General features: G+C 49.6%; 78 protein-coding genes, 1 pseudogene and 1 riboswitch (1 of these 80 only partly in view). Of the genes and pseudogenes, 53 read left to right on the top strand and 26 right to left on the bottom strand.

Annotated elements, in window-relative coordinates:
* Positions 1–3 carry the start of a glycine cleavage system protein R gene (locus tag C2M17_RS07055; RefSeq protein WP_105200130.1) on the bottom strand. It extends 498 nt beyond the left edge of the window, so the window shows 3 of its 501 coding nt (coding positions 1–3); the start codon lies at positions 1–3; its stop codon lies off the left edge, out of view.
* A 313-nt stretch (positions 4–316) separates the two neighbouring features.
* Between C2M17_RS07055 and C2M17_RS07060 the strand changes: the two genes are divergently transcribed.
* The 10 genes from C2M17_RS07060 to C2M17_RS07105 all read left to right on the top strand — a co-directional run bounded on the left by C2M17_RS07060 (position 317) and on the right by C2M17_RS07105 (position 11,265).
* Positions 317–2,548: an ABC transporter permease subunit gene (locus C2M17_RS07060; protein ID WP_105200131.1), complete on the top strand. Its 2,232-nt coding sequence runs from the start codon at positions 317–319 to the stop codon at positions 2,546–2,548.
* Between the two features lie 16 nt (positions 2,549–2,564).
* The gene (gene pstA, locus C2M17_RS07065) at positions 2,565–4,214 is read left to right on the top strand and encodes a phosphate ABC transporter permease PstA (RefSeq protein ID WP_105200132.1); all 1,650 of its coding nucleotides are present in this window, start codon (positions 2,565–2,567) and stop codon (positions 4,212–4,214) included.
* Positions 4,215–4,243: 29 nt separating this feature from the next.
* Positions 4,244–5,068: a phosphate ABC transporter ATP-binding protein PstB gene (gene pstB / locus C2M17_RS07070; protein WP_105200133.1), complete on the top strand. Its 825-nt coding sequence runs from the start codon at positions 4,244–4,246 to the stop codon at positions 5,066–5,068.
* A 59-nt stretch (positions 5,069–5,127) separates the two neighbouring features.
* A complete protein-coding gene (gene phoU, locus C2M17_RS07075; protein ID WP_105200134.1) occupies positions 5,128–5,829 on the top strand; it encodes a phosphate signaling complex protein PhoU in 702 nt (233 codons plus the stop codon).
* A gap of 264 nt (positions 5,830–6,093) precedes the next feature.
* On the top strand, positions 6,094–6,771 hold the full coding sequence (locus C2M17_RS07080) for a TIGR00153 family protein (RefSeq protein WP_105200135.1): 678 nt from the start codon (positions 6,094–6,096) through the stop codon (positions 6,769–6,771).
* Positions 6,772–6,843: 72 nt separating this feature from the next.
* Positions 6,844–8,112, top strand: a complete 1,269-nt coding sequence (locus C2M17_RS07085; RefSeq protein ID WP_105200136.1) for an inorganic phosphate transporter — start codon at positions 6,844–6,846, stop codon at positions 8,110–8,112.
* Between the two features lie 99 nt (positions 8,113–8,211).
* Positions 8,212–9,126: a hydrogen peroxide-inducible genes activator gene (locus tag C2M17_RS07090; RefSeq protein WP_105200299.1), complete on the top strand. Its 915-nt coding sequence runs from the start codon at positions 8,212–8,214 to the stop codon at positions 9,124–9,126.
* 117 nt (positions 9,127–9,243) lie between these two features.
* On the top strand, positions 9,244–9,795 hold the full coding sequence (locus C2M17_RS07095) for an RNA polymerase sigma factor (protein ID WP_105200300.1): 552 nt from the start codon (positions 9,244–9,246) through the stop codon (positions 9,793–9,795).
* Positions 9,776–10,384: a hypothetical protein gene (locus C2M17_RS07100; RefSeq protein ID WP_158683992.1), complete on the top strand. Its 609-nt coding sequence runs from the start codon at positions 9,776–9,778 to the stop codon at positions 10,382–10,384. The genes C2M17_RS07095 and C2M17_RS07100 overlap by 20 nt, the downstream gene beginning before the upstream one ends.
* Positions 10,381–11,265, top strand: coding sequence for a hypothetical protein (locus C2M17_RS07105; RefSeq protein ID WP_233997930.1), 885 nt, complete (start codon positions 10,381–10,383; stop codon positions 11,263–11,265). Before C2M17_RS07100 ends, C2M17_RS07105 begins: the two co-directional genes overlap by 4 nt.
* Before the next feature lie 158 nt (positions 11,266–11,423).
* Here the strand turns inward: C2M17_RS07105 and C2M17_RS07110 are convergent, their stop codons facing one another.
* Positions 11,424–11,627: a hypothetical protein gene (locus C2M17_RS07110; protein ID WP_105200139.1), complete on the bottom strand. Its 204-nt coding sequence runs from the start codon at positions 11,625–11,627 to the stop codon at positions 11,424–11,426.
* Between the two features lie 468 nt (positions 11,628–12,095).
* On the opposite strand from C2M17_RS07110, the gene queA reads away from it, so the two are divergent.
* The 7 genes from queA (at position 12,096) to C2M17_RS07145 (ending at position 20,763) form a co-directional block, all read left to right on the top strand.
* Complete coding sequence (queA, locus tag C2M17_RS07115; RefSeq protein ID WP_105200140.1) at positions 12,096–13,133, top strand: tRNA preQ1(34) S-adenosylmethionine ribosyltransferase-isomerase QueA; 1,038 nt, start codon at positions 12,096–12,098, stop codon at positions 13,131–13,133.
* A 346-nt stretch (positions 13,134–13,479) separates the two neighbouring features.
* The gene (gene tgt / locus C2M17_RS07120) at positions 13,480–14,604 is read left to right on the top strand and encodes a tRNA guanosine(34) transglycosylase Tgt (protein WP_105200141.1); all 1,125 of its coding nucleotides are present in this window, start codon (positions 13,480–13,482) and stop codon (positions 14,602–14,604) included.
* Positions 14,605–14,683: 79 nt separating this feature from the next.
* The gene (yajC, locus tag C2M17_RS07125) at positions 14,684–15,022 is read left to right on the top strand and encodes a preprotein translocase subunit YajC (RefSeq protein WP_105200142.1); all 339 of its coding nucleotides are present in this window, start codon (positions 14,684–14,686) and stop codon (positions 15,020–15,022) included.
* A gap of 13 nt (positions 15,023–15,035) precedes the next feature.
* Positions 15,036–16,895: a protein translocase subunit SecD gene (secD, locus tag C2M17_RS07130; protein WP_105200143.1), complete on the top strand. Its 1,860-nt coding sequence runs from the start codon at positions 15,036–15,038 to the stop codon at positions 16,893–16,895.
* 12 nt (positions 16,896–16,907) lie between these two features.
* A complete protein-coding gene (gene secF, locus C2M17_RS07135; protein ID WP_105200144.1) occupies positions 16,908–17,852 on the top strand; it encodes a protein translocase subunit SecF in 945 nt (314 codons plus the stop codon).
* 217 nt (positions 17,853–18,069) lie between these two features.
* A complete protein-coding gene (locus C2M17_RS07140) occupies positions 18,070–19,869 on the top strand; it encodes a bifunctional diguanylate cyclase/phosphodiesterase (protein ID WP_105200301.1) in 1,800 nt (599 codons plus the stop codon).
* Between the two features lie 129 nt (positions 19,870–19,998).
* Positions 19,999–20,763 carry a DUF2884 family protein gene (locus C2M17_RS07145; protein WP_105200145.1) on the top strand — a complete coding sequence of 255 codons (765 nt, stop codon included), beginning with the start codon at positions 19,999–20,001 and terminating at the stop codon, positions 20,761–20,763.
* A 179-nt stretch (positions 20,764–20,942) separates the two neighbouring features.
* Here C2M17_RS07145 and yacG read toward each other — a convergent pair whose 3' ends face one another.
* The 10 genes from yacG to trmL all read right to left on the bottom strand — a co-directional run bounded on the left by yacG (position 20,943) and on the right by trmL (position 30,707).
* Positions 20,943–21,182 (bottom strand): DNA gyrase inhibitor YacG, encoded by a 240-nt coding sequence (gene yacG, locus C2M17_RS07150; protein WP_105200146.1) that lies wholly within the window; start codon positions 21,180–21,182, stop codon positions 20,943–20,945.
* An 84-nt stretch (positions 21,183–21,266) separates the two neighbouring features.
* Positions 21,267–22,943: a type IV-A pilus assembly ATPase PilB gene (gene pilB, locus C2M17_RS07155; RefSeq protein WP_105200147.1), complete on the bottom strand. Its 1,677-nt coding sequence runs from the start codon at positions 22,941–22,943 to the stop codon at positions 21,267–21,269.
* Between the two features lie 74 nt (positions 22,944–23,017).
* Positions 23,018–23,653, bottom strand: coding sequence for a dephospho-CoA kinase (gene coaE / locus C2M17_RS07160; RefSeq protein ID WP_105200148.1), 636 nt, complete (start codon positions 23,651–23,653; stop codon positions 23,018–23,020).
* Complete coding sequence (locus tag C2M17_RS07165) at positions 23,646–24,536, bottom strand: prepilin peptidase (RefSeq protein WP_199776001.1); 891 nt, start codon at positions 24,534–24,536, stop codon at positions 23,646–23,648. Before C2M17_RS07165 ends, coaE begins: the two co-directional genes overlap by 8 nt.
* 10 nt (positions 24,537–24,546) lie before the next feature.
* Positions 24,547–25,560, bottom strand: coding sequence for a type II secretion system F family protein (locus tag C2M17_RS07170; protein WP_442792599.1), 1,014 nt, complete (start codon positions 25,558–25,560; stop codon positions 24,547–24,549).
* 309 nt (positions 25,561–25,869) lie between these two features.
* Positions 25,870–27,564 (bottom strand): type IV-A pilus assembly ATPase PilB, encoded by a 1,695-nt coding sequence (gene pilB, locus C2M17_RS07175; RefSeq protein WP_105200149.1) that lies wholly within the window; start codon positions 27,562–27,564, stop codon positions 25,870–25,872.
* A gap of 41 nt (positions 27,565–27,605) precedes the next feature.
* Positions 27,606–28,454, bottom strand: a complete 849-nt coding sequence (locus C2M17_RS07180; RefSeq protein WP_105200150.1) for a sterol desaturase family protein — start codon at positions 28,452–28,454, stop codon at positions 27,606–27,608.
* Positions 28,455–28,534: 80 nt separating this feature from the next.
* Positions 28,535–29,005, bottom strand: coding sequence for a pilin (locus C2M17_RS07185; RefSeq protein ID WP_105200151.1), 471 nt, complete (start codon positions 29,003–29,005; stop codon positions 28,535–28,537).
* Between the two features lie 372 nt (positions 29,006–29,377).
* Positions 29,378–30,220, bottom strand: a complete 843-nt coding sequence (gene nadC, locus C2M17_RS07190) for a carboxylating nicotinate-nucleotide diphosphorylase (protein WP_105200152.1) — start codon at positions 30,218–30,220, stop codon at positions 29,378–29,380.
* A gap of 22 nt (positions 30,221–30,242) precedes the next feature.
* Complete coding sequence (gene trmL / locus C2M17_RS07195; RefSeq protein ID WP_105200153.1) at positions 30,243–30,707, bottom strand: tRNA (uridine(34)/cytosine(34)/5-carboxymethylaminomethyluridine(34)-2'-O)-methyltransferase TrmL; 465 nt, start codon at positions 30,705–30,707, stop codon at positions 30,243–30,245.
* 294 nt (positions 30,708–31,001) lie between these two features.
* Between trmL and C2M17_RS07200 the strand changes: the two genes are divergently transcribed.
* Complete coding sequence (locus tag C2M17_RS07200; RefSeq protein ID WP_105200154.1) at positions 31,002–31,448, top strand: REP-associated tyrosine transposase; 447 nt, start codon at positions 31,002–31,004, stop codon at positions 31,446–31,448.
* Between the two features lie 334 nt (positions 31,449–31,782).
* The gene (locus C2M17_RS07205; RefSeq protein ID WP_105200303.1) at positions 31,783–32,640 is read left to right on the top strand and encodes a cation diffusion facilitator family transporter; all 858 of its coding nucleotides are present in this window, start codon (positions 31,783–31,785) and stop codon (positions 32,638–32,640) included.
* Between the two features lie 49 nt (positions 32,641–32,689).
* Here C2M17_RS07205 and C2M17_RS07210 read toward each other — a convergent pair whose 3' ends face one another.
* Positions 32,690–33,529: a 23S rRNA (adenine(2030)-N(6))-methyltransferase RlmJ gene (locus C2M17_RS07210; protein WP_105200155.1), complete on the bottom strand. Its 840-nt coding sequence runs from the start codon at positions 33,527–33,529 to the stop codon at positions 32,690–32,692.
* A 265-nt stretch (positions 33,530–33,794) separates the two neighbouring features.
* On the opposite strand from C2M17_RS07210, the gene zapB reads away from it, so the two are divergent.
* From zapB to C2M17_RS07225, 3 genes are read left to right on the top strand one after another with little or no spacing between them, the layout of a single operon-like run.
* Positions 33,795–34,016 carry a cell division protein ZapB gene (gene zapB / locus C2M17_RS07215; protein ID WP_105200156.1) on the top strand — a complete coding sequence of 74 codons (222 nt, stop codon included), beginning with the start codon at positions 33,795–33,797 and terminating at the stop codon, positions 34,014–34,016.
* Positions 34,016–34,306, top strand: coding sequence for a cell division protein ZapA (locus tag C2M17_RS07220; protein ID WP_105200157.1), 291 nt, complete (start codon positions 34,016–34,018; stop codon positions 34,304–34,306). Before zapB ends, C2M17_RS07220 begins: the two co-directional genes overlap by 1 nt.
* Positions 34,307–34,342: 36 nt before the next feature.
* On the top strand, positions 34,343–35,320 hold the full coding sequence (locus C2M17_RS07225) for an MBL fold metallo-hydrolase (RefSeq protein WP_105200158.1): 978 nt from the start codon (positions 34,343–34,345) through the stop codon (positions 35,318–35,320).
* 223 nt (positions 35,321–35,543) lie between these two features.
* Here C2M17_RS07225 and C2M17_RS07230 read toward each other — a convergent pair whose 3' ends face one another.
* Positions 35,544–38,330: a S9 family peptidase gene (locus C2M17_RS07230; RefSeq protein WP_105200159.1), complete on the bottom strand. Its 2,787-nt coding sequence runs from the start codon at positions 38,328–38,330 to the stop codon at positions 35,544–35,546.
* Between the two features lie 165 nt (positions 38,331–38,495).
* Here C2M17_RS07230 and C2M17_RS07235 point away from each other — a divergent pair, with 165 nt between their 5' ends.
* The 7 genes from C2M17_RS07235 (at position 38,496) to C2M17_RS07265 (ending at position 45,462) form a co-directional block, all read left to right on the top strand.
* On the top strand, positions 38,496–38,939 hold the full coding sequence (locus tag C2M17_RS07235; protein ID WP_105187885.1) for a YaiI/YqxD family protein: 444 nt from the start codon (positions 38,496–38,498) through the stop codon (positions 38,937–38,939).
* 23 nt (positions 38,940–38,962) lie between these two features.
* A riboswitch (TPP riboswitch) is annotated at positions 38,963–39,080 on the top strand.
* Between the two features lie 129 nt (positions 39,081–39,209).
* On the top strand, positions 39,210–41,159 hold the full coding sequence (gene thiC, locus C2M17_RS07240; RefSeq protein ID WP_199776002.1) for a phosphomethylpyrimidine synthase ThiC: 1,950 nt from the start codon (positions 39,210–39,212) through the stop codon (positions 41,157–41,159).
* Entirely contained in the window at positions 41,159–42,163 is a 1,005-nt protein-coding gene (locus C2M17_RS07245; protein ID WP_105200161.1) for an FAD-dependent oxidoreductase, read from the top strand. Before thiC ends, C2M17_RS07245 begins: the two co-directional genes overlap by 1 nt.
* Positions 42,164–42,174: 11 nt before the next feature.
* Complete coding sequence (gene thiS, locus C2M17_RS07250) at positions 42,175–42,372, top strand: sulfur carrier protein ThiS (RefSeq protein WP_105200162.1); 198 nt, start codon at positions 42,175–42,177, stop codon at positions 42,370–42,372.
* Entirely contained in the window at positions 42,373–43,164 is a 792-nt protein-coding gene (locus tag C2M17_RS07255; protein ID WP_105200163.1) for a thiazole synthase, read from the top strand.
* A 7-nt stretch (positions 43,165–43,171) separates the two neighbouring features.
* Positions 43,172–44,710, top strand: coding sequence for a thiamine phosphate synthase (thiE, locus tag C2M17_RS07260; RefSeq protein ID WP_105200164.1), 1,539 nt, complete (start codon positions 43,172–43,174; stop codon positions 44,708–44,710).
* A complete protein-coding gene (locus C2M17_RS07265; RefSeq protein WP_267894411.1) occupies positions 44,707–45,462 on the top strand; it encodes a HesA/MoeB/ThiF family protein in 756 nt (251 codons plus the stop codon). The genes thiE and C2M17_RS07265 overlap by 4 nt, the downstream gene beginning before the upstream one ends.
* A 44-nt stretch (positions 45,463–45,506) precedes the next feature.
* Here C2M17_RS07265 and C2M17_RS07270 read toward each other — a convergent pair whose 3' ends face one another.
* Positions 45,507–46,430 (bottom strand): manganese-dependent inorganic pyrophosphatase, encoded by a 924-nt coding sequence (locus C2M17_RS07270; protein ID WP_105200165.1) that lies wholly within the window; start codon positions 46,428–46,430, stop codon positions 45,507–45,509.
* Positions 46,431–46,617: 187 nt separating this feature from the next.
* Between C2M17_RS07270 and mutM the strand changes: the two genes are divergently transcribed.
* Positions 46,618–47,427, top strand: a complete 810-nt coding sequence (gene mutM, locus C2M17_RS07275) for a bifunctional DNA-formamidopyrimidine glycosylase/DNA-(apurinic or apyrimidinic site) lyase (protein WP_105200166.1) — start codon at positions 46,618–46,620, stop codon at positions 47,425–47,427.
* Between the two features lie 193 nt (positions 47,428–47,620).
* Here mutM and C2M17_RS07280 read toward each other — a convergent pair whose 3' ends face one another.
* The 4 genes from C2M17_RS07280 to C2M17_RS07295 form a co-directional block, all read right to left on the bottom strand.
* Positions 47,621–48,112 carry a DUF3299 domain-containing protein gene (locus C2M17_RS07280; protein WP_105200167.1) on the bottom strand — a complete coding sequence of 164 codons (492 nt, stop codon included), beginning with the start codon at positions 48,110–48,112 and terminating at the stop codon, positions 47,621–47,623.
* Positions 48,113–48,119: 7 nt separating this feature from the next.
* Positions 48,120–49,379, bottom strand: a complete 1,260-nt coding sequence (locus C2M17_RS07285) for an ABC transporter permease (RefSeq protein WP_105200168.1) — start codon at positions 49,377–49,379, stop codon at positions 48,120–48,122.
* Positions 49,366–50,064, bottom strand: coding sequence for an ABC transporter ATP-binding protein (locus tag C2M17_RS07290; RefSeq protein WP_105200169.1), 699 nt, complete (start codon positions 50,062–50,064; stop codon positions 49,366–49,368). Before C2M17_RS07290 ends, C2M17_RS07285 begins: the two co-directional genes overlap by 14 nt.
* A gap of 82 nt (positions 50,065–50,146) precedes the next feature.
* Positions 50,147–51,184, bottom strand: coding sequence for a CDP-glycerol glycerophosphotransferase family protein (locus C2M17_RS07295; protein WP_105200305.1), 1,038 nt, complete (start codon positions 51,182–51,184; stop codon positions 50,147–50,149).
* A gap of 276 nt (positions 51,185–51,460) precedes the next feature.
* Between C2M17_RS07295 and C2M17_RS07300 the strand changes: the two genes are divergently transcribed.
* The 4 genes from C2M17_RS07300 (at position 51,461) to C2M17_RS07315 (ending at position 55,138) form a co-directional block, all read left to right on the top strand.
* Entirely contained in the window at positions 51,461–52,561 is a 1,101-nt protein-coding gene (locus C2M17_RS07300) for a phosphoribosylaminoimidazolesuccinocarboxamide synthase (RefSeq protein WP_105200170.1), read from the top strand.
* A 230-nt stretch (positions 52,562–52,791) separates the two neighbouring features.
* Positions 52,792–53,871 (top strand): CDP-glycerol glycerophosphotransferase family protein, encoded by a 1,080-nt coding sequence (locus tag C2M17_RS07305; protein WP_105200171.1) that lies wholly within the window; start codon positions 52,792–52,794, stop codon positions 53,869–53,871.
* Entirely contained in the window at positions 53,861–54,265 is a 405-nt protein-coding gene (locus C2M17_RS07310; RefSeq protein WP_105200172.1) for an adenylyltransferase/cytidyltransferase family protein, read from the top strand. The genes C2M17_RS07305 and C2M17_RS07310 overlap by 11 nt, the downstream gene beginning before the upstream one ends.
* A 45-nt stretch (positions 54,266–54,310) precedes the next feature.
* Positions 54,311–55,138 carry a sulfurtransferase gene (locus tag C2M17_RS07315; RefSeq protein ID WP_105200173.1) on the top strand — a complete coding sequence of 276 codons (828 nt, stop codon included), beginning with the start codon at positions 54,311–54,313 and terminating at the stop codon, positions 55,136–55,138.
* 61 nt (positions 55,139–55,199) lie between these two features.
* Here the strand turns inward: C2M17_RS07315 and C2M17_RS07320 are convergent, their stop codons facing one another.
* Positions 55,200–56,168, bottom strand: a complete 969-nt coding sequence (locus C2M17_RS07320) for a class 1 fructose-bisphosphatase (protein ID WP_105200174.1) — start codon at positions 56,166–56,168, stop codon at positions 55,200–55,202.
* Between the two features lie 177 nt (positions 56,169–56,345).
* Here C2M17_RS07320 and C2M17_RS07325 point away from each other — a divergent pair.
* The 7 genes and pseudogenes from C2M17_RS07325 to panP all read left to right on the top strand — a co-directional run bounded on the left by C2M17_RS07325 (position 56,346) and on the right by panP (position 65,062).
* Positions 56,346–58,774 (top strand): annotated as a pseudogene (locus tag C2M17_RS07325) (zinc-dependent metalloprotease).
* A 95-nt stretch (positions 58,775–58,869) separates the two neighbouring features.
* Positions 58,870–60,225: a UDP-N-acetylmuramate:L-alanyl-gamma-D-glutamyl-meso-diaminopimelate ligase gene (gene mpl, locus C2M17_RS07330; protein ID WP_105200175.1), complete on the top strand. Its 1,356-nt coding sequence runs from the start codon at positions 58,870–58,872 to the stop codon at positions 60,223–60,225.
* On the top strand, positions 60,222–60,845 hold the full coding sequence (locus C2M17_RS07335) for a flavin prenyltransferase UbiX (protein ID WP_105200176.1): 624 nt from the start codon (positions 60,222–60,224) through the stop codon (positions 60,843–60,845). Before mpl ends, C2M17_RS07335 begins: the two co-directional genes overlap by 4 nt.
* Positions 60,846–61,766 carry an ABC transporter ATP-binding protein gene (locus C2M17_RS07340; RefSeq protein ID WP_105200177.1) on the top strand — a complete coding sequence of 307 codons (921 nt, stop codon included), beginning with the start codon at positions 60,846–60,848 and terminating at the stop codon, positions 61,764–61,766. It begins immediately after the preceding gene.
* 2 nt (positions 61,767–61,768) lie between these two features.
* Entirely contained in the window at positions 61,769–62,536 is a 768-nt protein-coding gene (locus C2M17_RS07345) for an ABC transporter permease (RefSeq protein WP_105200178.1), read from the top strand.
* The gene (gene trmB / locus C2M17_RS07350; RefSeq protein ID WP_105200179.1) at positions 62,536–63,201 is read left to right on the top strand and encodes a tRNA (guanine(46)-N(7))-methyltransferase TrmB; all 666 of its coding nucleotides are present in this window, start codon (positions 62,536–62,538) and stop codon (positions 63,199–63,201) included. Before C2M17_RS07345 ends, trmB begins: the two co-directional genes overlap by 1 nt.
* Positions 63,202–63,433: 232 nt before the next feature.
* Positions 63,434–65,062 (top strand): pyridoxal-dependent aspartate 1-decarboxylase PanP, encoded by a 1,629-nt coding sequence (gene panP / locus C2M17_RS07355; RefSeq protein ID WP_105200180.1) that lies wholly within the window; start codon positions 63,434–63,436, stop codon positions 65,060–65,062.
* 356 nt (positions 65,063–65,418) lie between these two features.
* Here panP and C2M17_RS07360 read toward each other — a convergent pair whose 3' ends face one another.
* The 3 genes from C2M17_RS07360 to C2M17_RS07370 are packed head-to-tail and all read right to left on the bottom strand — an operon-like array spanning position 65,419 to position 68,418.
* Entirely contained in the window at positions 65,419–66,360 is a 942-nt protein-coding gene (locus tag C2M17_RS07360; protein WP_105200181.1) for an alpha/beta fold hydrolase, read from the bottom strand.
* A 6-nt stretch (positions 66,361–66,366) separates the two neighbouring features.
* Positions 66,367–67,734 (bottom strand): ATP-binding protein, encoded by a 1,368-nt coding sequence (locus C2M17_RS07365; protein ID WP_105200182.1) that lies wholly within the window; start codon positions 67,732–67,734, stop codon positions 66,367–66,369.
* Positions 67,735–68,418 carry a response regulator transcription factor gene (locus C2M17_RS07370; protein ID WP_105200183.1) on the bottom strand — a complete coding sequence of 228 codons (684 nt, stop codon included), beginning with the start codon at positions 68,416–68,418 and terminating at the stop codon, positions 67,735–67,737.
* Positions 68,419–68,583: 165 nt separating this feature from the next.
* Here C2M17_RS07370 and C2M17_RS07375 point away from each other — a divergent pair, with 165 nt between their 5' ends.
* The 5 genes from C2M17_RS07375 (at position 68,584) to C2M17_RS07400 (ending at position 74,551) form a co-directional block, all read left to right on the top strand.
* Positions 68,584–69,036 carry a Spy/CpxP family protein refolding chaperone gene (locus C2M17_RS07375; protein WP_105200184.1) on the top strand — a complete coding sequence of 151 codons (453 nt, stop codon included), beginning with the start codon at positions 68,584–68,586 and terminating at the stop codon, positions 69,034–69,036.
* An 856-nt stretch (positions 69,037–69,892) separates the two neighbouring features.
* The gene (locus tag C2M17_RS07385) at positions 69,893–70,909 is read left to right on the top strand and encodes a Fe(3+) ABC transporter substrate-binding protein (RefSeq protein WP_105200186.1); all 1,017 of its coding nucleotides are present in this window, start codon (positions 69,893–69,895) and stop codon (positions 70,907–70,909) included.
* Positions 70,910–70,922: 13 nt separating this feature from the next.
* Entirely contained in the window at positions 70,923–72,554 is a 1,632-nt protein-coding gene (locus C2M17_RS07390; protein ID WP_105200187.1) for an ABC transporter permease, read from the top strand.
* A complete protein-coding gene (locus tag C2M17_RS07395) occupies positions 72,554–73,594 on the top strand; it encodes an ABC transporter ATP-binding protein (RefSeq protein WP_105200188.1) in 1,041 nt (346 codons plus the stop codon). Before C2M17_RS07390 ends, C2M17_RS07395 begins: the two co-directional genes overlap by 1 nt.
* Before the next feature lie 60 nt (positions 73,595–73,654).
* Entirely contained in the window at positions 73,655–74,551 is an 897-nt protein-coding gene (locus C2M17_RS07400; RefSeq protein ID WP_105200189.1) for a Dyp-type peroxidase, read from the top strand.
* A 38-nt stretch (positions 74,552–74,589) separates the two neighbouring features.
* Here the strand turns inward: C2M17_RS07400 and argR are convergent, their stop codons facing one another.
* The gene (argR, locus tag C2M17_RS07405) at positions 74,590–75,057 is read right to left on the bottom strand and encodes a transcriptional regulator ArgR (protein ID WP_105200190.1); all 468 of its coding nucleotides are present in this window, start codon (positions 75,055–75,057) and stop codon (positions 74,590–74,592) included.
* Positions 75,058–75,550: 493 nt separating this feature from the next.
* Between argR and mdh the strand changes: the two genes are divergently transcribed.
* The 5 genes from mdh to lpdA all read left to right on the top strand — a co-directional run bounded on the left by mdh (position 75,551) and on the right by lpdA (position 83,763).
* Positions 75,551–76,486 carry a malate dehydrogenase gene (gene mdh / locus C2M17_RS07410; RefSeq protein WP_105200191.1) on the top strand — a complete coding sequence of 312 codons (936 nt, stop codon included), beginning with the start codon at positions 75,551–75,553 and terminating at the stop codon, positions 76,484–76,486.
* Positions 76,487–76,768: 282 nt separating this feature from the next.
* Complete coding sequence (gene pdhR, locus C2M17_RS07415; RefSeq protein ID WP_105200192.1) at positions 76,769–77,518, top strand: pyruvate dehydrogenase complex transcriptional repressor PdhR; 750 nt, start codon at positions 76,769–76,771, stop codon at positions 77,516–77,518.
* Positions 77,519–77,606: 88 nt separating this feature from the next.
* The gene (aceE, locus tag C2M17_RS07420) at positions 77,607–80,273 is read left to right on the top strand and encodes a pyruvate dehydrogenase (acetyl-transferring), homodimeric type (RefSeq protein WP_105200193.1); all 2,667 of its coding nucleotides are present in this window, start codon (positions 77,607–77,609) and stop codon (positions 80,271–80,273) included.
* Positions 80,274–80,283: 10 nt separating this feature from the next.
* Positions 80,284–82,197, top strand: coding sequence for a pyruvate dehydrogenase complex dihydrolipoyllysine-residue acetyltransferase (aceF, locus tag C2M17_RS07425; RefSeq protein WP_105200194.1), 1,914 nt, complete (start codon positions 80,284–80,286; stop codon positions 82,195–82,197).
* A 153-nt stretch (positions 82,198–82,350) separates the two neighbouring features.
* Positions 82,351–83,763 carry a dihydrolipoyl dehydrogenase gene (gene lpdA, locus C2M17_RS07430; protein WP_105200195.1) on the top strand — a complete coding sequence of 471 codons (1,413 nt, stop codon included), beginning with the start codon at positions 82,351–82,353 and terminating at the stop codon, positions 83,761–83,763.
* A 100-nt stretch (positions 83,764–83,863) separates the two neighbouring features.
* Here the strand turns inward: lpdA and C2M17_RS07435 are convergent, their stop codons facing one another.
* Both C2M17_RS07435 and C2M17_RS07440 read right to left on the bottom strand, forming a co-directional pair.
* Positions 83,864–84,187, bottom strand: coding sequence for a hypothetical protein (locus tag C2M17_RS07435; RefSeq protein WP_158677911.1), 324 nt, complete (start codon positions 84,185–84,187; stop codon positions 83,864–83,866).
* A gap of 329 nt (positions 84,188–84,516) precedes the next feature.
* Positions 84,517–85,059, bottom strand: coding sequence for a GNAT family N-acetyltransferase (locus C2M17_RS07440; RefSeq protein WP_325034815.1), 543 nt, complete (start codon positions 85,057–85,059; stop codon positions 84,517–84,519).
* Positions 85,060–85,129: 70 nt separating this feature from the next.
* Here C2M17_RS07440 and C2M17_RS07445 point away from each other — a divergent pair, with 70 nt between their 5' ends.
* A complete protein-coding gene (locus C2M17_RS07445) occupies positions 85,130–85,801 on the top strand; it encodes a tRNA-uridine aminocarboxypropyltransferase (protein WP_105200197.1) in 672 nt (223 codons plus the stop codon).
* Between the two features lie 134 nt (positions 85,802–85,935).
* Positions 85,936–88,032 carry a TonB-dependent receptor gene (locus C2M17_RS07450; RefSeq protein WP_105200198.1) on the top strand — a complete coding sequence of 699 codons (2,097 nt, stop codon included), beginning with the start codon at positions 85,936–85,938 and terminating at the stop codon, positions 88,030–88,032.
* Positions 88,033–88,160: the final 128 nt, after the last annotated feature.

Consider the following 88,160-nt stretch of genomic DNA (forward strand, 5'->3'; position numbering starts at 1 on the left):
CATAGGTTACTGTCTCTTTATTATTGTGAGTGAAAAGCCCGTTTAAGGGAGCATATATAAACCCCAGAGAATTCGTTAAGGCAATGTTAATTATAAGGTTTTAAATAGGTTTGAATATTTATTCAAATCTTTCATCAGCAAGTATTGACCCCTTTTTTAAGTTTGTCCAATTGTTGCAGTGAGGATTTTAACTCCCGGGTCTGCTCGGCTAAGAAGATTAAAATTCAGCTTTTCGTAGCAGTTTTAGAGCCATGTAACAAAACTGTCATTTTGATGAAATATAATCCGCACATCGTCAAGATCTAAGGGTAAGTTGATGACTTCCAATCCGCAAAACCTGTCATTTAGCACGGATAGAAGCCGTCTGTTTAAAGACAAAATAGCTCAGTTTAGTATTACCTCAGGTGGGGTAATGGTACTCGTGGCGCTGTTGCTGATATTTTTCTATCTCCTCTATGTAGTACAGCCAATTTTTGAATCGGCTGAAGTTCAAGAGCGCGCACATTTCACCGTAGACCAGCAAGAAGTAGTAGGTCTAGGCCTTGAAGAGCAAACCGAGGTCGCTTACTTGCTTAAGCGCAGTGGTGCCGTTGATTTCTATAATATCCAGGGGACTGATTTCGGTAAGCAGATCACCGAACTGACGGCAGAGTTGCCGGCGGCAGTGTCCAGCTTTGCAACCAGCGCGCCGCACCAGGGCTTGTACGCCTATGGTTTGGATAGCGGTGAAGTGGTTATCGTAAAGCCCAGCTTTCAGGTTACCTTCCCTAACAACCAGCGTAAGATGACGCCTGTCCTTAATTACCCCTTAGGCAGTGAGCCGTTAACGGTTGACCAGCAGGGCGCCGCCATAAAGCGCTTCGCCTTTGCTCAAACTGAAGGCAAGCTTGTTGTGGTTGCTTTGACCGCCGATAAGCGCGTGGTATTTAGCGCCTATGTGGGTGAAGAAAACTTTATGACTGGCGAAACCGAATGGGTTGCGGAGCAAACCGAGCTGGATATCGACGGTCGTATTGATGAGCTGTTGATCTCTCCCGATGGCAGTCGCGTTTTTGTGCGCTCGGCCAACCAGATTTATATCTTCGACAGCCGTTATGCCGATGATGTGCAACTGACACAGATTTTGGCGGCGAATGAAGAAAACGCCAATATTGTTTCTGCGCAACTACTTGCCGGCGCCAACTCGCTAATGTTGGCCAATGACAATGGTGAAGTGTCGCAGTGGTTTGAGGTGAATACAGATGAGGGGAAGGAATTTAAGAAAATTCGTGCCTTTGAAACCTCAAAGCAAAAAGCCATTAATATTTACTCTGAATTCTACCGTCGCACCTTCTTTACTACCGGTGCCAACGGTGAGCTAGGCCTGTATTACACCACCAGTGAAGCCAAGCTATGGCAGGGCAAGGTGGCCGAAGGAGCCATTAAGAACTTTGCCGTTGCTCCGCGTGCTAATGCTGCGTTAATTCTTGCCGACAACAAGGTGAGCGTGCTGGAAATTGAAAACGAGCACCCAGAAGTAACCTGGTCTGGTTTATGGCAAGAAGTTTGGTATGAAGGCTACCCTGAGCCGGATTACATCTGGCAGTCAACGTCGGCCAGTGATGACTTTGAATCTAAATTCTCTTTGGTGCCTATTTCATTCGGTACCTTAAAAGCGGCCATGTACGCCATGCTGTTTGCCGTGCCTATCGCTCTGTCTGCGGCCATTTACACCGCCTACTTTATGTCGAGCGAGCTCCGTAAGGTGGTTAAGCCAACGGTTGAAATTATGGAAGCCTTACCAACGGTTATCTTAGGTTTCTTGGCCGGTCTCTGGTTGGCGCCGTTAATTGAGGAAAACCTCCCGGCCATTGTCGCTCTCTTGGTACTGTTGCCTATAGGTATCTTAGCTACTGCTTTGGCATGGACTAAGCTGCCGGAGCATATTCGTCACCGTATTCCAGAGGGCGCACACTCGATTATTCTTATTCCTGTGGTGTTGTTTATCGGCTGGTTGTCATTTGCCATGAGCGGTAACCTCGAAGCCTGGTTCTTTGGTGGCAACGTGCGTCAGTACATCACCAACGAGTTAGGCATGACCTTCGACCAACGTAACTCTTTGGTTGTGGGTATCGCCATGGGCTTTGCGGTTATTCCGACTATTTTCTCGATTGCCGAAGATGCGGTATTCAGCGTGCCTAAGCACCTGTCGAACGGCTCTCTGGCGCTGGGCGCCACCCAATGGCAAACCCTGGTGCGCGTAGTATTACTTACCGCCAGCCCGGGTATCTTCTCGGCTATTATGATGGGCCTAGGTCGCGCCGTGGGTGAAACTATGATCGTACTGATGGCGACAGGTAACACGCCAATTATGGATTGGAGCATTTTCCAAGGTATGCGTACTCTGGCGGCCAACATAGCGGTAGAAATGCCGGAGTCAGAAGTAGGTAGTTCGCACTACCGTATTCTTTTCCTTGCCGCCTTTGTGCTGTTTATTTTCACCTTTGTCTTTAACACGCTTGCTGAGTTTGTTCGTCAGCGCCTGCGTGAAAAGTACAGCTCACTGTAATTAGAGGAGAAACGACATGATAAGACAGTGGTTTAAGTCTGGTTCTCCTTGGATTTGGATGACCGGTGGTGCGGTAAGCATCAGTTTGATTTCGGTAATCGGCCTGCTGGCCTTGATCGCATGGCGTGGTCTGGGCTTCTTCTGGGCCTCACCGGTACACGAGTTTCATATTCAGGGCTCGGTAGAGCAGCACACGGTAATAGGTGAAATCTATGACCACGAAGTTGTGCCGGCCAGCCGCGTACGCCAAGCGGGCGTAGACTTGGGTGACTTCCAGGGGGAAGAACTAACCCGTTACCTGATCAAAACCGGTAACCGTGAATATGTGGAGTTGGATTTCCGTTGGATTTTGGAAACCGACATCCAAAGCCAATCGACGCCCCATAACCTGGCCGTGTTCGAACGTTCTAAAAACGGTAACTTCTATGGTTATATCGAACAGGTGATCGAAAACGGTCAGCCGGTTCAAGGCGACCTGGAAGAAAAACTGGAAGAGCTGGTAGAGCGTGCGGTAGACCTGAATGAACAGGCACTGGACCTGCAAAATGGCGACATTGGCCATATTAACTACGAGCTTGAGCGCCTGCGTTTAAAAGAGCGTGGCTATGAGCTTGATAACGAGTTGACTCACGAGCGTGCCGCTGAGCTTGAAGCCCAACGTAAGGCCTTGCGTGAACAGTATAAAGAGCTGGAAAAAACACTTTTCCAACTGCGTGATGACGCCAAGCGCGATCAGGTTGTAGTAAAAGACATGCGCGGTGAGCTGGTAACCCTGCCACTGTATCAGGTGCTGGATTTCTGGTTGCCGAACGACATGGGCTTCTTCGCCAAGGTGGGTCATTACTTCGGCCAGTTGGGCAAGTTTATTTCTGACGACCCTCGCGAAGCGAACACTGAGGGCGGGGTATTCCCAGCCATCTTCGGTACCGTATTTATGGTTATGCTAATGGCAGTGATTGTGACTCCATTTGGTGTGGTTGCAGCCATTTACCTGCACGAATATGCGGCGAAGAATGCGGTAACCAAGATGATCCGTATCGCGGTAATCAACCTGGCCGGTGTACCTTCGATTGTATACGGTGTATTCGGTCTTGGTTTCTTCGTTTACATGCTCGGTGGCAGCATCGACCAATTGTTCTACCCGGAAGCGTCGCCAAGCCCGGTATTTGGTACTCCTGGTGTGATCTGGTCGGCATTGACACTGGCTATTTTGACTCTGCCTGTGGTTATCGTATCAACCGAAGAAGGTTTATCACGTATTCCAAGTCAGGTGCGTCAGGGCTCATTGGCTCTGGGTGCCACCAAGGCTGAAACCCTGTGGCGCATCGTGGTGCCTATGGCCAGCCCGGCCATTATGACGGGTCTGATCCTAGCGGTGGCCCGTGCGGCCGGTGAGGTTGCACCTCTGATGCTGGTGGGTGTAGTGAAAATGGCACCAACTCTGCCACTGGATGGTAACTTCCCTTATGTGCACTTAGATCGTAAATTTATGCACTTGGGTTTCCATATTTATGATGTAGGCTTCCAAAGCCCGAACGTAGAAGCTGCGCGCCCACTGGTCTATGCAACTGCATTCCTGCTGGTCACAGTGATTATTGCTCTGAACATCACGGCAATTGGTATTCGTAACCATTTGCGTGAGAAGTTCCGCGCGCTAGACAACTAATGTAAAGAATTGAGATAGGTAAAAACGTTATGATTACAGTTGCAACCGAAGTAAACGCAGCAAACACGCACAAGTTGGATCTAACCAATCTGACCCCAGAGCAAACAGCGTTACAGATTAAAAACCTCGATCTTTACTACGGCGAGAAGCAAGCACTGGCAAATGTCAGCATGGATATCCCCAAAGGTCAGGTAACCGCATTTATCGGTCCATCTGGCTGTGGTAAGTCGACGCTATTGCGTTGTATTAACCGCATGAATGATCTGGTTGATACCTGTCGTATCGAAGGTCAAATCCTGCTGCACGGCGAAAATATTTACGACAAGCGTGTCGATGTTGCGGCCCTGCGCCGTAACGTCGGCATGGTGTTCCAGCGTCCTAACCCCTTCCCTAAGTCGATTTATGAGAACGTGGTTTATGGCCTGCGCCTACAGGGCATTAAAGACAAGCGTAAGCTTGATGAAGTGGTGGAAAAATCCCTGCGCGGTGCGGCCTTGTGGGATGAAGTTAAAGACCGACTGCACGACAGTGCCTTTGGTCTGTCAGGTGGTCAGCAGCAGCGTCTGGTGATTGCCCGTTCAATCGCGATTGAACCTGAAGTTTTGCTTCTGGATGAGCCGACCTCGGCACTTGACCCAATTTCAACCTTGGTTATCGAAGAGCTGATCAGCGATCTAAAAGATAAATACACTGTGGTAATAGTTACACACAACATGCAACAGGCAGCCCGTGTGTCAGACCAAACCGCATTTATGTATATGGGTGAGCTAATTGAGTATGCAGATACCAATACCTTGTTCACCACGCCAAGTAAAAAGAAAACCGAAGACTATATCACTGGTCGTTACGGTTAAGCTGTGATGGGCGTAGCAATGCTTGCTATCATTATTAGGTAAGAATTAAGAAGGCCATTATGGAACACAATATTAATAAGCATATCTCCGGTAAATTTAACGAAGAGCTGGAAAATGTGCGCAATCATGTACTAAGCATGGGTGGTTTGGTTGAGCAGCAACTAAACAGTGCCTTAGACGCCGTAGCCAAAGGCGACGGCGAACTGGCGAAGAAGGTAAAAGAAAACGATTACCGTGTTAACGCCATGGAAGTGAACATAGATGAAGAGTGCACGCGCATCATCGCCAAGCGTCAGCCGGCGGCGAGCGATTTACGCCTGGTTGTTGCCATCGCCAAAACCATTGCCGATCTAGAGCGTATCGGCGATGAAGCCGAGCGTATCGCCAAAGTAGCCTTGGATTCTTTCACCAAGGATCAGCAGGGCTTGCTGGCGAACATGGAAAACATGGGTCGCCTGGTGTCAAAAATGCTGCACGATGTGCTTGATGCTTTTGCCCGTATGGATGCACAAAAAGCGTTTGAAGTGCACAAGGCCGATGAAAAGGTCGACCGTGAATACGAAGCCCTGACGCGTCAGATCATGACCTACATGATGGAAGATCCGCGTTCAATTCCGCGTGTAATGGAGCTGATCTGGTCGGTACGTTCACTGGAGCGCATTGGTGATCGTTGTCAGAATATTTCTGAGTACGTAATCTACTTTGTTAAGGGTAAAGATATTCGCCACGTATCACAGGATATGATTGCGAAGACCATCTAACCGGTAGCAAGATGTAAGGGCAAAAGGACTTTTGCCCTTTTTTATGTTCATATTTTTCGCCGTCTTGGAGTTGGCAAAACATTGATGAATTGAGCATGAAAATTCATGCGTTCGGGTGATTAATAAGGTAAAATCACGCCCGAAGCATAAAGATGCAAATCGAAAATAAATTGACACTGGTAGCGATTATAGGAGCCATCCTAAGACGTTTCCGTGACTTATTTATGACGATTTTATTGCAAACTAAGATTCAAAGGGTCAATTATGCCTAGTAATGCGTTTTTAGGGGTTTTTGCAAAATCACCTATTAAACCAATCGAAGATCATATAAAAAAGGTGCACAAAGCCAGCGCCATGCTTATTCCATTTTTTGAACATGTGTTTAAAAAAGAGTGGCATGAAGCGGAAGAGTTACGCCTTAAAATTCGCTCACTTGAACGTGAAGCGGACGAGTTAAAACGTGAAATCCGTCTTAACTTGCCTCGTGGTTTGTTCCTTCCAGTTGAGCGTACCGACCTACTTGAGCTGATCACTCATCAGGATAAGATTGCTAATAAGGCAAAAGATATTGCCGGTCGTGTTGTTGGTCGTGAGATGACAATCCCAGAGACCATTCAAAAAGACTTTTTGCAATATTTATCCCGCTGCGTGGATGCAACTAAACAAGCATCAAAGGCAATTAACGAGCTAGACGAGTTATTGGAAACCGGTTTTCGCGGTCGCGAAGTTGTGCTGGTGGAAAAAATGCTGGTTGAGCTTGATGCCATTGAGCAAGACACGGACGACATGCAAATCAGATTGCGTCATGAATTACGTCGCATCGAAGACACGATGAACCCAGTTGATGTGATGTTCTTATACAAGATCATCGAATGGGTGGGTGATTTAGCAGATATCGCTGAACGAGTTGGTGCTCGTTTAGAAGTGCTGTTAGCCCGTTAACATTGCCCGGATTTAACTCAGTGAAAGGTACAGAGTTAAATCACACAAAGTTAAAAAAATAAGGTTTTTCTGATGGATATTATTTCGTCCTACGGTACCCTGTTAGTGCTTGTTGCCGCAGCGGTAGGTTTCTTCATGGCTTATGGTATCGGTGCAAACGATGTAGCCAACGCCATGGGTACTTCTGTGGGCTCTAAAGCCCTAACGATCAAACAAGCAATCGTCATTGCGATGATTTTCGAATTTGCCGGTGCCTACTTGGCTGGCGGTGAAGTAACATCAACGATCCGTAAAGGTATTATTGATGCCGCCCCATTTGCTGATATCCCTGAACTTATGGTTCTGGGTATGATTGCCGCGCTCTTTGCCGCGGGTAGCTGGTTATTAATTGCCTCTTTCCTGGGCTGGCCTGTTTCAACAACTCACTCAATCATTGGCGCCATCATAGGTTTTGCCCTGGTTGCCGTGGGTAGTGAAGCGATTCAGTGGACTAAGGTTGCAGGCATAGTCGGTAGCTGGATTGTCACCCCGGCGATCTCTGGTTTTATCGCTTATCTTATCTTTATGAGCGCGCAAAAGCTGATTTTCGATACCGAAAAGCCGCTTGAGAATGCCAAGCGTTTCGTGCCTATGTATATGGGTCTTGCCGGTTTCGTAATGTCTCTTGTGACTATCAAAAAAGGCTTAAAGCACATAGGCATTAACTTGGGTGCAGTGGAAGGTTATATGCTTTCTATCGGTATCGCCGTTGTTATTGCCATTATCGGTAAAATCGTTATTCAACGTATGAAGATGGACCCTAAAGCCGACAAGAAAATGCAGTTCAACAACGTTGAAAAAGTGTTTGCGGTATTAATGGTTCTGACCGCCTGTTGTATGGCCTTTGCCCACGGCTCAAACGATGTAGCTAACGCCATCGGTCCACTTGCTGCGGTAGTAAATATTGTTGAAAACAATGGTGAAATCGCTAAGAAAGCGGCGCTGGCCTGGTGGATTCTGCCTCTTGGTGGTATTGGTATTGTTGTTGGTCTTGCGCTACTAGGTAAGAAAGTAATTAAAACTATCGGTGAAGGTATCACTCACCTAACGCCTAGCCGTGGTTTTGCTGCCGAGCTTGCCGCTGCTTCTACCGTTGTTATCGCCTCAGGTACAGGTCTGCCTATCTCTACCACGCAAACCCTGGTTGGTGCGGTATTGGGTGTAGGTATGGCCCGAGGTATTGCCGCGCTGAATATGGGCGTAATAAGAAATATCGTTGTTTCTTGGGTAATTACGTTGCCTGTTGGTGCCGCACTTGCTATTGTAATCTTCTACGTATTACGAACAGCATTTGGCGTATAAAGCGTAGGCGCTGAGCGCCTGCCACGACTAAACAGTCTTTTAGCTTGAAAAGATCTCAACGCCCCAGGTGTTGGGGTCTTTTTATTTATGGGCATAAATATGACGAACCTACCCAGTATTAAGCAGCTTCAGTATCTCTTAGCCGTACACCAGCATCAGCATTTCGGCCGCGCCGCCAGCGCCTGTTATATAGGTCAGTCGACCTTAAGTAGCGCCATTCAGAACCTTGAGGAAAACCTTGGGGTGCAGCTCATCGAGCGGGAAAATCGCAGCCTGATGTTTACCGCCATCGGCGAGGAGGTGGTGGAAAAGGCGAAGAAGATCATCGACGACACCATGAGTGTTAAAGAGCTTACTCGCAGTCACTTGCATCCACTTAGTGGCTCGCTCACTATTGGCATTATTCCTACTATTGCCAGTTTTGTGGCTGCGCCGCTGCATTGCTATTGTAAGGCCACCTTTAAAGAGCTGGATCTGGTGCTGGTAGAAGACACCAGTGATAAGTTGCTCGATAAACTCGAGCATGGCCATATAGATATTGCCCTGCTGGCCTTACCTTATGAAACCAGCCGTTTTCATACCCAGATCCTCGCTAAAGATAAGTTTTATCTGGTGCATCATAAGGATTACCAGATTGACTCTGAGGTCGATTACAACCTGCTACCGGAGCACAGTGTCTTCTTGCTTGAGCGAGAGCACTGTATGACGGGGCATGCCCTGAGTGCCTGTAACCTAGAGCGAGCTAGCTGTATTAACCCTTTTGAGGCCAGTAACCTACATACCCTGCTTTCCATGGTGGAGTACAAGCTGGGCGTTACCTTCTTACCGCAAATGGCGCTCAATGCCGGGATTTTAGACTCCAAGCCCTTGCTGGCGGTGAGCTCGGACTCGGATGCCCATCGTGATGTCGGCTTAGTTTGGCGTAAAACCACGGGGCGTATCGGCGACTTCCGTTTGTTCAGTGAAAAGGTCGGCGAATTCCTTCGCACCTGCTGCACGGTTGGCAGTGAATAAATGTCTTGTTGAAAGCGGCTTAGGCCGCTTTTTTTATAAATAAATTTAATTTTTCCAAACTTTTTCCCACTGCCTTGCAACTAACCTAATAACACAATCAATTGATTGCTTAATTACGTGATTTTTAACTCAGAACAACGGCTAATAACAAAAGCACAAAGCGGCAGCAATAAAGCCTGGCTGACCCTGGTGAAACGCCATGAGAAAAGGCTGTATAACCAGTGTCTAAGGTTGCTTCAGCACCCGGACGATGCCCTGGATGTGATGCAGGAAACCTTTATCAGTGCCTATCAAGGTTTGGGTCAATTTAATGGCCAAAGTCAGTTGTATACCTGGTTGTTTCGTATCGCCTATAACAAGTCGGCGGAGCATTTTCGCCGCCACCGCCAGCATCAGAGCCTGGATGAGGTGGCAGAGCCAAGCAGTAATGTCTTGCATATGGAGCGCCCCTTAATGCAGGCGCAACAAAATCAGCGGCTGCTAGCCGAGCTTGCCAGGTTACCCTTTGAGCAAAGGGTGGTGGTGGAGATGAAATTCTTCCAACACTGCACCTTTGAAGAAATTGCGCAGCAGCTGGAGGTATCGGCCAATACGGTTAAAACACGTTTGTATGCGGCTTTGGGTCGATTAAAACCGCAATTGGAGGTTCATGATGGCCAAACAAAATAATCTTGAAGCGCTTTTTGACAGAGCCTTAGATGGCGAGCAGTTGAGTGCGGATGAAATGGCGGCGTTGAGCGGCGATCCTGTGTTTGGCCCCATGCTTAAACAGGCCGAATATTGGCAAGGGGCTACTGAGCAGTTTGCTGCCCAGGATGTTCCTCAAAGCTGGCAAGCTGAGCGGTTATTTCCATTAACGCCGACCTCAAGCCAGTATTTTCCCTGGGTAGCTGCAAGCATTATGAGTTTTGCCATGCTCTTTGGCGGTTACCAGGTGTATGGCACTAATCAGCAGCTGGTGGCGCAAATTCAACAGCAAGAGCAAACCTTAGCCGAGCAAAAACAGCAGATGCAGCAATTGAGCGAGGCCCTGGTGGCACAGTCGCAGTGGCAAAAGGAAGCCTTAGCGGATATAGCCACACAAACTGTGGATATCGCCCGCAGTGAGCGCCAGGATGCGATGGCGACTCTGGTCGATTACATCAATACCCAGCGCGCCCAGGATAATGCTTATTTGCGCATGCAGCTCAATGATATTGCTGAACAAATTGAACAACAGCCGCCTTATAGCACGGCTTACAACACAGAGAGTCAATGATGAAAAAGTACTTTATAGCAAGCGCTGTGGCGCTAGGTGTGGCTTCCTTTACTAATGTTGCGCAGGCCGGTGAGTTTGACCAGGTGCAGCGCCAAATTGGCATAGTGGAAAATATTCTGAGCACGGCGTTAAAGCAGGATCTAGAGCGTCAATCGGTGCAGGTTTCCAGTACCTATTTGGCCGACCAGGGGGTGCTGTATCGAATTCGTCTGGATAATCATTTTGTCTTTGTAACCGAATTTGATGATATGCCCTTGCCGCCGCTGCCGCCTGAGGCCGTGATCACCGCAGATTCGGTGACCATGAATGATGGCCATATGGAATTTGTAAATGGTGAGGTCGTAGGTACAGAGTCCAAGGAAATCATTATTGAGTTGGAAGATATTCGTGAGCAATCGGAGCAAATGCGTGCCAGCGCTGAGCAGCAGAGGGAATTGCGGCATCGTCTTCGCGAGCTTAACCGCGAGCAAAGGGAAGTGAGAATCCAATCCAAGCTTCAGGATGACAATAAGGACCTCACCGAGCAATTGCAGAAAATAGAGCGTGAAATCGTCAAGTTGCGCGAGGAAAAAGATACGCTTGATGCCAAAAACAAGATGCTGGTCAAAGAAGTAAAGGTGAAACGTTTAAAGCAAAAGGAAAAGCAACAACAAGAGCAGCAGGAGCAATTGCAAAAAGCACTCACCAGTGTAGCCCGCAGTCTCTGTGATTATGGTGTCGGGATGCGTGATATCAGCGACGAACAATTTGTAAATGTGCAGTTTAGCCAGGCCCGTAACCAGCATATGGCGGTGTTTAAAAAATCGGATATCAACCGTTGCGTAAGTGGCAAGCTGGATCATAAAAAGCTGCTTAGTAAAGCAAAACAATACGCTTTGTAGACCAGCCTTTGCCGCCATGGATGGCGGTAGTAGAGCAAAGCAGGAGCAATTGTCGATAATCCCGGCAATAGAGCATCACTCTCCCTTTGTCGTTGTAGGTCGGGCTTTTAGCCCGACAAATATGCGGATTCGTTGAAATGTCGGCGCGAAGCACCGACCTAAGGAGTTGTTTTTGAGCCAAACTGATGTTTTTCCAACGCCGGTAGAAACAGCAGGTACACCCAGATCACTAAGTTGAAGTAGGGCACCAGACCCAAGGCCAGAAAGAGCTTAACCGGATAGCCTTTACGTTTGGCATGCATATAACATTGCCCAGCTATAAAGAGGTTGACGCACAAAAGTAGAGTAACTAAAAAAAACATGCCGATTTCCTTTATTTGTAGTCTTCCACACCCCTGAACACAGGCGGTGACGCGGAGTTCCTGAACCAGTAACCTGGTTTGCCACATTCCATTGTTGGGCCATTATTAGTTTTTTTGTTGTGCCACCTTAGTTGGCACGGGTAGCGCATTTACACCAATTGGTATTGGCCGTCTTGCTTGTATCTTTGGCAAATGCACAGATAAGCTCAGACAGACCATGAACTATTCAGTATAGCCAAGCAGTTGCAGAGCAAAAGTAACGCTAGTTAAAAAACAATCAACTTGTGGTTAGTTTGATGTTTTTGCAGCAAATATTTTTTGATTTTCTTCGGGGTATGAAGCGGTCACCCTTTTATGGCAGAACTCTAGCCTGTGGCGAATCCAAAGCTCGGGCTGGTTAGTGTGCTTGATTTCGGATTGGGGAATCACTAGACTTGGCGCGATTTTCAGCACCCTGGAGAGCCCGACATGCGTGTGGCCGATTTTAGTTTTGATTTACCCGAAGAGTTAATTGCCCGTTTTCCACAAAAGGAGCGCAGCCAAAGCCGCTTGCTTAAGGTGGATGGTAACAGCGGTGCGACCTCTCATCATATTTTCAAAGACATTATCGACTTTATCGAGCCTGGCGATCTTTTGGTGTTTAACAATACCAAGGTGATCCCGGCGCGCATGCACGGCAATAAGGCTTCCGGCGGTAAGGTGGAAGTGCTGGTTGAGCGCGTATTGGATGATAAGCGGGTTTTAGCTCATGTGCGCTCGAGCAAGTCACCTAAGCCTGGCACCATGCTGCTGCTTGAAGGCAAAGCAGAAATGGAAATGCTTGGCCGTCAGGGTGAGTTATTCGAACTGGAATTAAAAGGCGAGGGTTCGGTGCTGGAGACCCTGGAACAAATTGGTCATATGCCTTTGCCGCCTTATATCGACCGTCCGGATAACGACGAAGATAAACAGCGTTATCAGACCGTTTACGGTGAAAAACCCGGTGCCGTGGCGGCGCCAACCGCTGGCTTGCACTTTGATGAAGCCCTGATGCAGCAGCTAAAAGACAAGAATGTTGAGATGGCCTTTGTCACCCTGCATGTGGGAGCCGGCACCTTTCAGCCGGTGCGCGTAGAGAGCGTTACCGATCACCATATGCACTCGGAATACATTGAAGTGCCAGAAGAGGTGGTGGCCGCAGTGCAGGCCGCTAAAGCGCGTGGCGGTCGAGTTATCGCCGTGGGTACAACCTCGGTGCGTTCTTTGGAGTCGGCGGCGAAAATCGGTGGCGGCGAGCTTAAAAGCTACTTTGGCGACACGGATATCTTTATCTTCCCCGGCTACCATTTCAATGTGGTCGATGCCATGATCACCAACTTTCACTTGCCAGAGTCCACCCTGATCATGCTGGTCAGCGCCTTCTCGGGGCAAACGCATATTATGGATGCCTACCACGAGGCCATCAAAGAGCGTTATCGCTTTTTCAGTTATGGCGATGCCATGTTCTTAACCAAGCAAACAAGTTAGCTCTAGGTCTTTCATTCCTTGCAGGTCGGGCTTTTAGCCCGACAAGTATGCAAAACTGTCACCTTGTCGGCCTAAAGGCCGACCTACAAACATACACCCCTTGCTGCCTGTAGGTCGGGCTTTCAGCCCGACAAATATGCACAACTGCCACCATGTCGGCCTAAAGGCCAACCTACAAAACGCGAAGCTGCGAGCATAACCTAACCCACCCCCCTTTTATTTTTTCGATTTGCCCCAATTCATAGTATTGCCGTGCCAAAAAAGGTAGAATCGGACGGTTAAATTGCGCCTAAGTTCGCAACAGTTAAGTAGAGTTGGACTGTTTTTCCGACCGATTGAGGTTCATATGAAATTTGAATTAGATACAACCGATGGCAAAGCCCGTCGTGGTCGCTTGATTTTTGACCGTGGTGTAGTGGAAACTCCGGCATTTATGCCCGTGGGTACTTACGGCACGGTAAAAGGCATGACTCCTGAAGAGCTAAAAGGCACGGGAGCGCATATTTGTCTGGGTAATACTTTCCACCTGATGTTGCGCCCGGGCACTGAGATCATCAAACAGCACGGTGATCTGCACGACTTTATGGGCTGGGATAAGCCTATCCTGACCGATTCAGGCGGCTTCCAGGTATTTAGCCTGGGTGCTATGCGTAAAATCTCCGAAGAGGGTGTGTTGTTTAGCTCACCGGTGAACGGCGAGAAAATCATGCTAAGCCCGGAAAAGGCGATGCAAGTGCAGCGCGATCTAGGTTCAGATATTGTGATGATCTTCGATGAATGTACGCCGTATCCTGCAACCGAAAAGCAGGCTAAAGATTCTATGGAGCTGTCGCTGCGCTGGGCAAAACGTTCTAAAGAAGGTCATGGCGACAACCCGTCGGCCTTATTCGGTATTATCCAGGGCGGCATGTATCCAGAGCTGCGTGCGCAATCGCAAGCAGGGTTGGAAGAAATTGGTTTCGACGGTTATGCCCTAGGTGGTTTGTCCGTAGGTGAACCAAAAGAAGACATGATCAACATCCTGGATCACTGTGCCTACAAGATGCCGGAGCAAAAGCCACGTTACCTTATGGGGGTGGGTAAACCGGAAGATATCGTCGAGGCGGTGCGCCGTGGTATCGATATGTTTGACTGTGTTATGCCGACGCGAAATGCCCGTAATGGTCACCTGTTTATTACCGATGGCGTGGTGAAAATCCGCAACGCCGTGCATAAAAAAGATACAGCACCACTTGATAGCGAATGTGATTGCCATACCTGTACTAACTTCTCACGCGCGTATCTGCATCATTTGGATAAGTGTAATGAGATCTTAGGTGCGCGCCTTAACACTATCCATAATTTGCGTTATTACCAACGCCTTATGGAAGGGTTGCGTGAAGCCATTGCCGCAGGAGAGCTTGACGCATTCGTGGCGGACTTTTATGCTCGCCGTAATCTGCCGGTTCCTGAACTTGCTGAAACAGAATAACTGCTGGCCCGCCTTGTGCGGGCTTGCGTATAAATTAAGACATTAAAATTAATAGTTACATACTGAAGGGGAACACCTGATGAGTTTATTTATTGCTAACGCTCATGCCAGCACAGCTGGTGCCGCACCTGCTGGTGGCGGTTATGAAATGCTAATCATGCTGGCCATTTTCGGCTTGGTATTTTATTTCCTGATCTACCGTCCACAGGCTAAGCGTGTAAAAGAGCATAAGAGCCTGATGAGCGCCCTAGCCAAGGGTGATGAAGTCCTTACTCAAGGCGGCCTAGTGGGCAAAATCACTAAGGTAACCGAAGACAAAGACTTCGTAACCATCGCCTTAAACGACCAAGCTGAAGTGACTGTACAGAAAGCCTCAATTTCTGCAGTGCTACCTAAAGGCACCATGAAGTCACTATAAAAAGGAAAGATACGTGTTAAATAAGTATCCTTTATGGAAGTATTTACTCGTGCTTTTAGTGCTTGCGGTAGGGGTGCTATATGCCACCCCTAACATCTATGGTCGCGACCCTGCCATTCAGGTAACGGGCGCCAAAGGTGCCGACGCAGACCTAAGCGCACTAGATACGGTAAATACCATCCTTAGCGAAAATAAAATTGAATCCAAATCGAGCAAGCTCGAAGACGGGCAGATCCTGGTTCGCTTTAAGAACGTAGAAGAACAACTAAAAGCTCAGGACATCTTGCGCGACAACTTAAGTGAAGACTACATCTCAGCCATTAATATGGCGCCGGCACAGCCCGAGTGGTTGAAGTCGATTGGTGGTAATCCAATGAAGCTGGGTCTTGACTTAAGTGGTGGTGTGCATTTCACCATGGAAGTTGACATGGTGACCGCTATGGACAATGCACTGAACCAGATGGAACAGGACTTCCGCTCGGATTTACGTGAAGAAAAGTTACGTTATCGTACCATACGCCGAGTTGCTGGCAGCGACTCGGTGCAGGTAGTTATGCGCAGCGAAGAAGATAAAGGCGCGGCGGAGAAATTCCTGCAAGGCCGTTATCAGGGCTATATGTTTAGCGACGATAGCAACAACGACAGCGGTTTTGTGGTAACCATGAGCGAGCTGCGCATCAAAGAGTTGCGCGATTACGCCATCAAGCAAAACGAAACCATTATTCGTAACCGTATTAACCAAATCGGTGTGGCCGAGCCAAACGTACAGCGCCAAGGTGCTGAGCGTATTATCGTCCAGCTTCCGGGCGTACAAGACACGGCGCGAGCCAAAGAAATCCTGGGTGCTACGGCTACCCTTGAGTTCCGCGAAGTGGATCAAGATGCCGATCCAGGCCTTGCCATGCAGGGTCGTGTGCCGCCGGGCACAGAGATCATCATGGATCGTACGGGTCGTCCCGTGGTGCTTAAAAAGCGCGTGATCTTAGAAGGTAGCCATATTACCGGTGCACAATCGAGCCTGGATGAATACCAGCGTCCGCAGGTAAACATCTCGCTTGACTCCAAAGGCGGCGCCAAGATGGATGCCTTTACTAAACGCGCTATTGGCAAACCTATGGCCACGGTATTTATTGAGTACAAGCCATCCGGTGAAGTGGATGCCAATGGTAAAGCCCTGCCGCCGATCAAGGTGGAAGAGGTTATCAACGTGGCTACCATCCAGGCGCGTTTAAACCGCAGCTTCCGTATTACCGGTCTTGATAGCCCGGCTGAAGCTCATAACCTAAGCTTGCTGCTTCGCGCTGGTGCCCTGGTTGCACCGATTCAAATCGTTGAAGAGCGTACCGTGGGTCCAAGCCTGGGTCAGGAAAACATCGAAGCGGGTATGACAGCGGTTGTGCTTGGTTTTGCCTTTGTGCTTGCCTTTATGTTGCTGTACTACAAGGGTTTCGGCATGGTTGCCAACCTGGCGCTTGCTGCCAACCTGATTATGATTGTCGGTGTTATGTCGATGATCCCTGGCGCCGCTCTAACCTTACCTGGTATTGCCGGTATCGTACTGACAGTAGGTATGGCGGTTGATGCCAACGTACTTATTTTTGAGCGTATCCGTGAAGAGCTGGCCGATGGCCGCAGCCCACAGCAGGCGATTCACTTCGGTTACGACAGCGCCTTTAGCACCATATTTGATGCCAACATCACCACCCTGATTGCCGCGGTTATTCTGTTTGCAGTGGGTACAGGCCCGATTGCCGGCTTCGCGGTAACTCTAGCCATTGGTATTTTGACATCAATGTTTACAGCCATTGTCGGTACCCGTGCGGTGATCAACCTGATCGTTGGCGGCAAACGCATTGAAAAGCTGTCGATATAGGAGCAACTAAGCATGCAATTATTAAAAGTAAAAGGCACCTTGCCATTTATGAAAGCACGCAAATTGGCAATGGGTTTCTCCATCTTGCTGATCTTTGCTTCTGTCGCGTCGTTTTTCGTTAAAGGCCTTAACTTTGGTTTGGATTTCACCGGCGGTACCGCCGTTGAGGTAGGTTTTTCACAACCGGCCGATCTAAGCAATGTGCGTAAAGTACTTGCCGAAAATGGCTTTGCTGAAGCGTCGGTACAGCTATTTGGCTCCAGTAAAGACGTCTTGGTGCGCTTGCCACCTCAGGGTGAAGGCGTAAAGGCCGAGGTGATTGGTAACCAGGTGATGACGGCAATGAAACAAGCGGATGCCGATGCGCAAATGCGTCGTATCGAGTTTGTTGGCCCAAGTGTGGGGGAAGACCTTAAAGAGCAGGGCGGTTTGGCCATGTTAACGGCGCTTATCTGTATCTTGCTTTATGTGGCGATGCGCTTTGAGTGGCGCTTCGCACTGGGTGCGGTATTCGCGCTTTTCCACGATGTGGTGTTAACCATGGGCTTGTTCTCATTACTCGGTCTTGAGTTTGACTTAACCATCTTAGCGGCCATCTTGGCGGTAATAGGTTACTCACTCAACGATACCATAGTTGTATCCGACCGTATTCGTGAGAACTTCCGTAAAGTGCGTACCGATGACACCTTAGAGATCATCGATATTTCATTGACGCAAACTCTGAACCGTACCTTGGTAACCTCAATCACCACCATCTTGGTATTGATTGCCTTGTTCGTATGGGGTGGACAGACCATTCACGGTTTTGCTACGGCATTGCTATTTGGTGTGTTCATCGGTACTTACTCTTCAGTGTACGTTGCCAGTTCGGTAGCCGTGGCGCTAGGTGTGAGTAAAGAGGATTTGATCCCGGTAGAGGTGGAAAAAGAAGGTGCGGACTTAGACGCCATGCCTTAATCGCCTTTCTTGCATTTGTAGTGCGATATAGAGAAAATGCCGCTTTTCAGCGGCATTTTTTTCGCCTGTCGGTCGGCCTATCAGAGCGACAATAGAGCACTAACCCACACTTAAATAAAAAAGGAGAAAAATAAACCTTTTCATATACTTGTCATATTCAAGTGCTACCCTGCGCCACCGTTTGTGCTTTTAGTGTAGTAGGCCGGTGAATACGGACTTGATAGCAGAATTAACCTTGATATTGCGGCAGCGGTCGATCACAACCCTATTTCAGCCTATTTTCGATGTTACGCAGCAGCAAATAATTGGCTATGAGGCCTTGAGCCGAGGCCCTGAAGGCAGTCCCTTGCACGCTCCGGCCGTGTTGTTTCAATGTGCGCAACAGGCGCGTCGGCTCTCCGAATTAGAATTATTATGCCGCGAAACGGCCATTGCCACCTTTGCCAAGCTGGGACTGACAGGTAAGCTGTTTTTAAATGTCAGCCCTAATACTTTGCTTGATCCCGCCCACCCAAAGGGGCAAACGCTACACTTGTTGCGTAAATATGGCCTGGGACCTGAGCAGGTGGTTATTGAGCTCACCGAGCAGGATAAGGTTGAGGATGCTAGGCTATTACGAATAGCGGTGGAACATTATCGCGAGCTTGGTTTTCAAATCGCCATTGATGATTTGGGGGCTGGTTACTCCGGATTAAAGCAATGGTCTGAAATCCGCCCCGAGCTAGTCAAAATAGACAGGTATTTTATCGACCATTGTGATTTTAGTCCCGTCAAACGGGAGTTCTTAAAATCCATTATCGACTTGGCTAAGGCCACCAATACTCGATTGATCGCCGAAGGAATAGAGCGCTTTGAGGAATTTCAACTGCTGACCAGGCTGGGCATAGACAATGTTCAGGGCTACTTGCTGGCCTGCCCAAGCGCACAACCCGAGTGTCACTATCGGCATCATCATATGCCTGAGTCGACATGGAGAGCGGGCCCAGCTCGCCGTGAGCAGGGTTTAAATATAGGTTACTTAGCGCAGGCCAAACAGGCGTTGTGCCAGCAGACCAGCTGCAGTGAGGCGCAAAAAGTATTTGCCGAGGACAATAATGCTTCGTGTGTGGTGGTGTTAGACAGCGAGCGTCGCCCCGTGGGTCTGCTTTATAAAGAGCGGCTTAGTGAGCTGTTTTCGACTCCAGGTGAGCATGCATTTTATGATAGACAAGCTATCAGCGCGGTAATGGAACGCTCGCTTCTTGTGGTTGATGAAAATGATACCTTGGATAGCGTTAGTCATCAGATCACCGATGGCGACCTTGATATTCGTCGTCATATCATTGTCACTCGCGCCCAGCAATACCTGGGAGTGGTGCCACTGCGAATTATCCTCAAGCATATAACCGAGGAAAAGGTGCGTCATGCCCAACATGCCAATCCGCTGACCATGTTGCCCGGGAATATTGCCATCAATGAAGCCATTGAGCAGCGTCTGCATACAGGCAGCTCCTTTACCCTGGCTTATTTTGACCTCAACCATTTTAAGCCCTTTAACGACCTCTATGGTTATGACAATGGCGATGGGGTGATCAAGCTGGTGGCCGAGCTTATTCGTCGCCATACTCAGACAGTTCCCTGTTTTGTTGGTCATATAGGTGGCGATGACTTTATGGTTGTCTTCGACGACCTTCAGGCGCAGGCTATTTGTGCTGCGGTTATCGCTGATTTTGATCGCCTGATCGAGGGCTATTTCAGCACCGAGCATATCAAGGCCAAAGGCTATTGGAGTTGCGACAGGCAGGGAAGGCGTCAGTTTATCCCTTTACTGTCTTTAGCCGTTGGTTTGGTCTCCCCTGATATCAATTGCTGCCATAACGGCCATCAGGTTGCGGCTCTGGCTGCCGATGCGATAAAAGAAGCCAAGTGCCAACTGGGCAGTTATGTATTTTGTTGCCAGCGTCGCAAGCCCGCGGCGCCCTTGTATCGTTTGCATCAGCAAGATGTGAGCGTCCACCGTCATAGTTTGAGAAATTAAAGTGCTCACCTGTCCCTAGTACATAAATTTAGCTGTTTGCTTATGAGCCGCCGTTTGATAATCTGTGCCGCAGTTGAGTCGAGGGTTGTTATGAAGCTGCGCTTTTTAGGGTTTACAGTTGGGTTAATAATGGCATCCATGGATGTGAGTGCACAGGTGTCAGACGAGCACAGCGCGGCACGTGGGCACTGTGATGTAGAGCTGACCCATGGCCTGATCATCACTCAGGACACCATTCGCATTGTTGATAATAACCAAACCCGGGTGCAGATTAACCAGGGCAATCAGCTGCTGGTGCGAGGTCAGTGGATTGAACTCGATGCCAAGGAAACGGAAATTCTTGAGCAATACAATCAAATGATCCGCGATACAGTTCCCGAATTGGTGGAGTTGGCTACCGATGGGGTCAATATCAGCCTGAGCGCCATTGAGAATGTGGTCACAGGCCTTTCCGATAAAGAGCCCGAAGTGCTTAAGGCGCAACTCCTGTATGTGGAGCAGGCGCTGCGCAATAAATTCAAACGAGGCGATGATTTCTTTTATATCGCTCCTCAGTCTCTCTCCAAGCTTGATGACTTCTTTGCTGAGGAAGTATCGAAAAAGATTCATACCGCAATTCAGGGCTCGCTGGGAGCCATGTTGATAGCACTCGGAGATGCCCTCGAATCCCGTGAGGGGAATATTGAGGAACGCATCAGTGATGTGGGCACCCGGATGGAAATTATTACCGCAGAAATCGACAAATCCCTGCAAAAGAAAGCCGAGCAGCTAGCACTGAAATCGGAAGAGTACTGCAACTGCTTGAATATGCTTGATAACACAGAGTCCAAGCTGCAAAAGCTGGTTCCCGAATTAGCCGACTTTGATCTGGTAAAAATTAAATCTGAAATGTAGGTCGGGGTTTGCCGCCATACTTGTAGGTCAGGCTTTAGCCTGACAAGAGAGCAATGCAGGGGCACATTGCCGAAAGCCCGACAATGGAACACCGCTCTTTATTATCGCCTGTAGGTCGGGCTTTCAGCTCGACAATAGAGCATCAATCTTCCTTTGTCGGCGCAGAGCACCGACCTACACTAATCTTTAAAAAAGCTATCTTCGCTTTTTGCCAGCATGGCCTCAATTTCTTCGATAAAGGCACTGGCATCTGCGCTTTGCGGCTCATTGCTCAGGGGCGTGGAAATACTATTTGATTCCGATGACCATTCGCCTAAATCAATAAGTTGGCAGCGTTTGCTGCAAAATGGTCGGTAAGGGCTTTGGGGGCCCCACTCAACGCCTTGCTCACAGGTAGGGCAGTTTACTTTCGCAGGCATCTACACTCGCTCCGCATATTCTTAGATGCGGGCAAGTGTATCTAAGCAGGACGCTAATTGAAAGTTATATACCCTCAGCTCGGGCTACATCAGGGTAACCCGGTTGATTTCGGTGAGAGAGGTAATGCCAGCCGCCGCTTTGCGCAGGCCCGCGCCTCTTAGGGTGGTGAAGCCATCTTGTTTGGCTATGGCGGCGATCTCTATAGAGGTGGCGCCATTCATAATTGCCTGAGAGATCTTCGGACTAATCGGTAACATTTCATAAAGGCCGATACGACCCTTATAACCTTCGGTGCATTCATCGCAGCCAACGGCCCTATACAGGGTCAAGTTAGAGGCTTCCGCTTCGCTGTAGCCTTGCTTTAGTAGCTCGTCCACAGGTAACTGCTCAGGTACTTTGCAGTGCTTGCAAAGTTTTCTGGCCAGGCGCTGTGCTATTACCAAGGTCACCGAGCTGGCGACGTTATAGGCAGGCACGCCCATGTTCATCAGTCGGGTAATGGTTTCCGGCGCTGAATTGGTATGCAGGGTAGAAAGTACCAAGTGGCCTGTTTGTGACGCCTTAATGGCGATTTCCGCGGTTTCCAGGTCACGTATCTCACCTACCATGACCACATCCGGGTCCTGACGCAGGAAGGCGCGCAGGGCGTTGGCAAAGGTCAGGTCGGCTTTGGGGTTAATCTGTACCTGGTTAATACCCTTAACGTTGATTTCCACCGGATCTTCGGCGGTGGAAATATTGCGCTCGGCGGTATTTAAAATACTGAGGCCGGTATACAAGGACACGGTTTTACCCGAGCCGGTAGGGCCGGTGACCAGTATCATGCCCTGAGGTTGGGCTAATGCGTCTAAATAGAGAAGCTTCTGCTCTGGCTCATAGCCCAACACATCAATGCCGAGCAGGGTAGTGGAGCCATCGAGAATACGCATAACGATTTTCTCCCCCCACAATGTCGGCAAGGTGCTGACACGGAAGTCGATTTTCCTATGCTGTGACAGGCTCATTTTAATACGCCCGTCCTGAGGCTTACGCTTTTCGGAAATATCCAGCTTGGCCATCACCTTAATACGGGCGGCGAGGCGGTTTGCTAAATTAAACGGCGGGTGGGCCATTTCATGCAAAACGCCATCGATACGAAAGCGAATACGGTATTCACCATCATAGGGCTCAAAATGTAGATCGGATGCCTCGCGATGAATGGCATCGCGGAGGATTTTATTGATATAGACAATAATGGGGGCATCGTCGTCACTGGTTTCATGATCATCGGCCACATGGCCTTCATCATGTTGAATTTGGCCCAGATCCTTAACGTCCTGCTCGGAGATTTTTAAGGCATGGGTGGCATCGAAAAGGCATTCAATAAGCTTATCTATATGCTGATAATCGCAAAGCACCACATCACATTGCAAACCGGTACTGAACTCGTAGTTTTCAAGTGCGCCGTAATCCGTGGGGTCGGACACCGCCAACATAAGTCTGTTGCCTTTTTTCGCCAGCGGCAGCACGTGGTGACGGCGGATCAAGCGCTCTTTTAGCAGGTTTGTATCTATGCTTTGTTCATCAAACTGACTGAGATCAAAATAGGGGACACGAAAGAGTTCGACACACTGACTTAATAGCTCGTTTTGACTCATATTGCTGCAGCGCACAATCAGTTCGGCGGCGCTGCGACAACGGTCCTGCTCAAGTCTTACCTTGTCATTATCAAGGCGACCCAAGGTTATAAACTTTCGGATCAGAGGAGAGTTGATGTTCATAAAATACCGATATAACGCAAGCTAGATGTAATTATAATAAGCTTAAACAAACTAAGTTATTACAGGTTATATGGTTATTGTTGCTTATCTGCACAAGAATGCAACTTAACTCGCTTTAAATAACTGTAATGGTAGCGCTGCACCTTGCTCTTAAGTGCAGCTAATGTGCCGGAATTACTAATAATATCATCGGCTGTTTTCACTTTATTGCCACGGCTCATTTGTGCGGCAACTATAGCTCGTGCCGCGTCCAATGACAGTTTATCACGTTCGCAGGTGCGCGTTAATTGTAGCTCTAATTGCACATCAATCAATAATGTGCGCTGACAGTGTGTTTCCAGTCCGTTTTCAAACAGCAGCGGCGCTTCTAAAATCACATAGGGGCTTTGCGCTCTTGCCAATTGGTTGAGCATCTCGGTGCGGATAAGCGGATGAAGGAGGTTATTAAGCCAGAGCTTCTCGCTATTATCGCTAAATACGATTTTTCTTAGCTTAGCTCTGTTGAGGGCGCCATTGGTATCGAGTATGCTTTCCCCGTGGCGCTTAACTATGGCATTTAAGGCCGGGCTGCCCGGCTCTACAACCTGGCGGGCAACCAAGTCGGCATCGACAACTTCGATGCCGAGCTCGGCAAAAAATTTGCTGGCGCTGGACTTACCGCTGCCAATGCCACCGGTTAAACCCAAGACCCAGGGATGCGCCTTAACCAAGGATTAAACTCATATAGCTTGCCTGCAACTGCTCGCCCCAAAGCATGGCTATCCAGCCGGCGATGGCAATATAAGGGCCAAAGGGAATAGGGGCTGCTTTATCCCGTCCTTGAATTGTTAGCAGGATAATGCCGAGCACAGCCCCAACCACACTGGAAAGCAGGATAATCATGGGCAGGGCCTGCCAACCAAGCAAGGCGCCAAATACTGCCATTAGCTTAAAGTCGCCATAACCCATGCCTTCCTTGCCGGTTACCAGTTTGAATAACCAGTAAACGCTCCAAAGACTTAAATACCCTGCCGCAGCACCTATAATTGCCTCGCCTGGGGGAATTGTGATGCCCACAACACTGACAATAAGAGCTAACCAGAGTAATGGCAAGGTAATTTGATCCGGCAGCAGCATATGGTCGATATCGATAAAGGTCAGCGCCACTAAACACCAGGTTACGGCAATGTATAAGAGTGCCAGTTCGCTGGCACCCAGTTGCCAGGCAACCACTGTACCTAACAGTGCTGTAATTAGTTCAATGGCGGGATAACGCACCGAAATCGGGTTTTTACAATTGGCACATTTACCGCCGAGCAACAGCCAACTCAGGACGGGAATATTCTGCCAGGGCTTTATCTTGCTCTTACATTTGGGACAGGTAGAACTGGGAGTGAGCAGGTTAAAGGTGCATTGGGGCTCCTGTGTATCGCTCTTCGCTAGTTCATCCGCCAGTAAAAGTCGACATTCACTCTGCCACTGGGTTTGCATCATTTTCGGCAGGCGATAGATGACCACATTTAAAAAACTGCCAATGGCCAGGGACACGAAAAAAGCCGTGGTATAAAAAAACCACGGCTGTGCTTGCATTAAGCTTTGTACTTCTGAAAACATATATTTTCTGTTAACCTACAACATTACCTAGCTGGAAGATAGGTAGATACATTGCAACAATTAAGCCACCCACAAGTATACCAAGCACAACCATAATCATGGGCTCAAGCAGGCTGGAAAGTCCGTCCACCGCATCATCTACTTCCTGCTCATAGATAGTTGCTACCTTGGCAAGCATATCGTCTAATGCACCTGATTCTTCACCTATGGCCACCATTTGAATCACCATGTCGGGGAAAATGTTAGAGTTACGCATAGCCCAGTTCATTGGGTTACCCGAACTCACCTCTGCTTTGATCTCTAGAATGGCATCGCGATAGACCGCATTACCCGAAGCGCCAGCGGCGGAGTCTAGCGCGTCGACTAGTGGCACACCGGCGGCAAAGGTGGTCGATAGGGTGCGGGCATAACGAGCCACCGCCGCCTTATTTAAAATCATACCGATAACGGGGATTTTTAAAATGGCTTTATCTACCTTATCGCTAAAATTCTTATTGTGCATTCGCGCTTGAGAAAAAGCATATCCGCCAACCCCTAACGCTAATAATATTATCCACCAATAGGCCTGCATAAACTCGGAAATACCTATGACCATAAGCGTAAAGGCCGGCAATTCGGCACCGAAGCCATCAAAAATACTCTTAAACTGAGGGACAACAAATACGAGCAATATAGATGTAACTATAATAGCAACGAGTATAACTGCTACTGGGTAAAAAAGTGCCTTTTTAATCTTAGACTTAAGCGCCTCTGCCTTTTCTTTATAAAGAGCAATTCGGTCGAAAATTCTATCCAGGGCACCGGATTGTTCACCTGAAGCAACCAGGTCACAATAAAGGTCATCAAAGTATTTGGGGTGCTTACGCAATGCCAAACTCAGTGGGTGGCCGGCCTTAACCTCTTCCCCTATGTTATTAAGCAAGCTTTTAACGCTATGGTTTTCCGAACCATCGGCAATCATGTCAATGGCTTGCACTAGGGAGACGCCGGCCAAAAGCATTGTCGCTAATTGGCGTGTAAGCACGGCGATATCTTTTGGTGTGATCCGCTTTTGGCCACTCCCGAACAGCGATTTGGGTTTACGCTTAACCTTGGATGGGGTGATCCCTTGCTTGCGCAGCTGCGCTTTAACCAGAGCTATACTTGTGCTGCTAAGCTCCCCTCAAGCTTTTTACCCCGGGAGCTAACCCCCACCCATTGGAAGGTGTCTTGCTGACTTTTTAATTGTTTTGCCATTCTTTTATCCACAATCCTGTTGAACTAGACTAATAGTAACACGATGATTACGTTTCGCTTACTTTTAGTGTAGAGCATAAAGGTTTCAGTTTGTTACCTAGGCATTGGTAACGCGATTTACTTCTACCAAACTGGTTACCCCTTGGGCGACCTTTTTTAAGCCGGATGCGCGCAGGTTATTTACTCCTTCGCTGGCTGCAACTTCGGCGATTTCTAGGGAGTTGCCACCGCGCATAATAATTTCAGCTATTTTCGGGGTAATGGGCATAACCTCATAAATACCTACCCGGCCTTTATAGCCCTCGGTGCATTCATCACAGCCTTTTGCCTTGAAAATAGTAAGTTCAGCTAATTGCTCATAGTTAAAGCCCTGCTTTAGAAGCTCTTCCTGGGGTAATTGTTCCGGTTCTTTACAGTGATTACAAAGGCGTCGCGCTAGGCGCTGGGCGATTATCAGGCTCACCGAGCTAGCTATATTGTATGAGGGCACACCCATATTCATTAATCGGGTCAGAGTTTCCGGCGCCGAGTTGGTATGCAGGGTTGAAAGCACCAGGTGGCCCGTTTGTGCTGCTTTAATGGCGATTTCCGCTGTTTCTAAGTCTCGGATCTCACCCACCATGACCACATCCGGGTCTTGACGCAAGAAGGCGCGCAGGGCATTGGCAAAGGTCATATCTGCACGCATATTAATTTGCACTTGGTTAATGCCTTCCAGGTTGATTTCTACCGGGTCTTCGGCGGTGGAAATATTACGTTCTGCGGTATTGAGTATATTTAAGCCGGTATATAGGGATACGGTTTTACCCGAGCCGGTAGGGCCGGTCACTAAAATCATGCCCTGGGGTTGGGCTAGCGCATCGAGATACAGTTTTTTCTGCTCCGGCTCGTAACCCAGTACATCGATACCCAACATGGCGCTAGAGCTGTCGAGAATACGCATTACGATTTTTTCGCCCCATAGGGTGGGTAGGGTACTGACCCGGAAGTCGATGCTTTTTTTCGCGTTTATTTTTAGCTTAATACGGCCATCCTGAGGCTTACGTTTTTCCGCCAAGTCCATATGAGACATAACCTTAATACGGGCGGCAATACGGCTTTCCAGGTTTACCGGTGGCGATGCGATTTCATGGAGCACGCCATCGACGCGAAAGCGAATACGGTAGCGCTTCTCATAAGGCTCAAAATGTAAGTCCGAAGCACCGCGCTTAATGGCATCCATCAATATCTTATTGATATAAACGATAATGGGGGCGTCGTCTTCTTTGCTGTTGACATCCGTGGTCAGGCTTTTCTTATTGTTACTCTCATCGGATTCAACGCCCTCCAGCTCTTGCATATCCCCATCGCTAAGGCCTAATCCAGAAGTGCTGTCAAAAAGAGTATCAATGGCTTTATCTAGAAGATCATAACGAGCGACTACGGCTTCAGTTTGCATACCGGTATTAAATTCATAGTCTTCAAAGGCGTTAAAATCTGTGGGATCGGCGGTAGCTAAATAGAGGGTTTTCCCCTTAACTGCGATAGGGAGCAGTTTGTGTTTTTTTATGAGTTTTTCATTTAAATATTCTGGTTCAGGAAACGAAGAAGGATCAAATTGTGAGATGTCAATTTGACATACATGGAACATCTGGCTTGCCCTAGCTTGAAGTTGCTCTGGCTTCATATTAGCTATTTTGCAAATTACTTCAGCTAAACTAGAGCCTTGATCACGTTCAAAAGTAGAAAGTGAGGACAAGTCGAAAGCACCTAAATTTGCTAGACGTCTTACTAAGGGGGAATTGGTGTTCATAGCATTATTATTGTCTAATAAGTTTATTTACGTAATGGTATTTATTGGGTGTTACCAGGCTCATTAAAGAGATAGGTGCTACTCATTTTTCTCACATATTTGAAAAATACCTTGAAGGGGTAACCTAGCTGTGAGAGAAAATTGTTAGGTGTATCGTTAAAAGCACCTGTCTTGCTGCATTGATGTTCGGGGCTGTAAAACGTTTTAAAAAGTCTGTCATAGAAAGAAAATACTGAAGCAAAGTTCACGTTAATTGCATTTTTATCTAGAGCATGATGCCAACGATGCATCACAGGTGACACAAAAATCAAACCTAACTTTCCATATGTCCAAGGCAAATTAGCATGTATCAATAATCCGTAAAAGTACCTGAATGTGAAATTTGCAAATATAGCCCAAAAGGGCAGGCCAATAAGAGTAAGTAATAAAGAGTCTATGGCATATGTTGTTAGCCTGTTGAAAGGATGAATTCTCTCTAAAGAAAACCAAGTCATACAGGTATCTGAATGGTGAATAAGATGGAATGGCCAAAACACCTTTGAGTGCTCAAGCCGGTGTCGCCAGTAACCGATAAAATCCCCAAAGACTAAGGCCGCAATTAGTATTAAAATATCAGGCAATTGAGCCCATAATTCAGTTAGCAAAGTTGAACCTTTTAAGCTTGGATCACTAAATATTAATGGGCTTAAGTAGGTAGCAACAGGGAGCATGATAAAAACATTGATTACAAAGAAGCAAAAATTGACAAAAGTATTTTGCATTAAAAGAGCAGGTTTTTTTGGTGAAAAAGACTTATTGATAAGTCTGTGTAGTAGGGCAAAAAAGATGAAAAGAAGAAACAGTTGGGGAATTTGTCTAAGTAAGTGCTCTAAAGAATAATTCAATAACACAAGATACAACCAAATGTTGGGAGGGAGTTACACCCCTAGCTCTTCTTAAGAAGGGCTAGGGGAATATTTTAAATTATGGATTAAAGCGCTGGCGCTGGTGGAGCTGCTGCTGGGCCGCAGTTTTTAGGCTCGTAAGTGGCTTTCCAACCAGTAGCTGAACCAGCTGCTGACGTGCATGACCACATGCCACCAGTAGAACGAGTTAGGGTAATAGTTGCACCATTCACAGCTGCTGAACCGCCTTTAACTGTACATAAAAGTACGTTGGCAGTATCGATGTTTAGTGTGCAGTAGGTGCCACCATCTGCTGTTTGACCGATAAAACCAATATCAGTTTCAGTAAGTGATACGGTTTTGCCTTCATTCATCATCACTTCATATTGAGTTTTAACAGAGGTTACTTCAGCGTGAGCCGAGCCAACTTGAGATTTTGCAGTGTAATCTTGATACGCTGGCAACGCGATGGCTGCAAGAATACCGATGATCGCAACTACGATCATTAATTCGATAAGGGTGAAACCCTGTTGTTTGTTGTGAGTCATTTTTTCCATTTTCCTCTCCTAAAGGATTTTTTGGGCAAAGTTAAGGTAACCAGAGCTACTGCTTTAATCTAGTTTAGCGCCGGTTGGTTTTCAATGTTAATAGCTTTAAATAATTTTAAAAGTCATTAACACAAAAAATGTCGGCACCGCTAATGTTCGGTTAAATTGTAGCCTAATTTTAAGGAGCTACGAACTTAACCCGCATTTTTTAAAAGTGTACGCTGCCGATGTTACAGTTTCATTGATTTATAACAAAGTATTACTTTATTTTATAAACCTCATTCTTTGAAACTAGATGCTATCACGCAGATTTTATTTTGGGTAGCCCTTTTTATAACATTGTGTAACATTTGTATCGGCGTCAAATTGCTTGGTTCTATTTTAGAAACGCATTGATAAATCAATAGCTTTGATATGCTTGGTGAGGGCGCCGCTGGATACAAAGTCAACGCCGACGTTAGCATATTGTTGCAAAGTTTCGAAGGTGATATTCCCGGACACTTCCAGCTTGGCACGGCCAGATGTGCGCTCTACCGCAGTGCGTACATCTTCTAAAGAGAAGTTGTCGAGCATAATGATATCGCTGCCCGCCGCCAGCGCTTCTTCCAATTCGCTGAGGTTTTCAACTTCCACTTCCACCGCTTTATCTGGGTGGTTTTTACGTGCTTGAGCTATTGCAGCACTGATACCGCCACAGGCGCTGATATGGTTTTCTTTAATTAGAAAGGCATCGAACAGACCGATACGGTGATTGCGCCCGCCACCACATTTTACCGCGTACTTCTGCAATGCGCGCAAGCCTGGGATGGTTTTACGGGTATCGAGGATTTCGGTGTTAGAACCGGCCAGTACTTGAGCATAGCTGTGCGCCGCAGTGGCGGTGGCACTAAGGGTTTGCACAAAGTTTAGAGCGGTGCGCTCGGCGGTCAGTATGGCTCTGGCATTGCCTTTGGCGGTGAATAGAAGCTGATCCGGACTCATTTGTTCACCGTCGGCGATATAAAAGGTCAGCTCTACACTTGGGTCAACCTGTTGAAATACTTCGATTACCAGGTCTTTACCACAGAATACACCAGCTTCACGGGTGATCACCTTGGCATCGGCCTGTTGCTCGGCGGGGATCAGTTGCGCGGTGATATCGCCCTCAAGGGCGCTTTGTCCGTCTAAATCTTCCGCAAGTGCTTGCGCCACCAGGCGGGTGATAAGTTCTGGAGTTGGGGTCATAAATTATTACCTATGGGAAGAGTTAAACGGCACCGGCGAAATCGAGCTGGCGCCAGGATTCAAACACAAACACCGCGACCGCGTTGGACAGATTCATGCTGCGGCTATTGGCCTGCATGGGGATGCGCACGCGCTGCTGCTCTGGTAGAGCGGCAATAATGTCATCCGGTAAGCCTCGGGTTTCAGGGCCAAAGAGCAGGGCATCGCCGGCCTGATAGTTCACCTCGTGGTGATACTTCTTGCCCTTGGTGGTGCAGGCAAAGATCCGCTTTGGTTGCTGTGAGTCGATATAGCTTTGCAAATCAGCATGGCGCTGCACCTGAGAAAATTCATGGTAATCCAAACCGGCGCGTTTAATACGTTTGTCATCCCATTCAAAGCCCAAGGGCTCGATTAAATGCAGGCGATACCCGGTATTGGCGCAGAGGCGAATAATATTGCCGGTATTGGGTGGAATTTCCGGTTGAAATAAGATGATGTCTAGCATGGTGTTTATCGACAATCTAAGGTGCTAAGCCAAAATTGGCGCAAGTATATCAAACTTGGTATTAAGAACGCATCTTTTGTAGGCCAGCCTTTGCCGCATAGGTTGTAGGTCGGGCTTTTAGCCCGACAAAAATGCCCACATGTTGAATTGTCGTTGTAGGTCAGGCTTTGCCGCAAGGGTTGTAGGTCGGCCTTTCAGGCCGACAATGGAGCACCACTTTCCCTTTATCGGTGCAAAATACCTAACTTAGGAATCTAAACTATAATCAAATTTTAGCCTTCCAAGGATCTGGACATGAGCTTAAATGATTTACGAAAAGGACGTTTTAGTCAGGCTAATGGTGAATACTTCATCACTTTTACTTGTTACCAACGCATTCCATTTTTTCAACGCTTTGAACTGGCAACATTATTCTGCTGGCATTTGCACCAACATGAGCTTGTTTGTCGCTGCACTTGGCTGACTTGGGTGCTGATGCCAGATCATTTCCATGGTTTATTACGTTTAAGGAAGGATAATCTGCACGAGGCGGTGGGACGTTTAAAGGGAGCCACCGCGGCCGACATCAACACGCTTTTAGCGCGTAAAGGTAAGGTGTGGCAACCCGGCTACTTTGAACGTCAATTAAGGGCCGAAGATGACAGGTTGCAAATTGCTCGCTATATTGCCGCAAACCCGCTACGTAAACATCTGGCTTCCAACCTTGGACAATACCCGTTTTGGAATTCCCGCTATTTGTAATCTAGGTCGGTGCTCTGCGCCGACAAAGAAAGAATGATGCTCTATTGTCGGGGTGAACCCCGACCTACAACGACAAAGGGAGATTGGTGCTCCATTATCGGCCTTTCGGCAATGTGCTCCTGCATTGCTCTACTACCGCCATCCCTGGCGGCAAACCCCGACCTACAAGGGCGAAGCCAAAATTAGCCTAAGCATGGCAAACTTGGTTACAATAACGCCCATATAAGTAAATGAATCATAGCGAGTATAATTAGTGGCCAACGCAGCACCAAAACCAAAGACAGGGAAGGGGTATGATTTTTGGGTGCGCTTTGCCAGCGTCAGCACTCTGATTATGGTTAGCGTAATGATTTTCGCTAAGGCCTGGGCCTGGTTGGCATCGGGGTCGGCGGCTATGTTGGGCTCCCTTACCGACTCCTTACTGGATATCAGTGCCACCCTGATGAACTTCTTTGTCCTTAGTTATGCACTAAAGCCCGCCGATGATGACCATAGATTTGGTCATGGTAAGGCAGAAGCCCTGGCTGGCCTTGGCCAATCTGCTTTTATTGCCGGCAGTGGCTGTTTGCTCGCTTTTCATGCCATAGAGCGCATGTTTAATCCGGTCGCCATCACGCATTCTTTGCTTGGTGTCTGGGTGAGTGTGTTTGCAATCTTCTGTACCCTGGTTGTGGTGTTTGTGCAATATCAGGCGCTAAAGCGCACCGAATCTGTGGCTCTTAAGGCAGACTCTTTGCATTACAAGGGTGACTTGTTCCTTAACCTAGCTGTGATGTTGGCATTGTTATTGGCATATTACGGGATAAGTGGCGCCGACCCTTATTTCGCCATTTTGGTTGCCGCCTATTTATTGTATAACGCCTGGCAAATTGCCACTGAAAGTGCGGGGCATCTTATGGATAAGGAGCTGCCCGATGAAGAAAAAGCTCATATAGTGGCGGTCGCCTGCGCTCATGAGGCTGTGCACGGGGTGCATGCCCTACGTACCCGCCAAGGCGGTAAGGTGCGTTTTGTCGAGTTTCACTTAGAGTTGGATGACCATATTCCCTTAGTACAAGCCCATCGCATCGCCGATGAGGTTGAGCTTATGGTAAAGGACGCCTTTAGCCTGCAAAAACATCCCGAGTTCGGCGGGGAGGTGGATGTGTTAATACACCAAGATCCTGTCTCTGCGACGCGCAAGCACCTTTAGCTTTGCTTAAATGTCGGCGCGAAGCACCGACCTACGACAAAAGCCTAACTTATTCTTCCACCAATTGTATGGCGCGGTAAAAGCCGCTGCTGTCGCTTAATAAGGTGACCAGCTCGGGCAGCACTTGCTCCATGGTCTGCATCAGGGTGTAAGGCGGGTTGATGGCTATCATGCCGGAGGCGGTCATGCCATGGGTGTCGGTGTCGGCACTGGTGGCCAGTTCGAACAGCTGAATATTCTTAATGCCGCTTTGGGTAAGGCGTTGTTCGATACGGTCGATGCGCTCGCGATCCACCACAGGGTACCAAAGCAAATAGGTGCCGCTGCTAAAGCGCTTATGAGCTTTAATAAGGCTGTCGACGGCTTTGTCATAATCGCTTTTAATTTCGTAAGGCGGGTCCATCAGTACGCAGGCGCGACGAGATAAAGGCGGCACCAAGCCGAGTAAACCGCTAAAGCCGTTTTCACCTTTTACTCGCAATGAGCGCTTGCCGGCCATGTTTTTCTCAAGCAAGGCCAAATCCTGCGGGTGCAACTCAAAAAACCAACCCTTGTCTTGCTTGCGCAGGTAATGCTCGGCCACCTTAGGCGAGCCGGGGTAATGGGCTAACGCCGCGCCATTATTCATGCTCTTAATTAAAGCTACATATTCGCTTAATGCCTCAACATCACCCTGGTAATCCCAAAGCTTGGCAATACCATCGGCATACTCCTTGGTCTTTTGCATATCGGCGTTGTCGAGGGCAAAAAAGCCCGCACCCGAATGGGTATCGATATAATCAAAAGGCTTGTCTTTTTTCACCATGTGCTTAAGCGACTGAGCCAATACCAGGTGTTTGACGACATCCGCCGGGTTGCCGGCGTGGAAGGAGTGACGATAACTGAGCATAAATAATCCAGACCAAAAAGTTGCGCCGCCATTTTACTCTTTATTGTCAGCGATAAACAGCCGACGATGGCCAATAGCATGCCCAAGACTTGTTTGTATAAAAAGCGCGCTGATAAGTTAAACGCTTGCTGAACCTTGGTCGGTTGAAAATGAACCCGCTGTTAATACTGGAAAAATTTACAGGAATTCGCTTGTAACCCCTAGCATCCCTAGGCAGATTGCTTTACATTTGCACACTCTAATCAACAGTTTAAAGAGCGCATTTATGAATCAAGAAACCCTTTCCCAACTCGAACAACTGGTCGATAAACTAATTGCCCGCAATGCAGAGCTAGGCCAAGAAGTATCGGCGCTGCGTGAAAGCAATGCCAAGTTACAAGACGAAAACGAAACCTTGCAACTTGAAGTGCTTGAAAGCGAAGAAAAGCAAAAAGAAACCAGCACCACATTGAGCTCATTACTTGAGAAGCTGCAAGCGGCGAGCTAATGAGTGACAAAGGGCACAGCGTTAAGGTAAACCTGCTTGGTAAAGAGCATCAGTTTGCTTGTCCCAAGGGGCAAGAGCAGGCACTGCTCGCTGCGGCCGAAAACTTAAATGCTAATGTAGAGCAAATGCGTACGCGCTCGGCAATTCGCAATGATGACAAGGCCTTGCTGTTAGCAGCGCTGACCTTGTCTCATGAGCTGCTAGAGGCCAAGGCGCAGTTGCATCAATTGTCGGCACAGCAACATGCTTTGTGTGACAAGCTAGAAGCTGCTTTGCAGCAAGAAGATTAAGGCGCCCTTGAGCGCCTTTTTTATGGAGAGTCGTTTATGCGTCAATACGTCAGCGCCCTTATGTTATCTGTGGTCGCGACCGGTACCCAGGCCCAGCAAAATTGGCAAACGCTCAGTGACCATGTTGAATTTATTGAGCAGCCCGCTAAGTTGCGCTTTTATGATTCCAACCAGACGCTGATCCAAGGAGAGCAGTGTGCGCTGCTGGTGGACGCCCCAGGGGAGTTTACGCAAACGGAAGCGTTTATTGGTGAGCTGAAAAAGCAACTGCGCGTGCCCCTGTGTTATGTGCTCGCTTCCCATGCCCATGATGATCACCTGCTTGGGTTAGCCTTGGTACAAAAGCATTTTCCCGATGCGCAGCTTATAGTGCATCACTCCCTTGGCGAGAATTTTCACCTCGCCCATGAGCAGTTAAACGAGCGTTTGGATGGCTTTGTTAAAAGTATCGCTTTGAGTCAGCAGCGTATGGAAAAGCTGCCGGAGCAGGAGCAACAAGTTTGGCGGGAAAAAATAGCCCGGGCCCAGGCGCGGTTTAAGCAGTGGCAATCGCTGCGCTTTTCAACGCCCGATAAGGTGATATCCCAGGCCACCGAGCTTGATTTGGGCAAGTTAAATGTCGAGCTATTGCCTTTTGCTGCGCACACCCAAGGTGATATTGCCGTTCTGGTAAAGGCCGACAAGCTGCTGATTGGCGCCGATATGGTTGATACTTTGCCGTACCCGGGTGAGGCCAACTATCAGGCCTGGCTGATGGCCTTGGATGAGTTATCACACTTGCCCGTGACTCAGGTGCTGCCGGGTCATGGCGGTGTCCTTGCAACGCCTGACCTAACAAAGCCCAAGGCCTGGCTTGAGGCCATAGTGGCTCATGTTAAGGCCAACCAAAGCACCGATGTTGCCACCTTGGTTGAAACCTTTCCCAAGCGGTATCAGCCTCAGGATGATGAGCTGGCACAACGAGCTTATGCCATGTTTTTGGAAGCCGGCATTAAACGCGCGAAACAGCTGTAGGCCGGCCTTCAGGCCGACAATAGGACGCGATTCTTACCATGTCGTTGTAGGTCGGCCTTCAGGTCGACAAAAATGCAAAATTGCTTAGATGTCGGCGCAGAGCACCGACCTACAAATGTGCACGATTCTTACCATGTCGTTGTAGGTCGGCCTTCAGGCCGACAAAAATGCAAAATTGTTTAGATGTCGGCGTGAAGCACCGACCTACAATGTTTTGTCGTTCTTATTCCTCGTAAAAGGGAATGCCTTCTTGCATCCACTGTGGTGCGGCTTTGCCTTTAAGGTGGTGGTCAAAGTACTGCATCATGCGAATCGAGAAGTCGACCTGATTCGGGAATTGCTTGAGGTGATGAGGTTCGCCTTCGTATTCCAATAAGATCACATCCTTACCGGCACGGCGCAGCGCCAGGTAATATTGAATGCCTTCTTGCCAAGGCACGGCACCGTCTTCATTGCCAAACATCACCATAATAGGGGTGTTCACCTTGTCGGCGAAAAACACTGGTGAGTTTTCAATGTAGAGCTCAGGAGCCTCATACAAGGGCTTACCGATACGGCTTTGACCCGTTTCGTACTGGAACTGGCGAGCCAGACCCGATTTCAAACGTATGCCGCTGTAGGCCGAGGTCATGTTCGATACCGGGGCGCCAGATACCACGGCCTTAAACATATCCGTTTGCGTAACCATAAAGGCACTTTGATAACCCGCCCATGAGTGGCCCTGCAAGCCGATGGCATCAGGGTCGGCAACGCCCATATCAATGAGCTTTTGCGCCGCGTTGATCATGGTTTTAGTCGACGAGGGTCCCGGGTGACCTACTTCAAAGCGAATATCCGGCAAGAAGATGGCATAACCGTTAGAGGTAAACATGGGGAAGTTGGGTCTGTGATTCAGCTCCATCTTCGGGAAATCGTAGCGACGCTGACTCATATAGCGATAGAAGTAGATGACTACCGGTACTTTTTTGCCCTCGACATAGTCGGCCGGCTTGATCAGTACACCCTGAAGATCTTCACCATCATAGCCTTTATAGCTGACTAGCTCGGGTTTTTTGCCCCATTTAAACTGATCGATTTGCGGGTTTAGGTCAGTGACCTGCTTGGCATTGGCCATGTCTTTATCGGCTTGCCAAAAATCCGGAAATTGCGAGTAGCTTTGTTGGGTAAACAAATACTTCTCCGCGTGTTTGGCTTTTTTCACCAGATCAAACCGAGCGTCGCCGTCGAGCAAGGTTACTAAAGACTTATCCGCCAGCTTGAGCTGGGCCACTCCCGCTTGCTTGTCTTTTAAATCAAATACGCGCAGCAGCAGAGTTTCATCCGGATTAAACCCGAGCTTGTCACTGTCGAGGTTAATTACGCGATATTGTTTGTTGTTGGCCTTGCCCTGGGTCAGTGCCTGGGCTTCCCCGCTGCGGGTATCAAACGCCCAAATATCATGCTTGGAGTTAATTAACACCTTGGAGCCGTCTCGGTACCAGCCGGCGACACCATAATCGCTGACAGGAGACGGGTAGTCGTGTTGATCATCGGCAAAGATGGCATTAATGGCCTTGCTTAGGGGGCGGACCTTGTTGCTGCCTAAGTCTTTTAATTGCCAAACGCCCTTATCAAAGAAGACCGCATGCTTGCCCGTGGGCGACAGGCTGGGGCGATGGGGATGCTCGGCCACAATCAGTTGCTTGTTACCCGTTAGTACATCGATCGCATAGTAGTCGCTATAGAAGCCCTTGTAGGTGATTTGTGCCAGGTAATCCTGATTGTTGTAACCAAGCAGGTGATCGGCCTTTTTATTCAGGTTGAGCTCGGGAACCTGGGCATCCGCGAGCTGCACCACCTTATTGCCATCAAGGTGATATACCGCCTGATAATGACGGTGCTTATTCTCTTCACCCCATTGTTGCTCTTCGCGAGGTTTGATCTCAGCGTCTTGATGGTGCCATAGATTAAGCTTGGCCTGGGCCATAATGGTGTCGTAATCATGTAGTGACTCGGCGTCTTGATACTTTAGCTCTTTGGGCTTGGCGGCAAGGGTAGGACGGGCGGTGAAATACAAGCGCTCGCCGTCTTCTGACCAGCTTAGCGTGCCCTTTTTACCTGCCTGCCATTGGCTATCCAGGTCCTGTAATTTGTTTTGCTCAACATGCCAAAGCATGGTGCGGTAGTCGCGGCGACGCTGGTCATCATTCACATAGTTGCCGACATTAAAGGCCACTAGGTTTTGCATTGGATGCCAGTCGATGGTGCTTAAGGTCACACCCGGCTCATCGATAAGTACATGGCGTTGGCCGCTGTTTAAGTCCAGGTAACTGATCTCGTTTTCGCTGCCGTCTTTACTTTGCGTATTGAACAGCAAGCCAGCGCCAGTGTGGCTAAAGGCGAATTTGAGCACTGCGTCCTGGCTGCTGCTGACACCCGAGTTCAAGTCCACGACAACCAGCTCTAAGACCTTGTCTTTTTTATCGGCCTTAATGGCGTCTTCGGTTTTGCCTGAGCTTTCTGCACCGTTTGCTGGTGCATCAGTTTCTTCGCCTTTATCGTTCGCTTTGTTTTCTTCTTGCTCATGGCGATAGGCAAGCCAGCGACCATCGTCGGAGATTTGATAGTCTTTCACCGCAGCAAACTCTTGTTGCTCACCGCTTTGGGTATTGACCAATACGAGTGTGTTTTTTAGTTTTTTCTTGGCTTTTTTATCGGCGGTTTCTTTCTCTAACAGGGAAGGAACTTGCAAAAATGCCGCCCACTGGCTGTTTTTATTGATGCTGGCCTGGGTACCGCGCTCAACGCTGGCAAGCAAGGTGTTGCTCTCAAGGTCATACACCAGACCCTGGGCGTCACCGCGATAGGGGGCGGCACTAAAGGCCAGTACCTTGCCTTGCTCACCCAGCACGGTGGCTTTGGGGTATTTAAAGTCAAAGACATCGCTAAACTCGAGTGCCTCTTGGGCATGGACTTGGGTGCCAAGGTTCGCAATCAGCGCCGCGCTAAGTACCGTCAGTGCAGGTTTCATAACAATTCATTCCTGTATCGTTTTTTTGCCCATTGTAAGCGCTTAAATTTGCAGCGCGACTAAATTCGATAAGCCGTCCGTTATTGCCGTTGAATCGCACCTTAGCGGTTTTTCTTCGGTCTAACCCCGCGTATACTGGTGTTTTCACTTTCTAGATTGAAGACTATGAGTATTTGGGTTGATGCCGATGCCTGCCCGGTGGCCATTCGCGAGATAATCTGCCGCGCCGCTATGCGCACCAAAACCAAGACGGTATTTGTTGCTAATCAGTATATTCGCCTACCGGCTTCGGAATATTTACGCATGCAGCAGGTGATGCCGGGCTTTGATGTGGCCGATAACGAAATTGTGAAGCAGGTGCAAAGCGGTGAGTTGGTGATCACCAGTGATATTCCCCTCGCTTCGGAAGTGATCGATAAGGGCGCACTGGCACTGAATACCCGCGGCGAGCTCTATACCAAGGAAAACATCAAGTCACGCCTGAATATGCGCGACTTTATGGATACCCTGCGCAGCAGCGGCATTCAAACCGGTGGCCAGGCGCCGCTGAGCGCCCAGGATAAACAACAATTTGCCAATCATCTCGACCGCTGGCTTGCGCAGCAGTGAGTTTCTAGGCTAGACTGCGCCACGAACACTTGTCGGAGTGCCCTAACTTACCATTAGGTATCAAGGGGCTGAGATCGCAATTGCGGGATCCGTTAACCTGATCAGGCTCATACCTGCGTAGGGAACAAGCTTGCCTCGGCACGCTTGTGCTAACTTGGCACAAGTTCGGCCCAGCCTAAGCGGCGCGTACGCGCACGGACCAAAGGCACAGACCAGCAAGGTCTTTGCACCTCCAGACAAGACACACTCAACCAATTAATGAGAAGCGTCATGTCAGAATCGAACAAACCTAGCCGTCGTCAAAACCGCGAAGCGGCGTCGCACTATATTCATAACCTTACCGGTCAACCCTTTCCTAATTCGCAAAAAGTCTATGTTGAAGGTACCTTGCCCGGCGTGCGCGTGGGCATGCGGGAAATAGCCTTAAGCGACAGCTTTGTCGGTGGCACCGAAGATAGCCCCATCTATGAAAAAAATGCCCCTATTCGCGTCTACGACACCTCGGGCCCATACACGGATCCCGACTTTGAGCTCAATGTACGCAAGGGTCTACCTAAGTTTCGTCAGGCCTGGATAGAAGGGCGTGACGACACCGAGTTGCTAGAGAGCAAAAGTTCACAGTTTGCCCAGCAACGTATGGCCGATGAAGGCCTGGATCATATTCGCTTTGAGCACTTGCCCCAGATCCGCCGTGCCAAAGCGGGTCAAAACGTGACGCAAATGCATTATGCGCGTCAGGGCATAATTACCCCTGAAATGGAATACATCGCCATTCGCGAAAACATGGGTCGTGCCGAGGTACGTGAGCAGTTACTTAAGGATCAGCACCCGGGCCAGTCTTTTGGTGCCAGCATCCCTGATTTTATTACGCCTGAGTTTGTTCGCGACGAGGTTGCCCGTGGCCGCGCGGTGATCCCTAACAATATAAACCACCCAGAATCCGAGCCGATGATCATCGGCCGTAACTTCCTGGTCAAGGTCAACGCCAATATAGGTAACTCCTCGGTGACTTCGTCCATCGAGGAAGAGGTAGAAAAAACCGTATGGTCGACGCGCTGGGGCGCCGACACCATAATGGATCTATCAACCGGCCGTTATATTCACGAAACCCGTGAATGGGTGATTCGTAACTCACCGGTACCTGTGGGCACAGTGCCCATTTATCAGGCGCTGGAGAAGGTCAACGGCGTGGCCGAGGACCTGACCTGGGAAATCTTTCGCGATACCCTAATTGAGCAAGCGGAGCAGGGGGTGGATTACTTCACTATTCATGCCGGTGTGCTGCTGCGTTATGTGCCCATGACCGCCAAGCGGGTAACCGGCATCGTCTCGCGCGGTGGCTCTATTATGGCTAAATGGTGTCTGGCGCATCATAAGGAAAACTTCCTCTACACCCACTTCGAAGAGATCTGTGAAATCCTCAAGCAGTACGATATTTGCTTCTCCCTGGGCGATGGTCTGCGTCCAGGCTCGATCGCTGATGCCAATGACGAAGCTCAATTTAGCGAGTTGCGCACTCTGGGCGAGCTGACAAAAATTGCCTGGAAGCACGATGTGCAGGTGTTTATTGAGGGCCCGGGTCATGTACCCATGCATATGATCAAGGCCAATATGGACGAGCAGCTGGAACATTGTGGCGAGGCGCCATTCTATACTTTGGGGCCGCTGACCACGGATATCGCCCCAGGTTATGACCATTTCACCTCGGGTATCGGTGCGGCGCAAATCGCCTGGTACGGCTGTGCCATGCTTTGCTACGTGACGCCAAAAGAGCATCTGGGCCTGCCCAATAAGGAAGACGTAAAAGAAGGTTTGATCACTTACAAGATAGCCGCCCACGCGGCGGACTTGGCCAAGGGGCATCCTGGCGCCCAAGAACGCGATAACGCCTTGTCTAAGGCGCGCTTTGAGTTCCGCTGGTTGGATCAATTCAACCTGGGCCTAGACCCGGATCGTGCCCGTGAATATCACGATGAAACCCTGCCGCAGGAATCCGGCAAGGTGGCGCACTTTTGCTCCATGTGCGGACCAAAATTCTGCTCCATGAAGATCACCCAGGAAGTGCGTGACTATGCCAAGGACTTAGAAGCCAAGGGCATAGACCCGAATAATTTGGGCGAGGAGATCAGCATTCGCATGGTCGATGTGGAGTCTGAAATGAAGGCTAAGTCGGCGGAGTTTAAGGCCGCCGGCAGCGAGCTGTATCACAAGGCCTACTAATGGGTAAAAAAATAGCCATAGTGGGCTTTGGCTTGTGCGGTCGGGTGGCCGCACTCTTGCTGGCCAAGCATTACCGGCTCGAAGTCTTCGACAGTGGCGACGCCGAAGGAAGCGGCAGTGCCGGTCCGGTGGCCGCTGCCATGCTGGCGCCCTTGGCAGAGTCGGTGCTGTGCGAGCAGGATTTGGCCGAGCTGGGGCTGGAGTCTCTGGCGATATGGCCGCAATTGCTGGCGCTGCTCGACACTCAGGTGCATTTTCAGCGGCAAGGCACTGTGGTTGTCGCCCACCCGCAGGATCAAGGGGCCATGGCGCATTTTCAAAAGCAGCTTAAGCCCTTGGCTGGTTATGCGCCGGAGCAGTTAAGCGCGGCGCGCCTGCGTCAATTAGAGCCGGAGCTGGCCGGGCGTTTTGGCGGCGGGCTTTACCTGCCCAGTGAGGGACAGCTGGATAACCTCGGATTTTTCCACCATAGCTATGCGCGCTTAAAAAATGCCGGGGTGCGATTTCACTTTCACACCCAGGTACAGCCTCAGGAGTTGGCCCAGCAGGACTATCTGGCGGTGCTTGATTGTCGCGGTATGGGCGCCAAGGGCGAGCTGCCCTTGCGTGGTGTGCGCGGCGAGGTGGCTCGGGTAGTGGCTCCCGAGGTTTTCCTGCAGCGCCCGGTGCGCCTGATGCATCCGCGCTACCCCATTTATATTGCTCCGAAACCGGGCAATCGCTATGTCATAGGTGCCACGGAAATCGAGTCTCAGGATCAGCGCCCAGTCACGGTGCGCAGTGGTTTGGAGCTATTGAGTGCCGCCTTTAGCGTACACAGTGGTTTTGCCGAGGCCCATATTGAGGCCTTGCAGGTGGGCTTACGCCCGGCATTGATGGATAACCGCCCCAGCGTCAGTCGTCAGGGTAGGGTGATCAGTATCAATGGCCTGTACCGTCATGGTTATATGCTGGCTCCCGCCGTGGTGCGCTCGGCCCTGACCGAGTTTAATACCGCATTTTAAGGTAATGAATTATGCAGATTTTTATTAATGACAGCGCCTTTGAGGTGCCAGAGCAGGCCAGCGCAGAGCAGGTCCTGGCTAGCTTTGGTGCCACGCCTCCCTTTGCCTTGGCCGTCAACGGCCAATTTGTGGCTCAGGGGCAATATCCGCAGCTGGTGCTGCAAGACGGCGACCGGCTCGACATCCTCGCGCCAATACAAGGGGGTTAGATGAGGGATACACTTAGTATTTACGGTCAGGAATTTAACAGTCGCCTGCTGATCGGTTCGGCGCTTTATCCATCGCCCAAGTGTATGCAGGAGGCGATCCTCGCCAGTGAGAGCGAAATCGTCACCGTATCCCTTAGACGACAAAATTCTCAGGCCGCAGGCGATGATTTTTGGCAGCTTATTAAAGACACTGGCTTGACCGTGCTGCCCAATACCGCCGGCTGTCACAGTGTGCAGGAGGTTATGACCCTGGCGCAGATGTGCCGTGAGGTCTTCGCCACCGATTGGATCAAGCTTGAACTTATAGGCGATGACTATAACCTGCAGCCGGATCCTGTGGCCTTGCTTGAGGCCGCCGAGCAATTGCTGGCCCATGGCTTTAAGGTCTTACCCTATTGCACCGACGACCTGGTGATTTGCCAGCGCCTGGCCGCTTTGGGTTGTGAGGTGATCATGCCCTGGGCGGCGCCCATAGGCACAGGCAAGGGCATTCTTAACCCTTATGCGTTGCAAAGTATTCGCGAGCGCCTGCCCCATGTCACCTTGATTGTCGATGCCGGGCTGGGTGTGCCGTCCCATGCCTGTCAGGCCATGGAGCTGGGTGCCGATGCGGTGCTGTTAAACTCAGCCATCGCCGGTGCCAATGCTCCGGTCTTGATGGCTAAGGCCTTTGCCAATGCCACCTTGGCCGGTCGACAAAGCTATTTGGCCGGACCTATGGCGGTAAAATCCACCGCCGTGCCTTCAACACCGACCCTGGGTATGCCAGTATGGCACCAGTTTAACGAGTGAGAGCAGTATGAGCGAAATAGTTTGGACAATTGCCGGCTCGGATAGTGGTGGCGGCGCCGGTATTCAAGCGGATTTACAGGCCATGCGCAGCTTTGGCGTACATGGTTGCAGCGTAATCACGGCGCTGACGGCGCAAAATAGCCTTGCCGTTGAGGCATTGAATCCGGTGGATTTGACGGTTATCGAATCCCAGTTGCAGGCCCTGGCCCATGACCTGAGACCCCAAGCGATAAAAATAGGCATGCTTGCCAATGTCCAGCAAATTCAGTTGGTTGCCGAGCACTTACAGTATTATCGCGACAACTGGGAAACACCGCCTCAGGTTGTTTACGACCCGGTGGCCATTGCCAGCAGCGGCGATAGCCTGATAGAGGAAGACGCGCAAAGCGAGATTGCCGACGCCATTAAAACGCATTTGTTGCCGCTGGTGGATGTGATCACCCCCAATGTGTACGAAACGCAATTGCTTACCGGGGTGTACCTGATAGGTCCGGATGCCCTGCGTGACGCCGCCAAGCGCCTGCAGCAGTGGGGCGCCAAAGCTGTGATTATTAAAGGTGGCCACTGGGATTATCCGCAAGGTTACTGCGTTGATTTTTGCCGCCATGGCGAGCAGGAATACTGGCTGGGAAATGAGAGCGTGGCTACGCCTCATACCCATGGCACCGGCTGTACTCTGTCCTCGGTGCTGGCATCCTGTCTGGCCAAGGGCTACCCCCTAAAAGATGCCTTTATTCTTGGCAAGGCCTATATCAATGCCGGGTTAAAGGAAGCAAAACGTTATGGCGAGGGTGTGGGCCCGGTTGCGCACACCCAGTTCCCGGAAAATTTGGCCGACTTTCCCCAGGTAATTGAACCGGGCACCTGGCTGGGCGATGCCCTGGATTTTGATTGTGTCAGCGATTTTAATTATGCCGCCGGCTTTGCCCCTTGTCCCGAGCGTCTTGGTCTGTATGCCGTGGTTGATTCCCTGGATTGGTTAGCGCTGTGTTTGCAAAACGGCATGAAAACAGTGCAGCTACGCATTAAAGACGCCGAGGCCAGCAATTTGGAGCAGGATATTCTCCGCGCCATTGAGTTAGGAAAAACCCATAAGGCTCAGGTGTTTATTAATGACCACTGGCAGCTGGCGCTGAAGCACGGTGCCTATGGGGTACACCTGGGCCAGGAAGACCTACACACCGCCAACCTTAAGGCCATTCAGGATGCCGGCATGCGGTTGGGCTTATCCACCCATGGGTTTTATGAAATGCTGCTGGCGCACAATTATCGTCCCAGCTATATGGCCTTTGGCGCCATCTATCCGACGACTACTAAGGACATGAGCGGACAAATCCAAGGCCTGGAAAAGCTGCGCCATTTTGTGCCCTTGATGCAGCCGCATTATCCCTGCGTGGCCATTGGTGGTATTGATCTGATGCGCATGGACGAGGTGGTGGAAACCGGAGTGGGCGGCATTGCCGTGGTGCGCGCCATTACCGAAGCGGCCGACCCGCAAGCGGCCATTGCCGAGTTACAGCAAGCGATCGCCGGAGAGCGTGAGTGAGCACAAAAGAGTTAAGTGCCAAGGAGCAAATCCGCTACTCTCGGCAATTAATGCTGGATGGTTTTGGTATTGATGCCCAGTTGCGTCTGAAAAACGCCACCGTGCTGGTGGTCGGCTGTGGCGGTTTGGGCAGCCCGGCGCTGATGTATCTGGCCAGCAGCGGTGTGGGGCGGCTGCGATTGATGGATGATGATCTGGTGGAACTCAGTAATCTGCAGCGTCAGGTGCTGTTTAAGGTTAACCACCTGGGGCAGCCCAAGGCTAAGGCCGCGGCCAAGGTACTGGCGAGTCTAAACAATGAGATTGCCATCGAGGCGCTGGTTAAGCGCGCCGATGCCGACAATCTCGCCGAGCATATTCGTGACTGCGATCTGGTGCTGGACTGCAGCGATAATTTTGCCACCCGTTATGCGCTTAACCGCGCTTGTTACGCCCTTGATAAGCCATTGGTGAGTGCAGCGGCGACGGGCTTTAGCGCCCATCTGGCCTATTTTGATCTTCGCTCTTCGTCATCGCCTTGCTATGAATGCGTGTTTCCCGAGCGTCTTGATAACCCCAGCGCTAATTGCGCTACCCAAGGAGTGATAGCGCCCTTGCTTGGCATTATTGGCGCACAGCAGGCCTTGTTGGCCATTCAGGCTATCTTGGGCTCCGGTGAGGCGGGGACGCTGCACAGTTATAATGCCCAGACTTTGGGGCAAAAAACCTTTAAACTGGTTAAAAATCCGGATTGCGCTTGTTGTGGGAAATAAAAAAGCCAAGCGAGGTGCTTGGCTTTTTATGTTAGTAGGTCGCTTTAGCCTGCGAATGCGTCTTGCAGTGGCGGTACAACCTGCTTTTTACGGCTCAGTACGCCATCAAGCCATACCTTCGAGTCTGCAATCTCAGCGCCATAGGCTTTGGCTACTATGCCTTCATCATCAGAGGCGATCAGCATTTGCGAACCTTCCTTCATGATGTCGGTTAACAGTAGTAATACGCTGTGGCGGTTGCCTTCTTCTTTCAGCTTGGCGATATCTGCTTCCAAGTCGGCCTTGATATCGTCAAATACAGACAGGTCGATCACTTCCAGTTGGCCGATGCCAACCAGGTTACCGTTCATGTTGAAGTCTTTGAAGTCACGCATAACCAGGTCGCGTGCCGGCGTGCCTTCAACGGCAGATTTTACCTTGAACATTTCCATGCCCAGCTCTTTCGGGTCGTCGATGCCAGCGATTTCTGCCAGGGCTTCAACGCATTTGATATCGGCCGTAGTACAGGTTGGTGATTTGAAAATGACGGTGTCGCTCAGGATGGCGCACATCATCAAGCCAGCGATGCCCTGAGGGATTTCCACATTGTAGAAGTCATACATCATTTTGATAATGGTGTTTGAACAACCTACCGGGCGGATCCAGCACTCAAGCGGAGTTGAGGTAGTCAGATCGCCAAGTTTATGGTGGTCGACTACGCCTACTACGCGGGCCTGATCGATATCATCGGGAGCCTGAGTTTTTTCGGTGTGGTCAACGATATACACATCTTCACCGGCATAGCTCATTTTAAGCTCTGGGGCTTCGAAGCCGAAACGGTCAAGGATAAATTGCGTTTCTGGTGATAACTCGCCTAAACGGGTTGGGATCGCTTCTTCACCGATCTGGTTTTTAAGGTATGCCAGTGCAATTGCACCGCAGATAGAATCAGAATCAGGGATCTTGTGTCCCACTACATACATGGCCATTGTGACTCTCCAAAATACTTTGCCCCTATTGTAACAATAATTAACCGCTCTGGGGTAGCGGCAAATGGGCTGATTGAGGGCGACTTTTTGGTTACACTGGGCTCATTATTTTTGCTGGATGCACCATAAGCTTGGCAGTTAGGTCCAAGCGCAACAGCTATTTTTACCATTAGAAGGATAAGTTTGTATGCCTGAACTTCCAGAGGTCGAGGTTAGCCGTTTAGGCATAGCTCCCCATGTTGAAGGGCGCACCATCACTAAAGTGAGTATTCACCAAAACCAATTGCGTTGGCCTGTAAGTGAGCAAGTCTATGAACTAGGTGGAAAAATCATTGAGTCCGTGAGCAGGCGGGCCAAGTACCTGTTGCTGCATACCGACGAAGGAGCGGTGATCCTGCACTTAGGCATGTCCGGTCATTTACGTGTGGTGCCTATTAATGAGCCGCTTAAAAAGCATGACCATGTGGTATTTGATTTCGACAACGGCTTGAGTTTGAGATTGAACGACTCCCGTCGTTTCGGCGCCTGTTTGTGGCAGGAGCTCGACAGCCTGCATTCGGTGTTTAGTAAACTTGGTCCCGAGCCGCTGACCGATGATTTCGATGCCAACTGGTTATTTGCCAAGTCGCGTAATAAGAAGCAGCCTATTAAGCAGTTTCTGATGGATAATCACGTGGTGGTCGGGGTGGGCAATATCTATGCTAACGAATCCCTGTTTAAGGCCGGCATTAACCCCAAGCGTGAAGCCGGCAAGGTAAGCCTGGCGCGCTATCAGAAGCTCACGCCGATCATCAAGGAAACCTTGGCCGCGGCCATTGAGCAAGGTGGCACAACCCTGAAGGATTTTGCCCAAAGTGATGGCAAACCGGGTTACTTCGCTCAGCAATTACTGGTGTATGGCCGTAAGGGCCTGCCCTGTGTCGAGTGTCAAAGTGAGTTGACGGAAATTCGTCTGGGTGGGCGCAGCACCGTGTATTGCAAGCGCTGCCAGCGCTAGTGGGTGAATGTGTAGGTCGGGGTTTGCCGCCATGGATGGCGGTAGTAGAGCAATGCAGGAGCACATTGCCGAAAGGCCGACAATAGAGCATGATTTTTACCATGTCGTTGTAGGTCGGCCTTCAGGCCGACAAATCTGCACCTTTGCTTAAATGTCGGCGCAGAGCACCGACCTACAAAAATGCAAAATTGCCTTATAGCTCAAAGGGCGCGACGCCAATACCTTTGATTTTATAGCCGGTTTTGGCGATATCACCGCTCCAGCTTTCAGCACTCATCCCCCCGGTCACGACTATGGCGTCATACAGGCTTTCGATAGGCACGCCATCGGCTATGGTGACATGTACAATTTGATTTGGCGGCGGCGGTGGCACATGAATACAGGCGCCGAAATAGGGTACCAGCAGAAACTCGGTGATCACCTCGCTGTCGCCCTCAAGGGGTACCACAAAGCCTGGCAAACTTACTGTTTTACCATTGTATTTTTGCACCACGGGAGCGTCTAAATTCGGTTGCACCCAGTTTTGGTCGGCGCCTTCGTGACTGGCGGCGGAATTACGGGTATCGACGGTCACATGCCCCTCGGGCACTAAATCTTCCCAAAAAATTTCCACCGGTTCATTGGCGAAAGAGGCCACGCTCACACAGGTTAATAGTACGGCTAGAAAACGATTAAATAGACTCATAATAATCCTAGGTCTTAACACTCATCCCATCATGCAGGGAATAAAAATAGGCACGGACTGCGGGGATTAAGCCGACAATCCAGGCTGCCGCCATAATAACGGCGATCAGCATAAGTTCATAGCTTGAGATACCTTGAAGATCGATATTGATACCGGCCTGAGCCTGTAATTGTGGCTGTGCCAGCGTCAGCAAAAGATAACACAGGGCGACCCCGAAGCTGGTGCCCAGCAGGCTGATCAATAGGGACTCCATGCTCATCAAGGAGAATATATGCCAGGGTTTAGCGCCCACCGAGCGCAAAATAGCTAGCTCACGGCGTCGTTGCGACAGGTTGGCCAGCAAGGTGGTGAGCATGCCCAGCAGGCTGACCAGCAGCACCACGATAGAGAATAATAGCAACAGCTTTTCGACCATGGCCAACATGCCCCATAACTCTCGCAAGGTGACCCCGGGCATAATGGCCATCAGGGGTTCGCCTTTGTAGTTATTAATATTGCGGCGGACCTGCAGGGTATAGAGGGGGCTGTCAAAACCCAGTAAAAAGGCGCTGATCTGTTTGGGCTCACCGATTAAGTCGGCAGCATGGGGCTCGTTATGGTTATGTTGTTCTTCATCTTCATGATGCGCCTGTGCACCGTGTAATTGCGCGATGGCAATCAAAGGGACATGCAGGGTTTTGTCCACCGGGGTGCCGGTGGCGGCGAGAATGCCTACCACAACCAGTGGTTTGTCATCATGGTGATGAAAACTGGTTTTACCCATGCCATGGGCGACGACAATATTATCACCCAAGCCATAGCCCAAGCGTTTGGCCACTTCGGCGCCAAGCACCACTTCGTTGTCCTCTGCAAAGGGAGCGCCGCTGCTAAAGCTAAGGTGCTGCTTTTTGCCATATTGAAAGTGGCTAAAGTAATCGCCGGTGGTACCAAGCACCGCATAGCCCTTGTGGGTATCGCCCAAAGACAGTGGCAGCGCCCATTTAATGCCCTTTTTGCGGCTGATATCCTTATAGCTTTGCCAGCTCACGCCATTATTCATATGGCCGATGTGAAATACCGAGGCGAGCAGTAATTGAATATCGCCGGTACGGGCACCGACGATCAAATCCGTGCCCGACACTGTGGCGGCAAAGCTTTCCTTGGCCTGCATACGCACTCTTTCTATGGTGAGCAGCAGCATTACGCTAATGGCTATGGTCAGCAGGCTTAACAGCACGCTGGCGCGGCGATTGAGCAGGCTTTTACTGGCTAATTTAAGCAAGATCATCGGCTGCTCCTTGCAAGTCATCCAAGTGCACCACCTTGGAGAACAATGGTGCCAGGCTTTGCTCGTGGCTAACAAACACCACGGTGGCACCGGTTTTATCCGTTTGCGCAAACAGTAACTCGATAAAGGCCTGGCGATTGGCTTCATCCAACGCCGAGGTGGGCTCATCGGCAATGATGATTTCCGGGTCGCCGATCACCGCGCGGGCAGCGGCCACCCTTTGTTGCTGACCTATGCTCAGGGTATTGACTGGCTGTTGATGAAACTGCGGTGCTAATCCCAGCTGGGTAAGCAAGGAGTGGGCGACCTCGTTAAGTGACGCTTGATGAGCCAGAGCCCGTTGCTTGCGTAATTTGGAAAAGGCGCAGGCCAGGGTCACGTTTTCAATTGGGCTTAAATAGGGGAGTAAATTAAAACTTTGGAAGATGTAGCCCAGGTGGTCGGCGCGAAATTGATCGCGCTGGGCGCTACTCAAGGTCTCGATGGCGGTACCGTTAAGCCTGATGCTGCCGCGCTGCGGTGTTTGAATCCCGGCCAGCAAGGACAACAGGGTGGATTTACCGCTGCCGCTGGGGCCGTGTAAAAACAGATGTTCTCCCTTGGCAATATGCAGAGCGTCTATGCTCAAGGTGGGTTGGCCGGTATGACCCTGCCAGGAAAACCACAACTTATCTATGTCTATCATTGGCGCCGTTATATCTTCTTGTTCGCTGCGCTTAGCTTATCACGAGCGTCTGAGCAAAACAGGGGGTTGCGATTAAGCGCCGTTACCAGCGCCAATAGGATAACTTCTTACGCATTTTAAACTGGCGTAGCAGATTAAGTGGTTTGCGTTTGAGCTCCTTGCCGTCTGAGTCGATCAGGTCGTTGGTGGCCGCCAGCACTCTGACACTGGATTGCCCATCCTGATAGGGGTGCAGTTGTTGGCAAAAGGCCTCGATATTGGCCATAAGCTCGGGTGGCTGATTAAGCGCTTCGGCAATGGCATCATCCACCTGATCCGCTTCGGTGATATTAAGCAAATGTGGCCCCGGAGCCTGGTTATTAAAGGTCACCACTGGGCGGCGCAATAATAAAAACATCAATAAAATCGAAGATGTGTCACAGAGCATGACGTCAGCAGCTTGCAGCAATGGAATAACGTTGTCGGTCTCAACAAAGGTGAGATTCTCATCCTGCATCGCCTTGTATTGGTCGACTATCTCTGTCGCCATCTTGGGATGGAATTGCACCAAAATACGGTATTTGCCACTGTCTCTCAGCTGTTTGACTTGTTTAATTAACACTGGCGCAAGAGACAGGCGTTTGGAAAATGTGGAGCAGATTAACAGCGTTGGGCGTGTATCCGTAGCCGAGACATATGGGTTGTCAGAGATGGTTGAAAATAATGAATCAAGCATTGTCCAACCTGTTTCCCTGACACGGAAAAACCCCATCTCTTTAGCTTGCTCGGTAAATGGGCCTGTGGTGTTGGGACCCTGAGTACAATAGAGGTCAAAGCAACCGCGAATAGTGAAATGATCATTTTTACCACGGCTGTTAAGTTTGCCAGCATCAAATCCATGGAATACAGCCACTTTTTTACCGGGGAAAAAAGTGGGCAAAATATTCGCAGGTGCAAACGTGGCGTGTGGATCCCAGGCTTTTATTTCGTCAATGCTATGGAGACGCTGTTCATCCTCGGCTAAAAAGTCAGGGTTTACTTCGGAGCCTTCTAAAAACCACTTCACTTCTCCGCCATGAGCAAGAATTTGTTTTTGCAATGGGCGCAAAATTGCATAGGAGTAATTTTGCGATATATACATTAAATAACGTTTACCCTGAGTGCTGCTTGCTAAATCCACTAGAAGGCCCTTAATCGATTAAGATGTTCTTTAGTTTACAGCAAGATGAAGAGCGAATGACAGATGCAGGCGCTAGTTTTAGGCGTGATTAGAAAAGATAGGACAAAAGTCCGCTTATGGCGGCGTTTTTCTTTATCTTCGTGTCCAGCTAGCTTATCATAGCGCGCCTAAAGCCTTGGTTGCCGTGAGCGCTGCCAAGGCCAAGCATTCGCCTCTCAAGCCCTTGTTGGAGTAGCCATGAGCAATTATAAAGTCTTAGACATTAATGACGATTTACCTATTCGTACCAAAGGACCCGTGCACAGCGGCAAGGTTCGTTCGGTATACTGGTTAACCGAGCAAGACAGCGCGCGCCTAATTGCCGAAAAAGGCTATGCCGTACCAGAGGGCACCGAGCTGGCGCTTATGGTGATTTCTGACCGCATCTCTGCATTCGACTGCATCTGGCAGGGTGAAGAAGGTCTAAACGGCGTACCAGGCAAAGGCATTGCCCTTAATGCGGTGGCGTCACACTGGTTTAAGCAGTTCGATGCCGCGGGTTTGGCGGGCAACCACATTGTTGATATTCCGCACCCTTATGTATGGATCGTGCGCAAGGCCAAAACCGTTAGGGTAGAAGCCATTGCTCGTCAATATATTACCGGCAGCATGTGGCGCGATTATGCCAAGGGCATTCGCAGCTTCTGTGGTATCGACTTACCCGAAGGTTTAGAAGCCAATCAGAAGTTGGAAGAAGTGCTTATCACGCCTTCAACCAAGGGCATTATAGAGGGCCTAGATGATGTGCCGGCGGTGGACGATGTAAATATCACCCGCAAGAATATCACCGACCACCTGGACGCCTTTAATTTCAGCAGCGAAGCCGATGTGGCCAAGTACGAGCACCTGCTGACGCAAGGTTTTGAATTGATCAGCGCCGAGCTGGCCAAGCTGGATCAGATCTTTGTTGATACCAAGTTTGAGTTTGGTTATGTGGAAGACATGAACGGCAATGAACAGCTTATCTATATCGATGAGGTGGGCACGCCGGACTCTTCACGTATCTGGGATGGCCCGGCCTACCGTGATGGTAAGATCATTGAAAACTCGAAAGAAGGTTTCCGCCAGTTACTGATCAATAATGTGCCGGACAGCGATGTATTGTTGAATAAAGACCGTATGGATGAGCGTGAAGCCCTGGCTAAAGCGTACAAGTTGCCGGTAGAGGTGATGATGCAGGTATCGCAAACCTATGTGGGGATAGCCAGCAAGATTGTCGGTAAGCAACTGGAAATTCCAGCGGATCCACGTAGTGAAATTATTGCCATTCTCGATAACGAATATCAGTTAATCGACTAATTTAACTTCCCCTTTTTGAAAATACCGCTCACCTAGGTGCAGCGGTATTTTTTTATGTGCCTCCCCCTTTCACTGCTTTGCCTGGGCCGAGAGACGATTCAAACTGGTCACAGTGGCATTTTTAAGCAGGTGAAAACTAATTCTTAATCCTTATATTTGCGCGCAAATCTAAAAATTAAGAATTAACTTTAGTATGATGCACAACATTGTTAAAACAGTGTGAATAAGAAATGAAAGTTTTCTTTGATGTATTGCACTTATACTATCTTCCCCAATATTTACCCCTATATAAGCAATTGCTGCAGCAAGGGGCGGCGGTGTGCTTCGTATTTTACAATGAGCAGGATAAGGCGCTAAAAGAGGCGGCTGATGCAGCCATAAAAACACACAAGCTACCTGTGCATTGGCTCGAGAGTGAGGATGAATCCCTCGACTTTTATCGTCAATGTGATGGCGAGTGGATTATTTTTGGCAAAGCCTTTGCCCAAATGCAGGTGTTAAACCAAAGCAAAAAAACCGTATTAATGCAGCATGGTATTGGCCCTAAGGCCTGTTATTACCATGCTTCAAATAATGCGGCTAGCGTACGCTTCGTTGAAGGTGAGCACCGTTTAGCACGTCTTGAGAGCCTGTATCCAAATGATAAGTTTGTCGATACCGGATACGCTAAGCTAGACCCTTTGTTGCAAAGCCAGGCTTTTACATCGCAGCACAGCCTGGAAGATCTGGGTTTAGACCCAAATAAGCCAACCTTACTCTATGCGCCGACATTTTATCCCAGCTCCATAGAAATGATGGAAAAAAATTGGGTGGATGAATATGCCCACTGCAACATTATTATTAAGCCGCATTTCTTTTCACTAACGAGAAATAAATACCAAAAACAACAACAATTGCTCAATAAGTGGGCGCAGCGCAAGCACGTCTACCTGGCGGCTGTCAGTGAGTTTAATCTGGTGCCATTTATGGCTTTGGCCGATGTGATGATATCCGATGCATCGTCGGCAATTTTTGAGTTTTTTGCCCTTAAAAAGCCGGTCATCTGGTGCAATTTTTATAAATTAAGGTGGTCATATCGCGGCCCCTTTGCCTATAGATTTAAGGCAAGATTAGACTCGGATATCGACTACTTTGAGGCCTTAACCTTCAAAGTCGATAAAGCCAAGCAATTGCCTGGAGCGATCGAGCAAGCGCTGTCGCAACCACAGGCAAAACATAATCAAGACAACATAAAAACAATAACAAAGCTCGCAGGGAAGCTGGATGGGCTAAGTTCTCAGCGAATAGTAAGCTTCTTATATGACAATTAAAGTAATTACCTTTGGTACATTTGATGTGTTCCATGTCGGCCATGTAAACCTGTTACAAAGGGCCGCAAAACTCGGTGACGAGTTAATCGTTGGTGTCTCCTCCGATCCTTTGAATAGACAGAAAAAAGGGCGTGCGCCTGTGTATTCGCAACAGGACCGTCTGCGTATCATTGCCGCCATGTCGGATGTGACCCGAGTGTTTGTGGAAGACTGTCTCACTCTTAAGCGCAGATATATCAAAGAGCATGGTGCCGACATCCTGGTTATGGGTGATGATTGGCGCGGAAAGTTTGATGAATTTAATGATATCTGTGAGGTAATTTACTTGCCGCGCACTCCGAGTATTTCGACCACAGAAATTATCGAAGTGGTGCGACAGCCAGAGTTCTGCTAACGTCCATGTTATTGTTGCAATAAGTATCCAATGACAAGGTGGTGTATGAGCCAGCAAATCACCGTGGCGCAGCTGAATGCACAGCTGCACAACCCCAAGCTAAAAATCTTTGATGCCGGCATGGTACTCCCGGGTAAGTCGGGCGAATATGCGCCGGCGGCGGTCATTAAAGGGGCGCAGCGTTTTGATATTAAAAACGCTCTGGCCGATAACGCCAGCCCCTGGCCTCATACTTTATGCAGCGCCGATCAATTTGAGCAACAGATGCAAGAAGCTGGAGTGAGTCAGGACTCGGAAGTGGTGGTCTATGACGACCAGGGCTTATTTAGCGCCGCCCGAGCCTGGTGGATGTTTAAGGCCTTTGGTTTCGATAACGTTAAGGTGCTGCGTGGCGGTCTACCAGCATGGCGCACCGCCGAGTTGCCGGTGCAACAGGGCTGGCATAGCGCCGAGGAGCGAGGTAATTTTAAAGCCTCCCCACGGGCTGACTTTTTTATTAACACCGAGCAGGTGCTCGCGGCTATCGACGATACCTCGACCTTGTTGCTTGATGCCCGACCGGCGCAGCGTTTCAGTGGTGAGATGGCCGAACCCAGAGAAGGCATGCGCGCCGGACATATTCCCAATGCCAAGAGCTTGCCATATGCCGAGTTAATCATAGATGGCGAGCTACGCCCAAAGGAACAGTTGCAGCAAGCATTGGCGCAACTGCTTGAACAGGATATTCAGCGCTTGCAGTTTAGCTGTGGCTCGGGCATCACCGCCTGTATTTTAGCGCTGGCCGCGTATGAGTGTGGCCATACTAACTTACAGGTTTATGATGGCTCTTGGAGCGAGTGGGGCGCCCGCCATGAACTGCCGCTGGAAAAATAAGGGGCTATTCAGGATTTAAGTTAAATAAAAAAGGGCAGTATCAACTGCCCTTTTTTTAACTTTATTTGTGGTAGCTTAAGCAGGCTTCCACTTCTTCTTTTGAGCCCAAAATTACAGCCACACGTTGGTGAATTTGCTCTGGCTCTATATCCATAATGCGCTCATAACCGGTTGAGGCCAGGCCGCCGGCTTGCTCGATAAGCATGGCCATAGGATTGGCTTCATAAAGTAGGCGCAATTTGTACGGCTTTTCCGGGTTTTTGGTGTCTTCCGGATAGGTGAATAAACCACCGCGGCTAAGTACACGGTGAACATCGCCTACCATGGCGGCAATCCAGCGCATATTGAAGTTGCGACCACGAGGTCCGGTTTCACCGGCTAATAGGTCGGTAATATAGTTTTGCATCGCCGGCTGCCAGTGGCGCTGGTTCGATGTATTAATGGCGAATTCTTTGGTTTGCTCCGGCACCTTGGCAAAGTCCTGAGTCAACAAGAAGGTACCTTGGGTTTTATCCAAGGTGAAAATACGTGTGCCCTGGCCCGTGGTAAGCGCCAGCATGGTCGATGGGCCGTAGAGCACATAACCCGCGGCTACCTGCTGGTCACCCTTTTGCAAAAAGATATTAGGATCAGCCGGATCTGCATCCTTTGGCGCGCGCATAACAGAGAAAATGGTGCCAACCAATGAATTGATATCAATGTTTGATGAGCCATCAAGAGGGTCAAATGCGACTATGTATTCTGCGTCTGGGTTACCCGCAACCGTGCCCGGCTCTTCTTCCGAGGCGATGGCCTTAACATAACCGGACTCTAAAAGGATGTCTTTCAACAGCTGGTTGGAAAGTACATCCAGTTTCTTTTGCGTTTCGCCCTGGATGTTTTCATCCAGTGTGGAACCTAGCACGCCAGATAGGGCGCCTTGGCCAACACGGAAAGAGATTTCTTTACAGGCCGCTAAAATAGTACGGATAAGTGAAATAAGGTCATGTGAGCAACCATCTTCAAGCAAGACTGGGGGGAGTCGTCGCATCTTAATTGTTCCTAAGTTTTATGGGGTCTACACGACATTTTAAAGTGAGAGGATGTCGTCTAGATTACGCTGTCTATTTATCGCTTTGTGGTTGTAGACTCAAGGCAGAGAGATATACTCAAGGCTTATAAATTCCACAGCCAACCTACGATACCAATAACAACAAAAGTGAGAATTATGCCAAGTACGCAGATAATACGAATAGCACTGTTTCTTTTGTTCTTGCCTATGATAACCCAAGCGCAGGCAGCAATTAAGTCTATCAGCCAATTTACTCAAAATATGAGCAAATATCCTGGCTATTTCACCTTTTATTATGCCAATGATGAGGGCAAGCTTTATCTTGAGGTGGATAAGCTGAAGGCGCCGTTTCTATTGCAGCAAAGCCTGCCCTATGGTTTGGGCTCCAATGATATAGGCTTAGACCGTGGCCAGTTGGGTAATACCTATTTGGCGCAGTTCGAGCGTATGGGCAACAAGGTGATGTTGCGTGCCTTGAACACGAATTACCGTGCCTCAAGCAGTAACAGTGCAGAGCAGCAAAGCGTGAATGAGGCCTTTGCCTCCAGTATTCTATATGGCTTTGAAGTGCAGGCCAGCACGGATTCCCGAGTGCTGCTGGACTACACCCCTTATCTGCTCAGTGATGTGCACGGCGTTAGTCGCACCCTGGCGGCGCGTAAGCAAGGTAACTTTAGTGTCGACACCAGCCGCAGTGCGGTGTTTATGCCGCGCAGCAAGTCATTTGTGAAAAATACCGAACTGGAAGCTGTGCTCACCTTTACCGGCACTAAGCCTGGTGAGTATGTGAAACAGGTGAGCGCTGATCCTTACGCCATCAGCGTGAATATGCATCACTCATTCGTTGCCTTGCCGGACGATAAATACCAGCCACGAGCCTTCCACCCGCAATCCGGGTATTGGAGTATAGAGCACAAGGATTATTCGGCGCCCTTGGGCGAGAGCATGCTGGTGCGCTATATCCCGCGCCATCGCCTGGCCAAAAAACACCCCAATCAGGCCGTCAGCGAGCCGGTGAAACCCATTATTTACTACCTTGATCCGGGCGTGCCGGAGCCGGTGCGCAGCGCCTTGCTCGATGGTGGCAAATGGTGGAATGCCGCGTTTGAAAAAGCCGGTTATAAAAATGCCTTCCAGGTCAAAATGCTGCCCGAGCATGCCGACCCCATGGACGTACGCTTTAACGTTATTCAATGGGTGCATCGCGCCACTCGAGGCTGGTCGTACGGCAGCTCAGTGATAGATCCGCGCACCGGTGAAATTATTAAAGGTCATGTCACACTAGGTTCGCTGCGTGTGCGTCAGGATATCCTGATTGCCGAAGCCCTGGCCGCTCCTTATAAAAAGGGTGATGAAGTCACCGCCGAGTTGCAGGCCATGGCGCTGGACAGAATTCGTCAGCTCAGTGCCCATGAAATTGGCCACACCCTGGGAATAGCCCATAACTTTGCCGCTTCGCCCAAAGCGCGTGCTTCGGTGATGGACTACCCGCATCCCTTGGTCAGCCTGGACGAGCAGGGCGTGCTGGATATATCAAAAGCCTATGCCAAGGGCATGGGCGTGTGGGATGAACAGGTGATTAAATATGGTTATGGCGACTTTAGCCGCCAAAACGAGGCTCAAGCCTTGGCCAAGATCCTTGCCGAGAACAAAGCCCTTGGCCTCGAGTTTATCTCCGACAGAGACGCCCGTGCACAGGGCGGCGCCCATCCCAATGGTCATTTGTGGGATAACGGCGATAATCCAAGTAAAGAGCTGGAACGCGTGATGGCGGTACGGGCCAAAGCCCTGTCCCGTTTTGGCGTTGATAATATTAAAGCCGGCACCTCCTTATCTCAACTTGAAGAAGTGCTGGTGCCCTTGTATCTATTCCACCGTTATCAGGTGGAAGCCGCGGTCAAGCTGATCGCCGGTGTGGATTACAGCTACGAGGTGCGTGGTAAAGAGCAGGTGCAGGGCGCGCAAGTGGTCGATGCCGGGGTGCAACGTCAGGCTTTGGCCTCGCTGCTGCTTACTTTGGATGCCAAAGAGCTGGTGGTGCCGGAGTCAATTCTGGCCTTGATCCCGCCTAAAGCCTATGGCGAATACAACACCCGCGAAAGCATAGTGGGCCGTACCGGTCTGACTCTGGATGCCATGGCTCTGCCTGAAGTGGCGGCAAACCATAGCTTGAGCCTGCTGTTACACCCAGAGCGCGTTAATCGTCTGGCGCAGCAAGGTGCCCGCTCTGAACAGGCCTATAATCTGGATACCTTGCTTGATACCCTGTGAAGCGGGTATTCGACAATAACCATGGCAATGCCATGGAGGCAAAAGTGCAGCACCGTATTCAATGGTTGACGGCACAGCACTTTGCCAATCTGGTTGCCAGCGATAAGGTGGCACCTGAGGTGCAGGCCCAGTTCAAGTTTTACCTGCAGCGTGTGGCTGATGACTACAGACAAAACAAGCTGCTAGGTAGCGTTAGCTCAGGGGAGAGCGCCTTTAAACAACATCTGGCCGATGCCATTAATCATTTCCTTGAAACCGGTCAGTGGCAACAAGGCTTTAAGCCATTACCCTTACCACCAGGCTCGCCTATTTAGGGAGACCCTAGGTAGATTGGCAAGGCTAAATTTGGCATCATATAAGGCCGCGCAATTCTTAGCGATTGCGCGGCTTTTATTATTAGGAAGTCATTATGCACATACATATTCTCGGCATCTGCGGTACCTTTATGGGCGGTATTGCGGCGATTGCCAAGGCCTTAGGCCATCATGTGACCGGCTCGGATCAAAACGTTTACCCGCCGATGAGCACTCAGCTTGAAGAGTTAGGCATTGAATTGGTGCAGGGCTATGATCCCGCTCAGCTAGAGCCAGCCCCCGACGTAGTGGTCATTGGTAATGCCATGAGTCGCGGCAATCCCTGTGTTGAATATGTATTGGAAAAAGGCCTGCGTTATACCTCGGGTCCTGAATGGCTAAAAGAGCATATCCTGCGTGATAGCTGGGTGTTAGCGGTCGCCGGTACCCATGGTAAAACCACCACTGCCAGTATGCTGGCCTGGGTGCTGGAATACGCCGGACTCAAGCCGGGCTTTTTAATTGGCGGTGTAGTGCAGAATTTCGGTATCTCGGCGCGCGTGGGTGAAACCCCGTTTTTCGTTATCGAGGCCGATGAATATGACACGGCATTTTTCGACAAGCGCAGTAAGTTTGTCCATTACCTGCCAAGAACGCTGATCCTGAATAACCTGGAATTTGACCATGCGGATATTTTTGCCGACCTAAGCGCCATTCAAACCCAGTTTCACCACCTACTGCGAACTCTGCCAGGCTCGGGCAAGGCGATTTACCCCAGCGATGATCAGGCGCTGGTCGAGGTGATCAACAAGGGCTTTTGGAGTGAGCAAGAAGTCTTAGGCGCCGCGCAATGGGATTATCAATTATTGAAGGCCGATGGCAGTGAATTCACCGTATTGTTTGCCGGTGAGCCGCAAGGCGTGGTGCGTTGGCAGGCCATTGGCGAGCATAATGTTAAGAACGCCCTGATGACCATAGCCGCCGCACGCCATGTGGGTATTCCTGTGGCAAGCAGCATAGCCGCGCTGGCGGAATTTATCTCGCCTAAGCGCCGTATGGAGCACAAGGGTGAGGTGGCGGGTGTCAACGTCTATGACGACTTTGCCCATCATCCCACGGCCATTGCTACCACCTTGGCGGGTCTGCGTGCCAAGGTCGGCGATGAGCGCATTATTGCGGTGCTAGAGCCGCGCTCAAACACCATGAAGATGGGTGTGCATCAGGACACCCTGCTGGACTCCCTGGCAGGCGCCGATGAAGTATTTTTATTCGAGCCCCCCGAGCTTGGCTGGTCGCTGCAAGAGCGCGCCGAGCAGGCCGGTGCCCGTTGTTTAGCGGATATTGATGCCTTGGTGGCAGAGATAGTGGCCGCGGCCGAAACTGGGAGTCATATACTGGTTATGAGTAACGGTGGCTTTGGCGGCATTCACCAAAAGCTGCTCCATGCCTTAGCACAAAAGGAAACATCATGAGCACATTTAAAGAGCCCATTACCCTGGCCTTTAGCGGCGCCTCCGGAGCCCCTTACGGTTTGCGTTTATTACAGGTGTTGATAGAGCAAGGCCACCAGGTATTTGTGTTGATCTCCAGCGCCTCCCGGGTGGTGTTTGATACCGAATCCGGCATTAAGCTGTCCGGCCATGAGGATAAGGCAACGGAGCAACTCAGTGCCTTGGTCAATGCTGCCGATGGCCAACTTAAGGTCTTTGGTAAGGATAACTGGTTCAGCCCGGTAGCATCAGGCTCAGCCGCGCCGAAAAAAATGGTGGTGTGTCCCTGCAGTGCCGGTACCGTGTCGGCCATTGCCCTAGGCGCCTCGGACAACCTGATGGAGCGTGCCGCCGATGTGGTGATCAAAGAGCGTGGCCAACTGATCTTGGTACCCAGAGAAACCCCTTTTAGTGAAATTCACCTGGAAAATATGCTGAAACTGGCGCGCATGGGCGTCACCATAATGCCGGCGGCTCCGGGCTTTTATCATCAACCTGAGTCGATAGCCGATCTGGTCGACTTTATGGTAGCCCGTATTCTCGATCATCTGGGCATAGAGCAGAGACTTACCTCGCGTTGGGGTTATGGAGAACAAAAATAAATGACCATTGCATTAAATATTCAAGGGTTAAAAAAGACCTATAAAAACGGCGTTGAAGCCGTCAAAGGCATAGATTTACAAGTACAGCAGGGAGATTTCTTTGCCCTGTTAGGCCCCAATGGCGCTGGCAAGTCCACCACCATAGGGGTGATCTCATCGCTGGTGAACAAAACTGCGGGCAAGGTTGAAGTTTTCGGCCATGATATAGATACCGACCTGGAAGCGGCTAAATCCGAGTTGGGTTTAGTGCCGCAAGAATTTAACTTTAGCCAGTTTGAAACCCTGCAGCAGATTTTAGTTAACCAGGCCGGTTATTATGGCGTGCCTCGCGCGGAGGCCCATAAGCGTGCCGACAAGTACCTGGCACAGCTTGGTTTGTTAGATAAAAAAGACAAAGCCGCTCGTACGCTTTCTGGTGGTATGAAACGCCGCCTGATGATCGCCCGCGCCCTGATGCATGAGCCCAAGCTGTTGATCCTTGATGAGCCAACCGCGGGTGTAGATATCGAATTACGCCGCTCCATGTGGGATTTCTTACGTGAAATCAACAAGCAAGGGGTGACCATTATTCTTACCACCCACTATTTGGAAGAAGCCGAGTTGCTCTGTAAAAACATCGCTATTATCGACCATGGCATCATAGTTGAGCACACCACCATCAAGGCGCTGCTGGCTAAGCTGGATAAAGAAACCTTTGTGCTTGATTTAAAACAGCCGGTGCAGCCGATAAGCCTGGAGGGCTACCAATTTGCCCTGACCGACGACCACACCCTGGAGGTGGAAGTCGCCAAGTCACAGGGCCTTAATGGCGTATTTAGCGCCTTAAGTGAGCAGGGCAATACTGTGCTAAGCATGCGTAACAAGGCCAACCGTTTAGAAGAGTTGTTCGTCGGCTTGTTAAATCAAGGGCGAGGGGAGTGATCATGTTGAAGTATGGCGTTGCGCTAAAAAGTATTTGGATCAAAGAATGTATTCGCTTTTTGCGAATTTGGGTGCAAACCCTGGTACCCCCGGCGATCACCATGACCCTGTATTTCGTGATTTTCGGTAGCCTGATCGGCTCGCGCATCGGCGAAATGGGTGGCTTTAGCTATATGGAATTTATCGTCCCGGGTCTGATCATGATGTCGGTGATCACTAACTCCTACTCCAATGTGGCTTCAAGTTTCTATTCCACCAAGTTTCAAAAGAGTATAGAAGAGTTGCTGGTGGCGCCGGTGCCCAATTACATTATTGTGCTGGGTTATATGGGCGGTGGCATGGCCCGTGGCATGCTGGTGGGCTTAATCGTGACCCTGGTATCACTGTTTTTTGTGGATATTCAAATTCATAATATCTTTGTGATTGTCGCCACGGTGATTTTAACTTCGGCGGTGTTTGCCCTCGGCGGTTTAATTAATGCCGTGTATGCCAACAGCTTCGACGATATCAGCATTATCCCTACCTTTGTGCTAACGCCACTGACTTACCTGGGCGGCGTGTTTTATTCCATCACGCTACTGCCTGAGTTTTGGCAAGGGGTATCGCAAATTAACCCCATCATCTACATGGTTAATGCTTTCCGCTTTGGCTTTTTGGGTGTGTCCGATGTAAATATCTGGTTCTCATTCGCCGTCTTGCTGGCGTTTATTACTGTGTTATTTACCTTAGCATTAACATTAATTCGTAAGGGTGTGGGGTTACGTCACTGATGAGCGAAGCAAATTCAAGAGCCATAGTCTCTAACCAGCCAAGCCTGCATGAAAAACTTGATGAAGTGGTGAACAAGCACCTGAGTGCGGAGTTTAAAAAGCCCATTGCCGCGCATACCCAAGCGGCCTTTGATGAGGTTAATGCCAGGGTGCAGGCTTTTAATGGCCCTATTATTCTTGATTCCTGTTGTGGCGTCGGGGAGAGTACAGCTAACTTGGCTAAGCTGCACCCAGACGCGCTAGTGATAGGCATAGATAAGTCGGCGCACCGTTTAGATAAGCATGATGTGCAGTATCGCCAGGATGAAGATGCCCAGTATATGCTGGTGCAGGCGGATCTGAACGACTTTTGGCGCTTGGCCGTGCAGGCCAACTGGCAGCCAACGCACCATTATTTACTCTATCCCAACCCTTGGCCCAAAGCCAAGCACTTGCAGCGACGCTGGCATGGTGCCGCGGTATTCCCAAGCATAGTGCAGCTTGGCGGCAAGCTTGAACTGCGCAGCAACTGGGATATTTATGTGCGTGAGTTTGCCCGTGCTCTGCAACTGGCGGGACACCCAACTCAGGTCAGTGAGTATGCCAGTGACACAGCCATTACCCCGTTCGAGCGTAAGTATTGGGCCAGTGGCCAGCAAAGCTATCGCTTAGTGGTTGATCTGTAAGCGTATCTGGTTGGGCACAAGGACGGACTCCGAACTTGTGCCCATCACTGAAACTTATGTTGAGAATGTCGTAAAAATTCATGCAACATTCTTAAAATTGACCAAAGCTGCAAGACTTTTTTAGGTGATTGCTATAAAGTGAGCGCAAGTAAATCGACCGCTTGAAGCGATCCGTCATCGCCTTATATCGGTATAGTGAACCGGTATCCAAGCCAACCCAATTAGGTATGTCATGAGTGATAAGCGTTTTGCCGTAGCATCAGAGCACAGCTTGATGCGCGTCTTTACGGTGCCAGAGGCACCGGACTCAACGCTCAGCAAAATAGAAGCCGAGATCTCCAGTAACCTGGCCGGTTTCCTGAATGAGAACATCGCTGCGGTGGAAAAACCGCTGCATGAAATTGAGCGCGATTTTGAATCGGCGCAGATCCCAGAAGAGCCTATGTTTGTCAGCGCTCACGCGCAGGACATCATGGATAAGCTGGTGGCGCACTCGGTACACACCGCAGCTCCAAGCTTTATCGGCCATATGACCTCGGCCCTGCCTCACTTTGTGTTGCCACTGTCTAAGCTGATGGTGGGTTTAAACCAAAACCTGGTAAAAATTGAGACCTCTAAGGCCTTTACGCCTTTGGAGCGCCAGGTTATCGGCATGCTCCATCATATGGCTTATGACCGTAAGCAGGGTTTTTATGATAAATGGATGCACAGTGCCAAGACATCCTTAGGCGCTTTTTGCTCCGGCGGTACAGTGGCTAATATTACGGCGCTGTGGATCGCCCGTAACCGCTTACTCAAACCCGAAGGTGATTTTAAAGGCATAGGCGCTCAAGGCCTTATTGCGGCCATGTTCCACTATGGCTACAAGGGCCTGGCGGTACTGGTGTCGGAGCGCGGTCACTATTCACTGGGTAAGTCGGCAGACTTACTTGGCATAGGTCGCGACCACTTTATATCCATTCCTACCGATAAAGACAATAAGGTGGATGTGGAGGCCATGCGCAAAGAAGCGCAGGCGCTGCAGGCGCAAGGTATTAAGGTGATGGCCATTGTCGGTGTAGCCGGGACTACGGAAACCGGTAATATCGACCCTCTTAATGAAATGGCGGATTTGGCGGCGGAAATCGACTGCCATTTCCATGTCGATGCAGCCTGGGGGGGGGCGACCCTGTTGTCGCAAAATGCCCGTCATTTGTTGGCCGGTATCGAGCGTGCCGACTCCATCACCATAGATGCCCATAAACAAATGTATGTGCCCATGGGCGCGGGTATCGTGCTGTTTAAAGATCCCACGGCCACCGATGCCATTGAGCACCACGCCGAATATATTCTGCGTAAGGGCTCAAAAGACTTAGGCAGCCATACCCTGGAAGGCAGCCGTCCGGGCATGGCCATGCTGGTGCATGCCTGCTTGCGTATTATTGGCCGTAAAGGCTATGAAATGCTGATCGACAAGAGCTTGGACAAGGCCCGTTACTTTGCCGACTTGATCAAGGCGGAGCCGGACTTTGAACTGATCTCCGAGCCTGAGCTGTGTTTGCTGACCTATCGCTATGTGCCCGAGGCCATCAAGGCGCGCTTAAAAACCGCCGATGAGCAAACCAAGCTGGATATTTACGCTGCCCTTAACCGCTTTACCGCCAGTATGCAGAAGCGCCAGCGTGAAGCCGGACGTTCATTCGTGTCGCGAACCCGATTAACGCCGCCAGAATATGGCTATCAGCCGACCGTAGTGTTCCGTGTGGTCTTGGCTAACCCTCTTACTTCAAAGGAAATATTGCAAAATATCCTGGCTGAGCAGCGGGAGCTGGCCTTGTCCGATCCCATGTATAAGAAATACCTAGCGAAATACTTAACCTGAGGTTTGGGTAAGGGATGAGCTAACTTATTGTTTTTTAAAGTTCACTATAATACCAATTCTGTTAAGTATGTGATCAGATATAGCGCTGGATAAATGATGTGATAACAAGGCGGAATTTTTCCTATGTAGTATTCTACATATAAAAATTCCAACACCGTTAGCACGATATTTAGCCCGCTAGAATGATTAGCTATTTAAGTGAATTGGTATAAATATACCCCCTTGTCTAGCCAGAGAGTTTTAGGGATAACCAGGCGAATTTACGCACTAATAGCTGGCTATTGGTAGTGAATTCAACGCCGTTAGCGCCAAAACAGGCTGCTAGAAAGGCATTAGCTATCCGAAGCTCAGGTTACTTATAATTGCTCGCAGAAGTTGAGCAAATCGCGCAGCAGGGCTTTTCGTATGGAGTCCTGCTCGCATAAAAGTTCATGCCGAGCGCCAGAGTAGGTTTTTAACGCGGCCTGCTGCTGGGCATGGACAAAGTCCTGATAGGGCGAGGTATCCACCACGCTATCTTGTTGCGCTGCGGCAATAAACAAGGGCACAGGGCACAGACTCTTCCTTAGTTTTGCTATCGCCTTAAAGGCCGCATTCAACCATTTATAGGTCACGCCACCTAGCTGTAATTCCGGGCTTTGCTGATACAAGGCACGAAAACGCCGGTAACGCTCCTCACTATGGGTTAATTCATTTTCGCTAAAGGGCACCGCCGCATAGGGGCCGTGTCCGGGCACATAACCTTCGCCCTTAGTAAAGGTGCAGACCGAGCTGGCCCACAACTTGGCGAGCCAGGGCGCCGTGGATCCCGTGTTTATCTGCAACATGGGGGCACTTAAAAAGAGTCCGGCAAACTGTTCAGGATGAGTGCATGCATAATCCAGAGCGATGGCGCCGCCCATGGAGTGACCGAGCAAGATCTTTTTGCCCGGCCATTGGGGATTGACGACCTGGGTAATAAACTCATGCAGATCCGATTTATAGTCCTCGAAATCGCCGACATAGCCCTTATGGGTATCGGTAAGATGGCGGTAGGAGCGCCCCTGGCCCTGATGATCGACTATAAACACGGCGATATTGTTACGCGCCAGCTCCCACAGCAATTCCTGATATTTTTGCGCCGCTTCGATGCGCCCCGAGCTGATCACCAAGGCGTAATCGGCGCGATAGGGCAGATGATAGGCGTAAAACAACTTACCATGCTTAGTATCCAAAAAGCCTGAGGTCATATCCTGATGCCAAAAATGGGTAATGGCATCATGGTTTTTATGGAGCAGGGCTTCGCTGGAATAAAACATTCAGTATTAAGTCGTAGGTAGCTTGATGGTGGCTACTAAACCACCTTGAGGATGATTTTGCAATACCAGCTCCCCCTGATGGGCGGCGATGGCCTTGGCGGCAATGGCCAAACCTAGCCCGGTGCCGCCGCTGTGGCGGGTGCGGGCTGTGTCGACACGATAGAAGGGCTCGGTAATATGAGCCAGTTCTTGCTCGGCAACGCCCGGGCCGTCGTCGCGAATGCTCAGTTGCCATTGTTGCTGCTCATGCTTGAGCGCCACGTCGATATGGCTAGTGGCATATTTGATGGCGTTGCGCAGCAGGTTTTCGCAGGCGCTTGCCAAGAGCATGGCATCGACATTCAGCAGCGGTTGCTCTGGCAATTGGGGTAAGCTGATGGTTTTGTTGTGTGATTTGGCCTCAAATTCGGCATCGGTAAACACAGGGGCAAACAGTTGCGCCGGAGAAATGGCTTGGGTTTGCAGGCTTTGCTGGCGGTTCTCCAGACGTGATAGCGTCAGTATGCGCTCTATCATCAGGTCCAAGAGTTGCGCTTCTTTTTCTATACGTTGCAGCTGTGCCAAGGTGTCTTTATCGGCCTTGTCCTGAGCTATGGCACAGGCCAGTGATAAGCGCGTGAGCGGTGAGCGCAGCTCGTGAGAGATATCACCAAGCAAGGTCCTTTGGGTATTGACCAGGGTTTCCAGACGCTGCGCCATGGCGTTGAATTCACGGGCGAGAATGCCTATTTCATCGTTTCGCTGTGCGGCTTGAGTCACACGGCTGTCGAGTTGACCCTCGGCAATGGCCCGGGCACTAGAGCGCAGGGAATTAAGCGGGCCTATCAGGGTGCGGGTAAAGAGAAAACTCAACAATAAGGAGGCTCCTACGGCAACCGCTACCTTTAGCCAATGGGGCAGGAGTTTGAGGCGCACAAACCAGGGTAGGGTGCGACCTGGGCGCAGCTCATACAGTTGGTACTGGCCATCTGGCAAATTGATCAACAAGGGCCCGAGGGCGTGGAAATGCTCATTAAAAATCATCTGTGGCATCATATCCTGGCGAAAATTCAGCAGGCCTAAATCCACCTCATCAGCGGTGTTAAAGTTACTGTAGGCCAGGTCTTTTTCCGGTGAATACAGATATAGCTTACGTTTTTTCATGCGTCCTTGGTTGATCACTGCCTCTGCCGTGTGCTGATGCTTTTTAGCCGAGCGCTCCAGAGCATGACCCAAACGCTTAAAGTAATGGGCATCGCTGCCCTGCAAGGGTTCATAGCTGAGATCGCTGAAGCTAACTGAGCTCAGTGCCGCCATGAGTATTATGGTGGCCGCGAAGGTGAGCCAGAACCACAGGAAAATTTTTACATAGAGCTTGTTAAGAGGCTTGAACACTTAGGCGTCTCCGATCAGTACGTAGCCGGCACCGCGAACGGTGCGAATGCGCTCGTTTTCTATGTGTTCAGCTATTTTTTTGCGCAGGTTGCTGACATGCATATCTATGGAGCGATCGTAGGGCGCCAAACGCCGGCCTAACACCTGCTCGCTGATCTGCTCCTTGCTGATCACTGCGCCGGGCTCTTGTAACAATAGATGTAAGATTGCAAATTCGGTACCTGTCAGGGTCAGGGCTTGCCCTTGCGCGCTGGCGCTGCGACTTTGCATGCAGATATTCAGGTTGGCAAATTCCAACTCTTGGCGCGGCTGGCTGTTGTTTATATGTTCTATGCGCCGGGTGATCGCCTTGATCCTTGCTATCAGTTCGCGATGATTAAAGGGTTTGGGAATATAGTCGTCGGCACCAAGCTCAAGGCCGAAGATGCGATCAAAATCATCGCCCTTGGCGGTTAGCATGATCACTGGTACCAAGGAAGTGGCGCGCAGTTGCTTAAGTACCTCAAAGCCGTCGAGCTTAGGCAGCATTACATCAAGCAGGATCAGGTCATGTCTGTTTTCCATGGCCACTGCCAGACCTTGCTCACCATCGTGGGCACATTCCACTTCAAAGCCTTGGGAGTGTATATATTCACTGAGCATGGAGGCCAGTTCAATGTCGTCGTCTATTAATAAAACCTTCATCGCCTATCTCAAAAACACGGGAGCTAGCTTCATCTTAACTGATAGCAAGTTTCCAGTGCGACACCTTTACACAACCTTTACGTGCTCCTGACACTGCTTTGCGTTGCGCTTGCTAGAGTAAATAACACACCCAGTTCACAACCAAGGACAACTTAGGAGTCCGTTATGAAATTAAATAAATTACTTACAGCCGCCGTTATTTCTATCGGCTTAGCATCAAGCGTCGCCATGGCAGGCCAGGGCGGTCATCATAAGCAGGGTGAGCGCGGCATGCTAAGCGAGCACATGATTGAGCAATTACAGCTTAGCGAGCAACAGCAAACGCAAATCAAAGCCATTATGGATGCCAATAAACAACTTAAGCCACAACGAGGCTCGCGTCACGAGGGCTACAAGGCTTTGCAAGCGCTAACTAATACCAGCGAAAGTTTTGATGAGCAGGCGGCCCGAGAAATCATTCAGGCCCAGCAAAGTAAACAGATGGAGCGCAAGATTGCTCATCTGAAAAGCAAGCATCAGGTATGGAATCTTCTTACCGAAGAGCAGCAACAAAAGTTTGCACAAATGAAGGAAAAGCGTAAAAAACGTCATGCCGAGAAACGGGATGCCAATAAATAAGCTGGTTTGATTTGAGCTACGCAGTAATAAAAGGGGGAAATTTCTCCCTTTTTCTTTGTGTGTTTATAAGGAGATGAACGCAGCTGGGAATACAGTGTGAGCATCAGTTAAACACCAGGGATAAATTTTATTGCAGATAAAAAAGACGCGACCATATAGGTCGCGCTGACGGAATTTTCCAGCATCCTGCCGGCATTGAAGCAAGTTCAATTCCCTGTAATCACTGGGTGATTAAGCTGCAACATGGCTGCTGCAGTGTCGTCCCTGTCCCCTTTTTCCTGTGACAACCTGTCGTACGGTTTAGTGCATCGCATGTAGTTAGCATTTTGAATAACTAAGCCGCTTTGGTTCTCTCCCCCACATCCTGTGTTGCCCGCTCCCTGCTGGCGTTCCTTAGGCGAACCAATGCCCGTATCCTCTCGCACATCCTGTGCCTGAGCATCCTGCTCTTTTTCCTTGTCCTAGATTACAGTCCTTCGTGTTCTGCATCCTGCAGCTGTCCTTCCTGGCAGTCCCTGCTAAGTTTTCCTAACTTTGCCGCTTGTACGCCCTCACAAGCAATGAAGATAGTATAAGGGAATGTTTCTTCCCTGGTCAGCCAGGTAAACTCATAATAAAAGCTGTAAAACCCGCGTAATAAACTATGTTTTCCTTAATAAATAATGAGTTACGAAATATTTTGTTTAAATTGTTAGCACTGATTGCGGCAATCGCCATGTGACTTGTAAGATATATCTCACAAGGTGGGGGGCCAACTGGGAAATTATTGGGGTTACCAGCGGTTTAGCACTGTACTTTTTCGTCTTAAACAGTATGATGCTTTTGAGAATTATTTTTATTTAACTAGGAGCTCTTGGTGAAGAAAGCACTTGGATTTGCATTGGCATCGGTTGTTTCAGTTTTGTCTGCAGCGCCAGCATTAGCCTCAGAAACCGTTAATATTTACTCATTTCGCCAGCCCTTCTTAATTGAACCGATTTTAGAGAAATTCACCGAGCAAACCGGTATCGAAACCAAGGTGGTGTTTGCCAAAAAAGGTCTAATCGAGCGTTTAAAGCGTGAAGGCAAGCATACGCAGGCTGATTTGGTGCTAACCTCAAACTTCAGTGCGCTAATGCAGCTTGAAGACATGGCACTGACGCAAACCATCAGCAGCGAGCAGATCGATGCCAATATTCCCGCCGGCTTTCGTGACCCTGAAGGGCAGTGGGTGGCTCTGACCAAGCGCGTGCGTAATGTTTATTCGTCAAAAGACAGAGTCGGCAAGCTTGATAGCCTGAGTTACGAAGACCTGGCCACGGATGCGTATGCCAACAAGGTTTGTATGCGCCCGGGCAAGCACCCTTATAACCTGGGTTTGGTGGCATCCATGATAGCTCACCATGGTGAAGCCGAGACGAAAAAGTGGCTCGAAGGCCTAAAAGCCAACCTGGCGCGTAAGCCGCAAGGAAATGACCGCGCTCAAGTGAGAGCGGTGAAAGAAGGCCTGTGTGATGTGGCCATAGGTAACAGCTATTACTTCGGCAAAATGATGCAGGATGAGCAGCAAAAGGCCTGGGCGGATGCCGTGTATATCAACTTCCCTAACCAGCAAGACCGTGGCGCTCATGTGAACGTCTCTGGTGTGGTACTGACCAAGCACTCGAAAAACAAGGAAAATGCCTTGAAACTGATCGAGTTTATGACCGACAATACGGCGCAAAATATGTATGCCTCCGTCAATATGGAATATCCGGTGAAGCCGGGTGTGCCCTTGTCTGAGCTGGTTGCGTCCTGGGGTGAGTTTAAAGAAGATACGCTGCCGCTGGGGGAAATTAGCAAGCACCGTAGCGCCGCGTTACGACTCCTTGACGAGGTTAAATTCGACCTTTAACTGATTAGTTTCAATGCAGTTTAAATTTTCGCTGTCCTGGTGGCAGCTGATTGCGTGGACGACAGGCTTAGGCCTGTCGTTGCCGTTAGGCTTCCTGATTTTTGAATCCTTGCAAAGTGATCCTCTGGTGTTTGCGCATTTGTGGGAAACCGTGCTGTGGGATTATATCGGCAACACCATCTTGTTGATCCTTGGCGTGGCCTTGTTGAGCTGCGTGATAGCGCTGCCGCTGGGATGGTTGGTGGCCTATTGTGATTTCCCCGGTAAAAAGCTTTTTTCCTGGGCCTTGATGTTGCCTCTGGCCATGCCCTCCTACCTGATTGCCTACGTGTATACAGATTTGTTCGACTATGCGGGGCCGGTGCAAATTGCGCTGCGCGATGCCTTTGGTTGGCAATCTCCCGACGACTATTGGTTTTTCGATATCCGTACCTTAGGCGGTGCCATAGTTATGCTGGCTCTGGTGTTATATCCCTATTTGTTTTTAATTTTTAAAACGGCGCTTAAGGAGCAGTCACATAAGCTGGTGCAGGCCGCGGAGATCATGGGAAATACGCCGGTGCAAAGCTTTTTTAAGATCAGTCTGCCTTTGAGCCAGGGCGCCATTGCCGCGGCGGTAGCGCTGATCAGCATGGAAGCCATGGCCGACTTTGCCACCGTAAGTTATTTTGCCGTCAGCACCTTAACAACCGCCGTTTATGATACTTGGTTTGGTTACTACTCCTTGACCGCGGCGGCGAAAATTTCCGGCATCATGCTGCTAATTCTGTTTGTGGCGATTTTTATCGAGCGCTATTCCCGTCGTAATCAGGCTGTGTTTGAGCGACAAACCCAGCTCAGTGATGAGTCTCTCTATCCGCTCACCGGTGGCAAGGCATTTGCCGCCAGCGCTTTTGCCAGCCTAGTATTATTGGTCGCCTTTGTGGTGCCGGTCTGGGTGCTCGGGGGTTATGCCATCGATTACTTCGAGCAGGCCTGGAACAGCGAGTTTTTCCTTTATGCCTGGCAAAGCCTGAAGATTTCCGCTCTGGTGAGCGTCCTGGCTATTACCCTGAGTATCTTGGTGGTTTACTTTCAGCGCTTAACGCCTTCGCCTGCCAGCCTTTGGCCTGGGCGTCTTGCCAGCACAGGCTATGCCTTACCGGGTACGGTACTGGCCATCGCAGTGTTGTTGCCGCTGACGACTCTGGAAGAGAGCATCAATCTGTGGCTTGAGCCCTACGATAAGGCTCCTGGGCTGTTCTTAAGCGGCACCCTGTTTGCAATTGTGTTTGCCTATGTGGTGCGCTTTTACGCCATTGCCCACGGCAGCATAGAATCGAGTTTTAGCCGTATTAGCCCGAGTTTGGATATGGCCAGCCAGTCCATGGGGCGCAATGCGAGGCAAACCCTGACCAGTGTACATATTCCTATTCTGAAGCGGGGCATTTTAACCGCAGGATTATTGGTCTTTATCGAATGTATGAAAGAGCTACCAGCGGCCTTGCTGCTGCGGCCTTTTAACTTCGAAACCCTGGCCACCCATGTGTTCCAATATGTCAGCGACGAACAGCTTGAGCTGGCCTCGGTGGCGGCCTTGTTTATCGTCCTTGTGGGTCTTATTCCGCTTTATTTTATTAACCGCTCTATGGAGCAAAAACACTGATGACGGCACAGCTTCATTTAGACAATATCAGCTTTAACTATGGCGAGCGTGCCGTGGTGGATAACCTGAGCCTGCATTTGGGCGATAACGAAATTCTTTGCCTGTTAGGAGCCAGTGGCTGCGGCAAAACCACCACTCTTAAGGCCATCGCCGGTTTGCTGCGCCCGCATCAAGGGGTTATCCGTCTCGGCGAGACCATTTTATGCGACGATAATCGCTTTGTGGCGCCTCAGCATCGTAATATGGGCATGATGTTTCAGGACTATGCCCTATTTCCACACTTAAATGTGGCCCAGAATATCGCCTTTGGTTTAAAGGCCATGACCCGGGCCAACAAGGTGCAGCGGGTTAAGGAAATGCTGGCGCTGGTCCATCTCGAAGACTGTGCCAACCGCTACCCGCATCAGTTATCCGGTGGCCAGCAGCAGCGAGTCGCCATCGCCCGAGCCTTAGCCTATAAGCCTAGCCTCTTGTTGTTGGATGAGCCTTTTTCCAATATTGACCATCAGGTGCGCTTTCAGCTGATCGCCGATATTCGTCGCATTATTAAAGACCAGCAGGTGTCGGCGATTTTCGTGACTCACTCCAAGGAAGAGGCCTTTGCCTTTGCCGATACCCTAGCTGTGATGCACCAAGGGCAAATTGCTCAACAGGGCACACCGCAGCAGCTTTTTCATCACCCGCGCTCGAAAGTGGTGGCCGAGTTTCTTGGCTCAGGTTTATATCTGGATGCGCAAAAACAGGATGACTATCACTTTGAAACCCAGTTTGGCGTGGTTCAATCGCACCAAGCGGTGGCGGGCAATGAGCTTACCGGGCAGTTATACGTGCGCCCGCACGACTTGCAACTGATACGCGATGACAAGGGGCCTGTAACCGTTGTGTCTAAGCGTTTTGTCGGCACCGAGTATGTGTATCGGGTGCAGGTGTTAGGGCAAGAGATTGAAATACCAGTAAAACAACCTGAACAAGAGTTTTTGCCGGGACAAAGGCTATCTATTACAATTAGTTCACATGCGGTGAATTTTTTCACCGCCTAAAACAGCCCCAGCCCGCAGCGCAGGCGGGCACAATCCAAGAATAAAAACATAGGAAATTAGATGGCCAAAGCGCAATCCGGCGTGTGCGCGCAAGCTAACTTACATGGCTTGCATCTGTTTTTTAATGTCCTTGATGGTCAGGATGAAGCACTCAAGGGCAAACTTGCTCAGCTCCTCGATGTGCAGACGGAGTTTGACGAGCGCTTCTCTGAGGCCATGGTGGCCAGCTTTGTTGCCATCGGCGCTCAGTATTGGCCGCTATTACACCCCCAACGTACACCATCAACACTCACGAGTTTTCCTCGTATCAGTCATAGCGATCATAGCGTCGGTGTGCAGCCATTCGATTTATTTGTGCAAATACGCTCGGACCGTGAAGACGTAAATCACCTTTTTGGTCAGCGGGTTTTACAATTATTGGCAGGGAAGGTGGAGCTGGTCGAGGAAATCAGCTGTTTCCGCTTTCTCGATGGTCGCGATTTTAACGGCTTTGTTTATGCTCCGGATACCCCTTTCGGGCGCCAGAAAATGCTTACCGCTTTAGTCAGTGACGAAGAGTATTTTGCGCATGGCAGCTATATCCATGTGCAGCGCTTTACCCATAACCTCACGTCCTGGCAGGCACTAAGTCAGGAAGATCAGGAGCTGGTAATGGGACGCACGCGTCTTGACAGTGAGCTGTTGATGCCGCTTAACGCCAACAGTCATGCGGTGTGCACCGAGTTAAAAGATGAAAAGGGCCAGCCGTTGTTATTACATCAGGGTATGCCCTTTGCGAGTATGAATAAACAAGGTCTGCTGTCGGTGACCTGCGCCGCCAGTGGTAATGCCTTTGCGCAAATGCTTAATAGCCAGCTGGGTAATTATCTGCATTATGATGCCTGGCTCGACTTTACCCAGGCGGATATGGGCGCGGCTTTCTTTGCACCCTCGGTGGAATTACTGAAAAGTTTATAAGTAATTGAACAAAGAAAAAGAGGCGAGCGCCTCTTTTTTTATACGTTATCGAATAGTTTGCGTACCCGATCTAAGGTGACATCGATTTCAGACACCTTGGCGGGAGCAATAAAGATGGTATCGTCACCGGCTATGGTGCCCAGTACGCCATCGGCCTTGCCCAAGGAGTCGAGCAGGCGGGCAATCAATTGCGCCGCACCCGGGCTGGTGTTGATGATGATCATCATTTCATTGTGAACTATATCGATCACCAATTGGCGCAGTGGGGACTTAGCGGTTGGTACGGCGAGTTCGGCCGGCAAACAGTACACCATTTCCTGTTTGGCATTACGGGTTCGCACCGCGCCGAATTTACTAAGCATGCGCGAAACCTTGCTTTGACTGATGTTGTCAAAACCTTGTTCTTTAAGGGCGTCGACAATCTCACCTTGTGAACCAAAGTTTTCTTCTTTAAGAATTGCCTTAAAGGCTTTTACCAAAGCTTCCTGTTTTTCTTGCGCTTGCATAATGTCATTCTTCTTTGCAAATTGTTGTCAATATTCTACCTAAGAAGTCAGTGTATTTCATCTTAGTAGGGTCTGTTGACCTTTGCTGTTTGTTTCTTCAGCAGTTTCTAGTGTATTTATACAAGGCGGCACATGTGTGGTGTAGTTATTCTACATGAACATGTAACAACACAGTAGAAATGCGCTACAAGCGCTGCCCTACGGGTTCATCTAAACGCATCCTGCTCTGTGTTACTCGCTATGTACATAGAATGACTATGCACCATAACGAGCGTCGTGACCAGAATGCGTTTAGATTGAACATAAAGTAAACCTCAAAGATAAACAGACCCTAGAATCTTTACAGTTAAGTTTACGACTATGGTCGAGATTATCCTCAAAATAACGCGGATTAATTTGTCTTTATCGCCTATTTTCATTATCTTTAGGCCATCTTTAGGTCTGATGACCCTAATCTCACATAACCTAGTCTCGTTATTTACGGAGAATTAAAATGAAAGTTGCCGTTTTAGGTGCTGCCGGTGGTATCGGTCAAGCGCTATCTTTACTACTAAAAAATAGCCTTCCTGCTGGTTCTGAACTGTCTCTATACGACGTAGCGCCTGTTGTTCCTGGTGTTGCCGTAGACCTATCACACATCCCAACTGCAGTAGCAGTAAAAGGTTTCGGTAAAGACGACCTTGATGCAGCACTAAGCGGTTGTGACGTTGTTTTGATCCCAGCGGGTATGCCACGTAAGCCGGGCATGGATCGTGCTGACTTATTCAACGTAAACGCGAGCATCATCCAGACTCTTGCTGAAGGCATAGTTAAAAACTGTCCTAAAGCCATGGTGGGTGTTATCACTAACCCGGTAAACGGCACTGTGCCAATCGTTGCTGAAGTATTCAAAAAAGCGGGTACTTATGACCCAGCTCGCGTATTCGGTGTAACAACGCTTGATGTTATCCGTGCCGAGACTTTCGTAGCTGAGCTTAAAGGTCTAGACGTAAGCCAGGTTAAAGTTCCTGTGATCGGTGGTCACTCGGGCACTACGATTCTTCCTCTTCTTTCACAAGTGGAAGGCGCTACTTTCTCTGACGAGGAAATCGCAGCACTGACTACACGCATTCAAAACGCGGGTACTGAAGTTGTTGAAGCTAAAGCCGGTGGCGGTAGCGCAACACTTTCAATGGGTGCAGCGGCAGCACGTTTCTGCCTATCACTAGTGAAAGGCCTACAGGGTGAAGACGTGATCGAATACGCTTACGTTGAAGGTAATGGTGAAGACGCACAATTCTTCGCACAGCCAGTACGTCTTGGTAAGAACGGTGTTGAAGAGCTTCTTTCTTACGGCGAGCTAAGCGCGTTTGAGCAAAAAGCAAAAGACGACATGCTTGCAACTCTGAACAAAGACATCCAAGAAGGTGTCGACTTCATGAATAAATAAGCTAACGCCTTTGGGCAGTTAGTCGCATCCCTTGAGTATTACTCGCGGATGCATAAGCCTCTACAGATTGCTGTAGGGGCTTTTTTTATGCCTTTTTACATACAATTAACTGGTTTGACCATTTGTTACCGAGCGAAAATTACTTTCACTTTTGTCCATATCTTACATACTGAAGTGAATAAAAATGGCGGTGTATAGCGGCAATTTTGACAGCCTGAGGGGAATCTGATACCTTATCCGCACTTTTTGGTATGACCAATTTACCCGAAGCTAAAGATAACCATGTCATTAAAAGTCAAAGCAGCGAAACTTTCGGATGTGATCCTAGCGCAACTTGAGAACATGATTCTCGAGGGCTCGTTAGCACCGGGTGAAAAATTACCGCCGGAGCGTGAGCTTGCCAAACAGTTTGAAGTCTCTCGTCCGTCGCTGCGCGAAGCAATTCAAAAACTCGAAGCCAAAGGCTTAGTCACTCGTCGTCAAGGCGGTGGCACCTTTGTGAAAAACCAGTTGGAGGAAGGGTTAAGCGATCCGCTTTTCGAGCTGATCAGCAAGCACCCGGAATCACAATTTGATTTACTTGAGTTTCGTCATGCCCTTGAAGGAATTGCGGCGTACTATGCAGCCTTGCGTGGTACCCAAACTGATTTTGACAAGGTTAAAGAAAGCTTTGAAAAAATCGCTCAGGTAAGCGATGACCTGGCGGCGAAGGCCAAAGCCATCAATGCCTTTCATTTTTGCATCGCCGAAGCGTCACACAATGTAGTTTTGCTGCATTTGGTGCGCGGTATGCAGGCCTTGCTGGAGCAAAATGTCCTGCAAAACCTGCAGGTACTGATGAAGAAAACCGAGGTGTCACAGCAACTTGCTGAGCACCGTCAAGTGTTGATGGGAGCCGTTATTGAAGGGCACCCAGAGCAGGCACGTTTAGCCAGTAATGCCCACTTAGCCTTTATCGAAGAGGCATTATTGGAAGCAACCAAGGAGCACTCACGTATCGAGCGCTCATTGCGACGTACCCGCACACAATAAAATTCGCTTTAAGCCCCTGTGGAGCCTTGCTCGCACGGGGGCTTTTTAGCATTTTAAATTCGTATTTTAAACATAAGGAAAACTCCATATGTCTGAAGTCAATAAAGTTGACGTAGACGCATTAGAAACCCAAGAGTGGTTACAAGCCCTTGAGTCTGTAGTGCGTGAAGAGGGTGTTGAGCGAGCGCAATTCATTCTTGAGCAAGTGCTAGAGCAAGCGCGTTTAGACGGTGTTGATATGCCAACCGGCACCACCACTAACTACGTTAATACCATCCCAGCAGATCAAGAACCTGCTTACCCGGGTGATGTAAATATCGAGCGCCGTATCCGCTCTATCATCCGTTGGAATGCGATCATGATTGTTCTGCGCGCGTCTAAGAAGGATCTTGACTTAGGTGGACACATGGCGTCTTTCCAGTCGTCAGCAGCCTTCTACGAAGTATGCTTTAACCACTTCTTCCGTGCTCCAAACGAGCAAGACGGCGGTGACCTGGTTTATTACCAAGGCCACATTTCACCGGGTATTTATGCCCGCGCCTTTGTTGAAGGTCGCTTGACTGCAGATCAGCTTGATAACTTCCGTCAGGAAGTGGATGGCAAGGGTCTTCCTTCATACCCGCACCCGAAATTAATGCCTGAGTTCTGGCAGTTCCCAACCGTATCCATGGGTCTGGGTCCAATTGCGTCAATCTATCAAGCGCGTTTCCTTAAGTACCTTGACGGTCGTGGTCTTAAAGACACGTCTAACCAGCGCGTTTATGCCTTCCTGGGTGACGGTGAGATGGATGAGCCGGAATCACGTGGTGCGATTTCATTCGCCGCTCGTGAAGGTCTGGATAACCTATGTTACCTAATTAACTGTAACCTGCAGCGTCTAGACGGCCCTGTAATGGGTAACGGCAAGATCATTCAAGAGCTTGAAGGTCTATTCAGAGGTGCAGGCTGGAACGTAATCAAGGTTGTGTGGGGCAGTGGCTGGGATAAGCTACTGGCTAAGGACACAACAGGTAAGCTACTACAGCTTATGAACGAAACGCTTGATGGTGACTACCAAACCTATAAAGCGAAGGATGGCGCCTACGTACGTGAGCACTTCTTCGGTCGTTACCCAGAAACTGCAGCCCTTGTTGCCGATATGACTGACGAAGAGATCTTCGCGCTTAAGCGTGGTGGTCATGAGCCTTCGAAACTATTCGCAGCGTTCAAATCAGCACAAGAAACCAAAGGCCGTCCAACTGTAATCCTTGCGAAAACCGTTAAAGGTTACGGCATGGGTGATGCTGCTGAAGGTAAGAACATCGCGCACCAAGTTAAGAAAATGGACATGACCCACGTAGCGCACCTACGTAGCCGTCTTGGTCTGGATGACTTGGTATCTGAAGATGATTTAGCAAACCTTCCGTACCTGACTCTGGAAGAAGGTTCGAAAGAGTACGAATACCTGCACGCCCGTCGTAATGCCCTACATGGTTACACACCGCAGCGTCTTCCTAACTTCAGCGAAGAGCTGGCATTACCTCAGTTAGACGCATTCAAGCCACTGCTTGAAGAGCAAAAGCGTGAAGTTTCAACGACTATGTCTTTCGTACGTACCTTAAACGTACTTCTTAAAGACAAAGGCATTGGTAAAAACATAGTGCCTATTATTGCCGATGAAGCCCGTACTTTCGGTATGGAAGGTCTGTTCCGTCAAATCGGTATTTATAACCCGCGCGGCCAGAACTACAGTCCAGAAGACCGTGACATCGTTTCTTACTATAAAGAAGATCAGGGTGGTCAGGTATTGCAAGAAGGTATCAACGAGCTAGGTGCAATGTCTTCATGGGTTGCTGCAGCAACATCATACAGCACCAACGATCTACCTATGATCCCATTCTATATCTACTACTCAATGTTTGGTTTCCAACGTGTAGGTGACATGGCGTGGATGGCCGGTGACCAACAAGCACGTGGCTTCCTTCTAGGAGCAACGGCTGGTCGTACAACCCTTAACGGTGAAGGTCTGCAGCACGAAGATGGTCACAGCCATATTCTTGCAAACACAGTGCCTAACTGTATTTCTTACGACCCAACATTCGGCTACGAAGTTGCTGTAATTATCGAAGACGGTATCCGTCGCATGTACGGTGAGAACCAAGAAAACGTCTTCTACTACCTGACTCTGATGAACGAGAACTATCATCAGCCGGCAATGCCAGAAGGCGCCGAAGAAGGTATTCGTAAGGGTATCTACAAGCTAGAAAGTTACGCTGGCAGCAAAGGCCAGGTACAGCTTCTAAGCTCAGGTACTATCATGAATGAAGTACGCAAAGCAGCGCAGATCCTTAGCGATGACTACGGCATTGCCTCTGACGTATTCTCGGTAACCTCATTCAATGAGATCACCCGTGATGCGCAAGACGCAGACCGTTACAACATGCTACACCCAGAAGCAGAGGCAAAAGTGCCTTATGTAACTTCTGTACTAGGTGATGCACCTGCGATTGCTGCGACCGACTATATGAAGAACTATGCAGAGCAAATTCGTGCCTTTATCCCAGCTGAGTCTTACCGCGTACTAGGTACCGACGGTTACGGTCGTTCGGATAGCCGTGAAAACCTACGTCGTCACTTCGAAGTGAACGCAGGTTACGTGGTAGTTGCCGCACTGACTGAGCTGGCTAAACGTGGTGATGTTGAGAAGTCTGTAATTGCCGAAGCAATTAAGAAATTCAACATCGACGCAGACAAGATTAACCCGCTGTACGCTTAAGAGGTTAGCAATGACTATTGAAATTAAAGTTCCAGATATCGGCGGTGATGAGGTTGAAGTTACTGAGATTCTTGTTGCCGTTGGCGACAAGGTTGAAGTTGAGCAATCGCTTATTACCGTAGAAGGCGACAAGGCCTCTATGGAAGTACCTGCAAGCGAAGCGGGTGTGGTTAAAGAGATTAAAATCGCTGAAGGCGACACGGTTTCAACCGGCACCTTGATCATGATTTTCGAAGGTGAGTCGGCGGTAGCCGAAGCTGCGCCTGCGCAAGAAAGTGCACCTGCCGCCCCAGCGGCGAGCGCGGCTGCCAGCGCGGCTGCAAGAGAAAGCGTTGACATCAAGGTACCTGATATCGGTGACGATGAAGTTGAAGTTACTGAAATCATGGTCAGCGTCGGCGACACGGTAGAAGAAGAGCAATCAATCCTAAGCGTTGAAGGCGACAAGGCTTCTATGGAAGTACCCGCACCACAAGCCGGTGTGGTTAAAGAAATTAAAGTCAACGTAGGCGATAAGGTGAAAACTGGCTCGCTGGTGTTTGTCTTTGAAACTGCCGGCTCAGCACCTGCTGCAGCGCCAGCCGCTCCAGCTGAGGCACCAGCACAAACTGGTGGCGTTGAAATCAAAGAAGTGGTTGTGCCAGATATCGGCGGTGACGAAGTTGAAGTGACCGAAGTTATGGTCAGCGCTGGTGACAGCGTCTCAGAAGAGCAATCAATTCTGAGCGTTGAAGGCGACAAGGCCTCTATGGAAGTGCCAGCTCCTTTCGCCGGTATCGTCAAAGAAGTAAAAGTGAATGTGGGCGACAAGGTGAGCACTGGCTCTCTTATCTTCACTTTCGAAGTGCAAGGCTCAGCGCCAGCAGCTGCAAGTGCGGCTGCAAGTGCGGCTGCACCTGCTGCTACAGCAACGCCTGCCGCTGCAACAACTGCCGCTCCTGCTCAAAAAGCAGGTGGTCCGGCGCCGGCGAAGCGTGAAGACTTCGTTGAGAACAGTGACTATGCGCACGCATCGCCTGTGGTTCGCCGTTTAGCCCGTGAGTTTGGTATCAACCTTGCCAAAGTAAAAGGGACTGGCCGTAAGAGCCGCGTTGTTAAAGAAGACGTGCAGAACTATGTGAAAGAGTTAGTGAAGCAGGTTGAGTCTGGCAATGCCGGTAAAGGTGGTAATGGTGCGGGTGTAGATCTGATCCCATGGCCAAAAGTGGACTTCAGCAAGTTCGGCGATGTGGAAGAGAAGAAACTTTCGCGTATCCAGAAACTATCTGGTGCCAACCTGCACCGTAACTGGGTTCATATCCCTCACGTAACTCAATACGATGAAGCGGATATCACCAGCCTGGAAGCTTTCCGTAAGGAGCAAAATGCCCTTGCCGAGAAGAAAAAGCTAGGCGTGAAGATCACTCCACTTGTGTTCGTAATGAAGGCAGCGGCGAAAGCGTTGGAAGAGTTCCCAACCTTTAACTCATCGCTATCGGAAGACGGTGAAAGCCTGATCCTGAAGAAATACGTGCACATAGGTATCGCTGTGGATACACCAAACGGTTTGGTTGTACCGGTAGTGCGTGATGTAAACAAAAAAGGCATCATTGAACTATCTCGCGAGCTAATGGAAATTTCTGCCAAAGCGCGCGATGGCAAGCTGACCTCTGCAGATATGCAGGGCGGCTGTTTCACCATCTCTAGCCTAGGAGGCATCGGCGGTACGGCATTTACGCCAATCGTGAATGCGCCGGAAGTGGCGATCTTGGGTGTGTCTAAGTCTGACTTCAAACCTAAGTGGAATGGTAAAGAGTTTGAGCCGCGCCTCATGGTGCCGCTAAGCTGTTCATACGACCACCGTGTAATTGACGGTGCCTTGGCAGCACGCTTTACTGTGACCCTGGCAAATTACCTAAGCGATATTCGCAACCTGGTAATGTAAGCTAAATAGATAGAACTTTAATCCCAGTAAACGGTTTTTACTGGGATTTTTTTACTTTGCAATGATACAATCTTTGCACAATTTTTGTGAGTAATGGCGGGTAAATGAAATTATTCGTTATTGCTTCCCGTTCGGACAAAATAAGGTAATAGCATGAGCAACGAAATCAAAACTCAAGTCGTTGTACTAGGCGGTGGTCCTGGTGGTTATTCTGCAGCTTTCCGTGCCGCAGACTTAGGTTTAGAAGTCACTCTAGTTGAGTCACGCAGCACCCTTGGTGGCGTGTGCTTGAACGTAGGTTGTATTCCATCTAAAGCACTACTTCACGTTGCTAAAGTTATTGATGACGCAAGCGAAATGGCGTCTCACGGTGTTTCTTTCGGCAAGCCTGAAATCGACCTGGACAAGATCCGTGGTTGGAAAGAGTCTGTAATCGGCCAGCTAACTGGCGGCCTAGACGGCATGGCGAAAATGCGTAAAGTGAAGGTAGTTAACGGCTACGGTAAATTCACTGGCAGCAACACCCTTGACGTTGATGGCACTACTATCACTTTCGACAATGCTATTATCGCTGCGGGCTCTCAGCCTGTTAACCTACCTTTCATCCCTGAAGATGATCGCGTAATCGATTCAACCGGTGCCCTTGAGCTTAAAGACGTTCCTGAGAAACTACTTGTACTAGGTGGTGGTATCATTGGTCTTGAGATGGGTACTGTTTACCGTGCACTAGGTTCACAAATCGACGTTGTTGAATTTGCTGATCAACTAGTTCCTGCGGCTGATAAAGACGTTATCAAGATCTACACGCGCTATGTAAAAGATAAGTTCAACGTAATGCTTTCTACTAAGGTAGTTGCTGTTGAAGCGAAAGACGATGGTCTTTACGTATCATTCGAAGGTAAGAATGCACCTGCTGAGCCAGTACGTTACGACAAAGTACTAGTTGCAGTTGGTCGTACACCTAACGGTAAACTTATCGACGCTGAGAAAGCGGGTGTTAACGTAGACGAGCGCGGCTTCATCAACACCGACAAGCAAATGAAGACCAATGTTGGTCACATCTATGCAATCGGTGACGTTGTAGGTCAGCCTATGCTTGCGCACAAAGCGGTTCACGAAGGTCACGTTGCTGCCGAGGTTATCTCTGGTCAGAAGCACTTCTTCGATCCTAAGTGTATTCCTTCAATCGCTTACACAGATCCAGAAATCGCTTGGGTAGGTGTAACCGAGAAAGAAGCGAAAGAGCAAGGCCTTAACATTGAAACTGCGGTATTCCCGTGGGCAGCATCTGGTCGTGCTATCGCTTCTGCACGTACCGAAGGTCAAACTAAGCTTATCTTCGATAAGGACAATGGCCGTATCATCGGTGGTGCCATGGTTGGTATCAACGCCGGCGAAATGCTGGGTGAAATCGGCCTAGCGGTTGAGATGGGGGCAGACGGTGAAGACCTGGCGCTAACTATCCATGCTCACCCGACTCTTAACGAGTCTATCGGTCTAGCTGCAGAAATCTTTGAAGGTTCAATCACTGACCTACCAAACAAAAAAGCAGTTAAGAAGAAGTAAGCGCTTTTTCTAAGCTCTTTTGCTAAGTAATAAAAAAACCCGGCCTAAGCCGGGTTTTTTGTTTTTATGCTTCGCTATGATTGCGAATTAAACTGCTAGTTCACATGCTCGGCCCTGGCCAACTGCCTTTTTGGCAGAGATAAACCAGTTGCTGGCATGCTTGAACAAAATCACGGCCGTTACGCTCTGCAAGCATGGCATTCGTGAGTTGTTCACGCGAGAGTTTTGGCGTTACTTCTTGCAGCGCTTCAAAGGTGTCTAACACCCTTTCCGCTAGCCCTTTTCGGTACTGCTCGATGTGAGCGAGCCATACCGGCATATATTCGTGTCGTACCTTGGCGCCATCTAGTGCACCAATTGGTTGATGCCCCTGACCTTCTATTAAGGTGCAGCTCAGTGCCATAAAGCTATTTATTTTATCCATCTGCTCACCGTACCTGTGTAATACCAATTCACTTAAATAGCTAATCATTCTAGCGGGCTAAATGCTATCTCTGATCACATACCCAACAGAATTGGTATCAGCTCTCAAACTAGAGATTACAAAATATAGCCGTATTTTTGACAGCCTGACATTACATCTGATTACAAAGTGAACAGTTTGTGTTTTTTAACCTGGGTCAGAGCAGGGCTCAAAGCCGCAGTTATTTGGCTATGGTTTTGATATTTTTCGGCTTTCGCTTAATAAAATAGCGCGGGATAAGGCTAAAAGAAAATGTGTATTTTTTTCGTAACTATTTTTGTCAGTGGCACTTAACGTGCCGCCATTTCATAGTAGACCACGTCCCAGTCGCCCATGGGATCCTGATGGGTATAGCTGCGAATATACTCCATGCCCAGTTTTTTCATAATGGCTATTGAGCCTAGGTTATCTTGCTCGGCAATGGCGCAAAAGTGGCTTATATCACCTTGTTTACGCAATGCCTGTACCACGGCCGCCGCGGCTTCACTAGCATAGCCCTTGCCCCAGCTGATCTGTTTAAAGCGCCAGCCGAGTTCTAGGTTAAGCCACTGGGGCTGCTCGCTAAAAAATTGGTAGGGGCGTACCAAAACCCAGCCCAAAAAGCGCTGCTCGGTTTTTTCTGTGACCTGCCAAAGACCCCAGCCTTTTTCCGGGTTCAGGTATTTGGCCAGGCGCGGCAGGGCGATCTCATCTATGTCTTTGCGGGTGCTGGGTTTGCCACCATTAATGTATTTCATCACCGCCGGATCCTGGTCGAGCTCGAAGAACAGGTCGCCATCGTCAAGCGTCATAAGACGGTAGCTGAGGCGTTCGCTGTCAGGGATAGTGATCATGTTATTTACTCCGTGTTTGCTCTACAATACGCGCCCGAATCAAACCAAGGCAACTCCAAGGCGGAACCAGGTGACCAATTCTGTATTAAAACTGCGGACCCAACAAATAGCAATGGCAAAGCGCGAGTTTAAAGCCCGTGGCAGCAAGCTCAGCCGTTGTGAGTCTTGCCTCTTGGCCGAGCCTTTATGTATTTGTGCCGGGGTCGAGCCGGTGCCCTGTGGCGTTGCGGTTTGTATGCTGATGTACCATAACGAAAGCTTTAAGCCCTCCAATACTGGGCGCTTAATCGCCGATATAGTCCCCGATAACCATGCTTTTCGCTGGGACAGAACTGAGCCGGATCCCGCTTTACTGGCGCTGATTGCGGATCCCCAATATCAGGCTTATGTGGTGTTCCCGAGTGAAGGCATGGCACCGGAGCGAGTTTGTACCCAGGTTCAGCATCAAGGGGATAAAAAGCCCTTGTTTATCTTTTTGGATGGCACCTGGCGCGAGGCCAAAAAGATGGTGCGCAAGTCGCCTTATCTGGATGCTTTACCCATTCTTTCCATCACTCCGGAAAAGTTATCGGACTATCGTTTGCGTGTTGCCCCCCATGCACACCAGCTTGGCACCGCTGAGGTGGCGATCATGGTGTTGCAACTGGCCGGTGAGACAGAAGCCGCAGAAAAATTAGAGCAGCATTTTGTCGCCTTTCGCGGCGCCTATCTAAAGGGCAAACGCTCTAAGCTGAGTGAGTAGTCATGGGATGCCTTTTTCCCTTTGCTATTGCGCCGCTTTTACGCCCCGCTTAAGTACCTAAACTGTTCATTTAATGGCTTGATTTTGCTAGACTCGGTGTTCCATTTTTAATTCAGTAGGGATGCCTTCCCAGCATGAATGCACGTTTATGTTTATTAGCCTGTGCGGTCGCTCAAAGCCTAAGTGTTAGCGCCTTTGCAGATGAAAGTGAAATTGAACGAATTATTGTTACCGGCGACTTTAAAAGCGAGTCGATTCAAGAGCTAAGCGCCAGTGCCAGCCTCTTCTCTGAAACCGAAATTGCCGCTCGCGACGCCAAGTATTTGGATGAGCTGTTAAATCAGGCCGCCAACGTTAACTTTACCGCTGGGGCATCGCGTGGTCGCTTTGTGCAGGTGCGTGGCATAGGCCTGCGTTCGCAATTTGTTGACCCCATTAACCCTTCCGTGGGCATGGTGATAGACGGTATTAACTATTCTGGCCTAGGCGGCGCGGCCATGCTGTTCGATGTCGATCAGGTGGAAATCTACCGTGGCCCTCAGGGCACACGTTTTGGCGCCGATGCCATGGCCGGGATGATCCATATGGAAAGTACCGATCCGACCGTGACGCCAAGCCTTAAGGTCAAGCTGGGAGCGGGTAACTATAATGCCTGGGATGCAGGTATCGCCGCGGCCACCGGCTTTGGTGAGAAAAGCAGTGTGCGTGCCAGCTTCTATCAGAATAAATCCGATGGCTATATGAAAAATGCTTATCTGGGTCGTGATGATACTCAGAATATCGACGAGCAGGTCGGACGCATCAAGCTGCACTCGCAACTTACCGAGCACTGGCGCGCCGAGTTTGTCGCTCATTTTATGGATATAGATAACGGCTATGATGCCTTTACTCTGGATAACAGTCGTATCAGTGTGGCGGATCAGCCGGGTAAAGATACTCAGGAAAGTAACGCCTTTGGTCTGAGTAATATCTATACCGGTTTTGATTTTGCCGATATCGCCCTGAATCTGACCGCCTTAGATGCGGATATGCTTTATAGCTATGATGAAGACTGGGTCTGTAATGACCCGCAAGAGCCAGCGCTGTGTAAAGCTGGCTTGCACCCTTGGGGTTACAGCTCAACCGACAGCTACGAGCGTGAGCGTCAAGATCACAGTGCCGAGCTGCGCTTTACCTCTAAAGCAGGTGACTGGGTCGGTGGCCTGTATTATCAGTCGCGCGAGGTTGACTTGCTGCGCCAGTATACCTGGAATGACGGCGATTTTACTTCTAACTATGATAGCGACAACCTGGCTATCTATGGTCAAGTTGAGACCCCAATCAGTGATAAAACCCGCTTAGTCACCGGCTTGCGCGTTGAGCGTAACGAAGGTGACTATATGGATGTCCATGGCGTAAGCGAAACCGTTGACGATACCATGATTGGCGGTAAGGTCGCTCTTGAGTATCAAGTGGTACCACGCACCATGATCTACACCAGTATCAGCCGCGGTTATAAGGCCGGTGGTATCAACGCCGAGGCCATAGCCAAAGCCAATGATGAAGGTTTAAGTCAGGATGCGGAGTTTTTCCTCAACCATCGTACTTTTGATCCAGAATATCTGTGGAATGCCGAGTTCGGTGTGAAGGGCAGTTCAGCCGATCAACGCTTGAATCTGCGTATTACCGCGTTTTATATGTATCGCGATAATATTCAGCTTAAAGCTTGGAAAACCGAAGATCAGCAATTTGCCGGTTACTTCGACAATGGCAACAGCGGTGAAAACTATGGTCTTGAAATTGAAGGCGAATACGTTTATTCACCACGTCTAACCCTAAGCGGTAGTCTGGGTTTGTTGGAAAGCGAAATCGACGGTTTTGTTACAGCCGATGGCATTGATCAAACAGATCGTGATCAGGCGCAGGCGCCTAATTATCAATATGCCATCAACGCGCGCTTTAATATTACCGATGCCTTATCTGTGAGTGTGGGCATGGAAGGCAAGGACGAGTATTACTTCTCCAACAGCCATGACTCGCAAGCACCTCATGCGAACCTGGTAAACGCCAGCATTGGCTATCAGGCGGATTACTGGGACTTAAACTTCTGGGTGCGTAATGCCCTGGATGAAGATACTTATACTCGCGGCTTTGAGTTTGGTAACAACCCGGTAAATGAATACGCTACGCAAACCTATGTTCAGTATGGTGAGCCGCGAGTAGCGGGTGTAAGCTTTACTTACGAGCTGTAGGCGCTATGCGGTTTGTAGGTCGGTGCTCTGCGCCGACGTGGTGAGAGTGGCGCATAATTTGTCGGGATAAAATCCCGACCTACAGGGCAATGTGTTCCTGCATTGCATTGGTCATTTGTAGGTCGGTG

Origin of the sequence: Pseudoalteromonas sp. T1lg10 (assembly GCF_002964545.1) — a bacterium.
Lineage (GTDB): Bacteria > Pseudomonadota > Gammaproteobacteria > Enterobacterales > Alteromonadaceae > Pseudoalteromonas.

What these genes read in the sequence shown, in the direction of transcription:
- C2M17_RS07145 (WP_105200145.1), top strand. Translation starts at nt 19,999, where the DNA reads ATGGCATCCATGGATGTGAGTGCACAGGTGTCAGACGAGCACAGCGCG.
- C2M17_RS07390 (WP_105200187.1), top strand. Translation starts at nt 70,923, where the DNA reads ATGCAGTTTAAATTTTCGCTGTCCTGGTGGCAGCTGATTGCGTGGACG.
- C2M17_RS07290 (WP_105200169.1), bottom strand. Translation starts at nt 50,064, where the DNA reads ATGATAGACATAGATAAGTTGTGGTTTTCCTGGCAGGGTCATACCGGC.
- C2M17_RS07370 (WP_105200183.1), bottom strand. Translation starts at nt 68,418, where the DNA reads ATGAAGGTTTTATTAATAGACGACGACATTGAACTGGCCTCCATGCTC.
- C2M17_RS07285 (WP_105200168.1), bottom strand. Translation starts at nt 49,379, where the DNA reads ATGATCTTGCTTAAATTAGCCAGTAAAAGCCTGCTCAATCGCCGCGCC.
- C2M17_RS07235 (WP_105187885.1), top strand. Translation starts at nt 38,496, where the DNA reads ATGAGTATTTGGGTTGATGCCGATGCCTGCCCGGTGGCCATTCGCGAG.
- C2M17_RS07205 (WP_105200303.1), top strand. Translation starts at nt 31,783, where the DNA reads ATGGTTAGCGTAATGATTTTCGCTAAGGCCTGGGCCTGGTTGGCATCG.
- zapB (WP_105200156.1), top strand. Translation starts at nt 33,795, where the DNA reads ATGAATCAAGAAACCCTTTCCCAACTCGAACAACTGGTCGATAAACTA.
- aceE (WP_105200193.1), top strand. Translation starts at nt 77,607, where the DNA reads ATGTCTGAAGTCAATAAAGTTGACGTAGACGCATTAGAAACCCAAGAG.
- C2M17_RS07220 (WP_105200157.1), top strand. Translation starts at nt 34,016, where the DNA reads ATGAGTGACAAAGGGCACAGCGTTAAGGTAAACCTGCTTGGTAAAGAG.
- pilB (WP_105200147.1), bottom strand. Translation starts at nt 22,943, where the DNA reads ATGAACATCAACTCTCCTCTGATCCGAAAGTTTATAACCTTGGGTCGC.
- nadC (WP_105200152.1), bottom strand. Translation starts at nt 30,220, where the DNA reads ATGACCCCAACTCCAGAACTTATCACCCGCCTGGTGGCGCAAGCACTT.
- trmB (WP_105200179.1), top strand. Translation starts at nt 62,536, where the DNA reads ATGAGCGAAGCAAATTCAAGAGCCATAGTCTCTAACCAGCCAAGCCTG.
- C2M17_RS07080 (WP_105200135.1), top strand. Translation starts at nt 6,094, where the DNA reads ATGCCTAGTAATGCGTTTTTAGGGGTTTTTGCAAAATCACCTATTAAA.
- C2M17_RS07440 (WP_325034815.1), bottom strand. Translation starts at nt 85,059, where the DNA reads ATGATCACTATCCCTGACAGCGAACGCCTCAGCTACCGTCTTATGACG.
- mutM (WP_105200166.1), top strand. Translation starts at nt 46,618, where the DNA reads ATGCCTGAACTTCCAGAGGTCGAGGTTAGCCGTTTAGGCATAGCTCCC.
- pdhR (WP_105200192.1), top strand. Translation starts at nt 76,769, where the DNA reads ATGTCATTAAAAGTCAAAGCAGCGAAACTTTCGGATGTGATCCTAGCG.
- phoU (WP_105200134.1), top strand. Translation starts at nt 5,128, where the DNA reads ATGGAACACAATATTAATAAGCATATCTCCGGTAAATTTAACGAAGAG.
- C2M17_RS07230 (WP_105200159.1), bottom strand. Translation starts at nt 38,330, where the DNA reads ATGAAACCTGCACTGACGGTACTTAGCGCGGCGCTGATTGCGAACCTT.
- C2M17_RS07360 (WP_105200181.1), bottom strand. Translation starts at nt 66,360, where the DNA reads ATGTTTTATTCCAGCGAAGCCCTGCTCCATAAAAACCATGATGCCATT.
- secF (WP_105200144.1), top strand. Translation starts at nt 16,908, where the DNA reads ATGCAATTATTAAAAGTAAAAGGCACCTTGCCATTTATGAAAGCACGC.
- yajC (WP_105200142.1), top strand. Translation starts at nt 14,684, where the DNA reads ATGAGTTTATTTATTGCTAACGCTCATGCCAGCACAGCTGGTGCCGCA.
- C2M17_RS07310 (WP_105200172.1), top strand. Translation starts at nt 53,861, where the DNA reads ATGACAATTAAAGTAATTACCTTTGGTACATTTGATGTGTTCCATGTC.
- C2M17_RS07335 (WP_105200176.1), top strand. Translation starts at nt 60,222, where the DNA reads ATGAGCACATTTAAAGAGCCCATTACCCTGGCCTTTAGCGGCGCCTCC.
- C2M17_RS07200 (WP_105200154.1), top strand. Translation starts at nt 31,002, where the DNA reads ATGAGCTTAAATGATTTACGAAAAGGACGTTTTAGTCAGGCTAATGGT.
- aceF (WP_105200194.1), top strand. Translation starts at nt 80,284, where the DNA reads ATGACTATTGAAATTAAAGTTCCAGATATCGGCGGTGATGAGGTTGAA.
- pstB (WP_105200133.1), top strand. Translation starts at nt 4,244, where the DNA reads ATGATTACAGTTGCAACCGAAGTAAACGCAGCAAACACGCACAAGTTG.
- C2M17_RS07315 (WP_105200173.1), top strand. Translation starts at nt 54,311, where the DNA reads ATGAGCCAGCAAATCACCGTGGCGCAGCTGAATGCACAGCTGCACAAC.
- C2M17_RS07110 (WP_105200139.1), bottom strand. Translation starts at nt 11,627, where the DNA reads ATGTTTTTTTTAGTTACTCTACTTTTGTGCGTCAACCTCTTTATAGCT.
- C2M17_RS07375 (WP_105200184.1), top strand. Translation starts at nt 68,584, where the DNA reads ATGAAATTAAATAAATTACTTACAGCCGCCGTTATTTCTATCGGCTTA.
- C2M17_RS07400 (WP_105200189.1), top strand. Translation starts at nt 73,655, where the DNA reads ATGGCCAAAGCGCAATCCGGCGTGTGCGCGCAAGCTAACTTACATGGC.
- C2M17_RS07340 (WP_105200177.1), top strand. Translation starts at nt 60,846, where the DNA reads ATGACCATTGCATTAAATATTCAAGGGTTAAAAAAGACCTATAAAAAC.
- C2M17_RS07435 (WP_158677911.1), bottom strand. Translation starts at nt 84,187, where the DNA reads ATGGATAAAATAAATAGCTTTATGGCACTGAGCTGCACCTTAATAGAA.
- pstA (WP_105200132.1), top strand. Translation starts at nt 2,565, where the DNA reads ATGATAAGACAGTGGTTTAAGTCTGGTTCTCCTTGGATTTGGATGACC.
- C2M17_RS07395 (WP_105200188.1), top strand. Translation starts at nt 72,554, where the DNA reads ATGACGGCACAGCTTCATTTAGACAATATCAGCTTTAACTATGGCGAG.
- C2M17_RS07320 (WP_105200174.1), bottom strand. Translation starts at nt 56,168, where the DNA reads ATGCGACGACTCCCCCCAGTCTTGCTTGAAGATGGTTGCTCACATGAC.
- C2M17_RS07165 (WP_199776001.1), bottom strand. Translation starts at nt 24,536, where the DNA reads ATGTTTTCAGAAGTACAAAGCTTAATGCAAGCACAGCCGTGGTTTTTT.
- C2M17_RS07105 (WP_233997930.1), top strand. Translation starts at nt 10,381, where the DNA reads ATGATGAAAAAGTACTTTATAGCAAGCGCTGTGGCGCTAGGTGTGGCT.
- argR (WP_105200190.1), bottom strand. Translation starts at nt 75,057, where the DNA reads ATGCAAGCGCAAGAAAAACAGGAAGCTTTGGTAAAAGCCTTTAAGGCA.
- C2M17_RS07305 (WP_105200171.1), top strand. Translation starts at nt 52,792, where the DNA reads ATGAAAGTTTTCTTTGATGTATTGCACTTATACTATCTTCCCCAATAT.
- thiE (WP_105200164.1), top strand. Translation starts at nt 43,172, where the DNA reads ATGAGCGAAATAGTTTGGACAATTGCCGGCTCGGATAGTGGTGGCGGC.
- C2M17_RS07295 (WP_105200305.1), bottom strand. Translation starts at nt 51,184, where the DNA reads ATGTATATATCGCAAAATTACTCCTATGCAATTTTGCGCCCATTGCAA.
- C2M17_RS07060 (WP_105200131.1), top strand. Translation starts at nt 317, where the DNA reads ATGACTTCCAATCCGCAAAACCTGTCATTTAGCACGGATAGAAGCCGT.
- yacG (WP_105200146.1), bottom strand. Translation starts at nt 21,182, where the DNA reads ATGCCTGCGAAAGTAAACTGCCCTACCTGTGAGCAAGGCGTTGAGTGG.
- pilB (WP_105200149.1), bottom strand. Translation starts at nt 27,564, where the DNA reads ATGAACACCAATTCCCCCTTAGTAAGACGTCTAGCAAATTTAGGTGCT.
- thiC (WP_199776002.1), top strand. Translation starts at nt 39,210, where the DNA reads ATGTCAGAATCGAACAAACCTAGCCGTCGTCAAAACCGCGAAGCGGCG.
- trmL (WP_105200153.1), bottom strand. Translation starts at nt 30,707, where the DNA reads ATGCTAGACATCATCTTATTTCAACCGGAAATTCCACCCAATACCGGC.
- C2M17_RS07185 (WP_105200151.1), bottom strand. Translation starts at nt 29,005, where the DNA reads ATGGAAAAAATGACTCACAACAAACAACAGGGTTTCACCCTTATCGAA.
- thiS (WP_105200162.1), top strand. Translation starts at nt 42,175, where the DNA reads ATGCAGATTTTTATTAATGACAGCGCCTTTGAGGTGCCAGAGCAGGCC.
- mdh (WP_105200191.1), top strand. Translation starts at nt 75,551, where the DNA reads ATGAAAGTTGCCGTTTTAGGTGCTGCCGGTGGTATCGGTCAAGCGCTA.
- C2M17_RS07255 (WP_105200163.1), top strand. Translation starts at nt 42,373, where the DNA reads ATGAGGGATACACTTAGTATTTACGGTCAGGAATTTAACAGTCGCCTG.
- C2M17_RS07450 (WP_105200198.1), top strand. Translation starts at nt 85,936, where the DNA reads ATGAATGCACGTTTATGTTTATTAGCCTGTGCGGTCGCTCAAAGCCTA.
- C2M17_RS07245 (WP_105200161.1), top strand. Translation starts at nt 41,159, where the DNA reads ATGGGTAAAAAAATAGCCATAGTGGGCTTTGGCTTGTGCGGTCGGGTG.
- C2M17_RS07270 (WP_105200165.1), bottom strand. Translation starts at nt 46,430, where the DNA reads ATGGCCATGTATGTAGTGGGACACAAGATCCCTGATTCTGATTCTATC.
- C2M17_RS07300 (WP_105200170.1), top strand. Translation starts at nt 51,461, where the DNA reads ATGAGCAATTATAAAGTCTTAGACATTAATGACGATTTACCTATTCGT.
- queA (WP_105200140.1), top strand. Translation starts at nt 12,096, where the DNA reads ATGCGTGTGGCCGATTTTAGTTTTGATTTACCCGAAGAGTTAATTGCC.
- mpl (WP_105200175.1), top strand. Translation starts at nt 58,870, where the DNA reads ATGCACATACATATTCTCGGCATCTGCGGTACCTTTATGGGCGGTATT.
- C2M17_RS07345 (WP_105200178.1), top strand. Translation starts at nt 61,769, where the DNA reads ATGTTGAAGTATGGCGTTGCGCTAAAAAGTATTTGGATCAAAGAATGT.
- C2M17_RS07280 (WP_105200167.1), bottom strand. Translation starts at nt 48,112, where the DNA reads ATGAGTCTATTTAATCGTTTTCTAGCCGTACTATTAACCTGTGTGAGC.
- C2M17_RS07225 (WP_105200158.1), top strand. Translation starts at nt 34,343, where the DNA reads ATGCGTCAATACGTCAGCGCCCTTATGTTATCTGTGGTCGCGACCGGT.
- C2M17_RS07210 (WP_105200155.1), bottom strand. Translation starts at nt 33,529, where the DNA reads ATGCTCAGTTATCGTCACTCCTTCCACGCCGGCAACCCGGCGGATGTC.
- lpdA (WP_105200195.1), top strand. Translation starts at nt 82,351, where the DNA reads ATGAGCAACGAAATCAAAACTCAAGTCGTTGTACTAGGCGGTGGTCCT.
- C2M17_RS07090 (WP_105200299.1), top strand. Translation starts at nt 8,212, where the DNA reads ATGACGAACCTACCCAGTATTAAGCAGCTTCAGTATCTCTTAGCCGTA.
- panP (WP_105200180.1), top strand. Translation starts at nt 63,434, where the DNA reads ATGAGTGATAAGCGTTTTGCCGTAGCATCAGAGCACAGCTTGATGCGC.
- C2M17_RS07100 (WP_158683992.1), top strand. Translation starts at nt 9,776, where the DNA reads ATGATGGCCAAACAAAATAATCTTGAAGCGCTTTTTGACAGAGCCTTA.
- tgt (WP_105200141.1), top strand. Translation starts at nt 13,480, where the DNA reads ATGAAATTTGAATTAGATACAACCGATGGCAAAGCCCGTCGTGGTCGC.
- C2M17_RS07085 (WP_105200136.1), top strand. Translation starts at nt 6,844, where the DNA reads ATGGATATTATTTCGTCCTACGGTACCCTGTTAGTGCTTGTTGCCGCA.